The organism is Marinifilum sp. (genome assembly GCF_965230805.1).
Taxonomy (GTDB): Bacteria; Bacteroidota; Bacteroidia; order Bacteroidales; family Marinifilaceae; genus Marinifilum.
In genome coordinates, this window is record NZ_OZ246019.1 from 1,614,799 (window position 1) to 1,730,141 (window position 115,343).

At 36.6% G+C, this 115,343-nt stretch carries 85 protein-coding genes, 5 tRNA genes, 3 rRNA genes and 1 riboswitch (2 of these 94 only partly in view); of the genes, 31 read left to right on the forward strand and 62 right to left on the reverse strand.

Features of this window, described 5'->3' with window-relative positions:
• The 4 genes from leuS to ACO05S_RS06400 all read left to right on the forward strand — a co-directional run.
• Positions 1 to 657: the 3' portion of a leucine--tRNA ligase gene (leuS, locus tag ACO05S_RS06385; RefSeq protein ID WP_421920691.1), read on the forward strand. The gene continues 2,103 nt to the left of window position 1, outside the view; 657 of the gene's 2,760 nt are visible here — the last part of the coding sequence; its start codon lies off the left edge, out of view; it ends in the stop codon at positions 655 to 657.
• A gap of 91 nt (positions 658 to 748) precedes the next feature.
• Complete coding sequence (locus ACO05S_RS06390; protein WP_421920692.1) at positions 749 to 1,609, forward strand: YitT family protein; 861 nt, start codon at positions 749 to 751, stop codon at positions 1,607 to 1,609.
• A gap of 12 nt (positions 1,610 to 1,621) precedes the next feature.
• Positions 1,622 to 2,485: a YitT family protein gene (locus ACO05S_RS06395; RefSeq protein WP_421920693.1), complete on the forward strand. Its 864-nt coding sequence runs from the start codon at positions 1,622 to 1,624 to the stop codon at positions 2,483 to 2,485.
• A gap of 202 nt (positions 2,486 to 2,687) precedes the next feature.
• Positions 2,688 to 4,001 carry a peptidoglycan DD-metalloendopeptidase family protein gene (locus ACO05S_RS06400; RefSeq protein WP_421920695.1) on the forward strand — a complete coding sequence of 438 codons (1,314 nt, stop codon included), beginning with the start codon at positions 2,688 to 2,690 and terminating at the stop codon, positions 3,999 to 4,001.
• A gap of 31 nt (positions 4,002 to 4,032) precedes the next feature.
• On the opposite strand, the gene purN is transcribed toward ACO05S_RS06400, so the two are convergent.
• Positions 4,033 to 4,593: a phosphoribosylglycinamide formyltransferase gene (gene purN / locus ACO05S_RS06405; protein ID WP_421920696.1), complete on the reverse strand. Its 561-nt coding sequence runs from the start codon at positions 4,591 to 4,593 to the stop codon at positions 4,033 to 4,035.
• Positions 4,594 to 4,789: 196 nt separating this feature from the next.
• Between purN and ACO05S_RS06410 the strand changes: the two genes are divergently transcribed.
• The 5 genes from ACO05S_RS06410 to ACO05S_RS06430 all read left to right on the forward strand — a co-directional run bounded on the left by ACO05S_RS06410 (position 4,790) and on the right by ACO05S_RS06430 (position 9,953).
• Positions 4,790 to 5,026 carry an acyl carrier protein gene (locus ACO05S_RS06410; protein WP_054718918.1) on the forward strand — a complete coding sequence of 79 codons (237 nt, stop codon included), beginning with the start codon at positions 4,790 to 4,792 and terminating at the stop codon, positions 5,024 to 5,026.
• A 22-nt stretch (positions 5,027 to 5,048) separates the two neighbouring features.
• Positions 5,049 to 6,302 carry a beta-ketoacyl-ACP synthase II gene (gene fabF / locus ACO05S_RS06415; protein ID WP_421920697.1) on the forward strand — a complete coding sequence of 418 codons (1,254 nt, stop codon included), beginning with the start codon at positions 5,049 to 5,051 and terminating at the stop codon, positions 6,300 to 6,302.
• Between the two features lie 3 nt (positions 6,303 to 6,305).
• Positions 6,306 to 7,046 carry a ribonuclease III gene (gene rnc, locus ACO05S_RS06420; RefSeq protein ID WP_421920698.1) on the forward strand — a complete coding sequence of 247 codons (741 nt, stop codon included), beginning with the start codon at positions 6,306 to 6,308 and terminating at the stop codon, positions 7,044 to 7,046.
• Between the two features lie 703 nt (positions 7,047 to 7,749).
• Positions 7,750 to 9,261, forward strand: a complete 1,512-nt coding sequence (locus tag ACO05S_RS06425) for a sensor histidine kinase (RefSeq protein ID WP_421920699.1) — start codon at positions 7,750 to 7,752, stop codon at positions 9,259 to 9,261.
• 5 nt (positions 9,262 to 9,266) lie between these two features.
• Positions 9,267 to 9,953 carry a response regulator transcription factor gene (locus ACO05S_RS06430; RefSeq protein WP_421920700.1) on the forward strand — a complete coding sequence of 229 codons (687 nt, stop codon included), beginning with the start codon at positions 9,267 to 9,269 and terminating at the stop codon, positions 9,951 to 9,953.
• A 426-nt stretch (positions 9,954 to 10,379) separates the two neighbouring features.
• On the opposite strand, the gene kdsB is transcribed toward ACO05S_RS06430, so the two are convergent.
• On the reverse strand, positions 10,380 to 11,129 hold the full coding sequence (gene kdsB / locus ACO05S_RS06435; RefSeq protein ID WP_421920701.1) for a 3-deoxy-manno-octulosonate cytidylyltransferase: 750 nt from the start codon (positions 11,127 to 11,129) through the stop codon (positions 10,380 to 10,382).
• A 408-nt stretch (positions 11,130 to 11,537) separates the two neighbouring features.
• Between kdsB and ACO05S_RS06440 the strand changes: the two genes are divergently transcribed.
• From ACO05S_RS06440 to ACO05S_RS06475, 8 genes are all read left to right on the forward strand, one after another.
• Positions 11,538 to 12,779, forward strand: coding sequence for a sigma-54 interaction domain-containing protein (locus ACO05S_RS06440; protein WP_421920702.1), 1,242 nt, complete (start codon positions 11,538 to 11,540; stop codon positions 12,777 to 12,779).
• Positions 12,780 to 12,807: 28 nt separating this feature from the next.
• On the forward strand, positions 12,808 to 13,320 hold the full coding sequence (locus ACO05S_RS06445; protein WP_421920703.1) for an LptE family protein: 513 nt from the start codon (positions 12,808 to 12,810) through the stop codon (positions 13,318 to 13,320).
• Positions 13,321 to 13,562: 242 nt separating this feature from the next.
• Positions 13,563 to 14,327: a hypothetical protein gene (locus tag ACO05S_RS06450; protein WP_421920704.1), complete on the forward strand. Its 765-nt coding sequence runs from the start codon at positions 13,563 to 13,565 to the stop codon at positions 14,325 to 14,327.
• Between the two features lie 9 nt (positions 14,328 to 14,336).
• A complete protein-coding gene (gene secG, locus ACO05S_RS06455; protein WP_421920705.1) occupies positions 14,337 to 14,678 on the forward strand; it encodes a preprotein translocase subunit SecG in 342 nt (113 codons plus the stop codon).
• Positions 14,679 to 14,906: 228 nt separating this feature from the next.
• Positions 14,907 to 15,185 carry a co-chaperone GroES gene (locus ACO05S_RS06460; RefSeq protein ID WP_421920707.1) on the forward strand — a complete coding sequence of 93 codons (279 nt, stop codon included), beginning with the start codon at positions 14,907 to 14,909 and terminating at the stop codon, positions 15,183 to 15,185.
• Positions 15,186 to 15,221: 36 nt separating this feature from the next.
• On the forward strand, positions 15,222 to 16,859 hold the full coding sequence (groL, locus tag ACO05S_RS06465) for a chaperonin GroEL (protein ID WP_421920708.1): 1,638 nt from the start codon (positions 15,222 to 15,224) through the stop codon (positions 16,857 to 16,859).
• Positions 16,860 to 16,994: 135 nt separating this feature from the next.
• Positions 16,995 to 17,375 carry a BlaI/MecI/CopY family transcriptional regulator gene (locus tag ACO05S_RS06470; protein ID WP_421920709.1) on the forward strand — a complete coding sequence of 127 codons (381 nt, stop codon included), beginning with the start codon at positions 16,995 to 16,997 and terminating at the stop codon, positions 17,373 to 17,375.
• Positions 17,368 to 18,720, forward strand: a complete 1,353-nt coding sequence (locus ACO05S_RS06475) for a peptidoglycan DD-metalloendopeptidase family protein (protein WP_421920710.1) — start codon at positions 17,368 to 17,370, stop codon at positions 18,718 to 18,720. The genes ACO05S_RS06470 and ACO05S_RS06475 overlap by 8 nt, the downstream gene beginning before the upstream one ends.
• Before the next feature lie 225 nt (positions 18,721 to 18,945).
• Here the strand turns inward: ACO05S_RS06475 and ACO05S_RS06480 are convergent, their stop codons facing one another.
• On the reverse strand, positions 18,946 to 20,493 hold the full coding sequence (locus ACO05S_RS06480) for a hypothetical protein (protein ID WP_421920711.1): 1,548 nt from the start codon (positions 20,491 to 20,493) through the stop codon (positions 18,946 to 18,948).
• 140 nt (positions 20,494 to 20,633) lie between these two features.
• Between ACO05S_RS06480 and ACO05S_RS06485 the strand changes: the two genes are divergently transcribed.
• On the forward strand, positions 20,634 to 21,023 hold the full coding sequence (locus tag ACO05S_RS06485) for a hypothetical protein (protein ID WP_421920712.1): 390 nt from the start codon (positions 20,634 to 20,636) through the stop codon (positions 21,021 to 21,023).
• Between the two features lie 350 nt (positions 21,024 to 21,373).
• Here the strand turns inward: ACO05S_RS06485 and ACO05S_RS06490 are convergent, their stop codons facing one another.
• The 4 genes from ACO05S_RS06490 to ACO05S_RS06505 form a co-directional block, all read right to left on the reverse strand.
• Positions 21,374 to 23,866 (reverse strand): TonB-dependent receptor, encoded by a 2,493-nt coding sequence (locus tag ACO05S_RS06490; RefSeq protein WP_421920713.1) that lies wholly within the window; start codon positions 23,864 to 23,866, stop codon positions 21,374 to 21,376.
• Positions 23,867 to 24,736: a FecR family protein gene (locus ACO05S_RS06495; RefSeq protein ID WP_421920714.1), complete on the reverse strand. Its 870-nt coding sequence runs from the start codon at positions 24,734 to 24,736 to the stop codon at positions 23,867 to 23,869. It abuts the gene before it with no gap.
• Positions 24,736 to 25,221 carry an RNA polymerase sigma factor gene (locus tag ACO05S_RS06500; RefSeq protein ID WP_421920715.1) on the reverse strand — a complete coding sequence of 162 codons (486 nt, stop codon included), beginning with the start codon at positions 25,219 to 25,221 and terminating at the stop codon, positions 24,736 to 24,738. Before ACO05S_RS06500 ends, ACO05S_RS06495 begins: the two co-directional genes overlap by 1 nt.
• 110 nt (positions 25,222 to 25,331) lie before the next feature.
• Entirely contained in the window at positions 25,332 to 26,276 is a 945-nt protein-coding gene (locus tag ACO05S_RS06505) for a hypothetical protein (RefSeq protein ID WP_421920716.1), read from the reverse strand.
• 302 nt (positions 26,277 to 26,578) lie between these two features.
• On the opposite strand from ACO05S_RS06505, the gene ACO05S_RS06510 reads away from it, so the two are divergent.
• A complete protein-coding gene (locus ACO05S_RS06510; protein ID WP_421920717.1) occupies positions 26,579 to 28,510 on the forward strand; it encodes a carboxypeptidase-like regulatory domain-containing protein in 1,932 nt (643 codons plus the stop codon).
• 358 nt (positions 28,511 to 28,868) lie between these two features.
• Here ACO05S_RS06510 and ACO05S_RS06515 read toward each other — a convergent pair whose 3' ends face one another.
• Positions 28,869 to 29,588, reverse strand: coding sequence for a DUF6261 family protein (locus ACO05S_RS06515; RefSeq protein ID WP_421920718.1), 720 nt, complete (start codon positions 29,586 to 29,588; stop codon positions 28,869 to 28,871).
• A gap of 415 nt (positions 29,589 to 30,003) precedes the next feature.
• Positions 30,004 to 30,339 (reverse strand): hypothetical protein, encoded by a 336-nt coding sequence (locus ACO05S_RS06520; RefSeq protein WP_421920719.1) that lies wholly within the window; start codon positions 30,337 to 30,339, stop codon positions 30,004 to 30,006.
• Between ACO05S_RS06520 and lepA the strand changes: the two genes are divergently transcribed.
• Entirely contained in the window at positions 30,329 to 32,116 is a 1,788-nt protein-coding gene (gene lepA, locus ACO05S_RS06525; RefSeq protein WP_421920720.1) for a translation elongation factor 4, read from the forward strand. The genes ACO05S_RS06520 and lepA overlap by 11 nt on opposite strands.
• Before the next feature lie 826 nt (positions 32,117 to 32,942).
• On the opposite strand, the gene rrf is transcribed toward lepA, so the two are convergent.
• From rrf to prfA, 9 genes are all read right to left on the reverse strand, one after another.
• Positions 32,943 to 33,053, reverse strand: a 5S ribosomal RNA gene (rrf, locus tag ACO05S_RS06530).
• Between the two features lie 121 nt (positions 33,054 to 33,174).
• Positions 33,175 to 36,047 (reverse strand): 23S ribosomal RNA (locus ACO05S_RS06535).
• A gap of 126 nt (positions 36,048 to 36,173) precedes the next feature.
• Positions 36,174 to 36,247: transfer RNA gene (locus ACO05S_RS06540), tRNA-Ala, on the reverse strand.
• 103 nt (positions 36,248 to 36,350) lie between these two features.
• Positions 36,351 to 36,424: transfer RNA gene (locus ACO05S_RS06545), tRNA-Ile, on the reverse strand.
• A gap of 147 nt (positions 36,425 to 36,571) precedes the next feature.
• Positions 36,572 to 38,097: ribosomal RNA gene (locus ACO05S_RS06550) — 16S ribosomal RNA — on the reverse strand.
• Together the 16S, 23S and 5S rRNA genes with 2 tRNA genes alongside form the textbook arrangement of a ribosomal RNA operon.
• A 760-nt stretch (positions 38,098 to 38,857) precedes the next feature.
• Positions 38,858 to 39,892: a potassium channel family protein gene (locus ACO05S_RS06555; RefSeq protein ID WP_421920721.1), complete on the reverse strand. Its 1,035-nt coding sequence runs from the start codon at positions 39,890 to 39,892 to the stop codon at positions 38,858 to 38,860.
• 63 nt (positions 39,893 to 39,955) lie between these two features.
• On the reverse strand, positions 39,956 to 41,242 hold the full coding sequence (locus ACO05S_RS06560; RefSeq protein WP_421920722.1) for a DUF2851 family protein: 1,287 nt from the start codon (positions 41,240 to 41,242) through the stop codon (positions 39,956 to 39,958).
• A gap of 110 nt (positions 41,243 to 41,352) precedes the next feature.
• Positions 41,353 to 42,180 carry an orotidine-5'-phosphate decarboxylase gene (pyrF, locus tag ACO05S_RS06565; RefSeq protein ID WP_421920723.1) on the reverse strand — a complete coding sequence of 276 codons (828 nt, stop codon included), beginning with the start codon at positions 42,178 to 42,180 and terminating at the stop codon, positions 41,353 to 41,355.
• Positions 42,181 to 42,244: 64 nt separating this feature from the next.
• Positions 42,245 to 43,330 carry a peptide chain release factor 1 gene (prfA, locus tag ACO05S_RS06570; RefSeq protein ID WP_421920724.1) on the reverse strand — a complete coding sequence of 362 codons (1,086 nt, stop codon included), beginning with the start codon at positions 43,328 to 43,330 and terminating at the stop codon, positions 42,245 to 42,247.
• 412 nt (positions 43,331 to 43,742) lie between these two features.
• Here prfA and ACO05S_RS06575 point away from each other — a divergent pair, with 412 nt between their 5' ends.
• Entirely contained in the window at positions 43,743 to 44,069 is a 327-nt protein-coding gene (locus tag ACO05S_RS06575) for a hypothetical protein (RefSeq protein WP_421920725.1), read from the forward strand.
• 130 nt (positions 44,070 to 44,199) lie between these two features.
• On the opposite strand, the gene ACO05S_RS06580 is transcribed toward ACO05S_RS06575, so the two are convergent.
• The 10 genes from ACO05S_RS06580 to ACO05S_RS06625 all read right to left on the reverse strand — a co-directional run bounded on the left by ACO05S_RS06580 (position 44,200) and on the right by ACO05S_RS06625 (position 62,017).
• Positions 44,200 to 45,369, reverse strand: a complete 1,170-nt coding sequence (locus tag ACO05S_RS06580) for an AIR synthase related protein (protein WP_421920726.1) — start codon at positions 45,367 to 45,369, stop codon at positions 44,200 to 44,202.
• A gap of 100 nt (positions 45,370 to 45,469) precedes the next feature.
• The gene (locus ACO05S_RS06585) at positions 45,470 to 47,737 is read right to left on the reverse strand and encodes an OmpA family protein (RefSeq protein WP_421920727.1); all 2,268 of its coding nucleotides are present in this window, start codon (positions 47,735 to 47,737) and stop codon (positions 45,470 to 45,472) included.
• A 205-nt stretch (positions 47,738 to 47,942) separates the two neighbouring features.
• Positions 47,943 to 50,132 carry a glutamine synthetase III gene (locus tag ACO05S_RS06590; protein ID WP_421920728.1) on the reverse strand — a complete coding sequence of 730 codons (2,190 nt, stop codon included), beginning with the start codon at positions 50,130 to 50,132 and terminating at the stop codon, positions 47,943 to 47,945.
• Positions 50,133 to 50,388: 256 nt separating this feature from the next.
• On the reverse strand, positions 50,389 to 51,480 hold the full coding sequence (locus tag ACO05S_RS06595) for a hypothetical protein (RefSeq protein WP_421920729.1): 1,092 nt from the start codon (positions 51,478 to 51,480) through the stop codon (positions 50,389 to 50,391).
• A gap of 13 nt (positions 51,481 to 51,493) precedes the next feature.
• On the reverse strand, positions 51,494 to 52,681 hold the full coding sequence (locus ACO05S_RS06600) for a metallophosphoesterase (protein WP_421920730.1): 1,188 nt from the start codon (positions 52,679 to 52,681) through the stop codon (positions 51,494 to 51,496).
• A gap of 630 nt (positions 52,682 to 53,311) precedes the next feature.
• On the reverse strand, positions 53,312 to 54,928 hold the full coding sequence (locus tag ACO05S_RS06605) for a RagB/SusD family nutrient uptake outer membrane protein (protein ID WP_421920732.1): 1,617 nt from the start codon (positions 54,926 to 54,928) through the stop codon (positions 53,312 to 53,314).
• Positions 54,929 to 54,940: 12 nt separating this feature from the next.
• Positions 54,941 to 58,039, reverse strand: a complete 3,099-nt coding sequence (locus tag ACO05S_RS06610) for a SusC/RagA family TonB-linked outer membrane protein (protein ID WP_421920735.1) — start codon at positions 58,037 to 58,039, stop codon at positions 54,941 to 54,943.
• Positions 58,040 to 58,078: 39 nt separating this feature from the next.
• Positions 58,079 to 59,218, reverse strand: a complete 1,140-nt coding sequence (locus tag ACO05S_RS06615; RefSeq protein WP_421920736.1) for a dipeptide epimerase — start codon at positions 59,216 to 59,218, stop codon at positions 58,079 to 58,081.
• 13 nt (positions 59,219 to 59,231) lie between these two features.
• Entirely contained in the window at positions 59,232 to 60,413 is a 1,182-nt protein-coding gene (locus ACO05S_RS06620) for an NlpC/P60 family protein (RefSeq protein WP_421920737.1), read from the reverse strand.
• 143 nt (positions 60,414 to 60,556) lie between these two features.
• Positions 60,557 to 62,017: a glycoside hydrolase family 10 protein gene (locus ACO05S_RS06625; RefSeq protein ID WP_421920738.1), complete on the reverse strand. Its 1,461-nt coding sequence runs from the start codon at positions 62,015 to 62,017 to the stop codon at positions 60,557 to 60,559.
• Positions 62,018 to 62,419: 402 nt separating this feature from the next.
• Between ACO05S_RS06625 and ACO05S_RS06630 the strand changes: the two genes are divergently transcribed.
• Entirely contained in the window at positions 62,420 to 63,694 is a 1,275-nt protein-coding gene (locus ACO05S_RS06630; protein ID WP_421920739.1) for an exo-beta-N-acetylmuramidase NamZ family protein, read from the forward strand.
• A gap of 223 nt (positions 63,695 to 63,917) precedes the next feature.
• On the opposite strand, the gene ACO05S_RS06635 is transcribed toward ACO05S_RS06630, so the two are convergent.
• From ACO05S_RS06635 to nagB, 9 genes are all read right to left on the reverse strand, one after another.
• The gene (locus ACO05S_RS06635) at positions 63,918 to 64,442 is read right to left on the reverse strand and encodes a GDSL-type esterase/lipase family protein (protein ID WP_421920740.1); all 525 of its coding nucleotides are present in this window, start codon (positions 64,440 to 64,442) and stop codon (positions 63,918 to 63,920) included.
• A gap of 84 nt (positions 64,443 to 64,526) precedes the next feature.
• A complete protein-coding gene (locus ACO05S_RS06640; protein ID WP_421920741.1) occupies positions 64,527 to 65,816 on the reverse strand; it encodes an AmpG family muropeptide MFS transporter in 1,290 nt (429 codons plus the stop codon).
• Between the two features lie 79 nt (positions 65,817 to 65,895).
• Positions 65,896 to 67,218: a SpoIID/LytB domain-containing protein gene (locus ACO05S_RS06645; protein ID WP_421920742.1), complete on the reverse strand. Its 1,323-nt coding sequence runs from the start codon at positions 67,216 to 67,218 to the stop codon at positions 65,896 to 65,898.
• Between the two features lie 65 nt (positions 67,219 to 67,283).
• The gene (locus ACO05S_RS06650; protein WP_421920744.1) at positions 67,284 to 68,216 is read right to left on the reverse strand and encodes a GNAT family N-acetyltransferase; all 933 of its coding nucleotides are present in this window, start codon (positions 68,214 to 68,216) and stop codon (positions 67,284 to 67,286) included.
• An 89-nt stretch (positions 68,217 to 68,305) separates the two neighbouring features.
• Positions 68,306 to 69,292, reverse strand: a complete 987-nt coding sequence (locus tag ACO05S_RS06655; protein WP_421920745.1) for a DUF4922 domain-containing protein — start codon at positions 69,290 to 69,292, stop codon at positions 68,306 to 68,308.
• 230 nt (positions 69,293 to 69,522) lie between these two features.
• Positions 69,523 to 70,407: an N-acetylmuramoyl-L-alanine amidase-like domain-containing protein gene (locus ACO05S_RS06660; RefSeq protein ID WP_421920746.1), complete on the reverse strand. Its 885-nt coding sequence runs from the start codon at positions 70,405 to 70,407 to the stop codon at positions 69,523 to 69,525.
• Positions 70,408 to 70,503: 96 nt separating this feature from the next.
• Positions 70,504 to 71,958 (reverse strand): glycosyltransferase family 2 protein, encoded by a 1,455-nt coding sequence (locus ACO05S_RS06665; protein ID WP_421920747.1) that lies wholly within the window; start codon positions 71,956 to 71,958, stop codon positions 70,504 to 70,506.
• A 28-nt stretch (positions 71,959 to 71,986) separates the two neighbouring features.
• Positions 71,987 to 75,100, reverse strand: a complete 3,114-nt coding sequence (locus ACO05S_RS06670) for a fibronectin type III domain-containing protein (RefSeq protein ID WP_421920748.1) — start codon at positions 75,098 to 75,100, stop codon at positions 71,987 to 71,989.
• 40 nt (positions 75,101 to 75,140) lie between these two features.
• Complete coding sequence (gene nagB, locus ACO05S_RS06675) at positions 75,141 to 77,123, reverse strand: glucosamine-6-phosphate deaminase (protein WP_421920749.1); 1,983 nt, start codon at positions 77,121 to 77,123, stop codon at positions 75,141 to 75,143.
• Between the two features lie 272 nt (positions 77,124 to 77,395).
• On the opposite strand from nagB, the gene ACO05S_RS06680 reads away from it, so the two are divergent.
• Positions 77,396 to 78,244, forward strand: a complete 849-nt coding sequence (locus tag ACO05S_RS06680; protein WP_421920750.1) for an ATPase — start codon at positions 77,396 to 77,398, stop codon at positions 78,242 to 78,244.
• Entirely contained in the window at positions 78,237 to 79,073 is an 837-nt protein-coding gene (gene murQ, locus ACO05S_RS06685; RefSeq protein WP_421920751.1) for an N-acetylmuramic acid 6-phosphate etherase, read from the forward strand. Before ACO05S_RS06680 ends, murQ begins: the two co-directional genes overlap by 8 nt.
• Positions 79,074 to 79,169: 96 nt before the next feature.
• On the opposite strand, the gene ACO05S_RS06690 is transcribed toward murQ, so the two are convergent.
• The 5 genes from ACO05S_RS06690 to ACO05S_RS06710 form a co-directional block, all read right to left on the reverse strand.
• Positions 79,170 to 79,886, reverse strand: a complete 717-nt coding sequence (locus ACO05S_RS06690; protein ID WP_421920752.1) for a FadR/GntR family transcriptional regulator — start codon at positions 79,884 to 79,886, stop codon at positions 79,170 to 79,172.
• A 321-nt stretch (positions 79,887 to 80,207) separates the two neighbouring features.
• Positions 80,208 to 81,581 (reverse strand): dipeptidase, encoded by a 1,374-nt coding sequence (locus tag ACO05S_RS06695; RefSeq protein WP_421920753.1) that lies wholly within the window; start codon positions 81,579 to 81,581, stop codon positions 80,208 to 80,210.
• 574 nt (positions 81,582 to 82,155) lie between these two features.
• Positions 82,156 to 82,737 (reverse strand): DUF3109 family protein, encoded by a 582-nt coding sequence (locus ACO05S_RS06700; RefSeq protein WP_421920754.1) that lies wholly within the window; start codon positions 82,735 to 82,737, stop codon positions 82,156 to 82,158.
• Positions 82,738 to 82,831: 94 nt separating this feature from the next.
• Positions 82,832 to 84,361 carry a 2,3-bisphosphoglycerate-independent phosphoglycerate mutase gene (gene gpmI, locus ACO05S_RS06705; RefSeq protein WP_421920755.1) on the reverse strand — a complete coding sequence of 510 codons (1,530 nt, stop codon included), beginning with the start codon at positions 84,359 to 84,361 and terminating at the stop codon, positions 82,832 to 82,834.
• 240 nt (positions 84,362 to 84,601) lie between these two features.
• Positions 84,602 to 84,674 (reverse strand) — tRNA-Phe (locus ACO05S_RS06710).
• A 252-nt stretch (positions 84,675 to 84,926) separates the two neighbouring features.
• Here ACO05S_RS06710 and ACO05S_RS06715 point away from each other — a divergent pair.
• Positions 84,927 to 86,225, forward strand: a complete 1,299-nt coding sequence (locus ACO05S_RS06715; protein WP_421920756.1) for a S41 family peptidase — start codon at positions 84,927 to 84,929, stop codon at positions 86,223 to 86,225.
• 55 nt (positions 86,226 to 86,280) lie between these two features.
• Here the strand turns inward: ACO05S_RS06715 and ACO05S_RS06720 are convergent.
• Both ACO05S_RS06720 and ACO05S_RS06725 read right to left on the reverse strand, forming a co-directional pair.
• A tRNA-Phe gene (locus ACO05S_RS06720) sits at positions 86,281 to 86,353 on the reverse strand.
• A 29-nt stretch (positions 86,354 to 86,382) separates the two neighbouring features.
• Positions 86,383 to 86,455: transfer RNA gene (locus ACO05S_RS06725), tRNA-Phe, on the reverse strand.
• Positions 86,456 to 86,581: 126 nt separating this feature from the next.
• On the opposite strand from ACO05S_RS06725, the gene ACO05S_RS06730 reads away from it, so the two are divergent.
• A complete protein-coding gene (locus ACO05S_RS06730) occupies positions 86,582 to 87,802 on the forward strand; it encodes a M16 family metallopeptidase (protein ID WP_421920757.1) in 1,221 nt (406 codons plus the stop codon).
• Positions 87,803 to 87,804: 2 nt separating this feature from the next.
• Positions 87,805 to 88,446 carry an O-methyltransferase gene (locus ACO05S_RS06735; RefSeq protein ID WP_421920758.1) on the forward strand — a complete coding sequence of 214 codons (642 nt, stop codon included), beginning with the start codon at positions 87,805 to 87,807 and terminating at the stop codon, positions 88,444 to 88,446.
• Positions 88,447 to 88,450: 4 nt separating this feature from the next.
• Here ACO05S_RS06735 and ACO05S_RS06740 read toward each other — a convergent pair whose 3' ends face one another.
• Positions 88,451 to 89,200 (reverse strand): histidine phosphatase family protein, encoded by a 750-nt coding sequence (locus ACO05S_RS06740; protein ID WP_421920759.1) that lies wholly within the window; start codon positions 89,198 to 89,200, stop codon positions 88,451 to 88,453.
• A gap of 148 nt (positions 89,201 to 89,348) precedes the next feature.
• Between ACO05S_RS06740 and selD the strand changes: the two genes are divergently transcribed.
• From selD to ACO05S_RS06760, 4 genes are all read left to right on the forward strand, one after another.
• The gene (gene selD / locus ACO05S_RS06745; RefSeq protein WP_421920760.1) at positions 89,349 to 90,389 is read left to right on the forward strand and encodes a selenide, water dikinase SelD; all 1,041 of its coding nucleotides are present in this window, start codon (positions 89,349 to 89,351) and stop codon (positions 90,387 to 90,389) included.
• A gap of 2 nt (positions 90,390 to 90,391) precedes the next feature.
• Positions 90,392 to 90,733, forward strand: a complete 342-nt coding sequence (gene yedF, locus ACO05S_RS06750; RefSeq protein ID WP_421920761.1) for a sulfurtransferase-like selenium metabolism protein YedF — start codon at positions 90,392 to 90,394, stop codon at positions 90,731 to 90,733.
• A gap of 193 nt (positions 90,734 to 90,926) precedes the next feature.
• Complete coding sequence (locus ACO05S_RS06755; RefSeq protein ID WP_421920762.1) at positions 90,927 to 91,214, forward strand: hypothetical protein; 288 nt, start codon at positions 90,927 to 90,929, stop codon at positions 91,212 to 91,214.
• 105 nt (positions 91,215 to 91,319) lie between these two features.
• Positions 91,320 to 93,557, forward strand: a complete 2,238-nt coding sequence (locus ACO05S_RS06760; RefSeq protein WP_421920763.1) for a TonB-dependent receptor domain-containing protein — start codon at positions 91,320 to 91,322, stop codon at positions 93,555 to 93,557.
• Between the two features lies 1 nt (position 93,558).
• Here the strand turns inward: ACO05S_RS06760 and ACO05S_RS06765 are convergent, their stop codons facing one another.
• The 17 genes from ACO05S_RS06765 to ACO05S_RS06845 form a co-directional block, all read right to left on the reverse strand.
• On the reverse strand, positions 93,559 to 94,977 hold the full coding sequence (locus ACO05S_RS06765; protein WP_421920764.1) for a bifunctional metallophosphatase/5'-nucleotidase: 1,419 nt from the start codon (positions 94,975 to 94,977) through the stop codon (positions 93,559 to 93,561).
• A 64-nt stretch (positions 94,978 to 95,041) separates the two neighbouring features.
• Positions 95,042 to 96,874 carry a cobalt-precorrin-5B (C(1))-methyltransferase CbiD gene (gene cbiD / locus ACO05S_RS06770; RefSeq protein ID WP_421920765.1) on the reverse strand — a complete coding sequence of 611 codons (1,833 nt, stop codon included), beginning with the start codon at positions 96,872 to 96,874 and terminating at the stop codon, positions 95,042 to 95,044.
• 230 nt (positions 96,875 to 97,104) lie between these two features.
• Positions 97,105 to 98,877 carry a precorrin-4 C(11)-methyltransferase gene (cobM, locus tag ACO05S_RS06775; protein ID WP_421920766.1) on the reverse strand — a complete coding sequence of 591 codons (1,773 nt, stop codon included), beginning with the start codon at positions 98,875 to 98,877 and terminating at the stop codon, positions 97,105 to 97,107.
• A gap of 288 nt (positions 98,878 to 99,165) precedes the next feature.
• Positions 99,166 to 100,356 (reverse strand): precorrin-6y C5,15-methyltransferase (decarboxylating) subunit CbiE, encoded by a 1,191-nt coding sequence (gene cbiE / locus ACO05S_RS06780; RefSeq protein ID WP_421920767.1) that lies wholly within the window; start codon positions 100,354 to 100,356, stop codon positions 99,166 to 99,168.
• 382 nt (positions 100,357 to 100,738) lie between these two features.
• A complete protein-coding gene (gene cobJ / locus ACO05S_RS06785) occupies positions 100,739 to 102,142 on the reverse strand; it encodes a precorrin-3B C(17)-methyltransferase (RefSeq protein WP_421920768.1) in 1,404 nt (467 codons plus the stop codon).
• Entirely contained in the window at positions 102,135 to 102,824 is a 690-nt protein-coding gene (cobI, locus tag ACO05S_RS06790) for a precorrin-2 C(20)-methyltransferase (RefSeq protein ID WP_421920769.1), read from the reverse strand. The genes cobJ and cobI overlap by 8 nt, the downstream gene beginning before the upstream one ends.
• Positions 102,821 to 104,140, reverse strand: a complete 1,320-nt coding sequence (locus ACO05S_RS06795; protein ID WP_421920770.1) for a cobyrinate a,c-diamide synthase — start codon at positions 104,138 to 104,140, stop codon at positions 102,821 to 102,823. The genes cobI and ACO05S_RS06795 overlap by 4 nt, the downstream gene beginning before the upstream one ends.
• Positions 104,133 to 104,939 (reverse strand): nitrilase-related carbon-nitrogen hydrolase, encoded by an 807-nt coding sequence (locus ACO05S_RS06800; protein WP_421920771.1) that lies wholly within the window; start codon positions 104,937 to 104,939, stop codon positions 104,133 to 104,135. The genes ACO05S_RS06795 and ACO05S_RS06800 overlap by 8 nt, the downstream gene beginning before the upstream one ends.
• Positions 104,939 to 105,958 carry an ABC transporter ATP-binding protein gene (locus tag ACO05S_RS06805; protein WP_421920772.1) on the reverse strand — a complete coding sequence of 340 codons (1,020 nt, stop codon included), beginning with the start codon at positions 105,956 to 105,958 and terminating at the stop codon, positions 104,939 to 104,941. Before ACO05S_RS06805 ends, ACO05S_RS06800 begins: the two co-directional genes overlap by 1 nt.
• A 1-nt stretch (position 105,959) precedes the next feature.
• Positions 105,960 to 107,006: a FecCD family ABC transporter permease gene (locus tag ACO05S_RS06810; protein ID WP_421920773.1), complete on the reverse strand. Its 1,047-nt coding sequence runs from the start codon at positions 107,004 to 107,006 to the stop codon at positions 105,960 to 105,962.
• Positions 107,003 to 108,124: an ABC transporter substrate-binding protein gene (locus ACO05S_RS06815; RefSeq protein ID WP_421920774.1), complete on the reverse strand. Its 1,122-nt coding sequence runs from the start codon at positions 108,122 to 108,124 to the stop codon at positions 107,003 to 107,005. The genes ACO05S_RS06810 and ACO05S_RS06815 overlap by 4 nt, the downstream gene beginning before the upstream one ends.
• On the reverse strand, positions 108,125 to 108,799 hold the full coding sequence (locus ACO05S_RS06820; RefSeq protein WP_421920775.1) for a hypothetical protein: 675 nt from the start codon (positions 108,797 to 108,799) through the stop codon (positions 108,125 to 108,127).
• A 36-nt stretch (positions 108,800 to 108,835) separates the two neighbouring features.
• Positions 108,836 to 109,705, reverse strand: a complete 870-nt coding sequence (locus tag ACO05S_RS06825) for a sirohydrochlorin cobaltochelatase (RefSeq protein ID WP_421920776.1) — start codon at positions 109,703 to 109,705, stop codon at positions 108,836 to 108,838.
• A gap of 11 nt (positions 109,706 to 109,716) precedes the next feature.
• The gene (locus tag ACO05S_RS06830) at positions 109,717 to 111,186 is read right to left on the reverse strand and encodes a PepSY domain-containing protein (RefSeq protein WP_421920777.1); all 1,470 of its coding nucleotides are present in this window, start codon (positions 111,184 to 111,186) and stop codon (positions 109,717 to 109,719) included.
• A 2-nt stretch (positions 111,187 to 111,188) separates the two neighbouring features.
• Positions 111,189 to 113,369 carry a TonB-dependent receptor gene (locus ACO05S_RS06835; RefSeq protein WP_421920778.1) on the reverse strand — a complete coding sequence of 727 codons (2,181 nt, stop codon included), beginning with the start codon at positions 113,367 to 113,369 and terminating at the stop codon, positions 111,189 to 111,191.
• A gap of 111 nt (positions 113,370 to 113,480) precedes the next feature.
• Positions 113,481 to 113,697: riboswitch (cobalamin riboswitch) on the reverse strand.
• A 658-nt stretch (positions 113,698 to 114,355) separates the two neighbouring features.
• Positions 114,356 to 114,856: a hypothetical protein gene (locus tag ACO05S_RS06840; RefSeq protein WP_421920779.1), complete on the reverse strand. Its 501-nt coding sequence runs from the start codon at positions 114,854 to 114,856 to the stop codon at positions 114,356 to 114,358.
• A gap of 169 nt (positions 114,857 to 115,025) precedes the next feature.
• Positions 115,026 to 115,343: the 3' portion of a hypothetical protein gene (locus tag ACO05S_RS06845; protein WP_421920780.1), read on the reverse strand. 105 nt of this gene lie beyond the right edge of the window; 318 of the gene's 423 nt are visible here — the last part of the coding sequence; its start codon lies beyond the right edge, outside the window; it ends in the stop codon at positions 115,026 to 115,028.

Here is a 115,343-nt window from a genome sequence, read left to right on the forward strand (position 1 = left end):
GTTGTTAACCCAGACGTAATTGTAGAAGAATATGGTGCTGACACACTACGCTTGTACGAAATGTTTCTTGGACCATTAGAAGCCCACAAACCATGGGATACTAATGGTATCGACGGGGTTCACAAATTCTTAAAGAAACTTTGGAGATTATTCTTTAAAGAAGATACCTTTGAAGTTTCTGAAGAAAAGCCGAGCAAAGATGAATTGAAGATTCTTCATAAAACCATCAAGAAAATTCAGGATGATATTGAAAGATTTTCTTTCAACACGTCTATTTCTGCTTTCATGATTTGTGTAAACGAATTAAGCAGCCTGAAGTGCAACAACAAGGTCATATTAGAAGACTTTTTAAAACTTCTTGCTCCATTCGCCCCTCACATTTCAGAAGAACTTTGGAGCCTATGCGGAAATAGTGAAAGCATTACCAAAACAAGTTTTCCTGAATTCAATGAAAGTTTCGTAGCTGAAGATACTCATTCTTATCCCGTGTCATTTAATGGTAAAATGAGGTTTAAGTTAGAGTTATCATTGAGTATGAGTAAGGAGGAGATTGAGCAAGAAGTTCTAAATTGCGAGCAATCTCAAAAATGGATTGATGGTAAGACTCCTAAGAAAGTGATCATCGTTCCTAAAAAGATCATCAACATAGTTGTATAAATTAGAAAACATTTAGTTTAAATCACGCAAAAGGCTTCGTTTTCTTTCTAAGATGAAGTCTTTTTTCTTACATCCAAATAGTAACAAATCAATGAAAATATCAATTTCTGAAATAAGATCGTATGCGATTATTACTTTAGGATTGTTTATCTATAGTTTTGGATGGACTGCTTTCCTAATTCCTTCTGAAATTGTAGCAGGAGGTGTTGGAGGGATTGGTACAATTATTTATTACGCAACAGAAAAGTGTATTCCTGTTGGATACTCCTTTTTTGCTATAAATACCGTATTGATATTAATCGCACTTCGGGTTTTGGGAAGCCGGTTTGGAATCAAAACCATATATGCCATTGTAGTTGGTTCTTTACTTCTTGCTCTTCAGCAACGATGGATTACCCAAGCTTTGGTCGACGAAAAGTTTATGGCTAGTATTATTGGTGGAATTTTGGCAGGTGCTGGAGTTGGAATAACCATAACACAGGGCGGAAGTACCGGAGGTACAGATATTGTAGCCATGATGATTAACAAATATAAAAATATTGGTCCTGGTAGAATTATTCTCTATATCGATATATTTATCATTGCATCATCCTACCTAGTTTTTAAGGATATTTCTACACTTGTTTATGGTTATGTGGAAATGGCTATTGCTGCATACACCATAGACATAACAATTTCTGGAGCCAAGCAATCGGCTCAATTGTTTATCATTTCAAAAAACTACGAGAAAGTTGCAGAGTTGTTAAGCAAAGAAACAGGAAGAGGATTAACAATGGTTCATATCACCGGATGGTATACGAAGGAAGAAAATAAAATGCTAATGCTCGTGGTAAGAAAACACGAAACACGCCATGTATTTAAAATAATCAAAGAAACTGATCCCAAAGCCTTCATTTCCATGGGATCGGTAATGGGGGCATATGGTCTGGGATTTGAAGAAATAAGAGCTTAAAACGATTGAAAAATGAGCACAAGAACATCATTATCAGAAAATATTCGATCATACTTCATTATTACAATTGGTTTGCTAATAGGTGCATTAGCATGGACGGGATTTATAATCCCGGCAGGAATTGTAGGATCAGGTGTTAGCGGAATTGCAACCATGATTTATTTTGTTACAGGTATAAAAGTTGGCTATAGTGTATTTCTTATCAATACGGTATTCCTTCTTGTTTCATTAAGGGTACTTGGTTTCTCTTTTGGAATTAAAACCCTTTATGGCATTATAGTGATTTCATTTTTTCTATGGTTATTCCAATCAATAATCCCCGAACCTTTGGTTTCTGATCGTTTCATGTGCTCTATAATTGGAGGTATTATGGCTGGCGCAGGTGCAGGGATGATCTTATCTCGTGGTGGTAGCACAGGAGGAACCGACATTCTTGCCATGATGATTAACAAATATAAAAACTACAGTCCCGGGCAATTGCTCTTAACCATTGATGTAGTTATCATCTCCTCTTCCTATTTTTTAGAAAATTCCATCGAACAAGTGGTTTACGGATTTGTAACAATGGGAGTTAGTGCTTATTGTATTGATATGATAATTGAAGGTAGCAAGCAGTCTGTTCAATTTATTATTTTCACGCAAAAACCTGAATTACTTCGTAATAACTTAATTCATAATCTTGATCAAGGTCTTACAATAATTGACGCTAAAGGTGGGTACAGCAGCAAGGATGTTAAAATCCTAATGGTGTTGGCGAAAAAAAGAGATTCACAAACCATTCTTAAAATGATAAAGAATATAGAGCCTGATGCGTTTATTTCTCTTGGCAGTGTAATGGGAGTTTATGGAAAGGGATTTGATAGCATTAAGTCTTAAATTCTTAAAAAAACTTAAATCCAAGAATCAAACCTACTTCTTGTTGTGTGACTATAAAAACAGTTATACCTTTGGGTGCAATTGAAAATACCGAAAAGTAAAAGCCTGACTACAATTATTATTACATCCCCAAGTATAATGATTTTAATCTTACACGACTCTCAATGTCTATTGGGATGGTAATTAAAAGAAATTTTAACAGATGAAAAGATTCTTCAACTACAAAACCATTATTATTGCCAGTACAGTATTAATAGGATCGTTATTATTTAAAAAATACAAATCGGATATACCAGAAGAAGTAAAAAAAGAAAGTCATCAATTAATAGATTCCACAGAATTTGCACCTGTTAATTTAAAATACGGGTTTCCTATTGATGATTTTGAAGTTGAAGAAAACAAGGTAAAGAAAAACCAAAGTCTGTCAACTATATTAAGACAATACAATGTATCGTATGCTGCAATTGATAAGATTGCAAAAAAAGCCAAAAAGGTTTTTAATGTAAGAAGAATCCAATCAGGACGAGAATATTCTGTTTTGTTTTCGAAAGATAGCTTAAGAGCTGCTGAATATTTTGTATACGAAAACACACCCGTAGAGTATATTGTTTTTGATTTACGCGATACTTTGCATGTATACAAAGGAGAAAAAGAAATTGTATATAAACGCAAACAACTTAAAGGAACCATAGAAAGTTCGCTTTGGAATGCAATGGTAGAAGCTAAGGCTAATCCTGTTTTATCCATCGAGTTATCAGAAATCTATGCTTGGACCATTGATTTCTTCGGCATTGGAAAAGGCGATCAGTTTAATATTATATACGAAGAAGCTTTTGTTGATGATGAGCCAATTCATGAAATAAAAGTGCTGGCTGCCAATTTTATTCATCACAAATCAAATAATTATGCCTTTGCTTTTAAAGAAGATGATAAGCAAGGATTTTTTGATGAAGAAGGAAAAAGTTTGCAAAAAGCATTTCTTAAAGCACCTCTGCGCTATTCAAGAATAAGTTCCAGATTCTCGAACCGAAGATTCCATCCAGTCCTAAAAAGATATAGAGCGCATCATGGTGTTGATTACGCAGCACCTACAGGAACACCTGTCCATACGATTGGCGACGGTGTAATTATTAAAAAAGGATATCAGAAGAATGGAGGTGGAAGATATTTAAAAATTAAACACAATAGTGTTTACACCACTACTTATATGCACTTATCAAGATTCGAAAAAGGAATGAAATCAGGAGTTCGGGTAAAACAAGGACAAACCATTGGTTATGTAGGTTCCACAGGATTAGCAACTGGTCCGCATCTCGATTTTAGAGTTCATAAAAACGGAAGTCCGATTAACCCACTAAAAATAAAATCCCCTCCCGTTGCCCCAGTAAAGAAAGAAAACAGGGATCAATTTGAAGTTCTTAAAAACAAACTAATGCATGAATTACATGGCTTAGATCTCACTCCTAAAGCATTAAATCCAGATTCATTATACCATGCCATTGACGACCAAAAGTAAAGATCACACCTAAAATAATAGAGCAATTACTTTAAAGTAATTGCTCTATTATTTTAGGGAAATGTTCATATTCCAATTTGTGAACCTTAGTTGCCACATCCTCGGCAGTATCTGAAGCTTTGACGAAACACCTTGCCTGAAACACTACTTTACCTTCGTCGTAATTCTCACTTACCATGTGGATCGTAATTCCTGACTCATCCTCTTCATTTTCCACCACAGCTTCATGCACATTCATTCCATACATTCCCTTTCCTCCATATTTTGGCAAAAGTGCAGGATGAATATTCACAATTCTATTGGGATACATTTGTATCAGATACTTGGGTACCAACCACAGAAAACCAGCAAGTACAACAAAATCAACCTTCATTTCCTTTAAATAATCCATCACCTTATCTGATTCTTTAAAGTCCTTTTTAGAAAAAACCAAAGTAGGTATATCCAATTTTTCAGCTCTTTTTATTACAAAAGCTTCAGCATTATTTGTGAGAATACAAACAATATCAACATCTGGCTTATCTTTAAAATACAAGGCTATATTTTCAGCATTAGTTCCTGATCCCGAGGCAAATACAGCAATTCTATTCATGGTGTTTTGTTGTTAAAATATTGTTGACAAAGGTATATAAAAGGCATTGGAAGTAAAATAATTTCTCTGGAAAAGGAAAAAGAATTACATTTGTCCCCAACTTTGTAAAAAAGATTTGAATTTTTTCAAGTAAATTTATTTCTTTGCACAGTTGAAAATTAATTAGTTTAATATTAATCATTTAAATTTTAAAGTTATGTCTGATATTGCATCTAGAGTAAAAGCTATCATTGTTGATAAGTTGGGTGTAGACGAAACTGAAGTAACTCCAGAAGCAAGCTTCACTAACGATCTAGGAGCTGACTCATTGGATACAGTTGAGCTAATCATGGAATTCGAGAAAGAATTTAACATCGCTATTCCAGATGATCAAGCAGAAAACATCGGTACAGTAGGTGACGCTGTTTCTTACATCGAGGAAAACGCTAAGTAATTATTAACCAGATCCCTTTTTTATGGAATTTAGAAGAGTAGTAGTAACTGGGCTCGGAACAATTAACCCAATTGGTAATAGTATTGCCGAATATTGGGAGAATTTGGAGAATGGTGTAAGCGGTGCCGGAATGATTACTCATTTCGATGCTTCGAAATTCAAGACTCAGTTCGCCTGCGAGGTTAAAAATTTCGATGCCAAAGAGCATTTTGATCGCAAAGAGGTGCGCAAACTGGATTTATACACTCAGTACGCACTTGTGGCTGTTAAACAAGCTATGGAAGATTGCGGTTTAGATCTTGAATCGGAAGATTTGACAAAAGCCGGAGTAATTTGGGGTTCTGGTATCGGCGGTATTAAAACTTTCTTGGATGAAGTTAAAGGATATGCAAACGGGGATGGAACTCCTCGTTTCTCTCCCTTTTTCATTCCTAAGATGATTTCGGATATTGCTGCCGGCCATATTTCGATGAAGTATGGATTCCAAGGACCAAACTACGGTACAGTTTCTGCATGCGCCTCCTCTTCACACGCTATTATCGACGCTCTTAATTATATCCGTTTGGGTAAAGCTGATGTCTTTATCACAGGTGGATCTGAAGCATCAGTTAATGAAGCAGGATTAGGTGGTTTTAGTTCAATGCAAGCTATTTCTACAAACAACGAAGAGTGTGAATCTGCATCTCGTCCATTCTGTAAAACCCGTGACGGTTTTGTTATGGGTGAAGGAGCTGGCTGTTTAATTCTTGAAGAATATGAACACGCCAAAGCACGAGGAGCAAAAATTTATGCCGAAGTAGTTGGTGGTGGAATGTCTGGTGATGCATATCACCTAACTGCAACTCACCCTGAAGGGAGAGGAGCCATTAACTCAATGACTATGGCTTTGAATGACGCAAACCTGAAACCAGAAGATATCGATTATATCAATGTTCACGGTACATCAACACCTGTTGGTGATATTCCTGAAACAAAAGCGGTACAATCTGTTTTCGGCGAGCATGCATATAAATTAAACATTAGTTCTACAAAATCGATGACAGGGCACTTGTTAGGTGCTGCTGGATCTGTTGAAGCCATTGCTAGTATTTTAGCAATAAACAATCAAACAGTTCCTCCTACAATCAATCACAAGGTGAAAGATCCGGAAATCGATGAAAGACTAAACCTTACACTTCACAAAGCTCAAAAGCGCAACATCAAAGCTGCTTTGAGTAATACTTTTGGTTTTGGCGGACACAATGCATCCGTAGTTTTTAAATCATTCAGTGAATAATTTGTGATTAAGTCTATTATTCAATCCATAAAACTTTTTTTCTTTCCCGGAAGGGAGTTTTATGGATTGTTGTTTGATTTTTTAGGGTTTTATCCAAACAAACCCGACTTGTATGAACTAGCTTTCATACACAAATCGGCCAGCATCCCAAAAGATGGCTACAATATGAATAATGAGCGTCTAGAATATCTTGGAGACGCAATTCTTGGTGCCATTATTGCCGATATCCTTTACAAATACTTTCCCAATAAAGATGAAGGGTTTTTAACCCAAATCCGATCGAAAATTGTAAGCAGGGAATCCCTAAACAAACTTGCTCTGAAGATAGGTTTGAATAATCATGTTGTATCCAATGTAAATATGAACAACAACAAACATATTTATGGCGATGCATTCGAAGCATTAATTGGTGCAATTTATCTAGACCAAGGTTACCTTAAGACACGCATCTTTATTGAAGACAAGATCTTTAAAAAATACATTAACCTAGAAGAAGTGGTTACTATAGAAACCAATTTTAAAAGCAAGCTGATTGAGTGGGCTCAAAAAAACAAAAAAGACGTTTATTTTGACACTCAGGAGGATGGTGTTGACAAAACTTTGCACTTGCCTCTTTTTATTTCTGAAGTTGAAGTAGAGGAAGTAAAAATGGGTAAAGGAATTGGAACCTCGAAGAAAGAAGCGCAGCAGAAAGCTGCACGCGAAGCACTTAAAAGAATCAACCAAAAAGAGTTGGCATCTTAATTCAATTTTTCGTTTCTACCATAGCATATTCTTTAAGTTCGGATTAGACTGAGCTGAAATTACTAAGCACTTTGTTTACAAGCTTAATTCGAATTTAAATCCAGTAACACTCATTATGGAAGAAGTCCCCTCATTTTATCCTTTTAAGTTTATTCTTCCTTAAAGAATATCGCCATAGCTATGACCATGCATCTATTTTCTTGCTTTGACTTAACTCAAATTTCAAATGGTCAACATTCGGGAAAGCTTACAATAATAAAAACTAGTATCACAAGTTAACAGTTACTAAAAAAGGACGGTAACCACAACCGCCCTTTCATCTAACTATTAACCAAAATTTTTAATCAAGGAGATTGTTCCTTACAGATTCGCACTCCGTTAGCAAATATAGTATCAAATTATAAACTTCAAACAGTTTTAAGGTAAAAATTTGTTGAAATAAAGAAACTTTTCCCTAATTATAATTAGTCCTAATATAGAGAAGTTTTTTGCCTATTATTTTACAATATCCTGATCTATAACAATCTTCAATATCAATTGTGTTAAAGATTGTTAAGCGACAATTGAAGCATACCGATTTTTTTATCTTTGTATACGTGAAACAAGCAAGATTAAAATAAAATTGACACGCACCCCAAAATTATTCTAAGCTTGCCCTCCTTTCCTTAATTTGGGGATAAAAAAGGACGAAAACTATAAATAGATGAATCAGAAGTACATTTGGTTGGTTACGATTGTGTTGTGTTTATCATTATTTGGATTGATCTTGGTTCAAATTAAATATTTCCAATCGGCCTCAAAATTTAAAGAAGAACAATTTACATTAACCGTAAATAAGGCTCTAGACGAGGTTGTTTCCAGACTAGAACGTGATGAAGAAACAAAAATAATGGTTGGTAGTGAAATGCCTACATATTCAAATTCTTCCGGACAACAAACTATGATTTCCGAAAGATCCGAACTCATTTTTGGTATTCCTTTAGATACTAAACACAGCAAAGCAACAATTAGTATTACGGAAGAAAACAGGACTATTAGTATAGCCTCTGGTTATTTAAAACCTGGAGCAAATGGCGGACTAGGAATTGCTAAACTCCAACAACAATTAAGCAACATCTCAGCAGAAAGCTACCAAACTCGCCTCTTTTTGGGTAAGATAAAACAAGAAAGTCTAAGCTTACAAGAGCGTATTGACAAAACAAAGTTAGAGCAATTAATTGAAGAGAAATTTATTGACAAAGGAATTAAGCTTCATTATGAATATGTAGTAAAATCTACTGGTAAGGTGGAATTTAGATCAAAGAATTATTTTAAAAATCCTTCATACGAAAAAAATAAGCATACAAAGCAACTCTTTCCCACCGATCATTTTTACAAGAGAAATGAGTTGAGTGTGTATTTTCCAAGACAGCAAAAGTATATGATTCAATCATACTCCATGTTAATTCCCTCCTTTGTACTTACCTTGGTTTTAATCCTATGCAGTGCTTTTACGATTTTCATCATCTTCCGCCAGAAAAAGCTATCGAAAATTAAGAACGACTTTATCAACAATATGACCCACGAGTTTAAAACACCAATTTCTACCATATCTTTAGCCTCTCAAATGCTAAAAGACAATAGCGTTACAACTACGCAGTCATTTATCGATCATATTGCAAAAATTATAAACGACGAGAGCAAACGCTTAACTTATCAGGTTGAAAAAGTATTACAAATGGCAATCTTCAACGAAGCTAGAATGAAGCTAAAGTTGAAACCTATTAATGTTCATAAAATAATCCAAAATTTATTGCCTAACTTTACCATTAAGGTTGAAGATAGAAGCGGTAACATGTATCAAAACTTAGATGCCGGTAATGATTTAATTATGGCTGACGAGGTTCATGTTAGCAATGTTATATCAAACTTATTAGACAATGCAATTAAGTATTGTAAAGATTCTCCGGAAATAAGCATTAGCACAAGAAACAAAGACAAAGGCATCGTAATTTCGATTACCGATAATGGAATTGGGATTAAAAAAGAAGATCAAAAAATGATTTTCGAACGTTTTTTTCGTGTTCACACTGGTAATGTCCACAATGTTAAAGGGTTTGGTTTAGGCTTATCCTACGTAAAAAAAGTAGTTGATGCTCATCATGGTGAAGTAAATGTTGATAGTGTTATCGACAAGGGATCAAAATTTGAAGTATATCTTCCTCTAAAAAAATAAATGCAATGGAACAAGTTAAAATCTTATTAGCCGAAGACGATGCAAATCTAGGCCTTTTGCTTAAAGAATATTTAATCGCAAAAAATTACAACACTACACTTTGCGAAGATGGTGACAAAGCCTACGATGAGTTCTTAAAGAATCCGTACGATTTGTGCATTTTCGATATCATGATGCCACATCGTGATGGCTTTACACTTGCCAAGGATATTAGGCTAATTAATAGCGAAATACCAATTATATTCCTTACTGCTAAATCGATGAAAGAAGATGTTCTGGAAGGCTTCAAACTTGGTGCCGATGACTACATGACAAAACCTTTTAGCATGGAAGAGCTATTGGTTAGAATCGAGGCGGTGATGAGAAGAACCTCAGGTCTTAAGTCAGAAAACAATCAGCAAGAATATAAATTAGGACGCTATACCTTCGATGCCAACAAGCAACACTTGGATGATGGAGATGAAACCATCAAACTAACCACCAAAGAAGCAGAACTTTTAAAACTTTTATGCAACAACGTGAATAAGGTTTTGGAGCGCAATTTAGCCTTAAAAACAATTTGGTCAGACGATAACTATTTCAATGCCCGAAGCATGGATGTTTATATTACCAAACTTCGTAAACACCTTAAGAAGGAGCCTGGTATCGAAATCATAAACGTTCATGGAAAAGGATACAAACTGATTATGTAATCGCTTACATTCAACAAAAAAGAGACTTCCCAAAAAGTTAGTTTAAATGATGTAGTGAAATACTGAACAAAGTGAAACATCCGATTCTAAATTGCAGAGTTTCTGCATTTTCTTTGGGATGACATTACTATTTGACTCGTTGGGTAGCCTCTTTTTAATTACTAGAAATCGAAACTACTTTTTTTGTTTCTTCATTTTACTTTTAGACCAGTTATATGTAGGAAACAAGCATATAAACAAATTAGTCCTAAACCCGAAATAGAATTTCAGTAAACTCTAATATGATTTAAGCTAAAATTAGTCTATTGCTCATGAAACTATATAGTTGTCTTGAAAATACATTACGAATTTACGACCAGGAATGATCCATGGAAGTTAAACTCTCCTAAATAATCCTATAAGAAAAGTTAAAGCATAAAAAATGGACTATAAAAGTCCCATTTCTTTCACCCTTTCAAGGTCTTCAGGTGTATCGATTCCCATTGATTCATGCTTCGTAATTTCAGTCTGAATCCAATATCCATTTTCGAGCCAGCGCAGTTGCTCTAAGGATTCTGATAATTCCAGACTACTTTGGGCTATTTGGGTTACCTCTTGTAGAATGCTATTTTTGTAGGCATACATTCCGATGTGCTTATAGAAAGTTCCCTTGTCAAGCCAATCTTCCTTCTCCACTCCTCTTTGGAAAGGAATTGGAGATCGGCTAAAGTAAAGGGCTTTTTTACTCTTACTAATAACTGTTTTTACCTTATTGCTATCAAAAATATCTTCCTGCTTGCTGATCTTTTTTACAAGGGTTGCAATTTGCGTATGCTCAGATTCGAAACATTTCATGATCAACTCAATTTGTTCTGGCTGAATAAATGGCTCATCACCCTGAATATTAATAACCACATCAAAATCAATTCCTTTTGAATTAGATATTTTAGAAACAGCCTCGGCGATACGATCCGTACCACTCTGATGATCAGGAGAGGTCATGATTACATTTCCGCCAAAATTTTCTACTGTCCTTTTAATCCTTTCGTCATCGGTTGCCACCCAAACTTCGCCTACGGCAAGAAGGGTTTGCTCATACACGCGCTGAATCATTGTTTTACCATGAATATCAGCCAAAGGTTTTCCTGGAAATCTGGTAGAAGCATATCGAGCTGGAATAATTCCTATGAATTTCATCTGTCTATTTTTTTATCTGATTTGCCAGATGGAAGTTGCAAGATTAAAATAATCATCATCCTGGGTAATTAATAACTATATTAATTATGCTAGTTTCATCTATTTTTGATCTTATATTTTACATGGACAAAGTAAATAAAAATTCATAACCTTCGTTCAATTTTCTTATAACGAGATTTTTGAATCGTTTCAAGCAGAATTTGCTAGACAATTTAATGCGTATTAAACAATACATGTGTAATTCTTAAATGGTTTGGAGTTAAATCATAGAATAGATAATAAAATTTAACCCTCTTTACAGATATTAAGAATGATTGTAGATTCAACTAAAAGTAAAAAATTGTAATTTTGTCAGGTAGTATGAAAAAATTTCATGTTGTAAATTTTAATTTCAATACTTGAGATTTAATGGAAGTTCAAAAAATAAAACAAAGGTTTGGAATAATTGGGAATTCGTATAGTTTGAATCGTGCCATAGATATTGCGGTTCAGGTAGCTCCTACTGATTTATCTGTACTGATAACAGGAGAAAGCGGCACAGGTAAAGAAGTATTCCCTCAAATTATTCATCAGTTCAGCTCCAGAAAACATGCCCCTTATATTGCAGTGAACTGCGGAGCAATTCCGGAAGGTACAATAGATTCTGAATTATTTGGTCATGAAAAAGGTGCTTTTACCGGAGCATTATCAGATCGAAAAGGCTACTTTGAGGTTGCCGATAAAGGGACTATTTTTTTAGATGAAATTGGGGAATTGCCATTGTCAACGCAGGTGCGATTGTTGCGTGTTTTAGAAACAGGAGAATTTATTAAAGTTGGTTCTTCGAGAGTTTTAAAAACAAATGTTCGAGTGGTTGCTGCAACCAATGTAAATATTCCAAAATCGGTAAAAGAAGGAAAGTTTCGTGAGGATCTGTACTATCGATTGAATACAGTTCCAATTTCTATGCCTCCTTTGCGAGAAAGGCAAGAAGATATTCACTTGTTGTTCAGAAAATTTGCTCAGGATTTTGCAGAAAAATATCGTATGCCACCTCTTCGACTCGATGAAAGTGCTCAGCAACTGTTGAAATCCTATCGTTGGCCTGGTAATATCAGACAATTAAAAAACATTACCGAACAAATTTCTATTATCGAAAAAGATAGGCAAATTAATGCTGAAAATTTGCAAACTTATCTGCCAATGAGTGATGAGCAGCTTTTGCCAGCCTTGTATAAAGAGAACCAAAAGCAAGAACAAAGCTTTTCATCTGAGAGAGAGATTCTTTATCAAGTTTTATTCGATATGAAAAAGGACATGTCGGATTTAAAGAAATTGGTATTTGATTTGATGCAAAAAGGCGAAAATTCTTCTGATTTGAAGAAAGATAATGCTATGCTGATCCGTAAATTATACGAAGATAAGAATATGGATATTGTTCAGCAGCAGCCTACAAAACAGCCAACTGTAAATCTATCTTCTTCGGATAATTCAGTCATTCAGGATACCGAAGTTTTTGTTGAAGAATCATTATCGCTGGAAGAAAAAGAGATTGAATTGATTCGAAAGGCATTAGAAAAGCATAATGGCAAACGTAAATATGCTGCTCAGGATTTAGGGATTTCGGAGAGAACATTGTATCGCAAAATCAAGGAATATGATATTGCTTAACTATTTTAAATTATAGCTATTTTCATTTATGAAGTTTATAAAAAATTTTTTTCTGAGCCTTTGTATTGCGGCCGCAGCTTTTGCTTGCAAGATTTCTTATTCGTTTACAGGTGGTACATTATCTGTTGATGTTAAAACTTTTTCGGTTCAATATTTTCCCAATCGTGCCCCATTGGTAAATCCGAATTTAAGTAATCGATTTACTGAAGAATTAAAGGAAAGATTCAGAAGTCAAACCACTTTGGATGAGATTGTAGATGGGGAAGGTCACTTAAATTTCGAAGGAGAAATTACAGGTTATAGAACTCAGGCATTAGATATTAAAGCTGGTGAAATTGCAGCAACGAACCGATTAACGGTAACCATTAAGGTGCGTTTTACAAATGAGATTGAAAGTGAGAATGATTTTGACAAGAGTTTTTCCGCATTTGCAGATTATGATAGTACAAATCAATTGGCAGATGTTGAGGAAAATCTTCTTAACGATATTTTAGAACAAATTATTGATGATATTTATAACGAAGCCGTTGTAAACTGGTAATGATTATGGAACAGAGCAGAATACAAGACTGGGTTAAAGATTCAAAAACAATGGATAAGTATAGTTACCGGGAATTAAAATTTCTGGTTGATAAATATCCGTTTTTTGAAGTTGCTCATTTGTTACTGCTAAAAAATTTAAAAGATAGTCAGAGCATTAGACTTAAGGAAGAACTAAGATATTCTTCACTTTACATTTCGGATCGAAGACAATTGTACCTGTTGCTAAACGATAGGCTAAAATTGATTCCATTTGAAAATACCGGAAAGGAGAAAGTTTTAGATCCCGAAAAGACTATTATAAAGCAAGAAAAGGAAAATGTATCAGAATTGAATATTAAGCTTGTCGATGAAGAGGATAATGCTGATGAACTGTTTGAACTATCAGATCATTTAATTATTGGCGATAATTCAGAAAACAATACGGTTTTAAATGATAATATTGCCGCTAAGGACTCTGAAATACTTGAGTTGAATGAACCATATAGCGAGCCAATAAAAAATTGTGATATTTCAAATGAGGAGAATACTCCGGAAAAGTCAGATTTGGATTTATTAGTTGAAGGAACGGAAATGTTTCCTATATATGGGGGCAATCTTTATACTTTAAACGAAAATGAAGACCCAAATGAGGATCAGCCCAAAGAAAAGAATCACAGCTTTACTGAATGGATGGAAGTTTTAGGTAAAGGAAAAGAAAAGTTGAAATCTGAACCTTTAGATTCTGGAAAATCAAAAAAGAAAAACCTTGATCTTATTGATCATTTTATCCAAAATGAGCCATCAATTCAGCGAAATATTAAAGTAGCTGATAAACAAGAGGATATTTCAGCTGACAGTGTACGTGAAAATGACAATTTCATGAGTGAAACTTTAGCATCTATATATGTGAAACAGAGACTATTTGATAAGGCTATAGCTGTTTACCGTAAATTAGAGTTGAAAAATCCCGAAAAAAACGTTTACTTTGCGAGTCAGATTGAGAAAATAGAAAAATTAAAAAAATAGTAAATAAGTATGTATACCTTTGTTTCAGTATTGATTTTGATTGTTTGTGTACTTCTAATCTTAATTGTATTAGTACAAAACTCAAAAGGAGGTGGGTTAGCTTCTAACTTTTCATCTTCGAACCAAATTATGGGCGTTAAGAAAACTACAGATTTTCTTGAAAAAGCAACTTGGACTCTTGCGGGAGGTTTATTGTTCCTTTGTCTTGTAGCTGCGGTAACAATCCCTCGTGAAGAAATTCGTGAAGACAAGTCTCAAATTGAACAACAATTAAACGAGACTGAAACTACTCCGGAAATGCCGGCATTCCCAACTGATGCTATAGCAACCGAACAGGATACAGCTAAATAAGAAAAAGATTTACTCTTAAAATATAGAAATGTCAGTATGTCATAACATGCTGACATTTTTTTATGCTTATATGTTATTGCAATTCAGTATATTTAATCTTACCATAAGCGATTTTTGAAATTCTATTACATCAATTCGGAAATATTGACAATAGAATTGATTTGGCACAGATTGTGAAAGAAAAGAGTTCGTAAAAATTGGAAATAATAATCTTAAATATTTTGAAAAATGGCAGAATTAAAAGGTAAAATCCTTGCAGGAAAGATTTTGGTAGAGCCTTTGGCAGCAGAAGAAACAACTGTTAGCGGTATTATCATTCCAGATTCAGCGAAAGAAAAGCCTTTACAGGGTAAAGTTGTTTTAACTGGAGCTGATAAAGCAGATGAACCAATGGAAATTAAGGCTGGTGAAACAGTTTTCTATGGAAAATATTCAGGAACAGAATTGAATATTAACGGTGAAGACTACTTATTGATGTCACAATCTGATGTTTTATATTTCGTATAATCTGAATCGAAAAAAGAATTTTCAAAATTAAAAGAAATGGCTAAAGAAATTAAATTTAATATTGAAGCTCGTGACTTGCTAAAAAAAGGAGTTGATGAGTTGGCAGACGCAGTTAAAGTAACATTAGGACCAAAAGGAAGAAATGTTGTTATTGATCGTAAATTTGGTGCACCACAAATCACTAAAGATGGTGTTAGTGTTGCCAAAGAAATAGAATTATCAGATCCGGCTGCAAACATGGGAGCTCAAATGGTAAAAGAAGTTGCTTCAAAAACTGGTGATGATGCAGGTGATGGCACAACTACTGCAACTGTATTGGCTCAGTCAATTGTAAATGTTGGCTTAAAGAATGTAACTGCAGGTGCAAATCCAATGGATCTAAAGCGTGGTATCGATACTGCTGTAGCTGCTGTTGTTGAAAATATCAAAGCTCAGAGGCAGATTATTGGTGATGATTCGAATAAGATTCAACAGGTTGCACAAATTTCTGCAAACAACGATAAACAGATTGGTGAATTAATTGCAGATGCTTTCAAAGCTGTTACCAAAGAAGGTGTAATTACTGTTGAAGAAGCAAAAGGCACCGAAACTCATGTTAAAGTGGTGGAAGGTATGCAATTCGACAGAGGTTACATTTCTCCATATTTTATTACTGATGGTGATAAAATGGAAGCTGATCTTGAAAACCCATATATCTTGTTATACGACAAGAAGGTTTCTACAATGAAAGAATTGATGCCGGTTTTGGAACCAGCTGCCCAATCAGGTCGCCCATTAATGATTATTGCAGAAGATGTTGAAGGTGAAGCTTTGGCTACTTTGGTTGTAAACCGCTTGAGAGGTTCGTTAAAAGTTGCTGCTGTTAAAGCTCCAGGTTTTGGTGACAGAAGAAAAGAGATGTTGGAAGATATTGCGATTCTTACGGGTGGGGTTGTAATTTCAGAAGAAAAAGGTATGAAACTTGAACAAGCAACTCTTGACATGCTTGGCGAGTGTGAAAAAATTACAATCGACAAAGAAAATACAACTGTAGTAAACGGATCAGGCGATAAAGCTGCTATTGATGCTCGTGTTGCTCAAATCAGAACTTTAATCGAGAACTCTACTTCTGACTACGATAAAGAAAAACTTCAGGAACGATTGGCAAAATTGGCTGGTGGTGTTGCTGTACTTTATGTAGGTGCTGCTTCTGAAATTGAAATGAAAGAGAAAAAAGATCGTGTAGACGATGCGTTAAGTGCTACTCGTGCCGCTGTAGAAGAAGGAATTGTTCCCGGAGGTGGTGTTGCTTACATTCGTGCAATTGAAGCTTTAGAAGGCCTTAAAGGCGAGAATGACGATGAAACAACAGGGATTGAGATTGTAAAACGTGCAATTGAAGAGCCGTTACGTCAGATTGTAGCTAATGCAGGTGGCGAAGGAGCAGTTGTTGTCGATAAAGTAAAAGCAGGAGAAAAAGATTTTGGTTATAACGCCCGTCAGGATGAATACCAAAACTTATTTGAAGCTGGTGTTATTGATCCTGCTAAAGTATCTCGCGTAGCCCTTGAAAATGCTGCTTCTATTGCAGGAATGTTCTTGACTACTGAGTGCGTATTAATTGATGAACCTGAAGAAGCTCCTGCTATGCCAGCCGCACCTGGAATGGGTGGCGGTATGCCGGGGATGATGTAAGAATCATTAAAATCAGATATTACAATGGCGGCCTTGGTGTCGCCATTTTTCGTTTAGAGTAAAGAATTAGAAAAAAACGACTTTTCGACTATTAAAATAGTTGTGCGACTATAAAAATAGTCATATATTAGCAGCATGAAAGAATTAACTAAGGCGGAAGAACAGATCATGCAATACCTATGGAAGCTTGAAAAAGCTTTTTTAAAGGATATTATTGAAGAGTTTCCACAACCAAGACCAGCATATACAACAATATCAACTGTTGTGAGAGTATTGGTTAAAAAAGGTTTTATAGGTTATGATACCTTTGGAAAGGTAAATCAATACTATCCGTTAGTAAGTAAGAAAGTGTACACTCGCGACTTTATGAAAGGAATGATAAAAAGTTTTTTCAACGATTCGGTTGGAGGTTTTACTTCATTTTTTGCCAAAGAGCAGGATTTAACGCTTTCTCAATTAGAAGAAATGAAATCACTAATAGAAGAGCAAATTAAAAGTAAAAAAGACAATGACTGAGTTCTTGAAATATATAATTGAAAGCTCATTATGCATGGCTGCTTTTTATCTTCTGTACAAGTTTTTTTTGTCCAGAGATACTTTTGTTATGCGTAATCGTATCTACTTACTTTTCTCAGTTCTGATTTCCTTATTAATTCCGCTTATTTCTTTTTCAATCGAAACCGAACAAATTAATGTTTTTAATCAGTTTGCTTTAGATCCTGTTGAAGGTGTTAAAACAGCAATAGTTGAAAGAATAGAATTAACTAAGGAAACTTATATTATAACACCAATATCAATTCTATTATTGATTTATTTATTAGGTGTATTGGTTTCATTTATTCGAATTTCAAAACATTTAATTGGAATTATAAAAACCATTTTTGCCAATGAAATTATAGAAAAGAACAATTTAAAAATTGTATCTGTTCAGGAAAATACTTCGCCTTATTCGTTCTTTCGATATGTTTTTCTGAATCCTCATAAAACAAGCAAATCTGAACAAAATCACATTCTTCTGCACGAATCGGTACATGTAAAGCAATGTCATACTATTGACCTGATATTTCTTGAAATTGTAAAAGTACTGATGTGGTTTAATCCTTTCATATACTTTATTCAGCATTCTTTAGTTGAAATGCATGAATATCTTGCAGATAGAGCTTGTATAAAATCGGGGACTGATAGAATTGAATATCAGAATGCACTGGTACAAAATATTGAAGGGCGAATGAGATTTGCCCTTACAAGTGCATTCAATTCGTCGTTAACATTAAAGAGAATTAAAATGATTAAAAAAATAAAAAGCTCACATTTTTCTAATTTGAAATTGATTTTGGTTTTACCAATTCTGTTCTTTGCAGTTGTTTCTTTTGGATTTATAAAATCCACTCCCGCTGCATTGGAAGGTAATTTCGATACTTATTACGAATCTGAAAAGTTCCATAAACCTGTTCCAACTGGTAATAAGATTTATATGACTTCGGGATATGGAGAAAGATATCATCCTATTAAGAAGAAAAAAATATTCCACAGAGGTATTGATATCGCAGCACCAAAAGGAACCAGAATTCTTTCAATTGCAGATGGTGTTGTTCGAAAAGTTAATTTGAATTATGAACAGGGAAAAGGATATGGAAGATTCGTTATTGTGGATTATGCTGATGGACTATCAGCTTTGTATTCACAAATGAATTCTTATTCGGTAAAAGAAGGTCAGAAAGTAAAAGCGGGAGATGTGTTGGGAACTATTGGTTCATCGGGTATATCTACAGGTCCACATTTGCATTTGGAAATAAAGAAAGACGGCAAAAATGTAAATCCGGAAGATTATATCAATACTAACATTTATAAAAAGAAATGAAAGAAAAAGGGGGTTTTTTATATAGGCACTGAAAAACCCCTGAATTTTGAATAAACCGATAAAATCAGATGTAGAATATCAGATCTTGACTTTTCCACTAAAGTATAAGATGCACATATAGTGCTGCTATGATTTAACGAAAAAAGCCATTAAAAGGAAAAGTATCATCTTTTTAATGGCTTTTCTAAATTTTAGTACTTTTTAAGTGCCCTATTTTTTATCCTCCTATCTTCTGTTTTTATTTACTTTTTCCATGATAACATCTTGCACAGGTCGGTTCTCAATCTTTGCATCCAACCATGAAATCAAATCTAAGTACAAGAAAGCTCTCTTCTCGTAGGGATCATTTACCCATTGCTTAAGATCTTTTCTTGACTTTATTAGTTCATCTTTTAATTGGTCAGGGCTAATTGAACTTAGCTTTCGTAAAAATCGGAGAATGTATTTTTGCACTTCTTGTAAGTCGTCCATTTTTGCTAAAAAGCGATAGGTCGATCGAATTTGATATTCTAAAAGTTCTGTATTCTCCAGTTCGTAATGACTAATTAAATTTAATATCCTACCAAAACAGTGAATATCTCCACGCAAAGAAGTGTCACGAACATCTGATATCCGATTCAAGTATTTTATGGCCTCACGATACTGTCCGTTCCCAAAATACAGGCAGGCAATTTTGTAATAAAACACCAATGCTCTGTGGTTATCCATACCAAATTTGTTCTCGTAAAGGTAGCTTTCAACTTTAGGAATCAAGTGCAATCCCTTATCAAAGGTTCCTTCCATAAAATGGCGGTTGATTCTGTGCACATATAAAAACATATGCAACAAAATGTTCAGGTTCGAATTGTGTTTAAACTGATCTTCATTCTCCAACTTTCTAAGCAAACGTAAATGTTTATTAAAATTACTTACGTGGTTGGTGTAAAATAAAGCAACCAGAACATTATTCAATCCTTTTAAATACAAATCCATATGAATGTTTATCATTTCAGGATTTAAAAGGAATAAATCCACCCATTTTTTTGCATACTTGTAGCACATCAAAAAATCCTGAATAATCAAATAATACCATACGTAGGATTGGAACAGGTAAAGCTTTTCAAAGAAACTGAGGTTTTCCGTATGATGTGGAATAAGATTGGTATTGAAAAATTCTTTCACCATTAACAGATCTTTTTCATTACGCACATACCCTACCTTTAAATACAATCCATAAAGACGAATAGACATGTTAGAAAAATACACAACACCATTCATTGTTTTGCTTATTTCGGTGGCTTCTCTGGTAATTTCTTCTGCTCTGTTCTCAAAACTTTTTGTTACATATTGCGATTCAATCAGCTTTTCGAACTGAATGATCTCGTATACCAAAATATTTTTCTTGTTTCTGCGTGCTAGTGTTTTTGTTTTGTCTAATAATCGTAGACTTTGCTGATAAAGACCTTTGTTGTATAGCACCTTGGCATGATCAATCTGTTCACGAATGCTTATACTTATATCGTGATTGATTTGGGTTAACCGTAAGCTAGTAAGTAACTGCTTGTACAAGTGAGCCTTTAAATTTGGCAGCTGCAATTGTTTAATATCTTTAGCTTTTTTAAGAATTGTAGTCTCATTGTACTCTTCCATTTTATCCAAAACATCAAAAAGTTGTAGGAATTTAGTTTCTTTTTCGCTACTTATTCTGTTTGCATACAACTTAAAATTGCGTTTCTCAGATTTCGAAATCGATTTAATTAATTGAAACAGAGGATCTATTTGTTGTTTAGGCATTGTAATGGATATATAATGTAACTGTTTGGTAAACAGTACGGGTTTTAATTTTCATATTGCTTGAACTTCGTAGATTGTAATAAAAAACGATTTTCAAAAACTTGCTGATGAGCGTATTTTTGATATATCAAATCAAGAGAATGACAAAGAAAACAATCTTGAGACAGAACATGGATACAACAAATCTGTTATCAAAATTAATAAAATCCGATAAACTTGAAACAGTTAAAAGATTAAATCAAGCTCTTGATTGTATTGGAGTTGATCAGCCTTCAAAGTTATTAAATCAAAATCAGCTTAATGAGATTGAGCACTTAATAGTTCAAAAGTTTATTGACTTGGTTGGCTTTAAAAGTTTGGCTGTATCGATTATAGATTTAATAAGTGCAGAGGAACTGGAAAGTTTTAGACACGAATTGTCTTTAAAAATAGATCGTACTTGTAATCGTACAAAAGCTCCAATTTACCAGAAACGTTTGGATACACTAAAAAGTTGTTTCGAAGAAGTTTCCGGTGATAACGTAATTTGAAAACCATTTGTAATTGATTAACTCAGTTACTTAAGACAGTGAATTTTTGACACTATCCCCCTTGTGTCATTAAGGATCTGACTATTAACCAACATGAAGAAGCTAAGTTGTGACGGTAAAGCGCTGAAAAGTTGATTTCTTTTTGGCTTGTTTGTTAGCAAATAAACCAATCCGTTAGAATTAGAAGTTTAAAAGTAAGTTAGGTGTGATTATACTTTTTTAAGAAACATTCAATGTTTTATCATAGCGCTTAGATTCTTCTTGTTTTATTTAGACCATCTTTTTGATTATGTTTTATATTTAGTTGTGAATGCCAGGTTAGATCAATTCTAGCCTGGTATTTATTTGCACTAAATTGTAATCTTGAAATATAGCCTTACCGATGAAGGAACCGTTTCGGTATAAACACTAATACTATTAATCTGACTAAGCGGTATTCTTTCGAAAGATTCGTAAGTTAGGTTGTCTTTATTTAGTACATTATGAAGTAATATCCCAATTTCTGATTTAATTTTTTTGTGCGAGAACTTGTAGATTAATGCAGCATCCAATCTGTTGTAATTGGGTTCAGCAATTATATTACCTCTGGCATAAACCGGAAAACCTGATCCATAGATATAGTTAGCTGATAAGTAAAATGGTTTTAAAGCAAGTAAACCAGCGGTTTTAATTTCATGCCTTTGATCGTGTAAAGCTCTTATGTATCTTCCCTCTGGTCTGAAATAATCAAAGTTTTCGTTTGTTTTACTTAAGGTATAAGAAACCCAAAAAGTGTGTTCGCCAAAATCTTTCTTAACAAAGAAATCGAGTCCCAAGCTTTTACTTTTACCACTAGATATATTTCCTTGGTTTCTCCAGCGATAATACCTTGTATGCCCGTCAGTTCTTTTATGATATGCTTCAACACTAAATGTAAATCCGTTTTTGTGATAGGAACCCCCAATGACATTATGAATAGATTCTAATACAGGAATATTTTCTTCATCTGCTCCAACCCAGATATATCTGTATTTACCAGTTCGACTTAACACAGAACTTTTAGAAATAAATTGTTTATAGAGTCCCCATGCCCCGTTAAACGATATCTCGTCGCTTACTTTTAGGCTCACCGAAATTCGCGGCTCCCAATAGAGTTTCTTTAAATTAATCGGGTAGTTTGCCTGAAATCCGGCCTTAATAGTAAGGCCGTTGCTAACATTAAGAATATTTTGGAAATACCCGCCCACTTTGTTAAGCCTGGAATCCATATGTAGTATATTAATCCCTAAAGAATCCTCTTGAAGGTCTACAATATTTTGAGAGTAATGTAGTCCTGCCTCAATAATCTGATCTTCGTTTAAAACAAAACGGTTTTGCAATTTGGCTTTGTATTCTTGTATGTTGTTATAGGACCGATCATCACGGCGTACATTAATTTCGTTAAGTTGTACTCTTTTAATTAAGGTTTGTTCGGTGGTATTGCGGTCTAATTCTGATCGGGATACAGATAAAGAGCTTGAGTTACCATTATTCCAAACTTTACTGTACTTTAATGAACCTCCATTTTGGTAGCTTCCTTCAAAAATATGCCGTCTCGCAGAGCTTAACAGATCATTGGTAATATCGTAGGAGTAACGGTCTTCACCAGCCATTAAACTAATATTTAGCTGGTCTCCATTATCCCATTTGGTTGAAAATTTTAGATTCGCATCTCTAAAACGATAATTTGGAGCCACATCAAAATCAATAAAATCAGGCATTCTGTCATTTATCACATCTGTGTTTACATTAGAAGTTGCATACCTAATTTGTTCATCTTTAAATAGATTGTAGTAAGTGTGTCTAAAAGCAAAGAGTAAAGATGATTTGTTTCCTATGGGTTGTTCGTATGATCCACTTGCAGTGATATTGTTTAATGCCACATTTAGAGTTGGTTTAATTTTACTTCCATCCTTTCCGGTAATGTGCACAATACCACCAACACGATCCCCATATCTGGTGTCGAACCCCCCTTTTAATACTTCTATATTTTTTACAACTAAAGGATTTACCGCACCAATATCTTCATAAAAATTTTTCAAACCCCAAAGGGTGATATCATCAAATAAAACCTGGCTTTCTCCTTCGTATGACCCCCAGATAATCAGGTAATCCTTTTGCTCTCCGGCTGCCAAAATTCCCGGCTGAAGGCGCAAGAGCTCAAAAACCGAATTGTCGTTATTGGTAGGTAAAAAACCAGCAATCTTATGATTAATCTTCAAGTTGCCAGCCTGGTTACTTTCTTTAATAAAGGTTTGTACAATTTTATCGGTAACCGTAATTTCTTCCAGGTCGGTACTGGCGGCCGTGAGCAATAACTGATGACTTGTGTTGTATCCAACAATGGTATCATGTATAAAATATCCCAAATGGGAGGCCAAAATTCTAAATGTACTATCAGAAGTTGAAGTAAACGAAAAATTCCCAAGTTCGTCGGTAGCCATGGGATGGTCGTTTATGGTAATGTGGGAAAAGGGTAAAGGTTCCAGGCTTTCTTTGTCGAGAATCTGCCCTAAAACTCTATACTGAATCACTTTTTTTTCAGGATATATAAGGTATACGTTGCTTGATATCTCGTAATTTAGAGGAAACTTTTTTAACAAATGAGAAATGGCTTTCTCTTTATCCTGAAAGCTTTTGTTTATGCTTATTCTGTAACTGGATAATAATTCGGTATTGTATGAAAACTGATAATTGTACTTGTCTCTTAATTCGATAAGAATATCACTCAGAGCCTTATCCCTGGCTATAATTTCAATTTTCTGAGCTATGGAGGAGAATGTAAACAGACCGAAAAAAAATATAAGGGCGATACATTTTTTCACTTATTGGGCATTTGAGGTTATGATATAGTTATTTCTTGGGCCTTTAACAAAGCTTAGTCCATTGGGTTTGCATACATTGTATAAAACTTGTTCAACAGTCATTCCCTTAGCAAAGTTTCCATTGTAAGCCTGTTCAAATCTACCTTTTTCTACAATATTAATATTGTATTGCAACTCTATTTCCTTAAAAACATCTTTTAAAGGGGTAGCATTAAATAAAAAGAAATGCTCTCTCCATAAAACTTTCTCTTCGGCCTTCTCATCTTTTATCACTTCCAGTTTTCCGTTCTTGGTAATAAAGGCATGATCGTTAGGCAGTAGTAATATTTTATCGGATGTAAGAGTAGATACCACCTTTACTTTTCCTGTGTAGCAAGTCACCTTGTAATCGTTGCCTCTTGCATAAATATTAAAGCTAGTACCCAAAATAAAAGTTTTTCCGTATTTCGATTCAATTTCGAATTTGCTTCCTTTTGTGATATCGAAAAATGCCTCTCCTTCAAATTTTACTTTTCTGATAAATTTCCACATGTAAGGTTTATAGCGAATACTTGAGTTGGCATTTAATTCTACTTTAGAATTATCTGGTAAGGTAACACACAAATGTTTGCCTTTTGGACAATAGGTAGTGCTGGTATAGAAATAGGAAAACCCTGCAAAGCCTATTAATAAAAGGATACAAGCAGCTGCTGCATACTTTATCCACGAAAGTGTAATGGTTTTAACTTTTGGCTTTTGAGCAGCAGTTAAAGCCATAAGTTCATTCCATACTTCATCTTTCGATTTTGAGTATCTTACATCAATAGTCGGCAGGGAATTTATAAAATCCATATCCGAACAAGGGGTGATATTTTTATGATCGTTTTCCATTATTTTCCTAAAGCATTTCTTAAATACGACAAAGCGTGTGTCATTCTTTTCTCCACTGCTTTTACGCTTAATTCCAGTCTGTCTGCAATTTCTTGATATTTTAAGCCTTCGTTACGACTCATTAAAAATACAGTTCGCTGTTTTTCCGATAAGCTGCTAAGAGCCAATTCGTATTTGTTTTTTAACTCTTCGTATTGCATTTGATCTTCCGGCGAATAATTATCGATTGAAGGTCCCAGTTTAGCCAAATATTTCTGTGCTACCTTATCTCTTCGGTATTTGCTGATAAAAATGTCGCTTGCAATTTTATACAATAACGATTTATTAGGCTTCTCGTCGTAGGATAAATTTTTCTCCCACACTTTCATAAAGCTTTCCTGAGCAATGTCAGTTGCTAATTCTTCATCACCCGAACGATAATAAATATAGTTTCGAATGCTGTCGAAGTGCTTGTCAAATAAGATTTTAAATTCTTCTTGTGTCAAGGCCAGAGGATTGATTTGAATAAAAATAATGGTTTTTGTGCTATTTTAGGGTGCAGAGCGATAATTATCTTATTCTGCACCCTTTTTGCATTTGTCACCTGATTATTTTCTTATTTCTTTCTGTGTCTTTTGTGTTTGCCAATTTCCACTTCATTGGTAACTTTTTCATCATTTTCATCAATGTAGGTGTAAGTAGCTATATTGTCACATGTTCCATCACCGTAATCAAACCATGCAAATTCTTCACCGTTTTGCGAGTAGATTACCCTACCTTCAACAATTAGTCTGCAAGTGCCAATTCTGATTAACGGATTCTCTTCATCTATTTCTTTGGTGTATTCATTCTCCTCGGTATCAACACAAGTTACTTTACCTGTGATTCGTACTTTATCGTCCTCTAAATTCCACCTGGTATCCAAGCCCGCAATCCATTCTCTTGTTCTTTCAGCCACGCGGCTTAGTTCTGTGCCATCAGGATATGTAAAAGTGATTTCGCTTGTGATTTCCCATTTTCGGGTTTCGCCTTCTTCTTTTGTGAACTCAATTCTCTTTTCACCTTCAATTTCTACCGAATCAATCGTAAGATCCAACTCTATTTCCCGAACAGCTTCATCAGTCCAGGGAGCTGCGGTCATTACAATTTCAATTTCGCCATCAATAATTTTTCCGTTGTACAGTTCTGTCGAATCATATTCAACTTTAATGGTCATTGGGAATCTTCCTTCATCGCCAAATTCAATTGTAATTTCCGGCATTTTTTCACTCTTGTAGCGTTTCCACTCACGAGCAAAATTACCATAAAAATTGCGTGTTCCTTGTTTCGTACTCGAAGTAGGCCCGGAATATTCACTTTCCATAAAAGAGAATAAATCAACCTCGTAATCGGCTACTTCCATCACAGCCTCAGATGCTTCTTCGGTAGAAACTACGGTTTCAATATCGTTATTCAGAACTATTTGTTCTTCTGGTTTAATTTCTTCAACATCATCATGATTGTCGCAAGAGAAAAAAGATACTGCCAATCCGGCCAATAATATAAATGATAATTTTTTCATGATTGTAAATTGTTATATTTTATTTTTTCTGTCTTTTTGAGCTCATTTACTTCTGAACCGAGATTGTAGAATAATACCCTACAAAAAAGTTTTATTTTCCTTATATAGCACGCATAATTAAAAGAATTATTAAACCTACATGCTAATGATTATTTTGATCTTGTAGAGTGAATCCGACAAATAAAAGAAAAATAGAACATATAATAATAGCAAGCATAACAATCATTACATTCTTGGATATGGTTCAGTAAAAATGTAAGTTTACCTCTTGTTTATTAACATTAATCATCTACTTGGATTTTATGAGACGAATTTTGTTTGCGATTATTATAGCAATTATCCCTTCAACCCTTTTGGCACAAAAAACAATTACAGGAAGCATTACCGACAAAAACCGCAATCCAATTGCAGGCAGCTCAATCTTTATAAAAGATTCTTACTTAGGAAGCATTTCAAATCGAGATGGGATGTTCTCCATTACAATCCCTCAAAAAATACAGTCTGGTATATTGTGTATTTCGTGCATCGGCTATCAAAAGAAAGAAATCCTTATCGATGCCATAAAATCTCCTATTAAAATTAGCTTACAAAAAGACACCTGTAATTTGGCAGAAGTATTAGTAATGCCAAAAGACACCTTACTTGCCTTACTTCGCCAGGCTTATGGAAAAATCAAAGACAATTATCCTGATTTTGATACCAGGATGAAAGGTTTTTATAGAGAATCATACTTAATGCCAGAAACAAATGAATATCTTTATTTTGGCGAGGCAATCTTAGATATATTCAAAACGGCATATTCGAATTCTTCACCGGGACAGGTGAAATTGGTGAAGAGTAGAATGAATAAACACCCTTTATATCATCAATATAGTTCTGTTATGTGGTATGGGGGCTTGCATTTTCCATTAAATTCTGATGATGTTAAACGTCAAGTTTCTTATTTCACGCCTAAAGGTTTTAAGAAATATGACTACACAATCTATAAAGACAAACTAGAGAACCAACCAGTTTACCGAATTGAGTTTAAACCTAAAGAGAATCAAAAGGCGAGTTATAAAGGCAAATTTTATCTTGACATAAATTCATTAGCGTATTTGTATAGTGAATGTGAATTTTCTGATTATGGCTTTAAAAAAAGAAACAGATATTTAGCATTGAAAGGCTTAAAGGTTAAACAAAGAAAAGAGAAACTTAAGTACAAGTTTTGGAATGGGAAGTATTATCTTTCCTATATCTCAAGTGAAGAAAAACTTTATGACAATAAAACTCAATCTGATTTAATTCATTTTAACGAATACCTCACAACTAAAATTAGTTCAGAGAATGTTGAACCAATTCTTTTTAAAGATCAGGTGGAGTTAAGAGATGTGTTTTATGTGAAGGCGAAAAAATATTCTGAATCTGAATGGAAAAACCAAACAAACATTGTGCCTGATAGCTCCTTAAACAAATTAATAGAATACAGTTCTCAAGAGGCTAACCAGCTTTTAACTAAGAAGCATTCTTTACCAAAAGGATATAAGTTTAAGCAGAAATTGATTGAAATCATTACCCGAATGTATTTCGACATTGATTTCGAAATAAAACCCACTTCCGAAATTACTAATGCTAGTATTTTGTATGCACCTACCTCAAATCAGAGCTTTAGCAATATTAATATAAAAGAAAAACGAACTTATTCCTATGGAATGAAAATGGGCTACAAATTGCATCCTTATTTTGATGTCAATTTTAGACAGCAAGAAAACATTGGTAGAAATCTATCTGAACTCAAATCATTGGGAATTGCCTACGAAACTCCAATCATCAACAGGGGAAATCAATTGTTCCTGATGTGTGGGGTTAATTATTTCTTTTCCCGGAATGGCAACCATATAGACGATTTTAAATCTTCGCATACATTTAAGGGCGGAGGCAAAAAGATAAGAGCTGATAAAATAGGCTTATACATAGGAAAGAAAAAACAAGGTGTTTCGTTTGATTTGGGATTAAGAACAAAACTTAGCGGATTGTATAGTGTGTTTGTTATGGCAGGTTACCAGTTTAATACCGAGGAACGTGACCGATTGTTCATTAAAGAAAAATCAGGTTTCTTTTTAACTCGTAAAACAACAGATATTTCTTTAAGCGATTCTTCAATTCAATATTTCGAAAATGGAGTACAAACCACCAAAACCAGTTTCGATACCGATGATTTTTATTTGAAAGCAGGAATACGATTTGCATTTTAATGAATTACAAGAGTGTAGAATCTTGTAATTTGATAGTCTTGTTTTTAATAGATAAAATATGCAACCAAAAATGAATAAGGCATTATCAATTATGTAATTGTTGATGAATGTAATTGGTTTAGGCATTATGCTGCTAAAACTTTACTTGATTGAAGATTTGCCGATAATATTAGGAATTCTTTTTATTACAATGGGAGCTTCTTTAACGTGAGTTCCATGAATCTGTATCTCATAAAAAAAGCTAAGGTTAAAGGAGTTTGAGTTATTTTCTCATCAATGAGTTTTGAGAAAAGAATGTAAAAAAAGGACCCCAACCTGTGGCGTCCTTCTCAAACTTAAATGTCCAAAAAACGATAGACTATTCCTGAAGCGTAGTTTCTTCTTCCTCTTTTGCGTTTTCGCGTCTGGTTTTGCGTGCTGCAATTCGGGAATTAATGTCTTTTATTACTTCGTTTATTTCGGCAGCTATATCATCATATTCTGTTTTTTCGGTCATATCTTTCATTACTGATAAAAATTGATCGAGCGATTCAATGGCCTTGCGAACTTCTTTGGCTGCTTTTGCCCCTTCAGCATTTGGCTTTTCAGCCTCTTCCTTGTTTTTTTCTTCTTCTTTGGCAATAAAATCTTGCTGAGAAGTTTTAAGGAATGCATAATGATTATCGGCGCCAATGCCAGTAATGGCTGCTTTTAATTCTTCATTAGAATCAACTTTATTGAAAAAATTAATCATGCTAGCTGTCTGATCCTGATAACCCATGTCGTAAATTCGCATTTCAGGTGAACGAACTACAGTTACCAATTTTTCTGCATGTGCACGTATTTCAACATCCTCATTATACGATTGCGAAATAACAAAGTACATAAAACACTTCCATCCGTTATCTCTTCTGAGATCCTTAGCAGCAAGTTCACTGGTTCGCAAACTGCCTTGAGAGATTTTAAGGTTATCTTCCAAATTGTTTAAAGCAAGATTAACTTTGGATTTGGGCTTGACTAACTGGAGTTCTGTTTCGTCGTATTTACCCAAAATGTTCGATGCTTTCGATCCTAATAATAGATAGTCTGTCAAATGCATCTTGTGAAACTTAATAGAGTAAAACATATTTTTAAAATTTAAGATGTAGGATTAATTTTATTTAAAATTCAATGAAGTTATGAATAAAGAATTTATTCAGCAATTAAAATATGATAAAAATAAGTTCATATGATCAGTGGTTTATCTATTTTTCTTTTGAAAAAGCTTGTAATAGTGTGGAAAGAAGCTTATTTAGACTTAATTTAAAAGAGAGATGTTTGTTTTATTGATCTATAATAACGTGAGTTCGACGTAAAATAATGCTTGTTCAGAATATGTAGTTTACCAATTAAATGGGTATTCCGAAGAAGCAAGGAGGTAAATCTACCTGTAAAAATGCTTCCTTGGAGTTCCGGACTACCATTTTAACGCTTTAAATAGGGAGTTCGGAAAACCAAGAGGGCATTTCAAGGCTTCAATAAGGTATAAAGGTTTTCGGATTGTGCCACTTTACGTATAGAAATGCTGTTCCGGAGAACCAATGACGCACAACTACCTGTGAAAATACTTCCTTGGAGTTCGGGAATACCATTTTTACCTTTTGAATTGGATATTCGGTAAACCAATGGGCCATTTCTTCAGGACGATTTAACCTTTTAACATACCAAAATTCCAAGGATTTGAATATCTTTGCGGATTCAATTAGGAATTTATAATTACCAATTGCGAATAGTACAGAAAAGCTTTCGTAATTTGTGATATACAATTCGTAATTTCTAATTCGTAATTCGTAATTGACAATGAAGAACATTCGAAATTTTTGCATCATAGCCCACATCGACCATGGTAAATCTACCCTGGCCGATCGTTTACTTGACGTTACCAACACCATTACCGACCGCCAAAAGCAGGCGCAGGTACTAGATGATATGGATTTGGAACGCGAGCGTGGGATTACCATCAAGAGTCATGCCATTCAGATGGATTACCAGAGAAATGGCGAAAAGTATACCTTAAACCTGATTGACACACCAGGTCACGTTGATTTCTCTTACGAGGTGTCAAGATCGATTGCTGCCTGCGAGGGAGCATTGTTGATTGTTGATGCTACCCAGGGAATTCAGGCACAAACCATATCCAATCTTTATTTGGCTATCGAAAATGATTTGGAAATTATTCCGGTCTTGAACAAGATTGACTTGCCAAATGCGAATCCTGAGGATGTGAAGGATCAGATTTTGGATTTGTTGGGATGCGACGAGAGCGAGATTTTGGCAGCTAGTGGAAAAACCGGTGAGGGGGTTCCTGATATTTTGGAAGCCATTGCTGAGCGTGTTCCTGCTCCGGAGGGAAATCCTGATGCACCATTGCAAGCTTTGATTTTCGATTCGGAATACAATTCGTTCCGTGGTATCATTACCTACATTCGTATTTTGAATGGTGAAATCAGCAAAGGTGATTTGGTAAAATTCGTAAATACCGAGAAGGAATACCAGGCCGATGAAATTGGTGTGCTACGTTTGACTCAGGAACCAAGAAAGGTTCTGAAAACTGGTGACGTAGGTTATATCATTTCGGGTATCAAAACATCAACCGAAGTTAAGGTTGGTGATACCATTACGCATAAAGCCAATCCTTGCGATGCTGCCATTGAAGGATTCGAGGAGGTAAAACCAATGGTGTTTGCCGGGGTTTACCCGATTGATTCGGAAGATTATGAAGACCTACGTGCAGCTATGGAGAAATTGAAGCTGAATGATGCTTCTTTGACTTTTGAGCCTGAATCATCCTTGGCACTTGGTTTTGGTTTCCGTTGTGGATTTTTAGGACTGCTACACATGGAAATTGTACAGGAGCGTTTGGATCGAGAGTTCGATATGAACGTGATTACTACGGTTCCTAACGTATCGTATATTGCACATACCAAAAAAGGTGAAGAGTTTGAGATGCACAACCCTTCCGATATGCCGGATCCGAATGCTTTGGATTTTATCGAGGAACCATTTATTCGAGCTCAGATTATCTCCAAATCGGAGTTTGTTGGTCCTTTGATGACTCTTTGTATGAGCAAGCGTGGTATCATGACCAACCAGCAATATTTGACCAGCGACAGGGTAGAGCTTACTTACGAAATGCCATTGGGCGAAATTGTATTCGATTTCTACGATAAGTTGAAGAGCATCTCGAAAGGTTATGCCTCCTTCGATTATTTCCAGATCGGTTTTAAACCTGCCAAATTGGTGAAGCTTGATATCTTACTGAATGGTGAAGGGGTTGATGCCCTTTCAACTTTGATTCACTTCGATAATGCACAGACTTTTGGACGCCGTATGTGTGAGAAGTTGAAAGAACTGATTCCAAGACAGCAGTTTGATATTGCCATTCAAGGAGCCATTGGGGCTAAAATTATTTCTCGTGAAACCGTTAAGGCTGTTCGTAAAGATGTAACCGCAAAATGTTATGGTGGTGATATCACGCGTAAGCGTAAACTTTTGGAAAAACAGAAGAAAGGGAAGAAGCGAATGAAACAGGTAGGTAATGTTGAAGTACCACAGAAAGCTTTCCTTGCGGTTCTAAAACTAGACTAAGTATGAGAGGTATTAGCTAAATGCTTTCCTATAAAATATATAAGCTGCCCGATTTTTCGGGTGGCTTTTTTTGTGGATTAGATTCTACATGCCAATAAACGTGAGTTCGAGGTAAAATTCGTTCACAGTTTGATCTGATTTTGAGTAGAAATTTTCGAAGGAATATCGGGATATTTCAAGAAGATTTGAGGAAATTTATGCCAAAAGCAGGCAAACACATAATGGAAAGTTCTCTTTACAACATCTTCACATTAAAAATTCCTCAAAATAGCACGCTATTCTTTCCAAATTTTTAATGCAAATCTATCCCAAATAGAACTTTCTGTGGATAGAATGTTACGTCGAACTCACGTTAATAACCAACAGCTATTTTTAAGCTTTCTTTAACTCTTTTTAGCTACAGCTAAACATCCTTTGTTTCAGTGATTCTATGAATTTGATGATAGATCATTCAGGTCAAGTTTAAATGCAACTGCTATGAGACGATTTTCACTCTTCCTGATGATATTCACTTTGGTTTTATTCAAAATGATCTACATGTTAAGGTTAAACTGATTGAAGAAAGTATCGATACAGTTTTTAATGAGCACAAAGATGATGTTTGGATTGAAAAGCATAAGGATTATGATGTTGAAGTATTGTTGAGAACAAGAATACAATAAAAAGGAAAAAGAAGTAGTTTCATTCTTCTGCCAATACCCTGCACTGCGGTATTCCAATACCTCGTACCGGGTTAGTCTAACACCTCATATCACCACATTAGCGTGCCTAAGTTTAATGCAAAAAAAAAAAGAGTCTCATTCCATCAGGAATAAGACTCTTTAAAGATTGGCATCGACCTACTCTCCCACATCTCTGCAGTACCATCGGCGCTAACGGGCTTAACTTCTCTGTTCGGAATGGGAAGAGGTGGAACCCCGTCGCTGTAAACACCTAAAATCGTTGTTGACTTTTCATTGTTAATCATCTTTTTTGTGATTAACCGTCAATCTAATATCATAGACATATTGAAAATAAAGTAAAAATAACCGCCGTTCGATTCAGCGATTGACCCCGCCACTCAGAAGCTTTCGGGTAATTAGTATTGCTCGACTTTGATGTTACCACCTTTACATCTGCAACCTATCAACGTTATCGTCTCTAACGACCCTTAAAGGAAATCTCATCTTGAGGTAGGCTTCGTGCTTAGATGCTTTCAGCACTTATCCCTGCCCAACGTAGCTACTCTGCTATGCAGCTGGCGCCACAACAGATACACCAGAGGTTAGTCCAACCCGGTCCTCTCGTACTAGAGTCAGATCCTCGCAAATTTCCAACGCCCACAACAGATAGGGACCGAACTGTCTCACGACGTTCTGAACCCAGCTCGCGTGCCACTTTAATGGGCGAACAGCCCAACCCTTGGGACCTTCTCCAGCCCCAGGATGTGACGAGCCGACATCGAGGTGCCAAACCGCTCCGTCGATATGAGCTCTTGGGAGCGATCAGCCTGTTATCCCCGGAGTACCTTTTATCCTTTGAGCGATGGCCCTTCCATACGGAACCACCGGATCACTATGCTCTACTTTCGTACCTGATCGACCTGTTTGTCTCACAGTCAAGCACCCTTGTGCCATTGCACTCTTCACACGATTACCAAACGTATTGAGGGTACCTTTAGAAGCCTCCGTTACTCTTTTGGAGGCGACCACCCCAGTCAAACTACCCACCACACACTGTCCGTCGTTAGACGTTAGACTTCAGATAAGCAAAGGGACGTATTTCAAGGATGACTCCAGAACCCCTGGCGAGGCCCCTTCATAGTCTCCGTCCTATCCTACACATCACTTACCCAAAATCAATGTGAAGCTGCAGTAAAGGTTCACGGGGTCTTTCCGTCCCGTTGCGGGTAATCGGCATCTTCACCGATACTACAATTTCACCGAGCTCATGGCTGAGACAGTACCCAGATCGTTACACCATTCGTGCAGGTCGGAACTTACCCGACAAGGAATTTCGCTACCTTAGGACCGTTATAGTTACGGCCGCCGTTTACTGGGGCTTCATTTCAGATCTTCGCCGAAGCTAAACCCTCCACTTAACCTTCCAGCACCGGGCAGGTGTCAGGCCTTATACGTCATCTTTCGATTTTGCAAAGCCATGTGTTTTTGGTAAACAGTCGCCTGGGCCATTTCACTGCGGCCTCCCGAAGGAGGCGTCCTTTCTCCCGAAGTTACAGGACCATTTTGCCGAGTTCCTTAGCCATGAATCACTCGAGCGCCTTAGTATTTTCTACTTGACTACGTGTGTCCGTTTGTGGTACGGGTTTCTATTACCTGATGCTTAGAGGTTTTTCTTGGAAGTAAAATTACACGCACTATCAGCGCTGCCGTAGCATTGCTGTACTATCAGATTTCAGCTCAAAGACCGGATTTACCTGGCCCTCTCATAGCATACGTCATTCAACGAACTATTCCGTCAGTTCGCGGCGTTGTCATCTCTTCGTCACCCCATCGCAGTAATAGAAAGTACCGGAATATTAACCGGTTGTCCATCGAGTTCGCCCTTCGGCTACCCCTTAGGTCCCGACTTACCCTGATCCGATTAGCGTTGATCAGGAATCCTTAGTCTATTGGCGTGCGGGTTTCTCGCCCGCATTATCGTTACTTATGCCTACATTTGCTTTTCTAAAAGCTCCACAATACATTACCATACTGCTTCTGCGCCGTTAGAATGCTCCCCTACCAGTTAGAATAAATTCTAAATCCATAGCTTCGGTGGTATGTTTATGCCCGATTATCATCCACGCAAGATCGCTCGACTAGTGAGCTGTTACGCACTCTTTAAATGAATGGCTGCTTCCAAGCCAACATCCTAGCTGTCTAAGCAATCTCACCTCGTTTGTTCAACTTAACATACACTTGGGGACCTTAGCTGATGGTCCGGGTTCTTTCCCTCTCGTCTGTGGACCTTAGCACCCACAGGCTCACTGCCAGATATAAGTTATAGCATTCGGAGTTTGTCTGGATTTGATAGGCGGCGAAGCCCTCGCATCCAATCAGTAGCTCTACCTCTATAACTCTCGACTCTGACGCTGCACCTAAATGCATTTCGGGGAGTACGAGCTATTTCTCAGTTTGATTGGCCTTTCACCCCTACCCACAGTTCATCCGAACACTTTTCAACGTGTGACGGTTGGGCCCTCCACTCTGGTTTAACAGAGCTTCAGCCTGACCATGGGTAGATCACCAAGTTTCGCGTCTACCCCCACTAACTTTACGCCCTATTCAGACTCGCTTTCGCTTCGACTTCGCACCTGAAGTGCTTAATCTCGCTAGTGAGGAGTAACTCGTAGGCTCATTATGCAAAAGGCACGCAGTCACACCATAAAGGTGCTCCTACCGCTTGTAGGCGTACGGTTTCAGGTACTCTTTCACTCCTCTGTTCGAGGTGCTTTTCACCTTTCCCTCACGGTACTTGTTCGCTATCGGTCTCTCAGGAGTATTTAGCCTTACCAGATGGTCCTGGCAGATTCACACAGAATTCCTCGTGTTCCGCGCTACTCAGGATACTGCTAGAATTACTTCGCTTACGTGTACGAGACTATCACTCTCTATGGCCTGTCTTTCCAAACAGTTCCACTTCACTTAGATCTTCATATTGCAGTCCTACAACCCTGACATTGCCGAAACAATATCAGTTTGGGCTAATCCCCGTTCGATCGCCACTACTAGGGGAATCACTTTTGTTTTCTTCTCCTCCGGTTACTTAGATGTTTCAGTTCTCCGGGTTTGCCTCCTTTTCAGGATACTCATTGCTGAGTGGGTTGCCCCATTCGGAAATCTACGGATCAAAGGTTATTTGCACCTCACCATAGCTTATCGCAGCTTATCACGTCCTTCTTCGCCTCTGAGAGCCCAGGCATCCGCCATACGCCCTTAATTACTTCTTTTTGTGCCAATAAAAGTATTAAACTTTCATCTCGAAATCAATCGTTGTTTCTTTACTTTGGTTACTTCTACTTTACTACTTTCAATATGTCAAAGAACTTTTAAAATACACCATTTTGTATCTTTCGTGGAGAATATCGGAGTCGAACCGATGACCTCTTGCGTGCAAGGCAAGCGCTCTAGCCAGCTGAGCTAATCCCCCATATTACGTTTCACTTATTTAATTAATAATGAATATTGTGTAATTAATAATTACAACAGCTTTCCATTGTTAATTATTAATTGATAATTATTAATTAAACCTGTAGTCCTGCGCAGATTTGAACTGCGGACCCCTACATTATCAGTGTAGTGCTCTAACCAACTGAGCTACAGGACTAAATTAATAATCCATATGCTAGCGGTTAATCACCCTAACGCTATGGGTTATGGTATATTAAAATGAAAACAAGTAAAAAGTCAGGCAAAACAGAACAATACTCTGTCTTATCACCATAAACATTTTGTCGATATCCTGAATCTCCAGAAAGGAGGTGTTCCAGCCACACCTTCCGGTACGGCTACCTTGTTACGACTTAGCCCCAGTTACCAATTTTACCCTAGGTCGATCCTTAACGGTTACGAACTTCAGGTCCCCTCGGCTTCCATGGCTTGACGGGCGGTGTGTACAAGGCCCGGGAACGTATTCACCGTATCATTGCTGATATACGATTACTAGCGAATCCAACTTCACGGAGTCGAGTTGCAGACTCCGATCCGAACTGAGACCAGCTTTTGAGATTAGCATCCTGTCACCAGGTAGCTGCCCTTTGTACTGGCCATTGTAACACGTGTGTAGCCCTGGACGTAAGGGCCGTGCTGATTTGACGTCATCCCCACCTTCCTCTCACCTTACGGTGGCAGTCTCGCTAGAGTCCTCAGCATTACCTGCTAGCAACTAACGATAGGGGTTGCGCTCGTTATGGGACTTAACCCGACACCTCACGGCACGAGCTGACGACAACCATGCAGCACCTTGTAATTTGCTCCGAAGAGAAGATCCGTTTCCAGATCAGTCAAAATGCATTTAAGCCCAGGTAAGGTTCCTCGCGTATCATCGAATTAAACCACATGTTCCTCCGCTTGTGCGGGCCCCCGTCAATTCCTTTGAGTTTCATTGTTGCCAACGTACTCCCCAGGTGGATTACTTAATGCTTTCGCTCAGTCGCGCACGGTGTATCGCGCACAACGAGTAATCATCGTTTACGGCGTGGACTACCAGGGTATCTAATCCTGTTCGCTCCCCACGCTTTCGTCCATCAGCGTCAATATCAGTTTAGTGAGCTGCCTTCGCAATCGGTGTTCTACGTTATATCTATGCATTTCACCGCTACATAACGTATTCCGCCCACCTCAACTAAATTCAAGACCTGCAGTATCAATGGCAGTTTCACAGTTGAGCTGTGAGATTTCACCACTGACTTACAAGCCCGCCTACGGACCCTTTAAACCCAATAAATCCGGATAACGCTCGAATCCTCCGTATTACCGCGGCTGCTGGCACGGAGTTAGCCGATCCTTATTCATACGGTACATTCAAACACCTACTCGTAGATGCAATTATTCCCGTAAAAAAGCAGTTTACAACCCATAGGGCAGTCATCCTGCACGCGACATGGCTGGTTCAGGCTTGCGCCCATTGACCAATATTCCTCACTGCTGCCTCCCGTAGGAGTCTGGTCCGTGTCTCAGTACCAGTGTGGGGGACTATCCTCTCAGACCCCCTAAACATCATCGCCTTGGTAAGCCCTTACCTTACCAACAAGCTAATGTTACGCATGCCCATCTTGTACCCCAAAAAGGTTTAAATCATCTCCCATGCGAAATATGATTGTTATGCGGTATTAATCCGGATTTCTCCGGGCTATCCCCCTGTACAAGGAAGGTTGCATACGCGTTACTCACCCGTGCGCCGGTCGTCATCTACTGCAAGCAGTAATGTTACCCCTCGACTTGCATGTGTTAGGCCTGTCGCTAGCGTTCATCCTGAGCCAGGATCAAACTCTTCGTTGTATAAAAGTTTTTATAAATTCTGTCTCATTCAGATTATCAAAGTTTAATGGTAATTTTTTATTGACAAGGTTGTATTCTTGTTTTTACCTAACTTCTTGTTTTCAATATTTTCAAAGAACGTTCCGTTCTGCTTTTTTCCTTCTAAACCCCCTGAAAAATCAGGCGGAAAAGCGAGTGCAAAGATAAATAAAACTTTCTCCTAAATCCAAATAAAATTTGAAATATTTTTGAAGTTTTTCTTACCCGATGCGATCTCCATCAGATCAGCACCTCACTCACAAAACTCTTTCTTACTCCTCCCGTTTGAGAAGCGGCTGCAAAGATAAATACTTTTAATTTATAATTGCAAATGTTTTTTAACTTTTTTTTCAAGCCTCATCCTCTCGAAAGCCTCATAGATACTAGTGCTCCAAAGAATCATCTCTCGTTAAAAGCGGCTGCAAAGATAAACGTTTTATTTTTACAATTCCAAAACTTTTTCAAAAAAAATTAAAAAATAAAATTGTATGCTTAGTAGGTGTAAACAATCATAAAAAAGATTCCTACGACCACCCTACCACTGCCTATAAAATACTACTAAACAACCATTTTATAAATCCACTCTCCGTTGAAAGTGGATGCAAATATAATAGATGCAAGTCCACACTTCCAAATATTTTCAAAAAAAAATAAAGAAAAGTTGCAAACCATTGATTTACAACAATAAAAAAAACCACAACTAAGTTGTGATTTTTATGTGCTTTGTATAATCCTCGATTTTCTACGCTCCATTCAGTAAAAGTTCCTTCAATTTATTGACCTGTTCTTTATTTCCCAACACAAAAAGATGATAATTCTTTTCGAGCACCAATTCGGGAGATGGATTATATACATATCCACCATCTTTATCCTTCAAACCAATGATATTAGCTCCAGATCTATTCCTAACATTTAAATCCTTTATTGATTTACCTACAAAACAACCCGATAGTCCTTGGCAACTTACTTCTTCCAGCTTTACTCCTTTTGTTGATTGCAAAAGAATATTATCCAAAAATTCAACAACATCAGGTTGGGCAACCAGCTTTGCCATTTGTTGACCTCCCAGACGATCTGGCATTATTACATTATTAGCTCCAGCTCTTTTCAGCTTACTATCAGATTGACTATTGGAAGAGCGTGAAATAATTTTTAAACCCGGATTCATTTCACGAGCGGTTAAAACCACATAAACATTTTCTGCATCATTGGGAATTGCAGTAATCAATGCTTTAGCTTCGGATATATTTGCCATATCAAGCACCTCTTCCATAGTGGCATCCCCCTGAATAAAAAGTAAATCAGGGAAAGTACGGACTTTCTCAATTGCAATCTCATTTGAATCCACAACCACAACATCCTCGCCATGTTGAATGAGCTCCAAACTTGCCTGCTTACCATTTCGGCCAAAACCACAGACTATTACATGACCGCTTAATTTTTCAATTTTCCTCACAATCCTATAATCTTTTAAATTTCTACGAAAAACTCCATCCAATATGAATCTGGTTACAGCTGAGGCTAAATATCCAAAAATCCCAAAACTTATAAATATTAAAAATACAGTAAATAATTTTCCAGAATCTGAAAGAGGATGAACTTCCTGAAACCCGACAGTTGAAATTGTTATAACTGTCATGTACAATGCATCAACAATGCTATATGCCTCATTGAGATACATAAAACCAGCTGTACCAACCATAACGGTTAGCACAAGAAAAAACATGGCTATACTTAACGTTCGAATGTTTTCTTCCCAGATTTTTTGTCTATTCATAGGAGCAAATCTATAATAATCTAAGATAATCAATCTCCATAAATCAGCTACAAGTGTATACACTTATTTGGTATGCGGCTCATAATTCTTCAATCGAATAATTCGATTTCCAAATTCACATTGCAAGCATCTGAATTTATCACAATAATTCACTTTTAATTGCAATAAAGCTTGAGAATACCAAGATGAATTAACCATCACTCCGCATTCCTTCCATTTATCGATGATAGAATTCTTTTCCTCAGGGATCTCTTCCAAAAGACTTAAAGCTTTTTCTTTCATCAACTCATCTCCATTCCTATCGCCATAACAGAACAAAATGGGAACAACCGAATTAATTAAGATTGAATTGATTATCGTTTTACCCAGTTTCTTACTTATTAACTTTGATTCAACTCCAAACTGATAATGTCTCTTCCAATAGTCTGAAACCTGGATTTCGAACAATTGCTGAATATCTTTATAATTTAAACAATCCCGAACTTTCGAGAATAAGGAAGATGATTTATGGATAAGAGCCGCCAATTGTGCTATCCGAATAGTAGGAAAATTACCCGGCCTTAACCTCAACCATTTCCATCGATGAGAAGGCAAAGGCTTTAACTCATACTTACTTGCAAGAAACAAGTATTCTCGCTGAAGCTCTATATAATAATTATCCTCCACAGAATCATTCAACATACCAGCTTGTCCAAACAACAATGCTTCTATTTGCAACAATGAATTCTTTTGACGAGCCAAAATCTTTAAAGGAAGTACCTGTGCCAATTGTTGAAAAGGGTCGGAATTTACTTTCATCCCAAAGTACCTGGCAACAATCTGATAAAACGTTTCTTCCCAGGAATTTTTATTAAGGAGTAACATTTTTTTCACATCCGCTGATTTTCTTTCCAGTCGTTCAAGTATCATCCTATCCAACCAATTGCGGACAAAAAATTTTTCAACCAAACGAATCTCATCAAAGCATGGAATCCATCTGGTCGAAAGCATAAGTCGATTGTAATTACTCAGAAGCTCCTGGTCAAATTTCAACATCAAACAAGGCAATCTTCTATTCACTAACAACACCTCAGCATCATCTTCATAAACAACATGTAATACTACATTTTCATAGGCAGGATCTTTCTGATGATTATGCTGGTACCATAAGGATGTTTTGATATGAACCTCAACATTACCTGCCCACAACACTTCGTTAATTTTAATTCGAGCATCAAAAAAATCAGGACCGGCATCCAAATTTTGCTTACCAACATTAACTACCTCAATCTTATCTCCACAGGTTGAATATAGATTTTGATCTCTAAACAGCTTGTGCTTCCAAATAAATTGCAAAAATTCTTCAGTCATACAATAATATTTTTATCATAAGTGTGTGAATCTAAGAATTTATTGATAAAAAGACAACAAAAAAGCGACGTTTGTTATCACCGCCGCTTCACAATCATCATAGATACTTTTTACAATACCGATTTTTCTTTTAGAAGATCTTCCATTTCCAACTGTAACTCTTTTGCTTTTTGTCCAGCAACAATTGCAAAATCTTCGCTAACATCAGCAAAAATTACACCCCTTGAGGAGTTCACCAATAAGCCACACGACTGGTTCATGCCGTATCTTGCCACTTCCTGAAGGCTTCCTCCTTGTGCACCTACACCGGGAACCAACAAGAAATGATTAGGAGCAATTTTCCTGATATCCCCTAACATTTCTGCCTTTGTAGCACCAACCACATACATCATATTCTCTTTTGTACCCCATTCTTGGGATTTTTCCAGTACTTTTTCGAACAGCTTTTGCTCTCCTTCCTGGAAAAACTGAAGATCAAAAGCTCCTTTGTTAGATGTTAAAGCCAACAAGATTACCCATTTATCTTTGTACTCCAGAAATGGAGTTACCGAATCTTCACCCATATAAGGAGCAACTGTAATAGAATCGAAAGGCATATTTTCCAGAAATGCACTTGCGTACATTTTCGATGTATTCCCAATATCCCCTCTTTTTGCATCAGCAATTAAGAAAATATCAGGATAATTTTCTTTGATATAATTCACCGTTTTCTCCAGACTAATCCAACCTTGAGCCCCACGACACTCGTAAAAAGCAATGTTTGGCTTATAAGCCACAGTATATTCTGCTGTTGCATCAACAATTGCTTTATTAAACTCGAACACCGGATCCTCTAGACCTAAAAGGTGAGCAGGGATTTTTTTGATATCGCTATCCAAACCTACACAAAGGAAACTTTTCTTTTTCTTGATTTGTTCAAATAATGCCCTATAATTCATGTTGCTATTGGTTATTTACCAGTTAATACAAAAAAAGCAGTGGAAACACCACTGCCAAATATATTTACAAACCACTTTCTTTAAGTCGCTCTGCATTTTCTTCAATCTGAAGTTTGTCGATAATTTCCTGAACATCCCCGTCCATTACTGCCGACAAATTGTAAAGGGTTAGATTGATACGATGATCGGTTACACGACCCTGTGGGTAGTTATAAGTTCTAATTTTAGCCGAACGGTCACCTGTTGAAACCATCGTCTTGCGTTTTGATGAAATCTCATCCAAATATTTTTGATGCTCCATTGCATAAATACGCGAACGAAGTTCTACCATTGCTTTGGCAAGATTCTTCAACTGCGATTTCTGATCCTGACATGTTACTACAATTCCAGTTGGAATGTGAGTCAATCGAATTGCCGAGTAGGTTGTATTTACCGACTGACCACCAGGACCAGAAGAACAGTATGTATCCTTACGGATATCACTTTCTTTAACATCCACATCAAACTCTTCAGCTTCGGGCAATACAGCCACTGAAGCAGCGCTTGTATGAACCCGTCCCTGAGTTTCGGTTTGTGGAACACGTTGCACTCGGTGAACACCAGATTCATACTTCAGTACTCCATAAACTCCTTCTCCATTTACATTCATTACAATCTCCTTGTAACCTCCCGAAGTCCCTTCACTGAAGCTTGAAATCGAAACCCTCCATCCTTTCGACTCGCAATATTTGGTATACATTCTAGCTAAATCACCTGCAAAAATACTCGCCTCATCACCACCTGTTCCAGCTCTGATTTCGAGAATTGCATTTTTAGAATCTTCAGGATCAGCAGGAACCAATAACAATTTGATATTTTGTTCCATATCCGGCAACTTCACTTCCAAGTCTTCCAATTCCATTTTTGCCATTTCCCTCAACTCCTCATCAGATTCATTTGCAATGATATCTTTAGACTCTGCAATTGTGTCAACGGCATTTTTATATTCTTTCGCAGCTTCAGTAACTGCTTCCAATTCCTTATATTCTTTGCTAAGCTTAACAAAGCGTTTCATGTCTCCCATTACTTCAGGATCGGTAATCAATTGACCAACCTCATTAAATCTGATAAAGACACCCTCTAATTTATCCAGGATCAAATTATTGCTCATGCTTCTAAATTTTGGACAAAATTAGAAAAATAATACGACTTTAAGACTCAAGTAGGGAATTATAGGTTATTAATAACTTAAAATAGATCAAATTACTAAAATTCCAACCGAACAAAAAGCTTACCAAAATATTAACATTGAGTTTACTCAAGCTTAAATTATCATGGTTTTAAATTGAAAAAAATTTAATCTCCCTATTTACTTTTTAAAGATCAAAACCTAATTTTATTTACTAAGAAGAAGCAAAAATTTAAAAAACCTATTTACAAACCCAAATACCTTTTAACCAGAATAGTTTTTTTTAAAATTTTACATTTGCTAAAGAAGCAAATTGCAACTTCTAATTTTATCTGTAACAACATAATTTTGAATTTTATTATTCGATTAGTTATCACCACCTAATCTAATGCTTATGGTTAAAGTTAGAATACCCCGGAACGAAGATCAGTTATTGGGATTGTTAGGAAAAATTAATAAAAGACACGAACACAACAAGAAAAAGAGTCTTTTAAACGGAGCTGTTGACATGGATCGCCTAGTTGAAAAATCTAAAAAAATCAGAAAATTTAAAGATCTGGATTCAGAACCAAGTACTAAAAAACAATCTTTTGATCACACAAAAATTAACGATTTAAAGTTTATCTCAAGTGAAATTCGCAGTATCAGAAATTTACTTCTTGCTGTTTATCCTGACGAGCCCAAAGTGATTAAAGAATGGGGCTTCGAAATAAATGATTAAAAAAATGTGGCTGTCTTAAAAGTAGATTTATGTGTTGGTGAGTTGAGTATTTGAAAAATTTTACAGATACCTACCCTAATACAAAATCCTTTTGAGAGAGCCTCATTTTTTTTTATTTCGTGATTATCGATTAATAAACGAACTCACCAAATTCGCTCTTAATCGTTAGTTTCTTACCTTCGTATACTTCGCATCGGCCTACAATTTGAGCATCCACATTAAACTCTTTAGAAATGGCAATGATATCTTCTGCAATTTCTTGTGGAACATACAATTCAAATCGATGACCCATATTAAATACTTTATACATTTCGTCCCAGGCGGTTCCACTTTGCTCATGAATTAGTTTGAACAACGGTGGCACATCAAACATGTTATCCTTAATCACATGTAGATTCTCAACAAAGTTCATCACTTTTGTTTGCGCTCCACCCGAACAGTGAATCATACCATGAATTTGAGAACGATATTGATCTAAGATTTTCTTGACAATTGGTGCATAGGTTCTGGTTGCCGATAATACCAATTTTCCAGCATCGATATCAACTCCCTCAACCGAATCTGTTAATTTACACTTACCCGAATAAACCAAATCTGCGGGAACTGCATTATCGAAACTTTCGGGGTATTTTTCCGCCAGATATTTCGAGAAAACATCATGACGAGCAGATGTTAAGCCATTCGATCCCATTCCTCCGTTGTATTGGGTTTCGTAACTTGCCATGCCTGAAGATGAAAGCCCAACAATTACATCGCCAGCCTGAATTTTTTCATTGGTGATTACATCTTCACGCTTCATTCGGCAAGTAACAGTTGAATCAACGATAATGGTTCTAACCAAATCGCCCACATCAGCAGTTTCGCCTCCTGTTGAATAAATGTTTACACCTAGTTTGGCATACTCGGCAAGCAATTCTTCGGTTCCATTGATAATGGCTGAAATCACTTCTCCCGGAATGAGGTTCTTGTTTCTTCCAATGGTAGATGACAAAAGAATATTATCAACTGCCCCAACACAAAGTAAATCATCTATATTCATGATTAAGGCATCCTGAGCTATTCCTTTCCAAACAGAAAGATCTCCAGTTTCTTTCCAATACATGTAAGCCAGTGATGATTTGGTTCCAGCACCATCAGCATGCATGATATTGCAATATTCATCATCATTGGTTAGGTAATCGGCAATTACCTTGCAAAAGGCATTTGGAAACAGTCCTTTATCAAGATCTTTAATTGCACTGTGCACATCTTCTTTTGAAGCCGAAACTCCTCTAAGGCTATATCTTTCGTCTTTTCTCATGCTTGTTTAGAATAAAAGGTAAAAGTAAAATGGTAATCGATTGGGATTTTAATGCCTGGAATGAAAACATCCACAATGGTTTGTCAATCTTATACACAAATTACTCCTTCAATTTTTTTGCTTCGGCAAAGGTAATCTTTTTACCCTTATAGTATGCGATTACAAAGGCTTTAATTCCTTTCTTATTTATCTTTTGTGATTCGATTTTAGCTTCTTCGTAACTATCGTAAATTCCAGTGGTATATCTAAGTAATCCTTGATTTAGAGGAGCTTTAAAAACTACCTTAAAATTTTGAATTACTCCCGGAACGGTTCTTTCACTAAATGCACCAATCTGGACAGTATAAAACACGCCTTGCACTTTATTCAAATCCTTAATTAATGTATTTCCCAGCTGATTTGGTGAAGAACCTGGTTTTACTTTTGAGTTTGGGCCGGGCACATAATCAGTAGACAAGACCTTAAACTCCGTTCTTCGATTTAATTGATTTGCAATTTCTTTTTGCTTTGAAGTCAATTGCCATATATTTTTCTCACTAAGAACGGTTTCTTCAGCTAAAAAATCATATTCTTCTGATATCTCCTTGCTTACCACTCTTGGTTGCGATTCTCCGTAACCATGTGCCACCAAACGATCCCAATAAATGCCATTCTCAATTAAATAATCAACAACCGATTGTGCTCTTTTTTGAGAAAGGCCTTTGTTGGTTGATTCACTTCCCACAAAATCAGTATGCGATCCCAGTTCAATGGTAATTTTAGGGTTATCATTTAAAGTTTCCACTAATCCATTCAAAGCTTCTTTCGATTCTTCACGAAGGCTCCATTTTCCAAAGTCGTAGAATATGTTTGGCAGTTCAATTGGCTTTTCGATTGGCTTTAAACCGATCATCGATTTAAAATTTCTGCTTACCTGGATTCCAATGGTGCTTATCTGTTCTTTCCCATTCAAATATCCATCCTTCGATACCATTGCAATGTATTCCAAATCAGGTTTCAATTTAAAATGGAAATTACCCTGATCATCCGTTTTTGCATCAAGCTGTTCTCCATCCGTCGATACCAAATTAATACCAGCTCTTTTGATCGGTTCTTTGGATTCAGAATCTACAACCTGACCCAAAAAGGTGAACTGCAAAGGCACATAATCAAATCGGTATAGGTCATCGTTTCCTTTCTTGCGTGAAGAAGAAAACATGCCTTTCTCATTATTTGGTTGAAAATGAATGGCAAAATCATCAGCAGTTGAATTGATTGGGTATCTCATATTGTCAACCTCCCACATTCCACTTTCTTTTCTTTTTGCCATGTAAATATCCAATCCTCCCATGCCTCCATCTCGATCGGATGCAAAGTAAAGATTTCCGTTGTCACGGATATGAGGAAAAAGCTCATCCTTTTCAGAATTGATTGGTTTCCCCAAATTCTGAGGTTCTGTCCAGCCACTTCCACTTTTTTTGCTCATCCAGATGTCATTTCCTCCATAACCTCCTGGCATATCCGAAACGAAATACAGAATTGATCCATCAGCAGATATTGAAGGATGTCCTACAGATAAAGAATCCGGAACCAATTCCTGAAGAGCAACTCTTCCCCATTCTCCATTTTGCCTTTGCACGGCAAAAATCTTGGTCCCCTGATTATTTTTATTCACTTTTTGCGAAGAAGTAAAATAGAAAATATCACCTTCGGAAGTAAAACAAGCTGCACCTTCGTTCCATTCCGAATTAATGGTATCGCCAATTCCCAAAGGCTTGCTCCATTGATAAGTGTCGGTTAAGAACTTACGAGTTTTGGCTTTGCGCCCCTTCTTCTTTCTAGATTTACGAACCACCTCATTTGAATAGTGCGATTCCAGTATGTTAGAATAATACTCGCCAGTTACGCCATCTTTCTTAATTTTATCTTTCAGTTTTCGATTCGAGGTAAAAAAGATCACATTGGTATCTTGCCCCATATAAATAGGAGCAAAATCGCTGGCTAAAGAATTAAATTCTTTTAAAATCTCCACTTTATATCTACCTGGAAATTCTTCCCAATACGAAATTCTTTTTAATATTTTGGCTGCATCATCACTCTCTTCTACTTCCGGTTTTAAATCGATATATTCCCAGAAATTCTCTTCTGCCTCTTCCAGTCTGTAATTCTTTAACTCTGCATATCCCAGGTTTTTCACCGCATCAACAAAAGTATCCCTATTCATGATTGCCTTTCTGTACCAGGAAGCAGCTTTTTTTAATTGGTTGATTTCATCAAAACAATTGGCGTTCTTGAATGCAATTTCGGCTTTTCGATCCCTGTCTTTCTCCTTTTTATATGCCTTTTCATACATATTTTGTGCATGAAAATACCTTCCGGATTCCAACATTTTATTCCCCCGATTTATGTATGACTGAGAAGAACATGATATAAATAAGCCTATGGTGCAAAATAATCCTGCAAAAGAAAAAATTTTCATGAGATAGTATCTTCGATTATAGGGTATAAAAATAAATATTTTATCGACATGGTACATCCAAAAAGAAAAGGATGTCCATATAGATGAACATCCTTTTAAATAATATAATTGTGGGTTAGTTATTAAATAACAATTCTCGATATTTCGGTAATGGCCACATTTCATTATCAACCACAAGCTCCAGCTTATCAATATGGTAACGAACATCCTCAAGGAATGGACGAACTTTCTGATCGTAAGCGAAAGCCATTTTATGTCCATCTTCAATCACGTTACACTCTTTTCGAGCCTCAACCATGCCTTTTACTTTAGCCTTAATGGAAGAGATATGTCCGGAAATTTCTTTGATCAATTCTTTTCTGGCTCCAGCCAATTCCTGAAATTCTTCCTCTGAGAAAATGTCTCTTAATCCCTGAACATTCTGGATTAGTTTGGTTTGATAAGCAACAGCAGTTGGAACAATGTGATTAATCGCTAAATCACCCAATACACGTGCTTCGATCTGAATTTTCATGGTGAACTTTTCCATTTCAACCTCAACCCGAGCTTCCAATTCTTTCTCTGTCATTACACCACTTTCCACCAAAGATCTTTTCGCTGGCGCATCAAGGTATTTCGAAAGAGATTCAGGTACACTGGTAATATTAGTTAAACCTCGTTTTTTAGCTTCGATCACCCAAGCTCCTGAGTAACCATCACCGTTAAAACGGATGGGTTCCGATTCAATAATCATTTTCTTAAGCATCTGAAAAATGGCTTCGTCCCTCTTGATTCCTTCGGCTACCAATCGATCTACTGCAGCTTTAAAATCTTTCAGCTGAACAGCCATTGCAGCATTTAATGCAGTCATTGCAGCAGCATTGTTTGCAGAAGAACCAACCGCACGGAATTCAAAACGATTTCCTGTAAAGGCAAAAGGAGATGTACGGTTGCGATCGGTATTATCCAAAATAATTTCGGGAATACGACCAATACCTAACTTTAAAGCTGTTTTTTCGTCTGGGGTCATTTTCTTATCACCAACTTCTTCTACAATTTTCTTCAACATCTTAGACACTTCGTCACCCAAGAATACAGAAACAATTGATGGAGGTGCTTCGTTAGCTCCTAATCTGTGACTATTCGATGCGGTTAAAATTGATGCACGAAGAAGATCCTGATTCTTATAAACAGCCATTAATGTATTTACAACAAAAGTAAGGAACTGCATATTTCCTTTCGGATTTTTACCCGGAGCCATTAAAACAACACCAGTATCTGTGCTTAAAGACCAGTTGTTGTGCTTCCCTGATCCGTTAACCCCTGCATATGGCTTTTCGTGGAATAAAACACGGAACTTATGTCGACGAGCGATTCTTTTCATTACATCCATAACCAATTGATTATGGTCATTTGCCAAGTTGGCTTCTTCGAAAATAGGAGCCAGCTCGAATTGAGAAGGAGCAACCTCGTTGTGACGAGTCTTAACCGGAACTCCTAACTTATGACATTCCAATTCTAAATCAATCATGAATTTAGACACACGCTCTGGAATAGATCCAAAATAATGATCATCCAACTGCTGATCTTTAGACGATGAGTGTCCCATAAGTGTACGACCCGTTAACGCAAGATCCGGACGAGCTTGATACAATGCTTCATCGATCAAGAAATATTCCTGTTCCCAACCTAAATTGGCATTTACTTTTGTTACGTTCTTATCGAAATACTGGCAAACATCAACAGCAGCCTCATCAACAGCAGCCAAGGCTTTTAATAAAGGGGTTTTATAGTCAAGAGCCTCTCCTGTATAGGAAATAAATACAGTTGGAATACATAGAGTTGTTCCGATGATAAATGCTGGTGAGGAAACATCCCAGGCCGTATAACCACGAGCTTCAAAAGTCTGGCGAATCCCACCTGATGGGAAAGATGATGCATCCGGCTCTTGCTGAGCTAACAATTCACCTGAAAAATTTTCAATCATATTACCACCATCACCATAATCGATAAATCCATCGTGTTTTTCGGCAGTACCATCTGTTAAAGGCTGAAACCAGTGGGTGTAATGCGTAGCTCCTTTTTCAATTGCCCAGGATTTCATCCCCAAAGCAATACCGTCTGACATTTTTCGATCGATAGATCCTCCCTTTTGGTTAGCAATCATTACTGCTTTAAAAGCATCTTTTGACAGATACTTTCGCATTGATTCTACATTAAAAACTAAATCACCATAGTAGTCTGTAACCTTATTAGAAGGCAACGATACCGATTTTGGCTGTCTAGTTAGCAATTCATTCAACGCTTGAAATCTAATGGTGGTCATAAACTTTAGAATTTTAGTTAATTGTTTATAATCTTCAATTATTTAGGGGTCTTCAGCAAAAAAAACAGACTTTTTGCTTAACACCCCCCTTCCTACACAATACAAAAGTGAGAAAAAAAATAAACTCTACAAAACCATATGCAACTTTTAATGGGGTACTGTTGTAAAAATTGATAAATTTTATAGAAACACCCCCATTTTTTATCAATTGTGACAATATTTTTAAGCTTTTTTTAAACAAAAACTGTTTTTTTTATCATTTCCTTGGAATTTTTGGTGCTTTTTTCTCAATCACATCTTTTACGTCCTTTTTAGAATTGATTAAACGATAAAACTCTTCAATATATCCAATCATTTTAATTCTATTGGGTTGGTTTAAGTATTCACATTGATTAAGAACTTTAAGAAATAATGGTTTAAGCTCCTTAAAATTCGCAAATGCCTTTTGCAATTCTTCGGAACTCCATTTCATTCCTTTATACAATCTTTTGTATTTGGCATTGGGAGATATTTTTGGAGACAAGGTAAAATAAGAGTGGTTTATAATGGCCGACCAATCAAAATCAAAAGGAACAGCTACAGGGATACTATGCTCACTTACCGACATGACATCTATATTGTGCAATCTCCCAACATCCCAATCTGCGTTTCCAATCATCAATTGAAACAAAGAAAGCATTACCATGTTGTTGCGCATTATTTCATATTGCTTTATATTTTTGAAATTCATTATTTGCTTGCCATTGCGTGTGGCAACATCATCCTTATCTTCAAGAAAAAAACCAAACCTGGTTAAGGTATCAGATGCATTGGTATCAATAAAGGAAACCTGTGCCAATCGCACTCGATAGCTATGTGCGGAAACAAGGTTATACATCTTGTAAATCAGATATTCTTCAATTGTATGCTGCTCATAGCCATCGATAAAAGACTGGCAATGACTTACATATTTTAACTTTGATTGTCCTTCGAACTCGGTTTCTTTAGCGTCTTTTACCGGAATTTTAAAGCGTAATGGTGGGAAATTGCAATTTTGCTTTCTGCGACGAAAATTACCTCTTGTCTTTACTTTAAGGCTAAATTGATCCAACTCTCCTTTTGCATTCAGTATTTTCAACTCACTTTGATGATAGCTTCTTTTTTCGGCTATATCATTAATCAATGCAGCCAAATCGGTTTTTAATTCAATTTTTAGTAGATCTTCATTTTTAAATAAAGGAAGGTTGAGTAAGCTATCTCTAATCTCCACTGTAGTGGGATTTGCCAATGTATTGCCAACAATACCAACCAGAATGAATAATAATAAAATTTTAAATTGGCCTCTTTTTTTGATTTTTCCAGTCTCCATTTTAAAGCTATTTTTATTCTATTATTTCTTTTAATCCATCAACAAAAATGCGGTAATACTTATCATTCTCGATAAGCAACACTTGCGATTTTATGTTTTTAAATCCCATGGGAACATTAACCGCAACCAATTTTCCATTTTTTAAAAATCTAATCGCTTCTACTTCGGTATGACCAAAAAATATCCTATTCACATCGTAATAGCTCAGAATCTTCTCAAGCTCATCATCAGTAATTATTGAATAATTCCTTGTTTTCATTAAGTATCCGCGATACCAAAGAGGATTCCCCGGAAAATATACCTCTCTCATTACTTCTGCCTGTGATTTTCCCTGATCAGACCTCAGACTCTTTCTAATCCCTTCATTAATATCCATTAATGACAATTCCTTTTCGATCATTTTAGGCGAAATACCCGCATGTACAAACAATAAATCATTAATCTGAACTGTTGTGCTGAGTGATCTTAGCCATTTACCTAACTCGGTATCCTCCTTAAAAAAGCGCGAATAATTTATCATCAAACGCTTACACATTTTCTTATACTTTGGAGCAATATATCTGGTATCATTCATTAACACCATGATTTCATGATTCCCCAATAAGAAATGAACTCTACCTTTTTTCGCTTTCGCTTGATGCTGTAATTTCTTAATCAAATACAGGCTTTCTGTAACCTTATCTCCTCTGTCAAAAACATCACCTATAAACACAATATGTCCATTTCCCCAAGACCAATTCAATTCATGATCAATGGCTCCGGCTGCTTTTAATAAGTCAGTCATTATACCATACTGACCATGTACATCACCAATAAGCAAAACTTTCTCCACGCCATTATACTCGGCCTTTTGAATGGGATAATCTCCTTTTCTTAACCAGTATTTGTTCTTATCTCCTTTAAAGCCTTTTATTAAAGCAGAATCGGTCTTAACTTTTACTCTCTTCTCTTTAATTCCTATTGAATTTCCTTCATGCAAATGTTCGACATACCACATTTTAACTTCCTTGGAATCGATCCAGAAAAAATGTGGCCCATCAATATAATCTGGTAAATTGATATCATTAATATTACCCCTAAACACTTTATCATACTTAGAGAATGTGCCTGAACTTAAGCTTTTCTTTTGGGCATTAAGTGGACACAAAACGCAAATACATAATAAAAGCAATAAATATTTTACATACTGATTTAAATTCATAAAATCTTTCTTTTTGTATCATTCCGAATAGCATTATCCAATAGCTTGCTTTAAATAAAAAGAACTAAACAAGAATTTTATTGGAAATGGCACATCCTGAATATTCGTAAGCAAAACACCATTTGCCGGAAATCGAACAAATGATGAACCTGCATGAAGTTAGTAAAAAAACTCATAGAAGAGCCCAAAGTTATTTTGCAAGCAGGGAAAAATAAGCTTTTAAACCACATGCCTTTTAAATGGAGGTGTTATTTTTTGATCAACAACAAGCTGCGAGAGCTTCGTCACGACAAAAAAAGCACAACAACAAGTTGCGAGAAACAAATTTGCCTCATTTTTTCCTTCTCGCAAGTTGCGAGAGCAAAACCACGACAAAAAATCGACAACAACAAGTAGCGAGAAGCAAATCGGGCTCATTTTTTCCTTCTCGCAGCTTGCAAGAGCAAAATCACGACACAGAATTGACAACAACAGCTTGTTGTTGCACTTTTTGTATGCCAAAAATGCAATCGCAGACTGTTGTTGTGTTCTTTGATTTTTAAAAATTGTCTTTACAAGCGGTATCAAAAAAACAGGAGTCCTTTCGAACTCCTGTTGCACTACTACTACTACTACTACAATGTACCTGAATTAATATCCAGGGTTTTGGATTATCAAACCTCCACTATTGTCAACCTCACTTTGAGGAAGAGGGAAGAATAAATGCTTTGGTAAGTTTAAATTTGTTGCTTTGTAAACAGGATTACCTGAATCTGATACCGTGTAAGTTCCATCATCATTACGAGTCAATGAAGCTTTTACCTTATAGCCATCAACTTTTAACACTTGTTCTAAGCGACCAGTTCTAACCAAATCGTGGAATCTGTGGCCTTCACCACATAGCTCAACACGTCTTTCGTGATAAATTGCATTTAATAAGTCAGCCCCTGATGCAGTAACATCAGGCAAAATTGCCGCATTTCCTTGTCTAGCTCTTTCTCGCACTTTATTCAAATAAGTTCTGGCATCACCTTCAGCATTCGTGTGGTAACAAGCTTCGGCATATAATAAATAAATATCCGACAAACGAATAATTCTTTCATTGATAGGTGAATTTCTAAAGTTGCCAAGTGCTTTATAATCTTCTTTAGACAAATAATGCTTATAGTTACTAAAACTGGTAAGGTCTTCTGCAACAGCACCAGGTGTTTCTCCTTCCAATATCCACTGATCAGCAAACTGTAATGAATTGATTAAAGAAGCATCACGTCTTGGATCATCATCTTCGAATGCAAGATACAAATCGTAGGTTGCTTGATAGCGCCCATAAGGATCAGCTCCTCCTAACCATGGCATATTTAGGAATGTTGTAAAGTTTCCATTATTGGTAAATGCGCCATCATCTTTAGGGGAGTCATAAAATTGCACTTCAAAAACAGACTCTTCATTGTTCTCTTCTGCCTCAGTAAACAAATCATGGTAATTCCCGGTAAAAAGATCATATTCTCCTAGAGAAAATAAATCTTCAGCATACGTTTTAGCTTCCGCCCATTTATCTTCATTGTAGAAATCCTGAGCCGAATAGCCCGAACTAGCCTGTGACACGCATACTTTTACCAACATTGCAAGAGTTGCACCTTTTGTTGCTCTGCCTATTTCATTTGAATCAAAATAGGTTGATTTTAATGGCAATACTTCAACCGCATCTTTTAAGTCAGTCTCTATCTGATTATAAATTTCTTTTGCTGTAGCTCTTGTTTTATTTAATTCGTCTCCTAACAAAGGAGTTGTAACAAGAGGAACTCCTCCAAAATTTTTAACCAAATCATAATAGTAATAAGCTCTCATAAATTTAGCTTCCGCTACCACTCTTTTTTGCAAGTTTTTATCCTCAACACCTGCAATATCTTGCCCTTCAACATTTGCTATAAGTTGATTGGCGATCAATATTCCACGATAATTGTATCTGTAGTTATATCTGAACAAGAAAGCTGTAGCATCAAAAGAGTATTCTCTCATTTTCAAGTCTTCTCTATCAACAGCGTCATCTGTCGTTGAGTTACCAAAGGTAGTACGTCCCCAATTGTAATGGTATTCCCATAAAGGAGCATAGCATGCATTAACAGCTTTAATCAATTCTGCATCGTTAGAATAAAAACTTCCAGCTGTTTGTTCCCCGATTTTTACGGTATCAAGAAACTCCTCATCACAGGCTGTCATCGAAAAAACAACAAGTCCTGCTATTAATATATTTCTTAAATTTTTCATCTTCATCAATTATTAGAAAGTTAGATTAGCACCAATTGAGAAAATCCTTGCTTGTGGATATGTACCATAATCGATACCTTGTGTTAATGAAGGACTAGTTGAACTAGAAGCACCAATTTCAGGATCTAAACCAGAGTAATCAGTAATTGTAAATACATTTTGACCAGAGAAATAAACTCTTACATTATTTAACCAAGGAGCAACATCTCTAAATGTATAACCAATCTGAATGTTCTTTAATCTTAGGTATGAACCATCTTCAATATAAAAATCAGACGCTCTTAAGTTTCTCTCTACAGTAGATGCATTTAATCCGAACATTGTATTAGATCCATTCTGAGGAGTCCAGTGATTTTTATAATCTTCAGCTAAAGCGAATCGTTTAATATCAGCGTAGTTATAATATTTAAATCCGTTGAAGATTTCGTTTCCTGTAACACCTTGGAAGAACATGCTCATATCCCAGTTCTTGTAGTTTAAATCGATGTTAACACCATAGAATAAGTCTGGATTTGGATCTCCAATCTGTACTCTATCATCACCGTTAATTACACCATCAGGAGCTTCAAGAACACCATCATTATCCTTATCAGTCCACTGATCTTTAAATCTGAAGTCACCTGCTCCAACTGGCTCTCCTGATTGAGCACTAGAAGCAACTTCAGCGTCAGTTTGAAATACTCCATCAACTTCATAACCATAGAAAGCACCAATTGGGAATCCCTCAGCAGTTCTTGTTGTATTACCAACTAGACTTACATTACCGGCCCAAATCGGAGCACCTCCACCTAAACTTGTTACCTCATTATCAACATGTGAAGCATTTACATTAACAGTAAATTTCAGATCTTCACCAATTTTCCCATGATAACCAAGGTTTAACTCAAAACCTTTGTTTTCAACAGTACCTGCATTTACGAATGGACTTCCATCATAACCTGCATACTCAGGAATTGGAACTCTAACCAACATATCCTTGGTTTCTTTCTTAAAGTAATCCGCAGAGAAAGTAATCTTATCATTCATAAAGGCTAAATCAAGACCAAAATTGGTTGATTCCACAGTTTCCCATTGTACTTTGGTATTTGCCATTTTTACAGGAGCAGCTCCAGCATATTCTCTACCATTGGCATAGTCCTTTCCTGCAAATACGTAACTATATTCCACTCTTGAATCACCGGTTTGAACGGTAGATGCAAATGTATAAGGATCAATCTTAGCATTACCAACACGTCCCCATCCGGCACGTACTTTAATTCTATTTACGATTTCTTCAGGAAGAAAATCCATGAATTTCTCACTTCTTAATTTCCACCCCAATGACATAGATGGGAAATTTCCGAATCGCTTATCTGGACCAAATACAGAAGACCCATCTCGTCTAAACGAGGCCGTTAAATAATATTTCTCAGCATAATTGTAATTTACACGAGCAAGGTAGGAATACATTGTAGTTTCTTGTCCTGAATTAGATGCAAGTGTACTTTCGATATCAGTTGAAGCATTTATATACTGTAACTCCTCGTTATCATTAGGAATATTATTCCTAGAAACATTAATATAATCTGATTCATTTTTTTCTGCAGTAAAACCTCCTAGCACATTAAAGCTATGATCATCTACATCAAAAGTATAATTAATGGTATTTTCTGTCAGATATCCATTAAAATCAGAGGTTCCTCGTGTAATTTTATTTACAGCATTAATTTCCTGGCCATAGTCAAATGCAGGCAAATAAGTTTTACTCTTCGATCTTGAAATGTTTAAACTTACTGCTGATTTAATGAATAAATTTTTAATCGGCTCGAACTGCAAATATGAATTAGCAAGAATTAACAATGCTTTTCTTTCTCTAACATCTCTGTTTAGCTGAGCAACTGGGTTACCTAAATCCGAATAGGGTGTTGAAGCATACTCTCCTGATTCCTGATAAACAGGTGTTAAAGGATCATTTCTTTGAGCTAAAGTAAGAATCCCGTTGATTGCATTACCAGTAACCTGATGATTGGTGGTGTGTGAAAGCGAAACATTAACTCCAGCCTTCCATTTAGGACTTAAAGTATAATTGTTATTCAAACGCGCATTGATTCTTTCGTATTTAGAATTCAAAACAATCCCTTCATTCTGAAAATACCCAGCACTAAACAAATTATTGTTTTCAGCATTCCCTTTAGAAATAGTTGCATTCGCTTTATAGATTTTACCCACACGAGTAACTTCATCAAACCAATCTGTTGTTCTATTTACATCATCAGAAGGTGATTTTAATTCTAGAGGATGATAAGCTGTTGAACCTGTAAAATTAGCAGCATTTGTTTGCGCTGTATTATAAGTTTCTAACCAATCTTTAGAATTCATTAGGTCTGGCTCTGTCCAAGCTTTTTGAATACCCGACATCAATTCAACTTGTACTTTAACATCTTCAGAGTTACCAATTTTTGTTGTAATCAATACAACACCATTCGCACCACGTGAACCATAAATTGCAGTTGCAGATGCATCTTTCAACACTTCAAGACTCTTAAAGTCACTTGGATTCAAGTGTGAAATATCATCCAATAGTATTCCATCAACAACATATAGTGGCGATGAATTATTCACTGTTCCAGTACCACGCACTCTTACAGACAAACCAGCTCCAGGCGCTCCTGAAGTTTGAGTTACCATTACACCTGCTGCTCTACCCTGCAATAGCGCTGCTGCATTTGACACAGGTTGATCTTCCAAAGCCTTTGCATTTACACTAGCTACCGAACCTGTTATATCACTTTTTTTCTGAACACCATAACCAACAACTACAACTTCATCCATTGCAAAATTATCAGTTTCCAGTGCTACATTAATTTCCGTTTGAGTACCAACAGCTATCTCAAACGTTTTCATTCCTATATACGAAAATACCAAAATGGCATTCGATTTAACACTGATCTGATATTTTCCATCAAAATCAGTTGTTGTTCCGTTGGTTGTTCCTTTTTCTACAACCGAAACACCCGGGATAGACCCCCCGTTTTCTGCATCGGTAACTATACCTTTAACCAACACATCCTGCGCCCAGGATACCTGCCAGCCAAGCAGCATAATTAACGCCAAGCATGCAATTTTTCTCATAGTGTTAAAATTTAGATTAGTAAAATTATTTTAGAGTTATCATCTGCTTACTCCAATACCTTGACGGCTTGGCAGTATTACCTTACCATCTTTAACCGTAACCCCTTTAAAAGGATCATTAGAGATTAATAAGTTTCCATCCAAATCCGCCCAATCTACCATTGGTGAAAGTTGAGCGGCAGCACTAAGTCCGCACGAAGTTTCTGTCATACAACCAATCATCACTTTCATACCCAAGGCTCTGGCTACATTCAGCATTTTATGAGCCTCGCGCATTCCGGTGCATTTCATCAGTTTGATATTGATTCCGGAATAAGCTCCTTTTAATTTGGGAACGTCTGCCAAACGCTGAACCCCTTCGTCGGCAATTGTTGGAAGCGGACTATGTTGCGTTAGCCAAGCCATAGTATCCAAATCATATTTGTCCATTGGTTGCTCTACAAACACAACACCCTGTTCTTTTAACCAATGAATTTTATCTAAAGCCTCCTGCCTGTCTTTCCACCCCTGATTTACATCTACACACAAAGGAACATCGGTAACCTTTCTAATTGTGTTAATCATTTCCTCATCGTTTCCTCGTCCAATTTTTACTTTAAGCATTTTATATGGAGAGGCTTCTTTAACCTTTTCGGTCACCACATTTGGCTTATCAATACCAATGGTAAAAGTGGTTATCGGTGTATCTTCCTGATTATACCCCCAGATTTTAAACCAAGGTTTATTTACAATCTTTCCAATCAAATCATGTAATGCAATATCTACCGATGCTTTTGCTGCACAATTTCCATCGGCAAATCGATCAACGTAGGATAAAATTTCGTTTAAACGAAATGGATCAGTAAATTGATTGAGCCTTAAACCACTTAAAAACTTTGTAGCTGTCTCATGAGACTCGCCCAAATACGGAGGCATAGAAGCTTCACCATATCCAACAAATCCGCCCCACTCGATCTTGACCAACATTACAGGTGTGGTAGTTCTGGAAAATGATGCAATGGTAAATACATGTTTTAACTGCAAGTTGTATGGCTCGAAACTCAACTTTAAACCTAAACCTGAATAATTTGATTCCGCTCCTTCTTTACCACTATTACATGTATTAAACAAAGGAAGTAAGCAGGCTCCTCCGGCAAGTAATCCCCCACTTCCAATAAATTTTCTTCTATCCAACTTCATTTCTATTTCAATCTTAATACCACGGATGCTCCGAAACTTTTACAATTCCTTCATCCCCAATTCTGTTAAGAACTCTGCGACCACCCAAACATGTAAGCGTTCGGTAGTTGCTATAATTTTTTGCTACAGGATCAAAACTGTTTATTCTAACTCTACCCGAGGAATGAATAAATTCTCCATCCTCAATATACATCCCTACATGAGTAACTTTCTGTTTTTTATTTTCTGTAGCTTCTCTACCAAAAAACACCAAATCTCCTTCTAATAAATCTTTAACCCCTTGTTCAGGAGATATGGTGTCACCATGAAGAAATTGCAATGAAGCATCACGAGCCAATATTATTCCGTTCATAAAATACACGGATTTTACAAACCCACTGCAATCAACAGCTTTCGAAGATGTTCCTCCCCACAAATAGGGTCTTCCCATAAATTCTTTGGCGAATTGAGTAAGCATTGATGGGTCTGTAATTTCTTTTGATTTCCATATATCAAAATCAATACAATCAGACTTATTTAATCTGATTTCTCTTTTATCCGGAAGACTTAACAACCAATACTTTAAACCTTCACTCTTTACTTCCAATATTGATCCTCCAACAATGTCCGTTATTGCTTCCCGACCTTTTTCATCTTTCGCTACTTTAAAATGCGGCAGAAAAATCACTCTTCTGGCTTTTCTCCAATCCTTCATTTCGTCCTTACTTCGTAAATTCAATGCAGCATTATCCACCCAAGCAATGTATCTGTCAGGTGTTTGAATTTGATACCAAGAATTCCTTGTATTTAAGATCTTAACAGGAGTTCCCATAATGGCTTGTGAAACAAGTTCGGCCGAATGTTTCGGTTGAGATCTTAGATTCGCAACACTTAAATTGATCAACCCCCAAACCTTTTCTCCCATTTTTTTCTCTGGTAGTAAAACCAAACTATCTTCCAAATGAACACTCAAGCCTTCCAGAGAGGAAATCAAGGCTAACTTAGCTTCATGCAAAGATGTTTCTCCATTAACTATTAAATTACCATTGCTACTCATTGTAAAACTTGTAGTATAAATTGCCTCCCTAGCGTCAGGTGCAAATTCTTCACCTATTTCCTGTGATATTTGCTCTGCTTTCTGCAATACTTTTTTGTTATCACAACAAGCAAATACAATGAAAGACATCAATATGTAATAAGTACATCTCATTTTCATTTTCAATAAATTGGTATTACATCTTACATGATCCTCAAAAATAAAACAGATCCATTAATTAAGTGGACAAGCCATACATGTTTAAAAACACATATTTATAATACCAGTAAACATCTTTCGAAGTAATCTACAGATCTTACTGATTAATTATAAAGTACTACATTACTTTTCTCACCTAGAAAATGTCCTCTATTCACCGCACAAACATGGTATTCACCAACAATTTGACCTCTCCCCAAGCTTACTTGCGACAAACTTGTAGTACAAAATACTTTTTCTGTTTTTCCTGATTTTAAATAAACCACGTAGTATTTTGCATTTTCAATTTTTGTCCACTTCAACATTTTTCCATCCAGCCTTAATTTTGGCCTTTTGGGAATATCGCCATCGTATAAAGTATTTTGCAGATTTAATGCAGGAGAATCATACACCCTACTGGTTAAAGTTTCATTTATTCCTAACTTGTTTTCCACAAAACTTTTCGATGAAAAAAACATGCTACCATCAATGTTTTTAAGTTTGCGATTCAGATTTATCTGACGAATAATCTCATCCGCATTGTGCCAAGCTTTAATACTTGATTTAGGGTTTAAGCGATATGCTCCTTGACCTATGTAGCATGGCTTACCATACGAATTCTTATTCCACCACTTGGCTATCACTCTGTAATTGGCTACTTTTTTACCTATGTGCCAATAAATCTGAGGAGCCACATAATCAATCCAATCCTCCTTCAACCACAACAAAACATCGGCATACAAATCATCATAATTGGTTTGACCCGCTTGAGTTCCGGATCCTGATTTGTCAACACTTTTGTTTCTCCAAACACCAAATGGAGAAATCCCGAAAGGCATCCATGGTTTTATTGATTTAATGGTATCATTAATTTGCTTGATTACCTGATTTACATTTTCACGTCTCCAATCGTCAATTTGGTTCGGATAAAACTCTCCTCCATATATGGCAAAGCTTTCGGAATCAGGAAAAACCTCATCCTTTATCTTATATGGGTAGAAATAATCGTCGAAATGAATGGCATCAATATCATACCTTCGAACCACATCACCTACAATTTTCGACACGTAATCTCTGGTTTCCGGTAGTCCGGGATTAAAGTACTTGTGCTTTCCATAGACAAGAAACAATTCCGGTTGTTTATTGGTAATATGATTCGCATCTGTTTTTGTTTGCTTGTATAAAAACACAGCTCGGTAAGGATTCATCCAGGCATGCAATTCCATCGCTCTCTTATGGCACTCTTCTATAGCAAACTGGAAAGGATCGTAAACAGGCGAAGGAGCTTTCCCTTGTTCGCCCGTGAGCCACTGCGACCATGGTTCGTAAGGCGAATGGTAAAAGGCATCAGTAGCTGGTCGAATCTGGAATATTATTGTATTCATTCCATTCTTTTTGTGCTGATCCAAATGTGCAATCAATTCTTTCTTTTGCTCCTCAACACTTAAGCCAGATTTCGATGGCCAATCAATATTATCAACCGTTGCGATCCAAACTGCACGCATTTCTCTTTTAGGAGATTTCCTCTTTGCAAATGCTCCAAAAGTGAATAAGAAAAGTAATACTATTGCTATCAGTTTTTTCATACTATTCATTGCTAACTTTTGTATTGTATGACCAATTGCTTAAATACAGGTTTCCACCTTTCTACTCCCATTCTATGCATCATATCCAATTGATGCAAAAATTCCCTTCTTCTCGTTTCACTCAGATTTACACCTTCCAATTTGTCATTAATTATTCCGGAGGCCACTGCATGTTCAACTCTTTCAATTAAATGACTTAACTTGTCGTTTTGCTTATATTTTAAATCGCAAGCGAAAAAAAAATTGCATGATGCCAATGATTTAATAGTGACTTACGAGCTTTATCATCATAGTAATTTTATTAATATGTCATACATCTTACAAAAATAAAAAATTTATTAGTTTTGCAATAAAAAAAAGTAACAAACAACATTTTAAATTGCTAAAACACTTATCGAAACGATGAAAACAAATCACAAAATGACACGAACATCCAGAACACTAACATTCACAATTTCAGCATTTATAATTGCTTTACGGCTTTTCCCTTTAGAATCAAATGCCCAGATGGTAGAAAGTGGTATAGATGTACTTCAAAAATCCAATTTTGATATTTTATCGGGTAAAAAAATTGGTGTTATCACTAATCCCACAGGGGTGAATCAAAAACTTGTATCGAGCATCGATTTGCTCCACGAAGCTCCAAATGTTGAAGTGAAGGCTTTGTACAGTCCGGAACATGGAATTAGGGGAGATCATGCTGCTGGTGCAAAAGTTGGCACCTATACTGATAAGAAAACCGGATTAACCGTTTATTCTCTTTACGGAAAAAATAAAAAACCTAACTCTAAAATGCTAAAAGGATTGGATGCCTTGGTTTACGATATCCAAGACATTGGAGTAAGATCTTACACTTATATCAGCACCATGGGATTGGCAATGGAAGCTTGTCTGGAAAACGATATTGAATTCATTGTTCTGGATCGCCCTAACCCAATTGGTGGATTAAAAGTTGAAGGCGGATTGGTTGAACCTGATTATATTTCTTTTGTTAGCCAATTTCCCATACCCTATGTTTATGGTTTAACTTGCGGAGAGCTTGCCAATTATTTAAACGAAGAGGGCATGCTAAAGAATGGCAAGAAATGCAAACTCACTGTTGTAGAAATGAATGGTTGGAAACGAGACATGGTTTTTGCCGAAACAGGTTTGCCATGGGTTCCAACATCTCCTCACATTCCAAATTCGAATACCGCAATTTATTATGCCATTTCAGGCATATTGGGTGAGCTTTATACTATATCGATAGGCGTGGGTTACACTCAGCCTTTTGAACTATTTGCTGCCGAATGGATTGATGCCGACAAGCTAGCATATAACTTAAATGGACTGTCGCTAGTCGGAGTCATTTTTCGTCCTGTTCATTACAAGCCATATTATTCGGTTGGCAAAGACAAAATGATACATGGTGTACAATTGCATTTTACCGATGTGAAAAAAGCCAATCTATCCTTGGTACAATTCTATGTTTTACAAGAATTGCATAAACTATATCCCAACAAAAATGTGTTTGAAATGTGCAATAAATCCCGCCTAAACATGTTCGATAAAGTTTGTGGTGACAAAAAAATTAGAGATCAATTCTCTGAAAACTTCTTGGTGAAGGACATTGAAGATTTGTGGAATAAACCAGCAATAGATTTTAAAGAAAAATCAAAAAAATATTACTTGTATTGAGCTTATGCGTACCGATTATTATCTCGGAATACAAGTAAAGAATAACTAACGTGAGTTCGACGTAAAATTCGTTCACAGTTTGATCTGATTTTGAGTAGAAATATTCTCAAAGTACAATCTTAAAAAGCGAACAGGAATGTACTGCAAACCTTTGGCTTATTTGATAATGTTGGTATACACAAAGCAAACAAACTCCCTTTGACTTTTGTATTCTCTCATAATCTTAAATCATTTTATTGGATTGCAAGCAATTTCTCCAGAGTCGGTATCCGGCATCATTTAAATGAAGTCCGTCATAGGTATATGCCTTTATAAGATCATAAGAATAGGTAGAAAAAGAAGGATATAAATCCACGAAAGTGACATTTTCTTGTATACTCATAGTTTTCAACAAGCTGTTAATATCTCTAATTTTTAAAGAATCAAATACATTACTTGCATACATTTCAAAATTAACCGGCAATAATGACTGCATAACCAACTTGCCAGTGGTTTCATTCTTTACTTGGGCAATCAGTTTCGAAAAGTTGTTAATAATTGCTCGTGGTTCGATACCATCTCCCAAGTCATTGATGCCCATCATTAAAAATATCTGATCAGGGTTTTCATCCAATACTTCAGGCAGTCGCATCAGTATCTCATTCGATTTTTCTCCCGGAATACCATGGTTGCTGATTTCATGATCGGGATAGAAATCTTCCCATCGTCCTGCGTATGTTAAACTATCCCCTAAAAATGCGATTTTCATGATCTTAATTTAAGTTTCTTTTTAAACGATAAAAAAGAGCGCTAAATAATCATACAATTACCTAACGCTCTCTTTAATTAATTTCTATTTTTTCTTTATCCCATATTGAGGATCAATCTTAATGAGTTTAACCATTATAAAACTTGGAATGGTACACAGGATTACCCAAATAAAGAAATGTTGATATCCTATCATTTCCTGAATCCATCCGGAAATCATACCTGGCACCATCATTCCCAAAGCCATTAAACCAGTACAAAATGCAAAGTGAGCAGTTTTGTGTTTTCCTTCCGATACATAAATTTGGTACAACATGTAAGCCGTGAAACCAAATCCATAACCAAATTGCTCAACTGCTACCGATGCACAAACCAAAACAAATGATTCCGGCAATGCATATGATAGGTACACATATACTAAATTGGGAAGGTTGATGGCAATTACCATTGGCCACAACCAATATTTCAAACCTTTTCTCGATGCTGCATATCCACCAAGAATTCCTCCTATGGTTAGGAACAAAACTCCAATGGTTCCATAAACAATCCCCACATCGCTGGTTGACAAACCTAAACCACCAAGTTCTCTTCCATCTAACAAGAAAGGTGAAGCCATTTTAACCAACTGAGATTCCCCCAATCGATAGCTTAGTAGCACTCCCAAAATCAGCAAGATGTCTTTTTTGAAAAAGAATGTTTTGAATGTCTCTGCAAAATCTGAGAAGACTCCTGAAAAACTCTTTATTTCTCTGTCTTCATCTTCCTTGGGATGTGGCAAAGCAAACTTGTGATAGAATGTAAACAATAGGAACAAACCAGCCAAAATCACAAAAATCATCGACCATGCCATTGGAATATTACCTCCTTTTCCAAACAGGTTTGTAGTCTCGAAAACCCCTGCTAAATAAACCAAAGCTCCCTGACCTGTAATCATAGCCAATCGGTAAAAGGTACTTCTAATTCCAATAAAATAGGCCTGTTGACTATCGTCTATTCCATACATGTAAAAACCATCAGCTGCAATATCGTGAGTAGCAGAACTAAATGCCAACAACCAGAAAAAAGCCAGTGACGACTGAAAAAAGAGTGTTGTAGGAATTGTGAAAGCAACCCCTGCCAGGCCGGCACCTATAAACAATTGCATGGTCACAATCCACCAACGCTTACTTTTAAGTACATCTACCAATGGACTCCAAAATGGTTTAATTACCCATGGCAAATACAACCATGATGTGTACAAAGCAATATCGGAATTCGAAATCCCCAATCGTTTGTACATGATAACAGCAACTGTCATCACAACCACATATGGAATTCCCTCAGCAAAGTAAAGAGATGGAATCCATGCCCAAGGCGAGCGAGTTTTTGATTTCATTATTATTAGATTTGAGACATAAGACAATAGATCTGAGATTCTTCAAATCTCTCACATCTAAAATCTCACATCTATTTTATTAATATCTTTTCTCTAATTCTGCCCCTCTAAAATAGTGAAGCAAAATTTCATCGTATTTATATCCTTTTGCACCCATTACCGCAGCTCCAATCTGGCAAAGTCCAACACCATGTCCCCAGCCTGCACCAATCAGTACAAATTTCGAAGGTACTTCATTAACTACATTTAGCTTGTCTACCACAAATTCTGAACTGTAAAGATGAGATTCTGAAAGCACTTTGCGAATTTCCAATTCTTTTCCGATGGTTAATGAGCGTTTGCTCCCTACAATTTTTAGGGTGATTAATCTACCTGATTCCCCACGTTCGCCTGGAATTAAATCCAAAATCTGACCAAATTGTTTTCCTGTTTTTCTTTCGATCAATTCAGCAATTTCCTCTTGAGTATATTCAACTTTCCAGCGATAGAAATCCATGGTTTCCTGATCGTAATCGTTCAATACCTGAGATAGAATCTCCTTATCGGTAGTATTACAGAATGCATCTGGTGAAGTACGAATAAATTTATCTGCAGCTTCTTCCTTGGTCAAATCCATATCATATCCTTCCGGAGCTTGAGGGTTATCGATAATCGCTTGCAAATATTTGTGATTTTCAGGTTCCCATACATTCTCAAAAGTTTCTGCTACACCTCCGCAACATTTTGAGAATCGTGCATCACAAATTCTTCCCTCACTTGTTAACACCAAACCACGAGTTGCATGAATGGCATCAACTACCAATGGAGTCGATTGCTTGGTCATTCCCTGGTAACGCTGACAATGGTCATCAGCACAAACATTAAAGTTTACATGATCTTCTCTGTCATACCAACGAATAAAAGAATCTTCTGTTTCTACAATACTCTGATATTGGGTATTTGATTTCTGCAATTCTTCACCTTTAATTACCTGAGCCATTAACCATGAACGAGAAATTACAGCATGAGCTTTTAGCAACTCTAAGCTACTTGTAGCACTCATTTCAGAAGAAATCACACTTACCAAATAATCCTCAAGAGATAAAACATTGATTGCAGTTAGCTTTTCATCTTCACAAATAAAATGCAAACTCCCCTTAAATCTCTGATCTTCCTTGCGCTCCCAATGAAATTTAATCCCGATAGTAACTCCGAACAAATCGAAACTACTCACATCATACTCCTTGGGATTGAAAACCAATTCTTCCTCAATGATTCCATCGAAAGAGATTTTACCATCAATGTATTTTGCTTGTTGTTTTCCTGTATATTCTTTCCCATTTTGCTGTAGTACGTAGGTTCCGTTCAACTGAAACGAAATCTCCTTTTCGTACATGATTCCAACTCGTAATTGTGGTTCCATTTCTTTAAAAGATTTTAGATGTTAGATTTGAGATATTAGATTATTTACAGCCTTAATTAACTTCCTTACATCTCACGTCTCATATCTAGATTAATTTTCTTTTCGTATCGCCAAAATATTCTTTCTACAACAGCACCCGTATGATGCGAGTAGAAATCAATTGGACCAACCCAAGGAATGATAGCTGTTTGATACCCCAGATTTTTCAAGTCTTCCAAACAATGGTACAATAACACTCTTCCCATTCCTTTTCCTCTTAAATCGGGATGAGTACCCATTGGACCAAACCAAGGCAAGTCTTTGTTATTTGCAGAATGTGCTGAGAATGCACGAATTTTGCCATCTAGTTTTGCGATATGAATGCCTATTGGTTCTGGTTTGTAGGCCATTTCCAATTCATATTGCCACAACTTCCATTCTTCTTTAACAAATGCCATTAATTCTTGCTTGTCTTCAGGTGTAGCCCGGCTCACTTCAATTTGATCTGCCTTTAGAGCTTCTATCTTTTCTGGATCATTCCAATCTCTATTATCCAAATCTACCAATAGGTTTGAGGTATCCATGAATCTATCGAATCCCATTCGAATGGCGAAACAAAGAGCTGGTGTATATCTTGGATCAATCCCTGGCATGAAATAATTCATTGGCACATCGCCCAATCGCATTACATCTACTTTTCTTTGTTTTAGTTCTGTCTCCAATAAATCATACATCGCTCTTGCAATTCCATTTCGTCGATAATCCTGATCCACAGCCATCATTTTAACATAGCCATAGTTCACTCCCCGAATATCCATTCGACAGGTTCCCATCAGGAATCCAACAATTTGCTCCTGATCGCAAGCAAGCCAAACTAATTCCTGCTCATAAAATGGATCCTCGTAGATTTTCTCTTTTAGCAAATCCTCACTAATCACATCCAAATGATAAGTTTTCTGACACAATGATAATACATGATCAAAATCTGAATCCTGATATTGGCGAATGCTGTAGCTCATATTTTGTTTTTTCTGTTTGGCTTTCCGACACCAAGTCGGACTATCAATATCTTTTTACTAAAAGTTTCACTCCAAATAAGGATCCCAGATTAAGCTTTTATTTTTTTGCAAAGAGCAGAGAATAACTTTTCATCAACACAAACCTGATTGAAAATATCCTTTATATCCTCAGCAGTAATTTTCTCAAAATCCTCTCGCCTTGGGGTAATAAATACACCTCCAAAATCAACAGATGCAGGACTAATTAGAATTTGATCATCCCCTTCTGCGAAATATTGAGTTGGACGATGTAATTTTCTTGGGAACAAATGCATAATGTATTTATCATCAACATAAGAGCAAATCACATTTAGCATTGGTTCTTTTTCTTCTGACTGCATTTCTGCAAAGGCATTGTAAAATTTACTTACAACAGCTACCAACTCTTTATTACTAGCAGTCTGAACACTAATCATTTTTCTTAAGTAATGATTAAATGCCCGAACTTCAATATCATCTGATTTCACAAGCAAATCAGCCTTATCTTTTAAGGCAAAATACTCTTCTTCAACAGGCATAAAACCTTTGTTTCCTCCTTGGAAATGCATATGGTCTGGTGCTGAAGCTCCACATTTTGGCCCGTTATAGAATAGTGTATATCCTTGCATATCTTTAGCTAAAGACAGCATCCCTTCTAGATTATCCATGAAGGATTGATCCACATGAGCTACCTTTGGAATGGTGAAATGCTGAGGAATAATTGGGAATGGATTTACCAAAATCACATACTCTTTACCTTGAGCAATTCCTCCCTGTTCTGCCGGTAATTTGTCCAAACACAAAAAACAAGTACGATTTTTAATGCTTTTCTTGTCAACTTTTGCTGCCGAAGAACGAATTCTTTCCGGATTAAACTGAACCCTCATTTTAAATCCATCAAAAGAGAATTCCTTTTCCTCTACTTTTTCCAATCCTTTAAAATTCCCGTTGGCAAGAGGCCAATCTCTTACTTGCTGATTAATAAAATCACTTAATATCTCTACTGAAGATTTTTCTTTTAACAGATACTCTATTCTATCTATGCTGTCTATATTCATTTTTTTTAATCTTCCCACAATTAAAAAATACTCTTATTTCGTCGCACTCAACTTTCACACTTCTATTAAACTGAGCAGTTGCGACGATTCAAATATTGACTTTTATCCTCAGGGTGGCATTCGCTATCGCTCACTTGCCCTGGGCTAAATTCTGTTTGCCTTTCAAGCAAAAAAAACTCAATAAGTCTTTATTACTTTAAATACTTCAAGTACTATAGGCACTTTAAATACTAATCTACTACCCTGGCCACCATAATCCCCGATTGCAATTTATTCGTCTTTAACATCTCGTACAATGGAATATCAGAAATCACAACTTTTTTTGCCAGGCTCGATGCATGCATCAAGTGCAATCTATCATTTACATGAATTGCAATGCCTACATGCGAAACATCCAAACCTTTAATTTTTGTGGTGATGGCAATTAAATCCCCATTATAAATCTTATTCTCCACAGCCTGAATATTATCTTCCGGAATGTAGAACAGATCACGCCTATTGATTGCATCTTCGGTATCTTGAATCGATACAATCAATAAAGAGTCTGCTTTTAGTGCCGCATACGAATCAACATGATTGCTCATGAAATTGATTTCTTTCTTGTATTCTACTCCCCCAATTTCTGAAGTTACATTCTGCACAATCCCCTTTTGTTCATTCTCATAAATCCAATCAGAAAAGTAGTGTAATCGGGAGGCATAATCCTTAATTTCTCCTTTTCGATAGCGGAGTTCTTTTAGTTTTATCAGAAAATCATTTACCGAAAAATTATTTTGCTTTAATATTGATGAAAGCACAACTACATTTTCAAGATAAGTGGTACAATCCAGCTCTCTTAAATTTACCACTAACTTTTCATCATCACCTGTTTCCAGAGTTCCACCAAGATAAGGAGTTTGCAAAAACATTTTTCCTACTTCTACAGTTCTATCGGCATTTCCAAGTTTAGAAAAAGATTGTTCTTTGGCTATTTCGCTAATCGAATTAAAAATAGACTGATCCATTTTATTTGCCAATTGAACCGTCTTGTTTGATTCCTTTTGTTGATCGCTCTTTCCCTTGCATGAAACAAAAGCCAGCAAGAGCATTAAAATTTGCAAACTGAATATTCTCATAACTCTAATTTTATACCAATATTCTTTCTGAGATATAACTGCTATAATAAGGAAACAAGAGAATTCACTCCTGATTCCTCACTAAGCCTAACAATTTTATTTTACTAAAAGCTTTCTTGCTTTTAGCTCAATCGTGCGAACTCTATCCTTATAGATATTGTGTGCATTCATCTTCTCAATATCCAATGATGCATCTGAGTTGTCCTCCCAACGACGACACAAGTAAATTGGATCGTAAATTCTTCCTATTTGATACTTTCGCGAAATCGCTAATCCCAATGCATAATCTTCACCATAATTCACATTAGGAATTGGATTCTTGCGCAAAACAGGTGTATAGAATGCACGTGGAGCACCCAAACCATTAATACGAAGTGCATTATTTCTACCATTTTCAGGTGTCCATTCTCTGTGATCGATAATTCCAGGAGGAATCTCTTCCAGTTTGAAGTTCACCATTTGATATGTTCCAACCACCATTGCACAATTTTCTCTGTAGAATGCATCTACCACCTGCTGCACTGTTGTTTCATCAGCATACAAATCATCACTATCTAACTGAATGGCAAACTTACCACAAGCTTCATGATTTACTGCCACATTCCAACATCCACCAATTCCCAAATCTTTTCTTTCCGGGATCACGTGAATCAATCTCTCATCTTGCTCAGCATATTTTGCAATAATTTCAGTAGTTCCGTCAATAGAGTAGTTATCAACAATAATCAAGTTGAAATCAACATTTGCCTTTTGAGAAAGAACTGATTTGATTGCATCTTCGATTGTTTTAACACGATTGCGAACCGGAATTACAACAGAAGCTTCTACCTTAAAGTTTCCTTCATCAAATGCTACATTCTTAAATTTAGGCTCTAAATAAGCGCCTATTCTCTTCAAGTGCTCGGTACATGCTTCTTCCATCTCGATTTGTACAGCACGGTTTTTAGGATCAACATAGTCGAAAATCTTTTCCCCTGATTTTCTGGTATCCATTTCTTCCTCGGTGTATAATGCTTCAGGAACTCTCAAAAATTCAGAACGAGCTGCTACTGCCAAACGCAATGCATACAAACCAGCATGCTCATATTTTGCATCTACATCTTTTACAGCTTTCTTCAAAACACTGGCATCATAGAAAAGAACCGATCCGAAGTTGAAATCATCTCTTAAGCTACCTTCCTGATAATCGATAACCGGAAGGTTTTCCACTCTACCTTGTTTTATAGCACAATGGTTGGAATAAACCAAGCCACTATTGGTATCGCTAGCCACTTGACAGAAACGCTCAAGAGCCAACTGCCCCAAAGTTAAAGCACTTGTTTTGGTGTAAAGCAGAACATATTCTGAATCTGATTTTTCTGCGATTAGCTGAATGGTTTTTCCATTAGCCAATGGATCAGAATTTAAAACTTCTGCACCTTCAATTTCTTCAGCCTTGTTACCAACAATAAAAACATTCGATACCAATCCAGATTTTCTCAACTCTCTTACCGTAATTGTTGTTTCTTCTTTTGTTCCAAAAGGCAGAAAACATGTAATTTTTGCACTCATTCTTTATTATATGGCTTTTGTTATTTTATTATTTATTAAAAAATCGCATGATCTTGCTCATCATTTCATTTCGATCTTTTTTTGTTCTTAAAGTTTCGAAAGGAAATCCTAAAATGATTGAATGATAGTCTCCATCGTAAACAACACCTGCACTTTTGGAATTGTATGTAAATCGTAAAAATACCTTCGCATTTTTACCTACAGGCTCGATAGCATCAGGAGCTTCCACTTTGTATATGTTTCGATTGTATCCTGTTTCAAACTGGTATTCACCAGAGAAATCTTTTCTTACTTCGTTGGGATGATATATGGCTCCGGATTTACTTGCATAATTGGTTCTGAATAAGAAATGCAGCTCTTTTTCAATGAACTCTTTCATCAATGTATCTCCACACTCTATAACATCAGTTCCCAGATAGGCTCCCGAAAGGATCAGTTTTGCATCTTTTGATAGAATGTATTTTCTGATTGCCCTCACCATATCAGGAGTGTAAATCGTAAAATCTTTATTTTCCTTCCCATAAATCCTTCTGGTGGTTTTTTCTTCTCCAAAGATCAAATCCAAAGCCTTGTAATCCGTAGCTTTCCAATTTCCTCTTTCAAAAGACTCATCACTCATCGATACAAATCCGTATCCGGCAGCTTTAATCGCTTCACCATGCACATATGGATAATCGAAACTATTTCCCGGAATGATCTTTTCCTCTTTATCAGCATAACATGAACCATGACCTGAAGCATCATCATCCAACCATGGTGATTTTCTATCGAAATCATACTGATCACCCACATAGGCAATGTTTCTTTTATAAGCTACTCCTTCGTCCACAGCACTATTGAAACCAGCGTATTTGCCATCATCAAATCCATTTGGCGAAGCAATTCTGTCGAAACCATTTACAATCAAAACAGGCTTTTCACCATTAGCTAGTTTACAATAGGATAAGATCTCTGATGGGAAACTTTCACCTCCATCGTTCAATGCTGTTATCTTAAAACTGTAGATGATTTCAGAACTTAAATTATCAAGTAACAATTCCTCTTTTTCAACCAATATACCGTTATCAAATCCTCCATCATTCAACCTGGTGTACACCTTATATTTTTTTGCAACTGCACTTTTTTCCAGAGGATCGGCTACAGCTTTCCAGCTCAGTCTGACTCCATTTTCATTCTCATCAATTCTAAAATGATCAACTGGTAAAGGCTGCACCACATATTCTTTTCCTTCCTGCGATGTTAAAAATTTCAACACTCCCTTATAATAGGCACGACTAATATGAAATTTAAATTTCGGATCCATACCTTGATACATATCTGCAAAGTTGTGATGTGATAACATTTCAGACAACATGGTAGGAACTTTGGGACGATAAGCTTCTGAATACTGTTTGTTCCACATTCCTCTTCTTGTCCATTTTGGCTCGAACAGTTTTCTGATATCTTCCACCACCTGTGTTTGTACAATGTCAACCAAATCACGACTCGCCCATTTCGACTGTCCGTTAACAAATTTATCCCTATTATCACGGGTAGTGTTATAAATTGCTAAAGTTCCAATAATGGAATCATTTGGTGTAAAGCCTGCATCAGTATGAAATCCCAAGGCTATATCAACAGGAATACCAAGCCCTTTTACATTTATATTCTTGCTTGGTCCGTTGGGAGCACCAATTAAATAGTCTACCCATTCACCACGGCTCATATAATCATCCTTGTAATCGGTTTTTCCACTTTCTCGCTTTTGAAACTTCGCTGCATCCTTTCCTCTATTGCTATAATCAACCTTATAATTTTTGTTGATACTATACACGATTGAATCTGACATACCGGCATATTGCAAATAGTACCGTGCAGCTTCGTGATATCTCGGGCGATTACTGGTATACCTTTGCCACTTGGCTGAATCCATTGCAAAGCCAAGTTTGTTTCTTTCCTTTACTAATTCATTCAGTTCATCTACATTGCCTCTGGCAATATTGCCCATGCCTCCACCAAAACGAACCGCATCAGCAGAAACCCAATGGCCTTCTTCCTTACTTTCATTAGTAAGCAAGACTTTTCCACTTTCCGGATTTTTTCCCTTATCAAACAAGAATGTTCCCAGATAAATCCAGGTATCTCCGCCCATACTCTGATTTACAAGAAAATCTGTTTTTCCCCCGGCATGATAAACTGTATAATGTGCATCACACACATTATCATCATTAACGGAATAAGACAGGTAAACAGCATACTCCCCTTTTTCAGGAATGTAAGGTATATACTCCACTCTTGCAGTCTCAGCTAAAAACGCCTTCGCCTGCTTACTGTTTCCCATTTTAAATGGATTTTCTCCTTCAATATAAAATGGGTACTTGTTCCTAAATCCAGCTTGTGAGCCGATTTCCCAATTTCCTGATTCTTTATAATCCGAAAGAATCGAACACCAGTCAGCATCCACAATTACCTCATGGGTCTGAACATCACGTTCTCTTGGCAACAAAATGTTTGCACCTGCATTTTCCAACATAGGAGCAATGTAAGGAACCACAAATTCCATGGTCCACATGTCTTCTACTGTGGTGTATACTCTAGCTCTTTGCCACTCCCAACGATCCAATGTATTCTCGTAATACCAACCGTGTGAATGCCACAAGGCTATGTGTTTACTCTCTAATCCATGCTGATAAGTTTCATTCCCAATCTTTCTTACCAAAGGCTTCGTGTTATCACTTTTAACAGACAAACGATCTTTTGCCAAAGGAAATGTTTCATCTCTGTAGTAATTAGGAATCAATTCCCCTATTTCCATTCCCATACTTTCGATACAAACATTGTATTTCTTAAACTTACGACCCAAAATTTCCTTTAACTCATTATGATATTGCTTTACCGTAGCAGGCCTGAAAGGAATATAGGAAAAAGTTGAATTCACATAAACCGTAATTTCTTTCTGATCCGGATTTAAACTCAAGCTATCCAACTTATAACGATAAACAAACCCATCCGAAGCCTGCTTTAAAAATTCTAAAGCAGCCTTCTCTGCTTTCTTATTCAAACGATCTGATTTTTCAGCTGCCTGAACCGAAAAACCTATCAGCAAAAAAATAAATAGTAAAAGTAAATTCGACTTCACACGTCTGTTTGACAAAAAATCCATAATCCCAGTATTCAATGTAATTTTACCTGCACGGATAAATCTAAACAATAAACCTGACAAAAGCTTCGATTGCTTCATATTCTGCCAAGCCTAACTTATTAAACAAATTGGCTGTCGCTCTATTTCTGGCTTCTGATCTTTGCCAAAACAATCTTGAATCATTACCCATATATGGAGCGCTTTCCATTTGAGATTGGTGACGTAAAATTGCATTCCTTTTCTGTTGCAATTCCTCCGGACTAATAGGCACAGCCATTTGAATTTCATCCAAATCCCACTCTTGCCAAGCTCCTCGATAAAGCCAAACATAGCAATCTTCCATCCAGTCTTCATCTTTTACAATCTGAAGTGCCTGATAAATGCCTTCCCAACAAACTCTGTGAGTTCCATGTGGATCTGACCAATCTCCAGCAGCAAAAATCTGTTGAGGCTTCACCTTTCTCAACAAATTCACAATTATTTGAACATCTTCTTTTCCCAATGGATTTTTCTTCACCCTACCGGTTTCATAAAAAGGAAGATCGAGGAAATGAAGATTCTTAGAACGAAGACCAACAAACCTGCAAGCAGCTTTTGCTTCTCCTCTGCGAATTAAAGATTTCATTCTACGTACTTCAACAGTATCTACCTCTCCGGGAGATTTATTCTCCAATAAGAATTTGCGAATATCTTCGATAACACTTGGTAAATTGCCTTCATTGGTATCATGTGTTTGTGCAAAACTCCTTACAAACGACAAATAACGAATAGCCTCATCATCAGCCACAGCAATATTACCAGAGGTTTGGTAAGCAACATGCACTTCATGACTTTGACCCACCAGCCTTTTCAACGTTCCACCCATCGAAATTACATCATCATCAGGATGCGGGCTAAACACCAAAACCTTTTTCCTTGCCGGTTCAGCTCTTTCCGGACGATTCGAATCATCAGCATTAGGTTTACCACCAGGCCAACCCGTAATTGTATGCTGTAAATCGTTAAAAACTTTAATGTTTACTTCATAAGCCGATCCATACCAAGCAAGCAGCTCACTCAATCCATTATCGTTATAATCTCGGTTTGTCAACTTCAAAACTGGTTTCTCCAATTTATTACAAAGCCAAACTACAGCTTTACGAATCCAATAGCGATCCCACTCTACACTTCCAACCAGCCATGGATTTTTTACTCTGGTTAATTCTCCTGCCGCTGGCACATCCAGTACAAACTGCACATCAGTATGGCGTTGCAAATAACTGGCAGGAACCGAATCGCTCTGTCCTTCCTCCAATGCTTTCTTTACGATAGGGGCTTTACCCTCTCCCCATGCCATCAGAATTACGCGTTTTGCTTTAAATATGGTGCCCACTCCCATTGTGATTGCTGCCTTTGGCACCTTGTTTAACCCATTAAAATCTTTTGCTGCATCACGCCTGGTTAAAGCATCAAGCATGATTAAACGAGTTTTCGAATCCAATTGTGAACCCGGCTCGTTAAAACCTATATGACCTGTTCTACCAATTCCTAAGATTTGCATATCGAGTCCTCCAAAAGAATCGATCTTAGCTTCGTAATCAGAACAGTATTTAAAAATCCCTTCCTTGCTAACCTCACCATCAGGAACATTAATTTGATCGCGAGGAATATCTATATGATTAAAAAGAACATCATCCATATAATAGTTATAGCTCTGAATACTCTCATTTGCCATTGGATAGTATTCATCAAGATTGAATGTAATTACATTTTTAAAAGACAATCCCTCTTCTTTGTGCAAGCGCACCAATTCGGCATATACCCCAAGTGGTGTTGCACCAGTAGCCAATCCAAGCACACAAGAATCATTATTCTTTGCCTTCTCAACTATCAGATTTGCGATTTCATGAGCTACCCAATTTGCACCTTTTTCGGCCGTAGCAAAAATATCAGCAGGCATTTTCTCATATCTTGTTTTTACCGTTTTATCGAACTCATCCAATGGTTGGTAATACAACTTAGCCTTATTCAGCTCTCCTCTAAATTGTAATATTTGATTTTCCATATTGCTAACTCCTGATTTAAATTACCTTCGCATCAAAAATAGAACAGAAAATTAAAAAAACCAAATTTGGTATTACATGTTATATAATACTTTTCGGATGGAGTTTATTTTTCTATATTTGTATCATGTAAATGAAATTCCTTTTAGCAAAGGGTTTCTGATGTAATAGATTCTTAGAATTACCTTAAAAAAACAAACACGAATCTTTAATTAAATTGTAATTTTATTTTTCTGCAAAATTCATCATACATGTTATAAAAACAAAGAAGGATATGATTTTAATTGCCGAAAGCGGATCTACAAAAACAGACTGGGTTCTATTAAAACAGGGAAAAATCCAAAAGCAGCAACAGACTTTGGGAATAAATCCTTTTCATCAAGACATGAGTTCTATTATTGATAACCTAAGATCACTTGAAAATGCACATCCCATTGAGCAAATCTTTTTTTATGGTGCTGGTTGTGCAACCCAGGAATCAAAACAAAAGGTAAAAGATGCATTGTTGGAAGTATTCCCTTCCGCCTCTTGCGATATTCAGAGCGATGTACTTGCAGCTGCAAGATCGGTATGCGGAAGAGAAAATGGAATTGCTTGCATTTTAGGTACAGGATCAAACTCATGCCTATACAATGGCATAAACATTACCCACAACGTTCGTCCCTTAGGATACATCCTGGGTGATGAAGGTAGTGGTGCTGTACTAGGAAAGAGATTGATTGCAGACTTGTTAAAAGGAGTTGCTCCTGAAGACATCACTAATGCTTTTTACAAAAAGCACAATATGGAATATGCTCATATCATAAACAATGTTTACAGAGAAGAAGCTCCAAGTAGATTTTTGGCACAGTTTACAGTTTTCCTTTCTGAAAATGTGGAGCATCCATATGTATCAAGTCTACTTCAGGAAGAGTTCACGAAGTTCTTTGAACGAAATATCAAACAATACGACAACCATTCAAGACTCCCCATTCACTTTATAGGTAGTATTGCATACTATTTTAAGAATGAATTAATGAAAGTGGCCAAGAAGTTAAACCTACTAACTGGTAAAATTATCAAAAGCCCACTCGAAGGATTAGTTGAATACCATATTGCAGAATTAAATTTGAATCATGAATAACACACCAAATAAGAAAACCAACAGCAAAGTAACAGAAGCTCCATCCAATTTCTCAAATCTTGAGCAAATGTCGGTAAACGAATTATTGTATGGAATTAATCAGGAAGATGGACAAATTCATCTGGCAGTAAATAAAGCCATTCCTGCAATAGAAAAGTTTGTAAGCCGATTAATTGACAGAATTAAAGCCGGAGGAAGGCTATTTTACCTGGGAGCCGGAACCAGCGGAAGATTAGGCGTATTGGATGCCTCTGAACTTCCTCCAACATTTGGAGTACCTGCCAATATTGTAATTGGCTTGATTGCCGGAGGAGAAAAAGCATTAAGAAGTGCTGTTGAATCTGCCGAAGATGACCCTGAAAAAGCTTGGCAAGAACTTCAAGACTACGATATACATGGAAATGATTCCGTTTTAGGAATTGCTGCATCAGGCACAACTCCATATGTTATAGGAGGCGTGAAGAAAGCCAGAGAAAATGGACTACTTACCGCTTGTATTACCTGTAATCCGGATGCTCCTGTATCAAAAGAAGCAGAGATTGTGATTGAAGCGATTGTGGGACCTGAATTCGTAACCGGAAGTACAAGGCTGAAAGCAGGAACTGCCCAAAAAATGATCTTGAATATGATCACAACCAGTTTGATGATTAAACTGGGAAGAGTAAAAGGCAACAAAATGGTAAACATGCAACTAACCAATAAAAAGTTAGTTGAAAGAGGAACCTTAATGATAATGGAGGAATTGAAGCTTGACAACGAAAGCTCGAAAAATTTGTTGCTCCAACATGGTTCTGTAAAGAAAGCAATTGAAGCCTACAAAAATTCTTAATAAAATACCACACAAGTAAATACGAAAAAGCGGAGTCTGAAAAAATATCTTCAAGCTCCGCTTTTCATCTGTTTATAATTCTATGCTACTCGAAACTTACTTCAAATATTGCGTATATAATTCCAGTGTACGATCAATTTGTCCGGCCATTTCCTTGTAAGCTTGTTCTCCATTCTTATCACGAATGGCCTCATAAATTGAACGATGTGCTTTTACAGTAAAATCCTTTTCTCCATCAACATTGGCGTAAATTAAATTACGCATTCTTGGTAGCAAGGAATAGATTGGTTCCATAGAAATAATCATCACTTTGTTGCCGGTTGCCTTTGCTACATTTAAGTGAAATTTATTAATAATATCTGCCTCCATTTGGGTATTGTCGGGATCACAATCTGCCAGGTCTTTGATATTTTTATTCAAAACAATCAAATCCTCATCAGTTCTATTTGAAGCAGCCATTCTGGCTATCTCAGGTTCAAATACGCGTCGAACTTCAATAATCTGAGAAATCAAATCACTATCAAAACTAAGATCGTAATACAGATTTAAAGATTCAATGGCATCTTCAACCCTTAGCTCGGTTACAAACATTCCACTCCCCTTCTTGATTTGAATTAAGCCACGTGCACTTAATCTACGTAGGGCTTCGCGCAATGCAGTTCTGCTTACAGCAAACATCTCACAGAGCTCGCGCTCCGAAGGCAATTTTGTTCCTACAAGTAATTTTTTTTGTCGGATTGCTTCCTCAATTCTTCGCTCAATTTTTTGACTGAGTGTTTGAGTTGTACCAATTTTTCCAAATATTTCGTCCATGTATTCAAATTTACTTCAACTTGTATGATCTCTTAAATTACATCATGTTTCTGAACTTCGAATGAAGATAAAGCATGAGTCAAACCTAATTTTAAGATACTATACCAATTTAGCTAATAAATCCTACCAATTATAATATTATTAGTAAGTATCAACCTGTTCCGCTAAATCAGAAAAGAAATATAATAATTATTTTCTCAATAATATGAAGAATATCATTTAATTTATAGCAGCGCACAAAGTTATCATACCAAAATGTAAATTCCAATAAAAAAGGGTATCTCCAAAAGAAATACCCTTACTTTATCATCATTTAAAAAACTATTTCTTTAACAATTCAGCGTAATGCTTGTAGAATAGCGGAATCGTGTTGATTCCATTAAAAAATTGCTCCAAAGGATAGTTTTCATTTGGCGAGTGAATTGCATCACTTTCCAAACCGAATCCCATTAATACAGATTTAATTCCTAAAATCTCTTCGAAAGAAGAAATAATTGGAATAGATCCTCCCGAACGAACAGGAACAGGGCGTTTTCCATAAACTTCGGTGTAAGCCTTTTCGGCTGCAATATATGCAGGGAAATCAATCGGACAAACATATCCTTGACCACCGTGCAATGGAGTAACTTCAACTTTAACACAATCAGGAGCAATGGCTTCGAAATGCTCTTTAAAAAGAACTGAAATCTTTTCCCAGTTTTGATTTGGAACCAAACGAGTAGAGATTTTAGCATGTGCTTTTGAAGGAAGTACTGTTTTCGCACCTTCGCCAATATAGCCACCCCAGATACCACAAACATCGAAGGATGGACGAATACCGGTGTGCTCTGTTGGCGTATATCCTTTTTCGCCGGCCAATGCTTTTACATCTATTGCTTTTTTATACTCCTCTACATCGAATGGAGCTTCAGCCATCATTTCTCTTTCTTCAGCTGACACTTCAATTACATCATCGTAAAATCCCGGAATGGTAATATGACCATTCTCGTCAACCATTTCGGTAATCATTTTTGCCAATACATTAATTGGGTTGGCAACAGCACCTCCAAACAATCCTGAGTGCAGGTCGCGATTAGAGCCGGTTACTTCAACTTCCCAATACATTAATCCACGAAGACCAGTTGTAATAGATGGGATATCAGGAGCAATCATTCCGGTATCAGATACCAAAATAACATCTGCTTGTAACATTTCTTTGTTGTCTTCGCAGAACTTAGGAAGATTTGGCGAACCAACTTCTTCTTCACCCTCAATCATGAACTTTACATTACATGGAAGACAATCGTTTTTTACCATATATTCGAAAGCTTTGGCGTGCATAAATGCCTGACCTTTATCATCATCGGCACCACGAGCCCAAATTTTGCCATCTTTAATAACCGGCTCAAATGGGTCAGTATCCCATAGGTCGATAGGATCAACAGGCATCACGTCCATATGACCGTAAACCATTACTGTTGGCAAACTTGCATCAATAATTTTCTCACCATAAGTAACCGGATTACCTTCTGTCTCCATTACCACAGCCTTATCAGCACCTGCATCAAGCATTAATTTTTTCCAGCATTCCGCAGCTCTGTACATGTCTGGTTTATTTGCTTCAATCGAGCTAATAGAAGGTATTCGAATTAATTCAAATAATTCTTCAAGAAATCTTTCCTTGTTCTCTTCGATATATGATTTAATATTCTCCATACTAAATTGTGTTTATTGGATTTAAATATTTTCGAAAGGTAAATATACAATAGATCACGAGAATATAAATATCATCATGCAAGATTTATAACAAAATAAGTCAAGTATACCCCAACATTTTAATATGTAGTTTCAATATAATTGTACTTTCGATTTCTTAGAAAACCAGTTGGTTATTGTAGTTTTAATATATATCAGATTATTTTTTCATGTATATCATTTAGATATATAATATATATTAGAATTGATTTTAATATATATCATATTGGCAAAATGTAGTTTACTCGTTAAAACATTTCCTAAACAATTCAATCTGCTAAAGCCTGCTAATATCGGTTTTAATGCGAAATAAGTTTTTAATGGTTTGGGGAATTTGGCCGGTTGTCAGGCTAAAAACAGAGCTACAGCTATAGCTAGGGAGATATTTTTAAAGGAAGAATAGGTTCTATAGAACAAACGAACGAGGTTGATTTCACTGTTAAAACCAGCATTCTAACACAGCACCCTCTGCAAAACAAAAAAAACAGTAAGCCACATAATTACTGTTTCCTAATCTCTTGTCAATTTATTTTGATTATCTCATTTTCATGATTTCGTCGATATTAGCGGCAGCATACTCCAGCTCGTTGTACCAATCTTCGCCATATTTCCGAATTAACGGCTCCTTTAGGAACTTGTATACCTGGGTTCCGTTTTTAAAGCCAAGCTCACGGGCTGGTTTACAGATATCCCATTTGTTGTAGTTTACCGCATCAAATTCGGCATATTTATCAATTCTAATTGGATACAGTTGGCAGGAAATTGGTTTGCGATACGAGATCTTGCCGTCAAAAAATGCTTTCTCTATCCCACACATGGCAGTGCCATTCTCAAAAATCGTATATGCACACTCCTTGCCGTTAATAATTGGAGTAACCAAATCACCATCGCTGTCAATAACAGAAGTTCCCTGTTTTTCGATCTCTTTAATTCCTTTCCTGTTAAGATATTCCTTAATATCAGGATAGATATCTTCGATTATTTGTTTCTCATCATCATCCAACGGAGCTCCCGAATCTCCTTCAACGCAGCAAGCCCCGCAACATTTCGAAATGTCGCAAATAAACTTTTTCTCAATCACATCGAGGCTAACTATGGCTTTCCCTATCTGTAACACTATTTCCCTATTTAAATTTACCCTTAAACGGATAAAAAAATCCGTACCATCGCGCAAAGATAGTACGGAATGTTATATATACAGTTACGATCTCTTATTTTATCAAAGATTTTCCTGTCATTTCTTCAGGCTTCTGTATGTTCATGATATCCAATAAAGTTGGAGCCACATCAGCCAAAATACCATCCTCAATCTCTTTTGGATTTTCGGTAACCCAAACACAAGGAACAGGATTTAACGAATGAGCCGTATTTGGTGAACCATCAGCATTCACAGCAAAATCCGCATTACCATGATCAGCAATAATAATTACCTCATATCCGTTTGCTTTTGCAGCTTCAACAACTTGCTCAACACATTTATCAACAGCCTGAACAGCTTTTGAAATTGCTTCGTAAACTCCTGTGTGTCCAACCATATCGCCATTGGCAAAGTTCAAACAAACAAAATCAGCCGATTGAGCTTTCAACTCAGCAGTAATTTTATCGGCAACCTCGGGAGCTGACATTTCGGGTTGAAGATCGTAAGTAGCTACTTTTGGCGAAGGAACTAAAAGGCGGCTTTCGCCTTCGAACTCAGCTTCGCGGCCACCCGAGAAAAAGAAGGTTACGTGAGCATACTTTTCGGTTTCGGCAATACGAATTTGTTTCTTACCGGCAGCAGCCACAACTTCACCCATTGTGTTCTGAACATTTTCCTTATCGTAAATTACATGCACACCTTTAAAGTTAGCGTTGTAGCAAGTCATTGTATACCACTCAACATCAATAGTGTGCATGCCAAACTCCTTTTTATCTTCCTGCGAGAATACCGTTGTCATCTGACGCAAACGGTCGGTACGGAAATTAAAGCAGATTACCACATCGCCTTCTTCGATTTTTGCCAATGGAGCTCCTGTTTCATCAACCACTACAACCGGCTTGATAAATTCATCCGTTACGCCTTCTGCATACGATTCTTCGATGGCAGCAAGAACATCAGTGGTCGCTTTTCCTTCGCCTTTGGTGCAAAGATCGTAAGCCAGTTTTACACGATCCCAGTTGCTATCGCGATCCATTCCGTAATAACGACCTATCAAAGATGCAAATTTAGCTGTGTCTTTGCTTTCGATGTCCTCTACAAAAGTTTTTACAAAACCTAAACCCGATTTCGGATCTGTATCACGTCCATCGGTCAATCCGTGCACAAATACATCCTGCACTCCAAAAGCCTTTGCAGCATCGCAAAGAGCTAATGCATGTTTACTTAAAGAGTGAACCCCGCCATCACCAATCAAACCGATTAAGTGAACCTTTTTTGCATTTTCTTTAGCGTGAGTAAATGCCTTAATAACTTGTTCGTTATCTTTTAAAGTATCCTGCTCTACTGCCATATTGATTTTTACCAGATCTTGGTATACCACGCGTCCCGCACCAATGTTTAGGTGACCAACTTCCGAGTTACCCATCTGTCCTTCCGGCAATCCTACAAATCGGCCGGCAGCCTGCAGCTGCGAATTTGGATATTTCTGCAATAGCCCATCCATATAAGGAGTTGCCACCGATGAAATTACATCTGAATTTGATTTATCTCCGATCCCCCATCCGTCAAGGATCATCAATAGTGCTTTTTTACTATCTGCCATTCTAAAGTATTTTATGTCTTAATTTCTGTTTTTACTCGGTCTTAGTGATGCAAAAATATCTTATTAATTCTAATTAAAAAAGCACTTAGAGAATTGAAAGTCTTTATTTTAGGACGAAAACGTTTGTAATTCGAAAATAGTTTAAGCCAGAACAGAAAGCGTCCAAAGCTGATGAGAAATTGAACAAACTGTGGATAAAATCTACAAAAACACAAAAGCCGATCAAACGATCGGCTTTTGTGGTACCACCTGGAATCGAACCAGGGACACATGGATTTTCAGTCCATTGCTCTACCAACTGAGCTATGGTACCCTTTGTTTTGGTGCTACAAAAGTAAGTAAAAATACCTTCCTGCAAAATAATTCATTTAACTTACTAACCTCTACCAAGCATGTTACAGTTGAAAAGTATTCAATATCAATTTTTTCTCTTTCTTTTTAGAATTAATTTAAATAACAAACGCCACTTATACGCAATACCAAGGTTTTTGCCAGCTTAAAATAAACAAGGTATGGTTTTTGTAACTTCCAAATCCGTATATTCAATCACTAATTCCACATATCTATGACTGAAAACGTATCAATCAAATCATTTAAGTTCTTTTTCTTTCTTTTTACAGCCTCATTTTTATTGGCTTCGTGCGATGATGATGGCACTTATAACATTGTTAGAAATTCGAACACCATCTACGCAAGTATTGATGAAACAATGGGTGAATGGTATTTATGGAATGAAGATCTTCCAAATATTACTCCATCAAGCTATTCGTCGGTGAATGATTATTTTGAAGCTTTACTGGTATCGCAAGACAGGTGGAGTTATATTGCCAATCTTGATGCATTATTGGCTTATCTTGAAAATGGGACCTATGTAGGTTATGGGCTTGCATTTAAATACGATAACAATAATGAACTTCGTGTAAAATTAATTTTTGAAGAATCACCTTTGGCAGCAAAAGGAATTACCAGAGGGTGGAAATTAATTGAAATAAATGGTAAACTCGTTGCCGATATCAGTGAGGATGAGGTATTGAACGAATTAGATAAATCGAATTCTAATTTTGTATTTGAAAACAACTTGGGCGAACAAAAAGTAATTGATGCCAGCCAACAAGAACTGGATCAGAATTCTGTGCTAAGCAGAAAAGTAATCGATTATGAAGGAACCAAAGTTGCTTATCTAGCTTTTGATAGTTTCTTAGGAAGCTCTGAAGATGAATTAAACGAAGCTTTTGACCATTTTAAAGAGAATCAGGCTAAAGAATTGGTGTTAGATTTACGCTACAATGGTGGTGGTAGTAACTATATCTCAAATCAGCTAGCTGGATTAATTACTGGAAATGCATTCAAAGGGGATGTTTATTCAAAGACCTTTCACAATACTTCGAAAAGCACTGAGGATTTTTCAGAAGCATTTTTTGATCAACCATCGGCTCATGGTTTTGATAGAGTATTTATAATCACAACGGAAAGAACTGCTTCGGCCAGCGAAATGGTTATAAATGGATTAAAGCCTTACTTGGGAAGTGATAAAGTAATCTTAATTGGTAGTCAAACACAAGGAAAACCTGTTGGCATGTATGTTTTCGAAGAGCCTGCTTTAAATTTGGCGATTGTTCCCATTAGCTTTTCCATTACCAATGCAAATGACGAAGGCAATTACTTTGATGGAATACAAGTTGACTTTGAGATTTCTGATGATTTAAGTCATGATTTTGGAGATCCTGAAGAAAGCAATCTTCAGGCTGCACTTCAATATATCGATCAAGATAATTTCCCTGCAATTACTGCTATCAAATCCTTATCCACAACCGAAAGAGAATTTAAGAAAAAAGGGTTTGAATTATTGATTGATGCGAATTAAGCCATAAACAAGAAAATTAAAAAAGGGAAAAACCAAATGCTTTTCCCTTTTTTTGTGGTACCACCTGGAATCGAACCAGGGACACATGGATTTTCAGTCCATTGCTCTACCAACTGAGCTATGGTACCTTACCATTATGATTCTCAAAAAACGAAAGTGGTACCACCTGGAATCGAACCAGGGACACATGGATTTTCAGTCCATTGCTCTACCAACTGAGCTATGGTACCCTCTTTACTTGAGCGATGCAAAATTACGTAAAAAAATTACATCACCAAATAAAATAAAGAAAATTAGAAGGGATTTTTTAAGGTATTGTAAACTTCTTGTTACCTTTGCATCCTAATAAAAAATATATGGTATTCGAAACTTACACATTATCAAATGGTATCCGCTTAATTCATCGCCCTGTTAAGGCAAACGTTGCCCACTGCGGAATTATTTTGAATACTGGTTCCCGAGATGAGAAAGAGGACGAATGGGGAATTGCTCATTTCATAGAGCATGTTGTGTTTAAAGGAACTACAAAACGTAAAGCATATCACATATTAAGCCGTATGGAGGATGTAGGTGGAGAGCTTAACGCCTACACCACCAAAGAAGAAACATGCGTTTATACTACTTTTTTGGATAAAGATTACAACAGAGCTCTTGAACTAATCAGCGATATCACCTTCAACTCTGTTTTCCCTGAAAAGGAGCTGGAAAAGGAAAAAGAAGTAATCCTTGATGAAATCAACTCATACAAAGATTCCCCTTCGGAACTTATTTTTGATGATTTTGAAGAGTTACTTTTCAAGAAAGATGCCATCGGCAGAAATATCCTGGGAACTCCTAAGCACATCAAAGCTTTTACGCGTGATGACATCCTGAATTTTATCAATAATAATTACCATACCGATCAGATGGTAATTAGTTCTGTTGGTAATATTCCCTTTAATAAGTTGGCGCTGATGGTAGAAAAATACTTTGGAAGCATACCTGAAAACTCTCGTCTCAACAAAAGAATAAGGCCAAACTCTTACAAAGCAAGAACACAAACTTTAGTTAAAAATACTTATCAGAGACATTGTGTATTGGGAAATATCGCTTATGATGCAAATGATGATCGAAGAATTTCCTTGTCGCTGTTAACAAATATATTGGGCGGACCTGGTATGAATTCCCGTTTGAATCTTTCCTTACGCGAAAAACATGGATTGGCATACAATATAGAAGCCAATTATACACCATATGCCGATACAGGAGTTTTTAGCATTTATTTTGGAACCGATAAAGGATATCTGGACAAATGTCTGAGTCTGATTCATAAAGAAATGGATTTGCTTTGCACAAAACAACTTGGTCCAATACAGTTAACCAAAGCAAAAAATCAAATGATTGGACAGATTGCCATTTCGTCGGAAAACAACGAGAATTTAATGCTAAATGTTGGCAAAAGCTTCCTTCTTTACAATAGAGTGGATTCTTTAGAGGAGATCTACCAAAAAGTTGAATCGATAACATCGGAGCAATTAATTGAAGTTGCCAACGAAATTTTAAATAAAGAGAAATTAACCACTTTGATGTATAAATAATCATGTTGGAGATTAATAAAGAGCTGGAGGAATACATCCTAACACATACCGAAACCGAAGATCAAATCTTAAAGAATCTTACCCGGGAGACACATGTTAAAATGCTGCGCCCAAGAATGCTTTCGGGGCATATGCAAGGTAAATTTCTGAAAATGATTTGCCAGATGATGAGTCCCAAACGCATTTTGGAAATAGGAACTTATACTGGTTATTCAGCAATTAGTATGGCTATGGGAACTCCTGACGATTGCGTAGTCCATACAATTGATTGCAACGATGAACTGGAATACTTCACCCGTAAATTTATCAAACAATCGGGCCAAGAGAACAAAATAAAGTTCCACATTGGCGAGGCTTTAGAAATCATTCCAAATATCGATGAAGAATTTGATTTGGTGTTTATCGATGCTGACAAAAGGCAATACATTGATTATTTCGAAGCCATTTTCCCAAAACTAAAGCAAGGTGGTTTTGTTTTGGCTGATGATGTATTGTGGGATGGTAAGGTTCTGGAAGAAGTTGAATCGAAAGACAAGCAAACACAAGGAATTTTAGCATTTAATGATTTTATTCACAATGATGAAAGAATTGAAAACTTAATGCTTCCTATTCGACATGGTCTGATGATGATTAGAAAAAAATAGTTTTCTATTCTAAATCAACAAGCTTTATAAGCACCGTTGCTCCCAGATTGGTTTGTCCGTTTTTTTGAATGACTTGCCAGCCTTGTTTTTTTAATTCTTTTTCCAATCCATGATTTAGCATACCATGAGCTACAAGCACCGCAGTTTCTTCTTTTTGGGCAAGCTTAATCAGGTTTTCAACTGCATACTTTACTCTTTGTTTTGCCTCTTTCCTGCTTTCAATTCCTTTGTGATTGAAACCCAATAACCAACTACCACGGCTAAAAAATTGCCAAACTGGCAGAGGAAGCTTTATGAAGCTAGTGGCCTTAACAATTTTGATCTCATATTCTCGAAAAATAGAGTCGGAAACCACTGGATATTTGTCACCAAAAATAGCCAATGCCGTTTCTTGAGAACGTGGCAAGTTGGAACAATATATGAAGTGATCGGGATTCAAATTCACCTTTACCAATTCAGAACCGAAAGGAACAATTGGTGCAGAATTGTAATCGCAAACATATTGCTCAGCCTCTTTTGCAGAATAAAAAAGTTTCTTTTTAAGGTTTGGCTTCGCATGACGAATCAAGTAAATCTGCAATTTCTTCTTTCCCTGCTTTTGCAGTTTCAACTGCTCACCTTCAGAAACCTCGGTAACACATGTAAATGCATCGCAAGTGTTTACTGATTGAAGATATTTATTCTGCGTAACACATGATTGCATTACAAATCCATAAATAATCAATAACAAATATATTGGAATAAACTTTTTCAATTCTCTACAGTTTTAACTCACAAACATCAAATTTAATTGATTTAAGTGATCTCGAGCAAATAAGTATTGTAAAAATTAGACCGATAGTTGAATGACAATGCATACTAAAAAGTGATATCTTTACAAATCATTTAACAGTTTATAAAAAATGGAAACAAAGAAACTGACACAGTTTAGTCCGGGAGCAGGATGTGGATGTAAAATCTCACCAAAAGATTTAGAATGCATTTTAAAAAGCAGCACACCAAGAATTCCTAACCCAAACTTGTTGGTTGGTAACGATACCAAAGATGATGCTGCCGTTTACGATTTGGGTAACGGCCAAGCATTAATCAGTACCACCGATTTCTTTACTCCAATTGTAGATGATCCTTACAACTTTGGGCGAATTGCTGCAACCAACGCCATCAGCGATATTTATGCTATGGGAGGAAAACCAATTATGGCTTTAGCAATTCTTGCATGGCCATTGGAAAAACTATCTACTGATATGGCACAGAAAGTAGTTGAGGGAGCCAGAGATGTTTGTGCCGATGCCGGAATCCAGTTAGCCGGAGGTCATTCCATTGATATTGGCGATCCTGTATTTGGTTTATCGGTAAACGGAATTGTTGCAACCGAAAGAGTGAAGAAGAACAATACTGCCTGTCCAAACTGCACCTTGTTCCTAACGAAACCTCTTGGAATTGGCGTTTTAACTACTGCCGAAAAAAAGAAATTAATCGCTCATGAAGACAATCAGATTGCAGTGGATTTAATGTGTAGTCTAAATAAAGTTGGTGTTATATTCGGAGAGCAAGAATACATTAAATCCATGACTGATGTAACAGGTTTTGGACTTTTGGGTCACCTAAGCGAAATCTGTGAAGGAAGCAATGTAAATGCAGCAATCAATTACAAAGATGTACCCAAGATTGATGGCGTAGAAGAATTAATTCAGAAAGGAAGTACTCCGGGAGGAACCCGCAGGAACTGGGCTTCCTACGGTCACCTGATTGGCAAAATCACCGAAGAGCAAAAAGCGCTGCTTTGCGATCCACAAACAAGCGGTGGATTATTGGTTGCTGTTGACAACAATCATATTGATGAATTTATCAGTCTGGCAAAAAAAGAAGGATTTGATCTCCATCCTATTGGAAAGCTGGAAGAACGAAAAGAGAATAACAAACCATTTATCAGAATAGAATAGTTATGCACAGAAATACATTAATTCAGCTTACCCAAAATGGAATGGGTAATGGCAGCGAAGAATTGGGTTTAAAATTGGCTACCAATTACTTTAAACTATTGGATGCAGAAAACAGGTTGCCAAAAATAATTGTGTTCTACAATGCTGGCGTAAAGTTGATTTGTGAAAATTCGCCTGCATTAGAAGCATTGCAAAAACTTGAAAATAGGGGAGTAAGAATGTTGGCATGCAAAACCTGTCTTGATTTCTTCAAATTATCAGATAAAATTAAAATTGGTTCGGTAGGTAGCATGCCTGATATCATTACTCTGCAGGCTGATGCCGATAAGGTGATTAACTTGTAACAAGGACACGAAAGCTGCTACCCTCACATCTGAATGTGAGTTTTTTTTACTTGATATGATTAAATTAAAGCAAGCATTGTATCTTTAGTATTGCATTTATATTTACACATACTTGAAAAAAGCACTCACATATTTTTTCATTATCCTGTTTACATGCCAGACTTGTGAACAGGTTTTTATATTGTCTCATTTTGTGATCAATCAAGAATTCTATTCTGTAATTTGTGAGAACAAGGACAAACCAAAAATGAAGTGTAATGGAAAATGCCATCTTAAAAAACAACTAAAACAACATAAGGAGAAACAATCGGAGAAGGAAAAAATCTGTATTGAAAAGGAGAGCATAAACTTTATTACTGATTGTCACGATTTACTTCCCAAACCAAAAATTTCTATTACCAAAGCTGATGTAATTCTTCCTCATATTCAGCCAACAAAGAAGCACATATCAGAAATTTTTCGCCCTCCGCAACATCGTTAATTTTTTCTATTTGATGGATTCAATATTGTAAACACTACAGTATTGTCATGTTTTGTGCACCAATAACTCAGGTGCTCAATAGTTTTGAACGCATAAAAATAAAGAATGAAAAAATTACTTACTATCTGTATGCTACTAATTTGCATGCAGGTATATTCTCAAAAAACCATTCAGCTCTTAGATCAGGAAGCTGAACATCCCATTGCATACGCTCATTTTCTTTATCAAAATCAGAAGGGAAATACCAATGCAGATGGTGAATTTACCATTAAATATATCGAAGGTGCAACGCTTCACCTATCACATGTAAACTATGGAAAAGTTTCTATTACAGATAGCAAAATAAAAGCTGCATTACAGTCTGGAAAGTTATCTCTGTATAAAACCTACGTTAGTTTGTTACCAACCACCATCATCGCACGAAAAACAACTGGCAAAGAATCTGAAACCTTGCAAATTAGTTCAAGCGATAAATTGTCGCATGACGCAGGTGAATTCTTGAGTCAATCGGGCTTAATTGGCGGGATACGCAAGAGCGGTAGTTATGGATTCGATCCTGTAATGCGAGGTTTCAAATACGATCAGTTAAATATCGTAATGGATAATGGAATGTGTGCCACAGCTGCTTGCCCTAATCGAATGGATCCTCCTATTAGTCAAATCCCTTTAAACATGGTTAATAAAGTAGAAATCATGAAAGGCCCTCATTCATTGCGATATGGTAACTCATTTGGAGGCAGTATCCATTTTAAATCATCCACAAATGGATTTGCAGATAAGGCTAGCGCATTTGGACGTGCAAGCGGAAGCTACGAAAGTAACGGAGAAATATACAGAACCGAAGCACTGGCAGGAGCCAAAGGCAAGTTCTATAATTTTGGAATTTTTGGAGCTTACAGCAAAGGATCTGATTACGAAGATGGCAATGGTGATATAGTTGCATCAAGTTTTAATCGCCGAAATATTGGTATAAGCGGTAACTTTAAATTATCTGAATCTCAGAACATACAAATATCTGCAAATAGCAATTATGCCGAAGATGTTGATTTTCCAGCTTTGAATATGGATTTGCGAGAAGATGACACAAAATTAATTAGTCTTGCACACAAAATTACATTCAAAAATTCAGCCTTGGCTTCTATTTCAACATCAGGAAATGCCTCTTTCGTAGATCATATAATGGATAATCTTACCAAGAATTTGAATCCACGAAAAGTGAATGCAATAACCAAGGCTGAAACAAAAAATTATGCATTTAGATCCGAAGCAGCTTTTCAATTCAAAGAAAGTTCATTATTTGCTGGCGTTGATTACAAATCGGAACAAGCCGAGGGAGTTCGTTCACGTGAAATGCTTATGGGACCAATGGCTGGCAACACGATGTATGACAACATTTGGCAAGACAGCAAAATTGAAAAGGTTGGCCTATTTGGAGAGTATCATTTTACAATTGATGAAACCTACTTTGTAGCTTCATCCAGAATAGAAAACAATTCTGCTGAAAGCAATGATAAAGCTGCAAACTTTATAAATGCCAATCCCAATGATCCATCGGATGAAATGAATTTCTCCTTTAGCATTGGTGCAAACAAAGATTTATCGGAAAACCTAAGAATGGGTGTTTGGTTTGGAAGAGCAGAGAGAAGTGGAAGCTTAACCGAACGATTCATTAATCATATTCCTGTTGATGTTGATCCTTACGAAAGAATTGGTAATCCTGAATTAGATCCGGAAATTAACTACCAACTTGACTATAATATCAACTGGGATACAGAACATTTCTCTTTAAATATTAACCTGTTCAATTCGTGGCTGCGCGATTATATCAGTTCGGAAATCAGATCGGACATTACGCCATTAATGGCAAGCGCTCCCGGAGTAAAGCAATTTGTAAACATTAACAAAGCAGTAATGAGAGGATTCGAAATTGGTTTTAATCAATCCATTACTAGCTATTTGTATCACAAATTGAACTTGGCTTATACTTACGGCAAAAACAAGGAAATCAATCAACCCTTGCCTGAAATTCCTCCTTTGGATATCCGCTACAGCTTGGGTGCACATTTGTGCAAACAAAAGTTTACACCCGAGTTGATGTTACGATATGCAGCACAGCAAAATCGAGTTGCAGAAAATTATGGAGAAACAGAAACACCGGATTTTACAGTTGTAGATTTTAAAGCAAAATATCAGATCACTGATCATTTTCAGATCATCGGAGGGATTAGAAACCTATTCGATGAAGCTTACTACGAACATTTAAGCAGATCGGTAAAAGGAAGCAATCAAGCAATTTATGCCCCAGGCAGAAGCTTTTACCTTACACTTGGTTTGAATCTGTAAACTATTCACGAACAATAACAAATCGTCCTTGTATCTTCGGATGCAAGGCTTTTTGTTTTTTACAGTACCAACGCAACACTTCGTAATCCTCTTTGGCTTTCAAATCTGTCTCATCAATTAAAACCTCACAATCTACTTCAAGTTTCTTTAAAAAGTAATTGTTTAATGATACTGTCAGCAATTCATCATCACTAAGAGCTTTTCCTCTCCACTCCACTTGAATAGAATCCGTTTTTTGATCGTATTGATACGAAATGCCTGACACATGAAGCAATTGTCCTTTGGTATTGCTTGCATAATTTTTTAACAAAGATTTAAGTTCCTTTCCTGTTATTAAAATCTGGCAGATCTTATTACCGAACGGCAATAAGGATCGGACCGATCTTAAAGTAAAATCACCTTTAGGAATATCAGCTCTAATTCCACCACCATTAATCAGGCCAACATCAGATTTGTGCCATTCCCTATAGGCATCACTCACCAAATTACCAGCTGCGCTTTCTTTGGTAATGCCATCTATAAAATTCAATGGCACTTCTAAATAAGAAATCTTCTCAGCCAATTTCAGTTCCATATCTTTCTTGTAGTAGATTTCCATGTCACGCAAATATTTCTCCGAGACAATATTATTATCCAGTGGAATGATATCAATCAAAGGCCTTCTATCTTTTTGCAAACTGATTTTAGCAACCGAACTCATGTTCCCTGCCGTAGCCACAATAGGCTTGTTTCCTTTGTAAAATACATTGCTTTCGTATTCGTATTGCTCCTCGGTAAGCACCAAATCGATATCAGGAAATTGTTCCAAAAGCTTTCGGTTGGTTTCCAAATCCGTTTGAGTGATAGCGATTAAAAAGTCAACATTTTGCAGTTCTTCAATAATCTCAGAAATCGCAACAGACAAATCTTCCTGTATTACGCGATTGGTTTTCATGCTCGTGTTCATCGCATCGGTTAGACCGATAAAAGCAATTTTAATTCCGCCCATCTTTTTTATCAGGTATTTTGGCAAGTTGGCGAAAACATCTCCATCTCTGTTTTTTAGGTTAGAAGTAAACCATTCCGATTTTGATTTGCTCAATAGTTCCAAAGTATGATCTACCCCAAAATCAAACTCATGTTGACCAAAGTTACAGATGTCTACAGGAACGTCGTTGAAAGCTTCAATCATAGGAAACCCCTTGTACATTCCTCCAAACAAAACACCGCCACATAAATCGCCACCATGAATTACAAGGGTATTTGAGTTATCCGATTTGCTTTTACCTACAATAGTCTTCAAACGAGCCACCCCACCTCGGCCTCCTTCTACATCATCAACAGGAAATATTCGATGAGCATCAGTAAAATAAAGAATATCTACCTTTTGAGCGGATAAATTGATATTTAGCAGAAGTAGTAATATTAATAATCTATACATCGGAATTTATTTTTCACTAAAATTACAAAATTGACAAAGCTAAAACATTAATGAATTATCAATTTTATTTTGTGATAATCATTCCCTCATCACCCACCAAAAGGAAGAGCCGAAGTGAGCAAGAATCATTAAGCAAATGCTGGCAAGTATCAAAACATTTATTAGCAACCAAATTGTAGAATGCTTCATTCTCTGAAAAAGGAATAATATCCAATATTGCATTCGCCAATTTCAACTGCCTGATTTTATTTTGAATTTCTTCCGAATAGCCTGATTGCTTGGCCAGATCAGCAACAGAATCAGCATTAAACACCACATTCTTGCTGTGGGTATTCAAGTGTCCTTCGGCTAGTTTTGCCGATTTCCCGAACATGATGGCCAGATTGATTCTTTCCATTCCCTCATCAACACCCAACTGAATGGTGTCGCCTACCAGATTCCCGAAATGAATAAATGCGACTGATGGCAAATGAGGGAATTTATTCTTTAAACGGTTTTCACTTCTTTTTCCTGATGTTAGTACGATCTCGGAACATTGATTTCCTTTGGCCACTTTCACCTGCTGCTTGATGCTTGCTAAAAATGCTTCATTCGATAATGGTTTAACAATTCCCGTTGTTCCAATGATAGAAATACCTCCTTCTACTCCAATTCGTGGATTAAAGGTTAGCTTTGCCAATTCTTCCCCTTCCGGGATAAAGGCTTTTACATCAAAAGCCAAGTCTATTTCATATTGATCAGATAAACTTTCCAGAATATTGGCAACCATTTTTCGTGGAACAGGATTAATAGCTGGCTCTCCTACTTTCACTTGCAATCCTGGCAATGTAACCAAGCCGACACCCTTTCCTCTCACAAAATGAACTCCTAGCCGATCAGAAAAAGACAATTCACAACCTATTTCCTTGGCATGGGTCACATCCGGATCATCACCAGAATCTTTTATCACCACACATGATGCAGATTTGCTTGACAGCTTTTCAGGAAAAACAGGATACTTTACTTTTTCACCTCCCGGTAATTCAACCTCAACCCATTTGGGAAATTTCTGTTCTGCCAAGGCAATAAAACAGGCTTTTGTTGCAGCAGTTAAGCAAGTTCCTGTAGTAAATCCACTTCTTAATTGACCTTCAATCTTAAGGTTCGATTTCTTTACTTTATAAAATTGCTGCAAAAATGCTTTGGGATGATCCGCCACATATTCGAAGTGAGGTAATTGGGGGCGCTTTACCACCCACAAAGGAATATTCAACTGCTCGGCAACTTTCACTTTTGTTTCGAACAATCCTGATTCTCCACTCTCTTTTGAAAGTAGGATTTCAGCTTTCAGTTTCTTGCTTAGAATTGCCAATTCCTCAACTCCAGCCTTTGGATCCATAGGAATCACAAACTGATAATCCAGATCAGTTTCTCTGGCCTTTTGACGACTAAGATCTGTATCTAAAATCCTAAAGTAACAAGTTCTTTGATCCCAAAGTGACCTTAATTTGTTTATGGTTTGAACTCCCGTTAAAGCCAATATATTCTTAAACTCCGATTGCAAAAGCGCCTCCGTCATGCTCTCGTAAGAGTCGAACAAACGAATCAATTCCGATGTCTGAAGATCAGGAAATTCACGTTTGTATCGAATGATTTCAATGCCCAAATCCTGAGCTGCCTGATAAATGTTACCATGTAGATGAACCGCAAAAGGGTGAGCAGCATCAACAATCAGTCGAATGTCTTTCTTTTGGCAAAGCTCTTTTATTTTAGAGCCATCCATATCGCCAAATACACGCTCGCCTTTAATTTGTTTGTGCGAGTCGGTTTTTGTGGAATAGAAATATTTCTGACCTATAATATCGAATAGTTCAGCTACTTTTTTTCCTTCTGTTGTTCCACCAAAAATCAGTACCATAAGTTTCTGCGTTTCTAAATGAATGTTTCCCTTTTCAAGGGAACCGTAGCGAAGCGGAGCTCGTGAACACAATTGAAAATTGAGTTTAATGTGAACAAACTGTCCACAGACTAAAGAGTGAAAGAAATGTATTAACAGCACCCCTCTCCCTGTCGGTATCTCCCCTAAAAGGGGAGAATTCAAATTTTTTATTGAGAGCCTCACTTGAAGTGAGACCCTCAAACTAAGTTTTATTTTCCTTCGCGAAATGCATGAGTAAATTTCTTATCGTACAGTTTTGAAAAGCCCGATCGATTGTCAATAGCTTTCCCCACAACAATCATAGTTGTCATTTTCAAATTGTTCTCTTCAACTGTTTTTGCCAATGTTTCCAAGGTACAACGGTAAATTTTTTCATCCTTCCAAGTAAGTTTGTAGCAAACGGCCACGGGCGTTTCTGGTGGATAATGCTCCGAAAGCTGTGCCTGAACTTTATCAGCAATAGAAGCACTTAGATAAATGCACATTGTACTTTGCGATTTAGCCAATTTATTCAATTGTTCTCGATCCGGCATTGGCGTTCTTCCCTCTCCGCGAGTAAGAATGATGGTTTGCACCTCCTCGGGAATGGTAAACTGCGATTCCAATGCTGCCGCTGCTGCCTGGAATGACGAAATTCCTGGAGTAATGTGATAATTCCATTTCAAGTGATCCATAATGGCCATTTGCTCCTGAATGGCACCGTAAATACAGGGATCACCAGTATGTAAACGCACCACAAACAATCCACGATCGTAGTATGGCTTCATGCTTTCTATTTGTGTAATCAAATCCATGCCTGCCGAACTTTTTACCACACAACCAGGCTTAGCGTAATTGGTCAATTCTTTTGGAACCAAGCTGCCTGCATACAAAATCATGTCAGCCGTTTGTAACATTCTTTTCCCACGAACTGAAACAAGCTCAGGATCACCTGGCCCTGCACCAACAAACTCCACAAATCCTTTTCTTTCACTGTTCTTATCCATTGCAACAGCAAAGGTAAAATGCTTATCGCCAGCTTTTGCTTTTTGCTTTTCTATCAACAAAGTATTTCCAGAAAGGTGCATAGCAGCAGCTTCTGAAACACTGTAACTTCCTGTTACCTCGCTTACTTTTTGCGATGGATTTGGAATATCATATCTAGAAAGTACATCCTCACAAAAGGCATTCATTGGAAGGTTCCACTCCTTAGACAATTTAATAAATGCCTTTTCATCGGCTTTTAAGTCAACAGTTCCAATTGCCGCAATAGACAATGGAGAAATTTTATGCGACTCCAATTTGGAAAGCAATTCTGTTTCAAAAGTTTCAAAAGGAAGATCTCGCTGGCAACCTAGCCCCAATTGCAACACTTTAGGACGGTAATAAATTACCTTGGTTCCAAAATCATGAACAAATGGCGTTACTGCCAAAACCACTTTGTAATCTTCCGGCTTCATATCATCGACATTGAAAAATACATCCACATGATCGGGTGTATCTGTCTCTAAAATCAAACTTCCTTTATCGCGAACTTCAAGCAGCAAAGCTGTTTTTTCTCTGTTTACAAAAGCCGCCATCAGTTGGGTAAGATTGCCTTTACAGTCAATGATCCAATTGTGTTTTTCCGGCAAGAGATCCAATGCCCACAATCCAAATGTATCACTTACTGTTGTGATAACAGATGTTGCTCCTAACAAACGAGAAATATCCTCAGCCAGTTGATTTGCACCACCCAAATGTCCAGAAACAACAGGCTGAACAAATTGTCCGTTGGCATCGATATTAACAACCGCAGGATCTGTTTTTTTGTCCTTTAAAAAAGGTGCTATCTCGCGTACACAAATGCCCAAAGCTCCAATAAAAATTAAGGCTTCGTAATTGTTCCAAAGCTCCTGATAGTTCTTTGGCGAATGCATCATTTCAGCCTCAAATCCATTACTTATAATTCTTTTGGCAAGATTCTCACCTTTATCGGAATGTGTGATTATTATTTTTGACATGATGTATTTTGTTCTGTTTTATTTCTTGCTGATTACATGATTTATTTCTCGCTGATCTTCACTGATTAAATTCGCTGATTCTCGCAAATCATTGCACTATTTTCAGCGTGAATCTGCGAGAAAAGAACCTTCGTTTAAAATTCAGTTTTTCCCTCTTAGGGAAAAGGGTGAAATAAGAAAAATATAATCAAAAAGCACCCTTCTGGCTGTCGCCATCTCCCCTAAAAGGGGAGAATTCAATATTTTTATTGAGAGCCTCACTTGAAGTGAGACCCTCAAAGCATATATCTAATTTTCTTTTATTTTCTCAGCTACTAAAATGCTTATCGGATTAAACTCATCAACACTCACAAGCATTTCATGCTTTATGTAATAGGAATTTGTTTCGCTCCATTGCTTAAATCCCAGTTTGCTTTTTTCACTTACCGAATTAAAAGCTATGATTCCTCCATCCAACAAATGCAAATCTATATCATCCAAAACTGCGTCCATTTTTCCACCATAACCGCCAACAAAAACGGCATCTGGTTTTTCTATTTCTACCTTATCGGTTTGCAAATAATCACCAATAAAAAGTTCTATTCCCGGCGTTTGAAATTTTTCAGTATTTCTTTGAATAATACCTCTAGACTCTTCTCTTATTTCGAAAGATTTTATTTTTAGGTGAGGATGATTTAATCGAGCATCGATGGAAACACTTCCAGTACATGCTCCCACATCCCAAAATACCTTTTTCGTTTGCAATTCCATCAGCGCAAGAGTAGCCAAACGAATGGGCATTTTAGTAATCATTATTGGTCGACCTTCCAAGGGTTCAAAATCACTTTCTTTAATTCCTTTTTTGGGAATTGCCTCATCGGTTTTTTCCAGGTAAAAGCAATTGGGATGATTAAAATCCAAACCCAAGGCTTCTTCCAAACTCAATTCCTTCACCATTTCCCTTTCTCCTCCCAAGCGCTCGCCATAGAACATTTTGTAGTTCGAATATCCATATTGTAACATTCTCTCGGCAATGCTTTTGGGTGTATTTTTTCTATCGGTAAGAATTCCCATTCTCTCCTGACCTCTAATCATTGCCTGATCGAATCGCTCGAAAGATCTGCCGGTAAGCGTAATGGTTTGAAACTCGCCATAAGGCAATTTAAAACGATGCGCAAGCAATTGCAGGGAATTAAAATCAGGAAGGATATCAAGCTCTGCATTTGGAATCTCACGTTTTAATGTAATGCCAATTCCATAAAACAATGGGTCGCCCGAGGCAAACACAATCCAATCGCCATTTGAATTGTTTATGGCATCGTACAATGTTGACAAAGGCACTACAATATCATACCAATGGTATTGCTCTGGCAGATAATCGCCCACCAATTCGCGGTGACGACTTCCCCCGGCAAAATATTTTCCCGATTGAATCAGAGCCAACTCTTTCTTTGTAAAATCAGGAGTTAAATCTGATATTCCTATGATGCTTATTTTCATGTTTCTTTCTTTGATTGCTCGCAGATTAACTATTGGAAAATTCTTGTTATACAATGCTTATTTAGGTAAAGCTTTTTTTCTTTTTTTGCGATGCCAGTATTGGTAAAGCTCAAAATATTCAATTTTACCCTTTGCCAGTATTGGTAAAGCTCAAAATATTCAATTTTATCCTTTGCCAATTTAGGTAAAGCATGAAAAATTGATTTTTTAACGCGTGCCTGTTTAGGTAAAGCCCAAAAAAATGTTTTTTGATGCATGCCTGTTTAGGCAAAGCTCGAAATATTCAATCTTGACCTTTGCCTGTTTAGGTAAAACTCTTTTTGATTTTTTGCTTTGCCTAAATAGGCAAAGCAAAATATTAACTGTTTAAATTACCTAATATCTATAATCCTTCACCCGGATGCATTTCTTCCGCTTCGTTCCAACTTAATATGGCGTTGATAATGGTTGCTGCCACGTTACTTCCTCCCTTTCTGCCATTTACAAAAACTGCAGGAACATCAGGGCAACCATATTTTAATTGCCACTTGCTTTCTTTTACATTTACAAAACCAACCGGAGCTGCAATTACTCCAGCAGGATTTGCTTTTCCATTTCGGATTAATTTGATCAACTCGATTAATGCAGTTGGTGCATTTCCAAAAGCAAAAATTGCATTGGGATGTTCTTCTACTGCCAATTGAATTCCAGCCTGAGTTCTTGTAATATTTTTCTGTGAAGCCTTTTCAGCTACGCGCTCATCATCTAAATAGCATTTGATTTCAAGACCCAATTTGGTAGCCGTTGCCCTGCGAATTCCTCTTGTAACCATTGATACATCGGTTACAATGACAGGTGGTTTACCTGAATAGAATTTCTTATGTAGCTGTTCAACCACATTATTGCTTAACTCTACTGATTCGTTCAATTTAAAATCAGCAGTAGTATGAATACAGTGCAAAGCCACCCACACATGAGCCAAGGATTTATCCGTAATATCGATGTTATCCAAAATGGTTTGGAAACTTGCGTTCATGATGCGACGTCCAAGCTTATCCTGGCTATTGTTCTTGTTGGCATAGTAACCTCTTGGCGTTACCATCTTATCTTGAGCCTTAAAAGTTTGACTGTTACCAATCACTACAACGGTAAACATATCGGCTTTGGTCACATCCAATTCGGCAAGGGTAATCACCTCAATGCTCTCATCTTCTCTTCCCACATTTCGGGCAATTCCAACAGGAGTTTCCGGCGAACGCACTTCCAAAAACAATTCCCTCAGCCTCATCAATTGCCAAAATCGGCCTTTGCTTAGTGGGTTGTACACGGCAGTTACAAAATCAGCCTGAGCTGCTGCCACAATTCTTTTTTCAATTTTTTCCCACGGAGTTAACAAATCCGACATAGAAATAGAACAAAAATCATGACCTAGTGGTGCTCCCAATTTTGATGCAGCGGCGAACATTGCAGATATCCCCGGTACAACTTCCAAATCAACTTCCGAAGCTTTTTCAGCCTTCATTTCCCATAACAAAGGAGCCATTCCATACACACCCGAATCGCCACTGCTAATTACAGCAACGGTTTTACCTGAATCAGCCAATTCGAATGCTTTTGCAGCTCTTTCACGCTCTTTTTTCATTCCAGTATCAATCAGTTGTTTTCCTCCTGACAACTGCTTGATGTGTTCAAAATAAAAACTGTATCCAACTATTACTTCTGCATCTTGTATGGCCTGTAAAGCCTGTGGAGTAAGAAATTTCTCATTTCCTGGTCCAATTCCTATGCTGTATATTTTCTTAGCCATAAATAATAATTAATGAAAAGTAAGGTATTGTTCGCAACTTCAAATTCTGAACATTGCTTGTGGAATACTGTTGCGCTGTTCCCACACGTTCGATATAAAAAAATGACCTATTTTGTTTTTTAAGGAAATCATGCCAATTATCAAGAACACTCATTTTCATCACAACCAATGTTTGATTTTCTTTCAAAGCTTCTTCTATTTCTTCAAAATTATTTGGTCTGGCTATTACCTTTAATGTTTGATTGCCTTCAGTAACTGGCTTTTCTCCTTCCGCACCAGTCGCAATAAACGCGGGAACTCCAGGGATTACTTGACATTCAACATTTGTATCCTGAGCCAATTTTATCAGGTAACCAAATGTGCTATAAAAAAGTGCATCTCCTTCCGAAACTACTGCCACGTTTTTGCCTTTTGCCAGTTCATTCTGAATCTTGTTGAATGCATTCCGATAATGAGCATCTCTATTTTTTCCAGTCATAGGAATAAGAAGAGGCACGCATTCCGTTTCTATTTCTAACTGGTCTAATATTTCCAGTGAAAATGATTTTGTATTGGATTTATAAATATCAGATGCCGGATAAAATATCAGATCTGCACTTTTAAGGGCATTTAAACCCTTAAGAGTGATTAGTTCCGGATCACCAGGACCCAATCCAACTCCTATTAACTTTCCCAAACTCATAATCCCAATTCCTTTAATAATTCCAACATTCTCACTCTTTCCCCCAAATACAGATGCATGTACGAAGCCCAGCAGTTCTTTTTTCTAAACACCGGCATCTCAACATCAAGTCCTCTGGCTGTTTTGGCTTTATACGCTGTGCCTGCCTTTTCTTCTCCTATCAAATTCGAATAATGAAACTCATGTCCTTTGATATTGATATCACATCCATTCAAATCACGATAACCCAAGTGTAATTTCATATTCTCAAAGGAAGTATCAAAATCAAAAACACCTGTCATGCTGTATGTTTCTCCTTCCTTTGTGATGATATTTTTTCCCAAATACATCATTCCACCACATTCAGCAATTAATACTTTGCCATCGTTGATATAGTTAGCAATGGCTTGCTTCATTTTTACATTACTCGATAATTTATCTGCAAATAGTTCAGGATATCCTCCCGGCAACCATAGCAAATCTGCCTGAGGCAATTCTTCATCATTCAATGGGCTAAATTCCAAAAGTTCTCCCAATTCCGCCAAAACATCACGGTTTGCCTGATAGGAAAAATTGAAAGCCTCATCGTAAGCCAATGCAATTTTCAAACGCTTCTTTACATCAATATTTTGATTTGTTGATGACTGAATCTCTTTTTTGGTGATCTCCATAAGCAAATCTATATCGACATGTTTCTCTAACAAATCTGCAGCAACATCTACAATTTCACGATTCTGATTCTCACCCGGAAGATGCAAACCCAAATGTCTTGATTCTATTGCCAATCTTTGATCTCTTGGCATGTATCCCAAAACAGGAACTTCAGCATCAATGGCTGCTTCTTTCAAGAACTGAAAATGAGATTCACCTGCAACCTTATTAAAAATAACTCCTGCAAGATCTACGCTTTTATCGAAATTCTTGAATCCATACAATAAAGGTGCAACCGAATATGCCGTGCTCGAAGCATCAACAACAAGAATTACCGGCAAGTCCAATAATCGTGCAACAGCCGCCGAACTTCCTACATCTTTTTGTGCTCCATCGAACAAACCCATAACACCCTCCGCAATCGAAACTTTGGAGCTTGAAGCATTTTGATTAAAAATCTCCTGAACATGATTCTTATCTGCCATCCACATATCCAAATTGTAGGAAGGCTGACCAGCAATTTTTGTATGATGCATGGGATCGATATAATCAGGGCCACATTTAAATGGCTGAACTTTTAAACCTCGATTAACGAATGCTTGCATCAAGCCCAATGTAATCATGGTTTTTCCCGAATTACTTTTTGGTGCTGCAATTAAAAAAGCATTTGTATCTATTTTATTCATAATATTCTCTTAACCAATCCGTTCTTTTATGGGCATTAAAACATGCCATTTTCGATTGTTTTATCCTTTCGATTCCATCTAAATTAATATCTGCTAAAGCAAATTCATTTTCTTCAACGAATGACTCTGATAAAACATTTCCTTTGGGGTCAACAATCAAACTGGCACAGGGAAAAACGGTTCCTCTTTCATTTTCTGTAACCTGATTGCAAGTCATCGCAAAACAAGAGTTATCGTATGCCCTTGCGGGGATATATCTTTTGAATCTATCTATTTTTGCCCTACAAGTTTCTTTAGGAGATGCAAAGGCCATTGCCATCACATTGGCTCCTTTTTGTGCTTGAATCGCACTAATTTCAGGGAAGTGGGTTTCGTAACAAAGTTGAATGCCTAGACTTAACTTCCTTATCAGAAAAACTTCAATTTCATCGCCTTCAGAATATAGTTCTTTTTCGCTCGGGCTTAAATGTGTTTTCCTGTGTTTGCCAATTATCTTCCCATTAGACAGGATGAATTGTGATATGAAATATTTACCCTTTTCCTCTTCAGGAAATCCAAATGCAAAAGCAAGTTTTACTTGATTTGAGATTTCCAACAGTTTAGAAAACAACAGTTCTTTCTGCAACAGCACCTTATCAACAACAGTTTTATTTTTGCTATAGCCTGATAAGTTCATTTCCGGGAATAGAATAAATTCTGCTCCCTTTTTGTTCAGCTCCTTAATCCATTTAATGGTAACTGAAAGATTTTCTTGAACATTTCCGATAATACTTTTTGAACTTACAGCTGCAACTCTCATTATTGAAGGGATTTTAATGTTAGTGCTAATAAATTCTCTATCGATTCTTCCTGACCAATGCACGTTCCATTTTGATAATATTTGAAACTAACATTACCATTATTACAAACTTCTAACCAGTTGGCATCATCATCTTTTTTTCGAATGGTTCTTACTCCATTCCGTGCAAAAGCTCTTCTTAAAAGCACATATTCAAAACCATGTCCTTGAACCGGAATTGCTTTTTTGAAATCGTAACCAACTCGGAACAAACCTGTTTTATTATCGAATTCGATGCCTCGATTTTTAAAAATACTCTGAAACTCGTTTTTCAATAGTAAATCTTCCGGTGTACCAGATAACAATGATTTTTCAGGAGAAAGCAGCCAAAGTTTATCAGCCATTTGTAATGCTAAATCCAAATCGTGAGTAGACATTAAAACCGATTTGCCAGATTTATTCGCAATTTGTCTAAGAAGTTGCATGATCTCAACTCTTGCAGGCATATCGAGAAAGGCAGTCGGTTCATCCAGAATAATAATTTGAGTATCCTGAGCCAAGGCTTTTGCAATAAACGCCTTTTGCTTTTCCCCGTCACTCAAATTTGATAATCGTTCCTTCTTTTTATGCAGAATTCCACATTTCTCAATAGAAGTATGAACTATTTCTTTGTCCTCATCATTCAGAATTCCAAATGTTCCTGTGTACGGACTTCTTCCTAGTCCAACTAATTCTTCAACCGTTGCATTAGGCACAATAACTCTATCGGTTAGCACTACGGCAGCCAATTTGGATAATTCTTTTTCCGAAAGTTGCAATAGATTTTTACCCAGCAATGTGGCTTCTCCACCCAATGCTGGTTGGAAACCGCAAATTGTTCTTATTAAAGTACTTTTTCCTGTTCCATTTTCGCCCAACAGACAAACTAATTCGCCTGGAAACATTTTAGCATCAAGTTTGTCATGAACAACCTTAGCCCGTTTGTCCTTGCCATAACCTATGCCTAATTTATTGATATGTAAGATTTCCTTGTCTGCCATTTTATTCGAGTCGATTTTCTTTTCTACGTTTCCAGATTACCCAAATTACCACGGGAGCACCAATAAATGCTGTTACCGAATTAATTGGCATCTCCTGTTCCATTCCCGGCATTCTAGCAATAAGATTACACAACAAAGCTGTTGCTGCCCCCAGTAATGCAGCATTCAAAATCAGGTAAAAGTGATTGGAAGTTTTGGATAATAACTTTGCCAAATGTGGAACTGCTACACCAATAAATATGATTGGCCCGCAAAAAGAGGTTACGATAGCAGTTAAGAATCCCGCAAAGGCAATGATTAAAAAACGTGCCCTTTTAATATTCAATCCAAGGTTGGCAGCATACCGATCGCCTAGTGCTAATAAATTTAATGGCTTACTCAATAGACTTGCCAATAAAGAAGGTATCACTGTGATAAGTCCAAACAGCATGGCTCGATCGGATGCCAGGCGACTAAAACTTCCAAGGCCCCAAATCACATAATTGTGCACATCTTCCTCCGGACTATAAAACTTCAATAAACTAACCAGTGAACTACTTAAATATCCAATCATCACTCCAATGATTAACACACTTAAGGTTCCACCTATTCGATGAGAGATAAAAAGTATCAATGTCAAAACCAATCCTGCACCAATTAAGGATGAAAATACAACAGCAAAATCGCCCCAAGCACCCAAACTTGTAAATGTAAAGCCTAAAATATTCCCTGTAAAAAGCATTACAAAAGCTACTCCCAGGCTCGATCCGGAAGAAATTCCAAGAACCGAAGGACCTGCCAGAGGATTTCGAAACAAGGTCTGCATTAACAAACCAGAAACCCCTAGAGCCATTCCCGCTCCAAGAGCAACCATGGTTTGTGGCAATCTGGTTTTTAGGATGATATTCTCAAAAATGCGATTTGCTTCATCGCCTGTAAACAGGATGGCTTTTATTTCTAAAATAGGAATATGTACCGATCCCAATACAAGGTTCAATAAAACAAGAAATGCCAGCAAGAGTATTGCCAGCATAATTACAATTGATATTCTGCCTAGTTTATAAATCATTTCAGCCTTTGGTAAAAGTAGGGTTGGTGTTTGGGTAGCAATTCATGATGAAAGAAATAAATGTAGTCGGCAAGTAAAACATCAGGCTTCACTCCTGCCTGTTCGTAATATGGTTTCTCACGAATGTTGCACAAAATCACATTCTTTTGCTGAAATGCTTTAAAATCTTCGTACCTCGAATCCTGTTCTCCCAAATCTTTTAGGCTTAAACCAGATTTTTCAGGGTGGATGATTCTCCAATAATCACAATTGGAAGCCTTACTGTATATGGTTTCAAAGTCTACAGGATAAGCTCCCTGCTTGTTGTCTTTAATGATATAATCTGCCCCGGCATCACGAAAATAGTGTGCGTAGAAACTGTTCCCTCCTGGCACATACCAGCTCCCCGAACGCATTTTGCCTGAGAAAATGGTTGGGCGTTCTTTTACTTTCGAGGTAAGCTCTTTCAAATTCTGATATCGTGACTCAATTCCATCGAAGATAGAATCGGCCTTTTCTTCCTTTCCAACAAATAGCGCCAACATTTTCACCCATTCCGAACGTCCCAATGGAGTTTCTTCATTGTACGCAGCCATTGGAACCAAAGGAATACCTAGGTTTCTGAGTGCATCAAACCCTCCTACTTTAAAGGGGGATACAAATATTACATCAGGATCTAGAGCTGCTATCATCTCCAAATTGAAATTTCCTTCCTTGCCAATTCGCTTCACTTTTCCCGATTCAACCAATGCCTTCATTCCTTCATGACGCAGATATCTACTACTGTTTATGGCAATGATGTCATCAATATCGTCCAGAGCAAAGAAGTAACAAAGCTGGGTACTCGACAAGCAAATAATTCTTTTGCAAGGAACTTTTATTATAGTAGCAGGATCTTTAACATCCTTTTGTTCCGCCACCAGATGAAAAGTATCGAACTCATTCTCTTCTCCTTTGCGGTGGATATGAAGGATGGTTTTATCACCCGATTTTTCGAACTTAAACTCTTTCGCATGTTTTAGTTGCACTTCGGTAAATCGATCTTTCCCTTTCTTATCTGCCAACTTTGACGAATGGCCTTTGCATGAAAATAGAGATATCAGCAAACCAATACTCAAAAAAAATAAAATCCTTTGCATCTATTTTGTTTTAATGGATTCATAAACTAGAGAACGCACACATTGTCCTTTAGAGTTGTACTGATAGATTCGCTTCTTACTTTTCCTTCGGCTTGATGCATACTTGCTGGAATAGCTATGCTTCCGTCCTTTTTCATCATATTCATAAATAGAATGTAATGTCAGCTCATTGGCTCCATTGTATTTATCCTTCTCAACAATTCTATTGTTCTTGTAAATATATCTGTAGTAGGTTTCCGAAGTTAACAGCCCATTTTCATTATAGTTTAGCCGACTTTCGTACTCTCCTTTTTCCGTGTAAGTAATTACAGTATATTTCGATAAGCCATTATCATTAAAATACTCTATTCTTACATTCTCCCCTTTATCGTTATTGATATAAACTTTGCGGCTTTCGGTATTTTTTATGTAATCGCACTTTATGCTTTTAATACGCAAATTTTCGGGACTATAAATGTATATATAGCGAGATAACAAAGTGCTATCGCCATGATATTTTAAACTTTCAATTTTATTCCCTTTTTCATCGAAGATGTAGTGCACAAAACTGATTCGTTTATTTTCTGCGTCGAAGCTTTGTTTCTCAATTCTTTCTCCTTTTTTGTTGTAAGCGTACTTGCGCGAGCCAATCAAAGTGTAAGCTTCAATATCCTGGGCAAAAGAAAAACTTTGCATCCCGAGTAAAATTAAAAAAGCCACTATTCTCATTGCTTATAAGTTCTCATACACCTTTTTCAAATGATTTATCCAAATATTTACGACATCATCGTACTCGGCCATACCTTTTAAAATACACTCCACTTCAAACCCTTCCTTTTCCAAAATTGTTTTCCAACTGTCGTCTTCATCACCCGCCATATCATTTCGGGCATGATCTCCAGCAACAGTCATAAATGGTGTAAGCACTACTTTTTTTATCTTTTGTGCTTTTAATTGCGGAATTATTTGTTCTAACATTGGATACCCTTCAACAGTCCCTAAAAAATATTTATCTGATTTTTGTTGCAGGTAATACTGGAATCCCGGATAATAAATATTTGCTGCATGATGTGTTCCATGCCCCATGAAAAGCAATGCACTTTTTGAATTGGTAATATCAGCAAATTTTCCATCTAAAAATGATGCCATTGCCTGGTTATCTTCATCAAGAAAAAGAAGAGGATTTCCCAATTTAGCAATTTGAATTCCCTTAGGCATCTTATTAAATGCATTTACGGTAAGTTTCAGGTTTTCAAACTCCTCACCCGGAATAACATGTAAAGATTGAACCGCAATGTGCGTGAATCCTTCTTCCCCCATTTTTGCCAAAGCTTCGGAAGGAGAATCAATATTATTACCACGCTTTTTAAGGATTCTTCGAATAATCTTTGAGGTGTATGCCCAACGCACTTCTACATCAGGAAATGCATCTTTCACTTTCTTTTCAATATTGGCAAATGCAACACGCGCCTCAGGATAACTGGTTCCAAAAGTAACCAATAAAATCCCATTGTTCGTTTCTATTTTTTTGTGTGCCGAAACTTCTTGAATGCTCATTGTTAATAGCGATAGAATAAAAATCTTAACTATAAATAATCTCATCATATATGTAATTAATGCAATTTTCTTCTACGAAAATTTCGTTTAAACCATTTTAAAGATATTACAAAACCAGTAATACTAACCGATAAACCCAGTAAGGATAAGAGAACTAAAAGTGTTTTTCGCAACCAATCCACTTTCTTTAAAATTGGAAGGTCAAGGGTATGCAAAAAGCGATACAACCACCTGCGTACTCGTGTATTTTTAGTAAGCTTTTTAACACGATCCCCATTTGCAGGATTAATATACAAATGAGTTCTCGCAGCATCATCAACTTCAATTTTAAAAGCCTGCTCTGGCAAATAATACATTGTCGATCCTGAGTAATAATTATCGTAGCCATTCTGCTTGCTTACCGAGAATGAATTATTCCCCAGTATATTTTTGGCTTCTGCCTGAATATCTTCCAGAGTAAAATCTTTTTGCGGAACAATCTTACCATCCTGTAAAGTATATATATCTGCTTTTTGATAATGGCTATAGTACACTCTGAATTGAGCTTTATTAAAGACCGTTTTCCATTCTATCTTTCGGATCCCTTTTTTATTGTCAATAGCGGAATAAATATCACTTGGGCTAATGTCTTCACAATTCGATAAATCCAAGTTCTGATTCCATTCTATTTCAATCTTTTTCTCAGGATCTACACCAAGCACCCAATCGGGAACCGATGCCAGTGAAAACAAACCACTTAAAATAAATGTGAACACAAACAATCCAAAAAAGAAACCTGTTAGATGATGCCACTTGTACCAAAATTTCTTGTAAGGTGTAATTCCTTTCTTTTTACGGCTGTTCATTCTTACAAAGCCGGCATAAATCCCACTAATACATAACAAAACACCAAAGGAGGATAAAATAATCACAACAAGTTTCCAAGTGTCCTTTACCAGTCGAAGCCTCTTAAAGTAAATCCAATGCGGAATGGCACCAACTCTAGCACTCCATCTGGCTCTTCTGTTGGTTTCCTGAACTATTTCACCTGTTTTTGAGGAAATATAAAGAACTGAATGCCCGGGATCATCCATATAACACTTGTAAATTGGCAGTAATGGCCTGTAATAACTCCAAGGCACCCAATCGTCCAGTTTACTTATCTTTTTCAGTTCTTTTAATGAATAACCATTAAACGATTCACTTAGCGATTTTGCATATTCTTCATCAAAGGAGCCTATCAACTGCAAACTTTTTGCATCGTAAGTTTGCTGCGCCTTTCTGCCTGATCTTACTCTATAAACAGCTTTGCCATCACATATTTCGAGAGCAAGATTTCCTTTAAATGATTTAGGAGGAGCTTGCAAGTTTTCAAATTGTTGTGGCGTAAACTCGGAAAGGTGAAAGAATCGTTGTTCTCGCGATGCATGCGGGAATCCATCAAAAATGAGAACTATTCCTGAAATGAACCAAACCACAAACATCAGGCTCAATACTGAACCTGATAGATTGTGGATTTGAATGAGATATTTATTTATCTTTTTCACGATTAATTCGCAAAGTTGATGGTTATACCTGCAAAGAATGTACGCCCTGGATTGATTGTACCATAGTGCGAACCATAAGGACTATCATCTATTTGATCAAAGATATTATCAACCCCAAGTTGAGCTTCTATAATGAATGAACCCATATTCAGGAATCTATGATTTGTAGTAAACTTCCAAAGGTCATATCCCTTTGCATTGTCCTCACCATTGTCGTAAGATTTTTCATCTTGAATACGACCGATAATATTCGCACTAAATGAGTATCCTTTCCACGAACGATCGTAAGCCAAGCGAACATTCCCGTAATTTTCGGCAACACCATCTAGTTTTTCTCCCGTGGTTTCATCTTTAGCATCAACATAGCTGTAGCCACCACCTAGAGTAAAGCCAGCTCCTAATTTTGCGTTCATTAAGAAATCAATCCCTTGAGATCTTGATTCATCAACATTATAATGTTGGCGTCTTCTTTTAATTCCATTATCCGCATCATCTGGCTCCAGATCAATTGTTTCATAGGCAATCAAGTCATCTACATTATTTATGTAACCCGTAATACTAGCAGTAAGGAAACTATTGTGAAATTCTACTCCCAATGAAGAAAATTGTGATTTTTGCGGATCCAAATCAGTATTTCCCAAAAATAAATTCCCTCGTTTTTCGTAAGCGTAATACAATTCTCTTAAAGTCGGAGCTTTAAAACCATATCCATAAGTTCCTCTAAAATTAAACTGATCTAACTTATACAGTAAGGATACTTTTGGAGTGAAGGCACTTCCGAATTCTTTGTGCTTAACTACTCTTGCACCAGCAACAATGTTTAGCTTATCAAAAAATGTCATTTCATCTTGAGCATATACAGATATAGTATGCGATTCCGCTCGGCCTTCCTTCAATCGGTTCGAAACCATTTTCTCTTCCAAATAGTCTTCCCCTATTGTTAATTTATTGTTTTTAGAAATCTCTTTCACGAATTTAAAACGCACATTGTTCATTCGCTGATCATTATTGATAGATTTATCACCAGGCATATAGTCCTTATACTCCTGATTGTATCTGTAATAATAACGGAATCTGTCATAGTTGTAATCAACAGACAAATAGTCTCTCTTATTCAATAGATATTTTGCACCAACTTCGAAAGTTTTGTCTGTAAAATGATAGCCATATTTTCCTACAGATTGTGGCCGATACATATCCTTCTCATAATATGAGTTCCCTGCATAAACCTCTAGTTTATCTGTAGCCCTAAAAGTTAAACATTGGCTGAATGTTTTATCCTTGTATTTATTCTGAGCTTTTGCCTCTGTTTCAACCAATTCGTCATCGTCAATTTCAAAAGGACTCAATTGCCATCCATCACTTCTTTTGTGATTAAAATTTCCATTCCATGAGAACTTACCCAGGTTAAGATCAACCGTATTGCTTTGTTGATAGGTTCGATATTCGCGAATACGGCTGGTGTTGGAAACATTTACCTTTTGCTTTGATTTTTCGGTAATGATGTTAACAACTCCCGCAATAGCATCCGATCCATAAAGCAAAGAGGACGCACCTTTTACCACTTCAATGCGCTCCACATCATCAGGATTAATTCTGTTTAAGTCATTATTTCCACCAACATCTCCATACATACGTTTGCCATCCACAAGCACAAGAATAAAATCATTTCCCAATCCGTTAATCGTCATAAATGAACCCATAGTTCCAGGATTAAAATCGAATGAAGGACTCACATTCATCATCAAATCATTAAAGTCTGAAGCTCCAATACTAGCAATGGTTTTCTTACTTATAAGTTCAGTTTGCACTGGTGCCGTTTTTAGATGGTGAGCCGTACCTGTTCCTGTAACTACAATTTCTCCCAACTGACTTTTAGATTCCTCCATTGCAAAGTTTAGTACATTAAGCCCTTCTTTAATGGTAATTTTGTGCTTTTGGCGACTAAATCCTGAAAAGGATACAACCAAATCGTAATCGCCCGGTTTAAGATTTTTAATTTTATACTCGCCTTTGTTATTGGTCGCTGTTCCCTTTGTAGTTCCAGAGAAATACACATTAGCACCTGGCATAGCTTGCTGGTTGTCTTTTTGGGTTACCACCCCTTTTAGTACTGCATTTTGTGCATTAACAATTCCTGCACTAACAAGTAGCATGATTGCTACAAAGTAAATCTTTTGCATCGTAAGATATTAAAACATTAATAACTTCACTTTGCAATCCTACTTACGACAAGAGATATTCAGAACAGTATACAATAAGTCCCAAACACAAACTTCTGTCCCGGAAGCAAAATGTTTAATTACATAATGGCAGGTCTTCTGACTTATCTTGGTTTTTAAGCCTTCCCAACAGGCATTTTCCTGTCAGTGGCTGTAGTATAAAAACCACGATTCCAAAAATAGGAACCAGACTTACAGCAGCGGGAACTGTTGCAGATTTTCACTGCATTCCCTTTTAATCCTTCATGCACAAGAAGGTGCATTTGGAACCATTATGCTGGCAAAAGTAGATATTATTTTTTTACATACAAGGCTGCTATGAAACAGGAAAGTTTAATGCAATAAAAAAGCCGTTTTCATTTCTGAAACGGCTTTCATCCTAAGTACCCGGGGCGGGACTTGAACCCTACCCTTTATATCGCTTATTTTCAATGTTTTTTAAGACCGATTTCTTGATGGTGTCGATTTTGTGTCTCTGAAACTATCTACTTATCTTAATTTACACTGTAAAGAAATAATGATAGGAGAGAGTCCACAATACATACAAAACACTATTTCCGCCTAGTGTTTTCTTTGATTTTTTCAATTGCTTGTATAAAAATATGTTTCTAACAGGGTAATCTAATTCTTGCTCAGAAACTTCGATTAATGTATTAAGCATTTTTGCTTCCAATATTTCTAAGGACAATTCTCTCTTAAGTCGATATAATCGCACCTCCAACCTATTTCAAAACTTGACAGTTTAAAACTACTTCATATTACATGATATGAAATCCAGTGAGGCTAGCCTCACTGGATAATAAAATTTACACCAAAATATATCACAATTATTTACAATTCGATCTAATTAAAGTCATCAAAAACAAATGCCGTACCTGATGCACTAGAACCTCTATAAAATTTCACTACTGGATTAGTAATAGTGAATGACTTATCACCATCCATATTTACATATCTATTTGCTGCATATAAGTGTACCCTATCTTTAGTGTTGTCCATCGCACTTTCACCTTTCTGTGGCTACTTACATTTACTGCAATTGGATTACTTAACCATTCTCCCGTTTTTGTAATAACAAAATCGACTGGGGTGTAGCCACCACTTCCACCTCCATCAGGAATCTCAGCAAATCTATCAAACTCTGCAACCATCCTTAAGGTTTCTCCTTCTTGTTCATACTTTGTAATCTTATCTTCTTCAGCAAGATACACATTATTATCAACTGCTAAAACCCCATTAGAATTAAATTTCTGAGCCACTACAGGGTCACTAATGATAAGTTCATATTCGTTATTACCTATAGGCTTTAATATATCCGAATATTGTTCTATAGCTTCTTGGTATTCAGTTTGTTTTGTTGAATCTACAGAGTATTCAACGATTTCCTGATAAGCATCCCACATTGTTTCAACCTTAGCATTAGCTTTAGTCTTTCCAGAAGGTATCATTACATCTATATTATTTTCAAATGTTATAAACTCAGACGCATTAATCTTGTTGATGTGATGTTCATTTTCAACAGTCTCAACATCTGTGTTGTTATCACATGATGCAAATGCAAAAACAGCAATAGCTGCAATGAAGTAAAATTTAGTTTTTCACATTTTATTAAATCATTTAAAAATTAATACCTACCCCTATTTTGGGTAATACTTTAAATTCATCAGCAAATTCAGTTTTGAACTCAAGTCCAACCATTAGTTTTAGGTTGCCACTAAACACTTTCTTTTTAGTAATATAAACCGGAAGTCGCATATATTCTTCATCCAAATCTGAATAAGAAAAACCTAATCCACACGATAAATCAACCCCCATAGACTCATCAAGGATATACTCTTTTCTTAAAAAAAATGAATATGTAGCATCTTTGATTTGTTCATTATCTGCTGCAATTCTTAACTCAGGGTAAATGCCTTTATTACTAAATATGGCCAA

What these genes read in the sequence shown, in the direction of transcription:
- ACO05S_RS06680 (WP_421920750.1), top strand. Translation starts at nt 77,396, where the DNA reads ATGATTTTAATTGCCGAAAGCGGATCTACAAAAACAGACTGGGTTCTA.
- ACO05S_RS06835 (WP_421920778.1), bottom strand. Translation starts at nt 113,369, where the DNA reads ATGCAAAAGATTTACTTTGTAGCAATCATGCTACTTGTTAGTGCAGGA.
- ACO05S_RS06520 (WP_421920719.1), bottom strand. Translation starts at nt 30,339, where the DNA reads ATGTTCTTCATTGTCAATTACGAATTACGAATTAGAAATTACGAATTG.
- ACO05S_RS06395 (WP_421920693.1), top strand. Translation starts at nt 1,622, where the DNA reads ATGAGCACAAGAACATCATTATCAGAAAATATTCGATCATACTTCATT.
- ACO05S_RS06495 (WP_421920714.1), bottom strand. Translation starts at nt 24,736, where the DNA reads ATGGAAAACGATCATAAAAATATCACCCCTTGTTCGGATATGGATTTT.
- ACO05S_RS06690 (WP_421920752.1), bottom strand. Translation starts at nt 79,886, where the DNA reads ATGGACGAAATATTTGGAAAAATTGGTACAACTCAAACACTCAGTCAA.
- cbiE (WP_421920767.1), bottom strand. Translation starts at nt 100,356, where the DNA reads ATGAAAATAAGCATCATAGGAATATCAGATTTAACTCCTGATTTTACA.
- ACO05S_RS06480 (WP_421920711.1), bottom strand. Translation starts at nt 20,493, where the DNA reads ATGCCTAAACAACAAATAGATCCTCTGTTTCAATTAATTAAATCGATT.
- ACO05S_RS06600 (WP_421920730.1), bottom strand. Translation starts at nt 52,681, where the DNA reads ATGAATTTAAATCAGTATGTAAAATATTTATTGCTTTTATTATGTATT.
- ACO05S_RS06795 (WP_421920770.1), bottom strand. Translation starts at nt 104,140, where the DNA reads ATGAATAAAATAGATACAAATGCTTTTTTAATTGCAGCACCAAAAAGT.
- cobM (WP_421920766.1), bottom strand. Translation starts at nt 98,877, where the DNA reads ATGTCAAAAATAATAATCACACATTCCGATAAAGGTGAGAATCTTGCC.
- ACO05S_RS06665 (WP_421920747.1), bottom strand. Translation starts at nt 71,958, where the DNA reads ATGAGTGCAAAAATTACATGTTTTCTGCCTTTTGGAACAAAAGAAGAA.
- lepA (WP_421920720.1), top strand. Translation starts at nt 30,329, where the DNA reads ATGAAGAACATTCGAAATTTTTGCATCATAGCCCACATCGACCATGGT.
- secG (WP_421920705.1), top strand. Translation starts at nt 14,337, where the DNA reads ATGTATACCTTTGTTTCAGTATTGATTTTGATTGTTTGTGTACTTCTA.
- ACO05S_RS06470 (WP_421920709.1), top strand. Translation starts at nt 16,995, where the DNA reads ATGAAAGAATTAACTAAGGCGGAAGAACAGATCATGCAATACCTATGG.
- ACO05S_RS06630 (WP_421920739.1), top strand. Translation starts at nt 62,420, where the DNA reads ATGAAAACAAATCACAAAATGACACGAACATCCAGAACACTAACATTC.
- ACO05S_RS06765 (WP_421920764.1), bottom strand. Translation starts at nt 94,977, where the DNA reads ATGTATAGATTATTAATATTACTACTTCTGCTAAATATCAATTTATCC.
- murQ (WP_421920751.1), top strand. Translation starts at nt 78,237, where the DNA reads ATGAATAACACACCAAATAAGAAAACCAACAGCAAAGTAACAGAAGCT.
- ACO05S_RS06430 (WP_421920700.1), top strand. Translation starts at nt 9,267, where the DNA reads ATGGAACAAGTTAAAATCTTATTAGCCGAAGACGATGCAAATCTAGGC.
- ACO05S_RS06610 (WP_421920735.1), bottom strand. Translation starts at nt 58,039, where the DNA reads ATGAGAAAAATTGCATGCTTGGCGTTAATTATGCTGCTTGGCTGGCAG.
- ACO05S_RS06815 (WP_421920774.1), bottom strand. Translation starts at nt 108,124, where the DNA reads ATGCAAAGGATTTTATTTTTTTTGAGTATTGGTTTGCTGATATCTCTA.
- ACO05S_RS06810 (WP_421920773.1), bottom strand. Translation starts at nt 107,006, where the DNA reads ATGATTTATAAACTAGGCAGAATATCAATTGTAATTATGCTGGCAATA.
- nagB (WP_421920749.1), bottom strand. Translation starts at nt 77,123, where the DNA reads ATGGAAAATCAAATATTACAATTTAGAGGAGAGCTGAATAAGGCTAAG.
- ACO05S_RS06390 (WP_421920692.1), top strand. Translation starts at nt 749, where the DNA reads ATGAAAATATCAATTTCTGAAATAAGATCGTATGCGATTATTACTTTA.
- ACO05S_RS06445 (WP_421920703.1), top strand. Translation starts at nt 12,808, where the DNA reads ATGAAGTTTATAAAAAATTTTTTTCTGAGCCTTTGTATTGCGGCCGCA.
- ACO05S_RS06760 (WP_421920763.1), top strand. Translation starts at nt 91,320, where the DNA reads ATGAAAAAATTACTTACTATCTGTATGCTACTAATTTGCATGCAGGTA.
- ACO05S_RS06615 (WP_421920736.1), bottom strand. Translation starts at nt 59,218, where the DNA reads ATGAAGTTGGATAGAAGAAAATTTATTGGAAGTGGGGGATTACTTGCC.
- ACO05S_RS06735 (WP_421920758.1), top strand. Translation starts at nt 87,805, where the DNA reads ATGTTGGAGATTAATAAAGAGCTGGAGGAATACATCCTAACACATACC.
- ACO05S_RS06580 (WP_421920726.1), bottom strand. Translation starts at nt 45,369, where the DNA reads ATGAGAAAAGACGAAAGATATAGCCTTAGAGGAGTTTCGGCTTCAAAA.
- ACO05S_RS06560 (WP_421920722.1), bottom strand. Translation starts at nt 41,242, where the DNA reads ATGACTGAAGAATTTTTGCAATTTATTTGGAAGCACAAGCTGTTTAGA.
- ACO05S_RS06660 (WP_421920746.1), bottom strand. Translation starts at nt 70,407, where the DNA reads ATGAGAATATTCAGTTTGCAAATTTTAATGCTCTTGCTGGCTTTTGTT.
- gpmI (WP_421920755.1), bottom strand. Translation starts at nt 84,361, where the DNA reads ATGGCAGATAGTAAAAAAGCACTATTGATGATCCTTGACGGATGGGGG.
- ACO05S_RS06625 (WP_421920738.1), bottom strand. Translation starts at nt 62,017, where the DNA reads ATGAAAAAACTGATAGCAATAGTATTACTTTTCTTATTCACTTTTGGA.
- pyrF (WP_421920723.1), bottom strand. Translation starts at nt 42,180, where the DNA reads ATGAATTATAGGGCATTATTTGAACAAATCAAGAAAAAGAAAAGTTTC.
- ACO05S_RS06555 (WP_421920721.1), bottom strand. Translation starts at nt 39,892, where the DNA reads ATGAATAGACAAAAAATCTGGGAAGAAAACATTCGAACGTTAAGTATA.
- ACO05S_RS06650 (WP_421920744.1), bottom strand. Translation starts at nt 68,216, where the DNA reads ATGAGCTACAGCATTCGCCAATATCAGGATTCAGATTTTGATCATGTA.
- ACO05S_RS06715 (WP_421920756.1), top strand. Translation starts at nt 84,927, where the DNA reads ATGACTGAAAACGTATCAATCAAATCATTTAAGTTCTTTTTCTTTCTT.
- ACO05S_RS06640 (WP_421920741.1), bottom strand. Translation starts at nt 65,816, where the DNA reads ATGAAATCAAAAACTCGCTCGCCTTGGGCATGGATTCCATCTCTTTAC.
- prfA (WP_421920724.1), bottom strand. Translation starts at nt 43,330, where the DNA reads ATGAGCAATAATTTGATCCTGGATAAATTAGAGGGTGTCTTTATCAGA.
- ACO05S_RS06510 (WP_421920717.1), top strand. Translation starts at nt 26,579, where the DNA reads ATGAGACGAATTTTGTTTGCGATTATTATAGCAATTATCCCTTCAACC.
- ACO05S_RS06645 (WP_421920742.1), bottom strand. Translation starts at nt 67,218, where the DNA reads ATGGAACCACAATTACGAGTTGGAATCATGTACGAAAAGGAGATTTCG.
- yedF (WP_421920761.1), top strand. Translation starts at nt 90,392, where the DNA reads ATGCACAGAAATACATTAATTCAGCTTACCCAAAATGGAATGGGTAAT.
- kdsB (WP_421920701.1), bottom strand. Translation starts at nt 11,129, where the DNA reads ATGAAATTCATAGGAATTATTCCAGCTCGATATGCTTCTACCAGATTT.
- ACO05S_RS06655 (WP_421920745.1), bottom strand. Translation starts at nt 69,292, where the DNA reads ATGAATATAGACAGCATAGATAGAATAGAGTATCTGTTAAAAGAAAAA.
- ACO05S_RS06635 (WP_421920740.1), bottom strand. Translation starts at nt 64,442, where the DNA reads ATGAAAATCGCATTTTTAGGGGATAGTTTAACATACGCAGGACGATGG.
- cobI (WP_421920769.1), bottom strand. Translation starts at nt 102,824, where the DNA reads ATGAGTTTGGGAAAGTTAATAGGAGTTGGATTGGGTCCTGGTGATCCG.
- ACO05S_RS06590 (WP_421920728.1), bottom strand. Translation starts at nt 50,132, where the DNA reads ATGACCACCATTAGATTTCAAGCGTTGAATGAATTGCTAACTAGACAG.
- cbiD (WP_421920765.1), bottom strand. Translation starts at nt 96,874, where the DNA reads ATGGTACTGATTTTTGGTGGAACAACAGAAGGAAAAAAAGTAGCTGAA.
- groL (WP_421920708.1), top strand. Translation starts at nt 15,222, where the DNA reads ATGGCTAAAGAAATTAAATTTAATATTGAAGCTCGTGACTTGCTAAAA.
- ACO05S_RS06595 (WP_421920729.1), bottom strand. Translation starts at nt 51,480, where the DNA reads ATGGAGACTGGAAAAATCAAAAAAAGAGGCCAATTTAAAATTTTATTA.
- ACO05S_RS06730 (WP_421920757.1), top strand. Translation starts at nt 86,582, where the DNA reads ATGGTATTCGAAACTTACACATTATCAAATGGTATCCGCTTAATTCAT.
- ACO05S_RS06485 (WP_421920712.1), top strand. Translation starts at nt 20,634, where the DNA reads ATGACAAAGAAAACAATCTTGAGACAGAACATGGATACAACAAATCTG.
- ACO05S_RS06620 (WP_421920737.1), bottom strand. Translation starts at nt 60,413, where the DNA reads ATGAAAATGAGATGTACTTATTACATATTGATGTCTTTCATTGTATTT.
- cobJ (WP_421920768.1), bottom strand. Translation starts at nt 102,142, where the DNA reads ATGGCTAAGAAAATATACAGCATAGGAATTGGACCAGGAAATGAGAAA.
- ACO05S_RS06505 (WP_421920716.1), bottom strand. Translation starts at nt 26,276, where the DNA reads ATGAAAAAATTATCATTTATATTATTGGCCGGATTGGCAGTATCTTTT.
- ACO05S_RS06605 (WP_421920732.1), bottom strand. Translation starts at nt 54,928, where the DNA reads ATGAAAAATTTAAGAAATATATTAATAGCAGGACTTGTTGTTTTTTCG.
- ACO05S_RS06670 (WP_421920748.1), bottom strand. Translation starts at nt 75,100, where the DNA reads ATGGATTTTTTGTCAAACAGACGTGTGAAGTCGAATTTACTTTTACTA.
- ACO05S_RS06820 (WP_421920775.1), bottom strand. Translation starts at nt 108,799, where the DNA reads ATGCAAAGTTTTTCTTTTGCCCAGGATATTGAAGCTTACACTTTGATT.
- purN (WP_421920696.1), bottom strand. Translation starts at nt 4,593, where the DNA reads ATGAATAGAATTGCTGTATTTGCCTCGGGATCAGGAACTAATGCTGAA.
- ACO05S_RS06440 (WP_421920702.1), top strand. Translation starts at nt 11,538, where the DNA reads ATGGAAGTTCAAAAAATAAAACAAAGGTTTGGAATAATTGGGAATTCG.
- ACO05S_RS06840 (WP_421920779.1), bottom strand. Translation starts at nt 114,856, where the DNA reads ATGATACCTTCTGGAAAGACTAAAGCTAATGCTAAGGTTGAAACAATG.
- ACO05S_RS06805 (WP_421920772.1), bottom strand. Translation starts at nt 105,958, where the DNA reads ATGGCAGACAAGGAAATCTTACATATCAATAAATTAGGCATAGGTTAT.
- ACO05S_RS06800 (WP_421920771.1), bottom strand. Translation starts at nt 104,939, where the DNA reads ATGAGAGTTGCAGCTGTAAGTTCAAAAAGTATTATCGGAAATGTTCAA.
- ACO05S_RS06515 (WP_421920718.1), bottom strand. Translation starts at nt 29,588, where the DNA reads ATGCATTTGACAGACTATCTATTATTAGGATCGAAAGCATCGAACATT.
- selD (WP_421920760.1), top strand. Translation starts at nt 89,349, where the DNA reads ATGGAAACAAAGAAACTGACACAGTTTAGTCCGGGAGCAGGATGTGGA.
- fabF (WP_421920697.1), top strand. Translation starts at nt 5,049, where the DNA reads ATGGAATTTAGAAGAGTAGTAGTAACTGGGCTCGGAACAATTAACCCA.
- ACO05S_RS06460 (WP_421920707.1), top strand. Translation starts at nt 14,907, where the DNA reads ATGGCAGAATTAAAAGGTAAAATCCTTGCAGGAAAGATTTTGGTAGAG.
- ACO05S_RS06695 (WP_421920753.1), bottom strand. Translation starts at nt 81,581, where the DNA reads ATGGAGAATATTAAATCATATATCGAAGAGAACAAGGAAAGATTTCTT.
- ACO05S_RS06425 (WP_421920699.1), top strand. Translation starts at nt 7,750, where the DNA reads ATGAATCAGAAGTACATTTGGTTGGTTACGATTGTGTTGTGTTTATCA.
- ACO05S_RS06825 (WP_421920776.1), bottom strand. Translation starts at nt 109,705, where the DNA reads ATGAGATTATTTATAGTTAAGATTTTTATTCTATCGCTATTAACAATG.
- ACO05S_RS06400 (WP_421920695.1), top strand. Translation starts at nt 2,688, where the DNA reads ATGAAAAGATTCTTCAACTACAAAACCATTATTATTGCCAGTACAGTA.
- ACO05S_RS06585 (WP_421920727.1), bottom strand. Translation starts at nt 47,737, where the DNA reads ATGTTGGAATCCGGAAGGTATTTTCATGCACAAAATATGTATGAAAAG.
- ACO05S_RS06475 (WP_421920710.1), top strand. Translation starts at nt 17,368, where the DNA reads ATGACTGAGTTCTTGAAATATATAATTGAAAGCTCATTATGCATGGCT.
- ACO05S_RS06575 (WP_421920725.1), top strand. Translation starts at nt 43,743, where the DNA reads ATGGTTAAAGTTAGAATACCCCGGAACGAAGATCAGTTATTGGGATTG.
- ACO05S_RS06410 (WP_054718918.1), top strand. Translation starts at nt 4,790, where the DNA reads ATGTCTGATATTGCATCTAGAGTAAAAGCTATCATTGTTGATAAGTTG.